The organism is Ruegeria sp. CDSB086, from assembly GCF_059611065.1.
In genome coordinates, this window is the sequence record NZ_JBXWOV010000004.1 from 285,551 (window position 1) to 399,226 (window position 113,676).

The following is a 113,676-nucleotide window of genomic DNA, read 5'->3' on the forward strand; positions in this document are numbered from 1 at the left end:
TCGGGTTTTCTCTAAAAATGATGACCCAATTAAGGCGACGAAACCTCACTTTCGTGAAATTGAAAGAAAAAAACAACAGACTTAGCTGTTAACGTGAGGTTAAAAGCATCTACCCAATTTTTACCGCTGATCAACCTCTCTTTTTTGAAGATTTTCGGTTAAAAACCCCACACTAAATCCTCAATATGCATGATGCTAAAGTAGAAATGGAAATTGGTTGTGCGGTCGAATTTCCATTACGTTTTTGTGCTGTGTTGTCGATGTCTGGCAGAGTGTTATCACGCGTCGCCTGATCTATACGGCCAGTTCATAGCACTTTTGCACGCTTGCCTGTCATTAAGGCAGGATTCGTGAGCACTTAAGAGGGGGCTGCTCTATCCGGTTAAGCCACGGACCCGCGCACGGCTCTTTCTAACCGGGTTTTTCGGGGTCGCCATGACCTTTGCGCGACGGTTGTAAAACTTGCGCTGTTCACGCTACCATCGGGCAAAACAACATCGCAGGTGCCTCAGTGACAACAGAAACCAAACGCCCGCTTACCCTTCGTGATGTATCGGAAGCATCCGGAGTGTCGGAAATGACGGTCAGTCGGGTTCTACGGAACAGGGGCGATGTTTCGGACGCCACACGCACCCGCGTCTTGGCCGCCGCGAAAGAGCTGGGGTATGTGCCAAACAAAATCGCAGGCGCATTGGCCTCCAGCCGGGTGAATTTGGTGGCGGTGATTATCCCCTCGCTGTCGAACATGGTCTTCCCCGAGGTTCTGACAGGTATCAATCAAGTGCTGGAAGACACCGAGTTGCAACCGGTTGTGGGCGTCACCGACTATATGCCGGAAAAAGAAGAAAAAGTGCTGTACGAGATGCTCTCGTGGCGGCCGTCCGGAGTGATCATTGCTGGCCTCGAACACACCGAGGCCGCGCGCGCCATGTTGGATTCCGCGGGTATTCCAGTGGTCGAGATCATGGACACCGACGGCAAACCGGTCGACGCGATGGTTGGGATTTCCCATCGCCGTGCCGGGCGCGAAATGGCGCAGGCGATCCTGAAGGCGGGCTATGAGCATATAGGGTTCATGGGCACCAAAATGCCGCTGGATCACCGGGCGCGCAAACGGTTCGAAGGCTTCACCGAAGTTCTGGGCAAACACGGGGTCGAGATCGAGGATCGCGAATTCTACTCTGGTGGATCGGCTCTGGCCAAAGGGCGTGAGATGACCCAGACCATGCTGGAACGGTCCCCCGATCTGGATTTCCTCTACTACTCCAACGACATGATCGGTGCCGGTGGACTGCTGTATCTGCTGGATCAGGGTATTGATGTGCCGGGACAGATCGGCCTGGCCGGGTTCAATAACGTCGAGCTTTTGCAGGGTCTGCCGCGCAAGCTGGCCACAATGGACGCCTGCAGGTTGGAGATCGGACGCACAGCCGCAGAGATCATCGCGGCGCAATTGGCTGATCCCAATGCCGAGGTCGACACGCGTGTGACCCTGACCCCCAAGATCAGCTTTGGCGACACCCTAAAGCGGCGCTGAACGCGTGGTGCTGCAACGGCTGGACAACCGAACAGCTCGCGCGCTGTTCATGGATCGTCATGCATTGGCCGAGCCGCCATCGGGCGGCGCAAAAGGCGCGGAATTGCTGGACCTGATCCATCGTCTTGGCTTTGTGCAATTGGACAGCATCAACACGGTTGCGCGCGCCCATGACATGATCCTGTTTTCGCGGCGCCCATCCTATCGCGCAGGCAATCTCAAACGCTTGTACGAAAGCGACAGGGCACTGTTTGAACACTGGACCCATGACGCCGCTGTCATTCCGATGGCGTTTTATCCGCACTGGCATTTGCGGTTTCAGCGCGATGCAGATCTGCTGAAGTCCCGATGGAAAAACTGGCGCCGCGACGGGTTCGAGCAGCGATTTGAAACCGTTCTGCAACATATCCGGGATCACGGGCCAGTATCCTCGTCCGATGTTGGCAAGGACGAGAAAAAGGGGTCCGGCGGCTGGTGGGACTGGCATCCGTCAAAAACGGCGCTGGAGTTTCTTTGGCGCTCGGGCGCACTGACGGTCATAGGGCGGCAAGGATTTCAAAAGCGCTATGATCTGACTGAGCGGGTGATCGAAACGCATCTTTGCCTGGGCAATATGCCCTGTGATGCCGAGGAGACGGTGGATTGGCTGTGCAACGCGGCGCTTGATCGGTTGGGGTTTGCAACCTCGGGCGAATTGGCTGCGTTTTGGGACACTGTCACGACAAGCGAGGCAAAATTCTGGTGTGAACAGGGTCTAATTCAGGGAAAATTGGAAGAAATCGAGGTGACCTGCGCGGACGGCAAGCTGCGCAAAGTGATCGCCCGACCAAACATTTCCGAGGATGCAGAGGCTGCACCCCGTCCCCCAGGCCGCATTCGGGTCCTTAGCCCATTTGATCCCATGCTGCGCGACCGTAACCGTGCCGAACGGTTGTTCGGCTTTCACTATCGCATCGAGGTTTTTGTACCTGCCCCAAAGCGCACTTACGGTTACTATGTGTTCCCGTTGCTTGAGGGCGACCGATTGATCGGGCGGATTGACATGAAAGCCAACCGGGATTGCGGGGCGCTGCAAATCAGCGCCTTATGGCCGGAACGATCCGTGCGCTGGTCCGATGCCAGAACCAAAAGGTTGCAGTCAGAGCTCGACCGAGTCCGACGATTTGCCGGGCTGGACAACGTGGAATTCGCCCGTGATTGGTTAAATGACCCTAAATAGGGTCTTTTTTCAGATCAGACTCAGGCTGATAGACTGTAACCCGTCTATCCCGCCTTCCAGGAAATCGCCCGCCAACACCGGGCCAACTCCAGCCGGTGTACCAGTCAGGATCGGATCACCGGGCCGCAGGTGATAGTATCCGGACAAATGGCAGATGACCTCATCTATCTTCCAGATCAGCTCTTCCAGCGTCGCGTCCTGCCGCGTTTCCCCGTTCACGTTAAGATAGATGCGTTTCTTGTCGTCCGGGGACCAATCTGCCGCGCGGGTCAAAGCGGCCAACACAGTGCCGTTTTCCAGATCCTTGCCCAAATGCCACGGGCGCTGTTTATTCCGTTCGCGGACTTGCAGGTCACGGCGCGTCATGTCCAACGAACAACCATAGCCATAAACCGCATCCAGCGCATCGGCACGCGTCGCACGGAAAACGGGTTTGCCGATCGCGACCGCCAGTTCCATCTCGTGGTGAAAATTCTCAGTTCCAGGCGGATAAGGCACGGTTGCACCCGACAGAACCGCGTTCAGAGCAGATTTTGTAAAGTAGAAAGACGCCTCACGATCGACCTCATTTCCCATTTCGGCCGCATGGGCCGCATAATTTCGGCCGACACAGAAAATGCGCCCCACGGGATAGGTCGACAATTCACCCTCAACCGGGATCGAAATCGGGTCGGGTAAGGAAAACAAGCTGTCCGGTATCAAAGCCCCCTAACTGCAACTTGCAGCTTGTTTCTTAGTTGGCGGGACCAGTTGAACAAGCCATGCAGGTTCGCGCCAGGCATCACCATCACGCGAACTAGCCCCGTGGCTGGCTGTTCACAATTCAAAGTTTTGCCTTGGAAAGCCTTGGGTGCGCGCTACCTTTGGTTGTATCATGGATCACGCCACCATCGTTTTGACACTCATTCCCTGGCGATATCCGAAATCCACTCGTCGCTGATCAGGTGATTTGCCTGTTGGCGAGTGCAACTGAATCAGAGAGCGACGGCCAAAGACCTGTACCCCCACACGGTCTTTGCGTCCGGATGTCCGCTTATTTTCAGGTGGCTGTTTCTCTGAGGTGTGAGCCGGATAAATCCATCCGGCCGCGGGCCAGACACGCAGTCCAGTCAAAGTCTGGCCACCCCGCCGGAGGATACCCATACTTCTCTGGCGGGGACAAAAGCCGTTGCATGCGCGACGTGCGATCAGGTCTTCAAATCATGCAGATCATTCAGTAAGTCCAGCAGCGCTTCGTGCCGATCCGGGCCTAGCTGAGTCTTGATCTCTTCAGCCAGACGTAGTGTCACCTGCATGTTGTCTTGGATGATCTTTTGGCCTTTCGCCGTGATATCGATGATCTGACGACGCTTATCCTCGGGATGGACCCGGCGCCGGATCAAATCCTTGGCTTCCAGTTTTTGCAGAATGCGCGTCAGACTGGGCAGCAAAAGGCACGATCGATCCGCTATATGCGATGGCTCTTGAGGGCCTTCTTCTTTCAGAACACGCAGAACGCGCCATTGCTGTTCCGTAACACCCGCATCAGCCAGCATATTTCGAATGGGCCCCATGACCCTTTCGCGCGCCCGCAGCAGTGCAATCGGCAATGAGCGGGACGTATTAGGCAGGTCTCTGGTCATATTGGAATTTTTGCCCAAATTGGATCAAACTGCAACCGTCCAAGAATTTTAGTTATGATATCAGTAACTTGAACGTGCAATATACTACCCTTTTAGGCACACCGCAGTTTCGAGCCGCATCTCAAAATTAGTAAACAAAGCAATTAATATTGACGTTTTCTTCAGAATGACGATCACTGGACGCGCAAAGAAACTAAGTCCCGGTCCGATCCCGGGGTTGGCAGAAATCTGAGGGTTAAGATGAAGTGGGATGAGTTTTCGGATTGGGGCAAACGAATTGCCGAGTGGACGCAGGATTACCACCTGACTGTAGGTGACAAGCCCGTCCGCGCCCGGACTGAGCCGGGGGATATCCTCAATGCCTTGCCCGCGCGGCCACCCGAGCACGCGCATCCACTGGAGGACGTGTTTCAGGATTTCGAACAGATCGTGATGCCGGGAATCACCCATTGGCAACATCCAAGGTTCTTTGCCTATTTCAATTCGAACGCCTCTGCCCCATCGGTCCTGGCCGAGTTTCTGGCCAGCGCCATCGCACCGCAATGTATGTTGTGGCAAACGTCTCCGGCTGCGACCGAGATGGAAACACGGATGATGGACTGGTTGCGCCACGCGCTGGACCTGCCCGAGGGTTTCGCTGGCGTTATTCAGGACTCCGCCTCGTCAGCGACATTGGCTGCTGTGCTAACGATGCGCGAAAAGGCGTTGAAGTGGCAGGGAAATCAACAGGGTCTTTTTGGGCAAGAACCTCTGCGCGTCTATTGCTCGGCCGAAGTGCACACGTCAGTCGATCGTGCCATTTGGGTTGCGGGGATTGGGCAAGACAATCTGGTTCGGATTCCGATCAAGGGAGATTGGCGCGGGATGGATCCCGCAGCACTGGAGGCAGCGATCCAGGCCGATTTAGACTCTGGTTTGCATCCGGCGGGCGTCATCCTTTGCGTTGGCGGTACAGGAACGGGGGCCACCGATCCCGTAGATGAATGTTTGAAGATCGCCCAGGAATACGGGCTTTACTCCCACGTAGATGCGGCCTGGGCCGGATCGGCCATGATCTGCCCGGAATACCGCCACTACTGGCCCGGCGTGGATCAGGCCGACAGTATCGTTTTCAACCCGCATAAATGGCTGGGTGTGCAGTTCGATTGCTGTGCGCATTTCCTGAAAGACCCCGATGATCTGGTGCAGACGCTGGCGATCAGCCCTGAATACCTCAAGACCCATGGCAAGGACGGTATCATCAACTATTCGGAATGGTCTGTGCCACTTGGCCGTCGGTTCCGGGCGCTCAAACTGTGGTTCGTGATCCGGGCATATGGGCTGGAAGGGTTGCGCCAACGCCTGCGCAATCACGTGAACTGGTCCGTAGCGCTGCATGATCGGCTCGCGAGCGAGGCGGATTTCCAAATCGTCACTCAGCCGATGTGGTCATTGTGGACGTTCCGCTATGCACCGACGGGCCAAACAGACCTGGACGATTTGAACCTGCGCTTGGTGAACGCCATCAATGACGACGGCCGCATCTATTTGACGCAAACCCGCGTGGATGGTGATCTGGTGATCCGTTTTCAGGCCGGTCAGTTCGAAACCACCGAAGACGATGTTCGAATGGCCTATGACGTCATAACCGAAATCGCCCGCACACTGACATAAACAGGAGGTCCGGCCATGCCAGTCCCAAAAAACAGCTTCAAACAGGCTCTAATACAGGGTGATCGGCAGATAGGCTGCTGGATGAGTTTTGCGGAATCCATCACTGCCGAAATTATGGGCACCGCCGGATTCGACTGGCTGGTCATTGATGGTGAACACGCGCCGAACGATATCCGATCAATCCGTGATCAGCTTATGGCGTTGGCTGCCAGCTCCTCGCATCCGGTGGTGCGGGTTCCGGTTGGCGACACCGCTTTGATCAAGATGGTGCTGGATGCCGGGGCGCAAACCGTTCTGGTACCGATGGTCGAAACCGCCGATCAGGCGCAACAATTGGTTCGGGACTGCCGCTATCCCCCGACGGGTGTGCGTGGCGTTGGGGCCGGTGCGGCCCGGGCGACAATGTACGGCTCGATCCCCGAGTACATTCAATCTGCAGACGATCAAATTTGCCTTTTGGTTCAGGTGGAAAACCGCGCCGGTATGGCTGCGCTGGATGATATCCTGATGGTTGAAGGCATCGACGGAGTGTTTATTGGCCCTGCGGACCTGTCCACGGACATGGGATATCAGGGAAACAGCGCAGCGCCGGAAGTGCGCGCTGTCATTGCGGATGGCATCACAAGGATCAGGGCCGCGGGCAAAGCGCCCGGCATTCTGGGCACCAATGACGAGGCCAGCCAAGCCTATTATGAAATGGGCGCACAGTTTCTTGCGGTCGGCATTGACGTGATGTTGCTGGCGCAGGCATCCCGGGCGCTGGCGGCGAAATGGAAGGCGAAATAGCGCGTCAGGCGTACATGGTGGCCGCGGCCTGCGCATAACCACCCGATGCCCCATCCACAAAGTGAACATGATCGTCGCGCGTCGCCGAGGGGACGATACAGGTCATCATTGCCTCGTCTTGCGCATGCAGCCCATAGCGGATCTTGCCCTGTCCGCGTGCCTGTTCAAGCATCATCCGGATTTGCGTCAACGTGGCAGCGTCACAATCCAGCGTCATTTTCAGCCCATCATCGAATTTACGGTAGTCGGCGTTGCGGCTGACCATGCGCTTGTAATGGCCGGGTTCGAAATTGCCCAACCGTTTGCCCGATGTGAACAACAGGGCGATCAAAAAGTTCTGGCCCAGCAATTTGATCCGCTGCAGCAACAAATTGTTCCCAGCTCGTGATACGCGGGCATCCAGGCCAACATCCGGCGGTGGCCAGCTGATCGGCGGGCCATCTTCTGGTACTGGATGACCCGAACGCTCCAACCCCTCCGAAGCTGACAGAACCGAGCGGGCCAAATCCGCAAAGTCACTCTCGGTCGCATTTGCTGTGGGCTGAACGACGACCGAGACGATTTGACCATTGCGTGCCTTGCTGTTGGACCACCGGCAGGACAAACCGGTTAGGTCGGGCTGTGCACCAGGTTTGGCAGGCGGCACCATAAAGGTACCAGCCTTCATCTGCGCCTCAGCCCAGGCCAACCCGCCACCCGAGAACATGGCGTAATCCACCCCATCAGACGGCGCATAACGCGCGACCCGCAGGTCCTTTCCGGCCTTACGAATTTCGGCAACCGGAACCAACGCCGCGCGTAGCGAGATCGAGAATTCTTCTTCCGCCCAGCGCCTGAGGTCCGCCAATACCGCTTTGGCGGTGTCGATCTCACTTGCGGGCACGGCGAATCCGGCTCCGTCGCCGCCAAAAACATAAGGGAACTCCTTGCCGTGGAGCGCGTTGATCATGCCCGAGATCACCGCCGCGCCGACCATGTTGACCGTCTTGTATCGTCCTTTTGCAATCTCACCGGTGGAGTCTACGATATCAGCCACACCCAACGCCCAATCGCCCGGAACAGCCGAGAAACGCGCCGGATCCACCAAACGGGTAAAGTCCCGCAACAGGGGAAGACTGTCATAGAACGCGGCCTGGGCGTCTTTCATTGGCACCTCGGATAATCGGTAAGGACAAGGATAGCCCGAATGTGATCACTGTCCGGCAAAATCAGTATAGCACACGCGCTTGTGTGTGGCACCGTGACGTGCCAAGCATTTCTTCGCCGGTTTGGGGGAGAGGGTTTTCATGAAGGCAGGTCTGGTGGTGTTGTGCCTGGGCTATGTGCTCAGCCAGTTCTTTCGCGCCTTTCTCGCGGTTCTCAGTGTTGATCTGGGGCGCGATATCGGGGCCACACCCGAGGATCTGGCCTTTGCGTCCGGTCTATGGTTTCTGATCTTTGCCGCCATGCAGTTGCCCGTAGGCTGGGCACTGGACCGAGTTGGACCGCGCCTGACGGCGGCGGTCTTGCTGCTGGTCGGTGGTGCCGGCGGAGCGGCATTGTTTGCCCTATCCAGCTCCCCTTTTCACATCGCCATCGCCATGGGGTTGATCGGGGTCGGCTGCTCACCGGTGTTGATGGCATCTTACTATATCTTCGCCCGCGAATTCCCACCTGCCCGCTTCGCCACTTTGGCGGCTGTCATGCTGGGCGTTGGATCGGTCGGCAATCTGGTTGCCTCGTACCCTACTGCGCTGGCGGTTGAGCTGATGGGTTGGCGGGCCACGATGGGGACGCTGGCCGTTTTTTCCGCCGCGATCGCGTTGGGCATCTGGTTCAGCGTGCATGATCCCAAACGTGTCGAGACCGAACACAGGGGATCGGTGCTGGACCTGCTGAAAGAGCCCGCCCTGTGGGCGATCTTGCCGCTGATGCTGGTGGCCTATGCCCCGTCGGCGGCAACGCGCGGCCTTTGGGCCGGGCCATACCTCAGCGATATCTTCGGTCTTAGCACCACCCAGATCGGGACAGCGACCCTGATCATGGGGGCGGCGATGATTGCAGGTACCTTTGCGTATGGGCCGCTCGATCGAATGCTGGGCACGCGAAAATGGGTGATCTTTGGCGGCAACGCGCTGGGCACAGTGGGGCTGGTTCTGATGTGCCTTTGGGTCGACAACGCGGTTTGGCTGTCGGTAGTTCTGATGGCAGCGATCGGGTTTCTGGGGGCCAGCTTCCCGGTCATCATGGCTCATGGACGGGCCTTTGTGCCGCCGCATCTGGTTGGGCGCGGCATGACCCTGCTGAACCTCTTCGGCATTGGCGGTGTAGGACTGGCGCAATTCGTCACCGGCCGCATCCATGCCGCCACGGTGGACATCAGCCCGACCGCGCCCTACACAGCGATATTCGGCTTTTTTGCGGTCACGCTGGCCATCGGCTGCGTGATCTACTTGTTCAGCCGCGACAGCGTCGACTAACGCTGGAACTGCCAGGAGTGTCCATGTCCGACCCGCGCGTCATTGCCCCCAACCTCAAACACAGACTATCGGGTGTGACCGCGACGATTGCCCGGTTGGTGCCGCTGCAGGCGCAATGGATCGACATCGCGGCCACCGGGCCGGGTCTGCCAGATGACATCCCACATATCCCGCTGGGCCGCCTGCCCTTTTTGTCGCGCAAAACACTGCGCGTCTGGCACGCGCGCCGCAATACCGAGATGCTGCTGGGCCTGATCCTGCGCAATGTGCTGCGGTTGCGATTGAAGCTGCTGTTCACCAGCGCCTCGCAACGCGCGCATTCGGGTTACACCAAATGGCTGATCGACAAAATGGACGCGGTCGTCGCGACTTCGCGCAAAACCGCCGGGTATCTGGAGAGAGATGCGCAGGTCATCATGCATGGCATCAACTTGCAGGATTTCACACCACCCGAAGACAAAGCCGCAGTTCGCGCGCGGCTGGGTTTGCCAGATGGTTTATTGCTGGGCTGCTATGGCCGCATTCGTCACCAGAAGGGCACCGACGCCTTTGTCGACGCAATGATCGACCTGTGCGGCCGCTTCGACGACGTCCATGGCATCGTCATGGGCCGCGCCACGGAAAAGCACACCAGCTTCCTGACCGAATTGAAAGACAAGGTCGCCAAGGCGGGCCTGTCCGACCGCATTCTGTTCATGCCGGAGGTGACCGTCGATCAGATCGCCGAATGGTATCAGGTGCTGGACCTGTTCATTGCCCCGCAACGGTGGGAAGGGTTCGGCCTGACGCCGCTGGAAGCAATGGCTTGCGGCGTGCCGGTTGTTGCCACGGATGTAGGCGCGTTCTCCGAGATCGTCACCGACCCGTCGCTGGGCCGAGTGGTCGAACCTGGTGATATCCCCGCGCTGGCCGAAGCCGCCGCCGAGATGTTGTCCGACCGCGAATCCCTTGCCCATTCCGGTATCGCAGCCCGCGCCCATGTCGAGCAGAATTTCGATATCAATGGTGAGGCAAAGACGCTTGTGGCGCTATATGAACGCCTTTTGACCGACACCTGAGGCGATGCGCCACGTCAAATCGGTGTCATTGCGCGAAATAAACCCCGAAAACTCTTTTTTATTTGCTGCAACGCGGCTATGAACGCGCGTCCTTAACATTGGAGACATGAAATGGGCTATCGCGTCGTAGTCGTCGGCGCCACGGGTAACGTGGGCCGCGAAATGCTGAACATTCTGGCTGAACGCCAGTTCCCCGTCGATGAACTTGCTGTTCTGGCAAGCCGTCGTTCGCTGGGCACCGAAGTAAGCTTTGGCGACACGACACTCACTACCAAGGATCTGGACACGTTCGATTTCACCGGCTGGGACATGGCGCTGTTCGCCGTGGGGTCCGAAGCGACCAAGGTCTACGCCCCAAAGGCAGCCAAAGCTGGCTGCGTGGTGATCGATAACTCGTCGCTCTATCGCTATGACCCGGACATTCCGCTGATCGTGCCGGAATGTAACCCGCAGGCGATCCACGACTACAAAAACAAGAACATCATCGCCAACCCCAACTGCTCGACCGCGCAGATGGTTGTCGCGCTGAAGCCGCTGCATGACCGCGCGCGCATCAAGCGCGTCGTCGTGTCGACCTATCAGTCGGTGTCTGGCGCCGGTAAGGAAGGCATGGACGAACTGTGGGATCAGACCAAAGCAATCTATAATCCCACCACGGACGTGCCACCAAACAAGTTCCAGAAGCAGATCGCCTTCAACGTCATTCCGCAAATCGACGTCTTCATGGAAGACGGCTCGACCAAGGAAGAGTGGAAGATGGTTGTTGAGACTAAAAAGATCGTCGATCCGTCGATCAAGGTCACAGCCACATGCGTCCGCGTTCCAGTCTTTGTTGGCCACTCTGAGGCCGTGAACATCGAGTTCGAGGAATTCCTGGACGAAGACGAAGCCCGCGACATCCTGCGCGAAGCCCCAGGCATCATGGTGATCGACAAGCGCGAACCCGGCGGCTACGTCTCGCCGATCGAATGCGCGGGCGATTTTGCCACGTTCATCAGCCGTATCCGTCAGGACTCGACCGTTGAGAATGGTATCAACCTGTGGTGCGTTTCGGACAACCTGCGCAAAGGTGCAGCGCTGAATGCAGTGCAGATTGCGGAACTTCTGGGCCGCGAGGTTCTGAAGAAGGGCTAAGCCCCGACCCGAAACTGCGGATTGTTTAAACCCTGCTGCGCTGTCAGTGGGGTTTATTTTTGGCGGGACGCGGAATCTTCGCTGCCTCGAAGGGCGTCCAGGATCGCCCGGAAACCTTGCTCTTGTCCTTTAGCTGATACACACTTCGATACGCAGCAGGGGCTACTTTCGCCGCAAAGCCTGTTGTCGAACCGACAAATACGATTCCGCCCTTTTGGAGGAGTGTGGTGTCATGACATCCAAAACCAATGGGTCCTCGCCCCCGGAAAACCTGACGCCGCAGCAGCAAGCCATGCCCGAGGTGAACACATTGACGGCGGCAGATATCAGCGCATCGCTAAAAGCCGGATTGGCTGATTTTCTGGCACGCCCAGTCATGAGCGGCTTTTTTGGCCTGTTTTATGCAATTTTTGGGATTCTGTTTGTCTGGTGTCTCGTCTGGCTTGGCAAAATCTGGATGATCATTCCCGCGGCTGTTGGCTTTCCGTTGGTTGCGCCTTTTGCCGCCGCCGGGCTCTATGAGATGTCTCGGCGGATGCAAAACAACGAGGAATTCGGATGGTCTGATATCCTCACCGTCATGGCCAAACAGCGAAAGCGTGAAATGGGCTGGATGGCCTTTGTAACCCTGTTCATTTTCTGGGTATGGACCTATCAAATACGGCTTTGGCTGGCGATCACGCTGCAAAATGCTTCGTTTTCTGATTTCGACCGTTTTCTGAACATCGTCTTCTTTACGCCGCAGGGCTGGACGTTCCTTGCCATTGGTACCTGTGTGGGCGCATTTTTGTCGGCAGTCCTGTTCTCGGTAACGGTCGTCGCCATGCCAATGCTGCTGGACCGAGAGACGAACTTCATTTCCGCGATGATCACATCCATCCGGGTTGTCACCGGAAACCCAGTGGTCATGCTCAGCTGGGCAGCGATTATCTCGGTCACGATGTTGCTGTCGATGTTACCTGCATTTCTAGGCCTGATCTTCACCCTTCCGATTCTGGGCCACACCACGTGGCATCTTTATCAAAGGGCTGTTTCCCCAGCCGAGGGGTGATCAGACCGATCAAACCCAGCCGTCGCGAAATGCATCGAAGCGCCTGATTTACCCCTGCCCCTCGACCAATGCTTTGAGGTTTGTCAGACCGCGCTCGTAATCTCCTCCGACCCATTTATCCATCATCAGACCCATCCAGCGTGACATGGGGTTCATGCCTAGATCGGATTCGAACCCCCAGGTCACCTGAGTCTGATCACCCTCGGGTGTCAGATCGAAGGAGGCCGATGCGGACCCCATCGGACCGAAATCAAGCGCTGTTTTGACGGTTTGATCCGGAACGCTTTCGACGATTTCCTGTGACCCAGTACCAACCTGCGGGTGTTCAGATGCCCAATTCAAGGTGTTGCCGACGCCCGCCTCAGGGCCGCTGTAGGACAGCTGGGTTTCGGGATCGCGCGTCAACCAAGGTGACCATTTTTCAGTTTCCTGCATCGAATTCACGTAAGGAAAGATCGCGCTGGCGGGTGCATTGATCGTGATGCTTCGGGACAGTTCGGCCTTGCCCGGCAAAAGGTATGACACACCAACCAGAATAAGAACAAGCAGAGTGATGAAAATACGTTTTATGAATCGCATGACGCGCTCCTGATCGAAAGAGTGTGGTTCCGATCATAGCAAAAAATGGCGCGAAATTAGAGACCTGATCCGCGCCATTCGAAAACTCTCAGATGTCAGCCCGTTTAGACAACCACGAATTTCTTCTCGGCCGGGTCATAACATTGCAGGCCACCTTCACCGATGTCGGTCCACAGCCCATGCAAGCTCAGCGAGCCGTCATCTACCGCAGAGGAAACGAAGGGAAAGGTCATCAGGTTCTCCAGCGATGCCACGACTGCCTGCCGTTCAAACTGCCGCGCCTGATCGACGCTGTCTTCAACATCGGCAACCAATTCATATTTCGGTTTCAGGATGTCCATCCAGCGGCCAACAAAGCTTTCTTTCGCCTCCAGCTGCGGGGCTTTTCCCTTGCACATGTCAATGCAGCCCTGAACACCTCCGCATTGCGAGTGGCCTAGAACGATCAAGTGCGCGACTTTCAGTGCCGTGACCGCATATTCGATTGCCGCACTGGTGCCGTGGTGATCACCATCAGGGGCGTAAGGCGGCACAAGGTTTGCGATGTTGCGGTGAATAAAGAACTCGCCCTGATCGGCACCGAAGATCGATGTCACATGAACCCGGCTGTCACAGCACGAAATCACCATCGCACGCGGGCGCTGCCCTTCAGTGGCCAGGCGGCGATACCAGACCTGGTTTTCCGAATAGGTGGTGGCTTTCCATCCGTGGTACCGCTTGACCAGATAGGTCGGCAGAGGTTTGGCTAAGTCCATTCTCATGTCCCCGTTCTTTTGTCTGTCGGCTGCTGTAACCTGAATTCGCAGAAAATTCGACCCATTTTCCAGCATCGACGCAAGGTTTTGCAAAGGATTCTACCGCCAATGTCCAACTATGCCGTGGGGGCGTAGAGAATTGGGGTAGATGTGGTGGATAAAATAGTCACGCTTGAACAAAAGGAAACCGTTCGGCTGGATACGAACCGCTTGAACGGGCTGTATCACCAATTGGGCGACAAGAACGCATTGGATGTTTTGTGCCGTACGGTCGAGGAATTGGCCGTGCGCCTGTCAAACTGCGAGCGATTTTGGCGTCAACGCGACTGGGCCGGGCTGCGCAAATGCGCGCGGTCACTGGTGGCCATTGCGGAACAGATTGGCATGACCGCGCTGGCCCGAGTCGCCGGTGACGTGGCGCAATCGGTGGATGTTGGGGATGCGGTCGCGACGGGGGCCACCCTGTCGCGCCTGATCCGTGTAGGTGAGAAATCGCTGACCGTGATCTGGGATCAGCAGGATCTTTCCCTCTGACGGGGCTTGCGGACGGATCGTGGGCGGCTAGGCTGGGCACAAATCGAACCAGCCGAGATGTCCATGACCCTGTCCTTCGCTTCGCCGTCCGAACCTTCTGTTCCGCTGCATGTCATTTCGCAACCCGATCTCGACAATTGGCTGCAAGACCAGCCAAGCCACATCGCATCGTGGGTCGAGGCCAATGGATTCACAGGGGCCATGGGACAGGCACTGCTGGTCCCGCAATCAGATGGTGCGCCCGAAATGGTCTTGGCGGGTTACGGAAATAGCAACAAGCGCGCGCGCAAACGGTTCCCGTTGGCAGCGGCGGCCGAAGCCTTGCGGAAGGGAACCTATCACATCGTGTCCGGTGTGCCCGCAGATGCGCTAACCAACGAGTGCCTTGGTTGGCTGCTATCGGGATATGCCTTTGACCGTTACGCAAATCAATCACCTCCCAAGGCGCGACTCATTGCACCCGGAGGTGTTGATGCCGCGCGGATTGAGGCGCTGGCCAGTGCCGAGGCGCTGACCCGCGATTTGGTCAACACACCGGCCTCGGACATGGGACCGGATCAGCTGCAGGCGGTAGCCGAGGATTTGGCGCAGGAATTCGCCGCGTCCTGTTCGGTAATCAAAGACGACGACCTGTTGGATCAAAATTTCCCGCTAATTCACACGGTCGGACGCGCCGCCGCGCAAGCTCCGCGCTTGATCGAGATGACATGGGGCAACACCGGGCCCAAACTGACCCTTGTCGGCAAGGGTGTGTGCTTTGACACTGGCGGGCTGAATCTGAAACCAGGGAATTCGATGTCCCTAATGAAAAAGGACATGGGCGGTGCGGCCAATGTGCTGGGTTTGGCGCGGATGATCATGGCAACAAAGCTGCCTTTGCAACTGCGCGTGCTGATCCCAGCGGTTGAGAATTCGGTCGCGGGGAATGCCTTCCGTCCGGGGGATATCCTCACCTCGCGCAAAGGTCTGACGGTGGAGATTAACAACACCGACGCCGAAGGGCGGCTGGTTCTGGCCGACGCATTGGCGCTGGCGGATGAGGGTGAACCTGACCTGATCATCTCGATGGCGACGCTGACCGGTGCCGCGCGCGTGGCGGTTGGCCCCGATCTGGCGCCCTTTTACACCGATGACGATGGCGCGGCAGACGCACTGGCCAACGCTGGTCGGCAATCGGCCGACCCTGTCTGGCGGATGCCTTTCCATGAACCCTATGAGGCGATGATCGAACCCGGCATTGCTGATCTGGACAATGCGCCTTCAGGTGGGTTCGCAGGCTCGATCACCGCGGCCCTGTTCCTGCGCCGCTTTGTGGGTGACAGCCGCTATATGCATTTCGACATCTATTCCTGGCAGCCCAGCAAGGCCCCCGGACGCAGCAAAGGCGGTCTGGGCCAAGGGCCGCGTGCCTTGCTGACCGCCCTGCCCGAGATTCTGAACCTATGACCCGCTTGCGCGTCATAAAGCCGGTTGTTGATTTGTTGCGCAGCCCGAATGGCCCCAGGGACCGGCAGCTGTTGTTTGGCGACCCGGTAGATGTTGTTGACAAAACCGATGGGTGGAGCCGGATCACCTCGGATAAGGACGGCTATCCCGGTTGGGTCAGGTCCGATCAGTTGGGACCTGAGGCGCAACAGACCCACTGGGTCACCGCGCCCGCGACACATGCCTATAAACAGCCCGACATGAAAAGCCAGGACCGCGTATCGCTGAGTTTCGGCAGCAAATTATGCGTGCTGTCGGAACAGAATAGGTTTCTGGAAACAGAACTGGGGTTCATTCCGGCGATTCACGCCAAACTCAGCGCAACTCACCTGACCGATCCCGTAGCGGTGGCCGAGCTGTTTCTGGGCACACCCTATCTTTGGGGGGGAAACAGTCGCTTCGGTATTGATTGTTCCGGGTTGGTTCAGGCCGGTTTGCTGGCCTGCGGCATACCCTGCCCCGGTGATAGCAGCGATCAGGAACGCGAACTGGGTACGGCGCTGCTTGCCGGAACTGAACCAAAACGCGGGGATCTGTTGTTCTGGAAAGGCCACGTGGCATGGGTCTATGGCGAGAACATGCTGCTTCATGCCAACGCCTACCACATGGACGTGACGTTCGAGCCGATGGATCAAGCAATCACACGGATTCTGGAGCAGGGCGACGGGTCTGTAACAGCCCACAAAAGGCTCTAATCAAGGTCAACCGACCGGATCAGCTTGCGTTCCAACACGCGCAGCACGGTGCGCAGGTCATGGCCTCGCTTCAAGATACGCCCGTCCATGCCGATCACCGAATACATCCCCTGTTTGGACCGCAGACGAGGGTGTTTTTCGACCCGGTAGATCGGATGCTCTGCCGTACGTCTGAAAATGGAAAAAACCGCCATATCGCGCAGGTTGGAAATGCCATAGTCACGCCATTCTCCGGCGGCGACCATCTTGCCATAGACAGACAGTATATGTGACATCTCGCGCCGGTCGAACGCGACGGGCATCTGGGCCGAGTTTGCAGAAAACCGGCTGGGAGGCTGCATGTTCATACCCTCAGCCTTGCCGGAAAACGCATTTGAATCAAGTCCGGTGCCAACAGGTGTGGTAAATTTGAATCGTTTCGTCCTACCGCCGCCCAACTTGCCGACAGATCAGAATCACCGGCAAAAGCCCAACTGCCAGGATCACAAGCGAGGGAACCGCTGCGCCCTCCAACCGCTCGTCTGAGGCCAGACGATAGGCCTGGACCGCAAGCGTATCAAAGTTGAATGGGCGCATGATCAAGGTCGCGGGCAGCTCTTTCATCACATCCACAAATACGATCAGCAAGGCCGTCAGCAGCGAGGGTGTCAGTATTGGTAGATGCACACGGCGCAAGGTGCCCAGCGGCGATTGGCCCAAAGATCGGGACGCGGCATCCATATTGGCGTGCACAGTACTCTGCCCGCCTTCATACGCGCTGAGCGCTGCCGCAAGAAAGCGCACCATGTAAGCTGCAACCAGCAACCAGATCGACCCGGTCACCAGCAGACCCGTCGAGACGTCGAACGTCTGGCGCATCCACGAATCCAGCGCGTTGTCGAATCTGGCGAAGGGTACCATCAGGCCAACGGCGATTACGCCGCCAGGCACCGCATAGCCCAACCGCGCCAGATAGCCTGTGGTCGATGATCCCCGACCCGGGCGAAGGCGCTGAAAGAACCCAACGCAGATCGCTGCGCAAACCGTGACCACGGCGGCCACTCCTGCAAGTGTCAGCGAGTTTTGAATGAACCCAATGTAACGCCGCGACAGCAGGTTTTGTTCCGAGGTCAGGCCCATCTGGATCAAGATAAATACCGGCAGCAAGAACCCCAGCACCACTGGAATAGCGCACAAGGTTATGGCAGCTGCGGATTGCCAGCCCTTAAGTTGCGCCGAAGGCAGCGAGGCATGGCTTTTGCCTGCCTGATAGTACTTTGCCTTGCCGCGCTGCGTACGCTCGGCTACGGCCATGACCAGCGCAAAGCCCAGCAGGCACAAGGCCAACTGCGCCGCACCCGCCCGGTCGCCGATCGAGAACCAGCTTGTGTAGATGCCCGTGGCAAAGGTCTGAACGCCAAAATAGGCGACGGTTCCAAAATCGGCGATGGTTTCCATGATGGCCAGCAGGACACCACCGGCAATGGCCGGGCGGGCCATCGGCAAAGACACGTGCCAGAACGCCAACCACGGGCTTTTGCCCAGCGCACGAGCGGCCAGAAAAGCGGTGGCACTTTGCTGCAGAAACGCGGCCCGCGCCAGCAAATAGACATAAGGGTAGAGCACTAGGATCAGCATCACCGCCGCGCCCTCGGTCGAGCGGATTTCCGGGAACCAATAATCGCGCGGCCCCCAACCCGTCACGTCGCGCAGCGTGGTCTGCACGATACCGGGATGATCCAGAATGAACGTATAGGCATAAGCCAGAACATAGGCCGGAAAAGCCAGCGGCAGGACCAGAGCAATTTCCAGAAAGCGCACACCGGGAAAGCGTGTCATCGTCACCAGCCACGCCGCGCCAACCCCGATAGAGAACGTGCCGATAGCCACCAGAACGACAAGGATCACGGTTGTCAGTGCATACCCGGGTAAAACCGTCTCAAACAGATGCGAGACCGTTTCCGTACCCCCCGTCACCGCCGCCAGAACAACCGCAACCATCGGCAGAAGACAAGCCGCTGCCACCATATAGGCCACAGTGGCCACCAACCGGGTGCCCAGCGCGCCGCGATTGCGTTTCCCGTGTTCTGAATAGTCGATTTCGGCCATGGACCTGGATTGTAACTGGCGTTGGCTATTGATCAGCCTTTAATCGACCAAAATGCTAAGAAACACCAGTGCAGGAAAAACAAATCTGCGGCACATACTGCCGCAGACATGGCTCGGGGTTATTCGTAAACGCGCTGATCCTCGATCACCAACCCGTCCTTCGGCAGTGATCCGGGGGTTACGACCTCGATTGCGCCTTTCAGTTTCAGCACCTCGACTACGGATTTGGCATAGGCCATGTCGTCGCCTCCCGCGCTTTCGATCTGGACGGTCATCGTGTCCATCTCACCCTGACGGGCGGCGATGACCCGTGCTTTGACGATTTCCTCGTGTTTGTCGACCAATGCTGCCACCTGTTCAGGACGCACAAACATGCCCTTGATCTTGGTGGTCTGGTCCGCACGACCCATCCATCCCTTGATCCGCAGATTGGTCCGCCCACAAGGCGACACGCCCGGCATGATCGCGGACAGATCACCCGTGGCAAAGCGGATCAGCGGGTAATCAGGGTTCAGAGAGGTTACCACAACCTCACCGACCTCACCCGGCTCTACCGGTGTTCCGGTGCCAGGCGTGACAATCTCGACAATGACATGTTCGTCGAGGATCATCCCTTCCATCGCGGCACTTTCATAGGCGATGTTGCCAAGATCGGCCGTGGCATAGCATTGCAGGCAGGAAATACCCCGATCAGCATAGTCCTGACGCAAAGATGGGAACAGCGCGCCGCCGCCCACAACAGCCTTCGAGAAGTTCAGGGCCACGCCCATCTCATCTGCTTTGTCCAGAATGACCTTCAGATAGTCCGGCGTGCCTGCATAAGACGTGCAGCCCACATCGCGTGCCGCGGTCACCTGCAATTCGGTCTGACCGGTACCCGCTGGCAGCACAGCGGCCCCTACCGCGCGCGCGCCGCTCTCAAAAATCATACCAGCTGGCGTGAGGTGATAGCCGAAACAGTTTTGCACGATATCTCCGGGTCCGACGCCGGCGGCGTTCAGGAAACGCCCCATGCGCCACCAGTCATGATCCGTACTGCCGGGCTCATAGATCGGACCGGGAGACTGGAACACATGATGGAAGTGCCGCGCCGGCTTGACGGTAAACCCGCCGAATGGCGGACGCGACGCCTGTGCTTGCGCCAGATCGGATTTCCGCAATACAGGCAGTTTCACCAGATCGTCGGCTGAAATCACCGCGCTGGTATCCGCGTCGGCCAGATGCGCAGCAAAGCCCGGAGCGGACAGGGCGCGGTCAATCTGAGTACGCAGCGCCTGTGCCTGATCGGCGGAGCGTTCATCGGCTGATCGGGTTTCGAGAGCGTCGTAGTAGGTCATCGCCAGATCCTCCATTCGCTTACAACCACCTCTTGCGGCGGCGGTAAGACCGCACGTCACGGAAGCTTTTGCGGCCTTCGTCGGACATGCCCAGATAGAACTCTTTCACGTCTGGGTTTTCGCGCAAATCTGCTGCCGGACCGTCCATCACGACGCGCCCGGATTCCAGAATATAGCCGTAATGGGCAAACCTTAGAGCCACATTGGTGTTCTGTTCGGCCAACAGGAAAGAAACACCTTCTTTCTCGTTCAGGTCCTTCACGATACCGAAAATCTCTTCGACCAGCTGCGGCGCAAGTCCCATCGAGGGTTCGTCCAGCAGGATCGTTTCGGGTCGGGACATCAAAGCTCGGCCCATTGCAACCATCTGTTGCTCACCACCCGAAGTGTAGCCTGCCTGCGACCGGCGGCGTTCTTTCAGACGGGGAAAATATGTGTAGACTAGTTCAAGGTCCTGCTGGATGGCGGCCTTGCCATCCTTGCGGGTATAGGCGCCCGTCAGCAAGTTTTCCTCGACCGTCAGGTGTTCGAAACAATGGCGGCCTTCCATCACCTGGATGACGCCCTTCTCCACCAGATCGGCGGGATCGCTTTCATGCACGCTGGTGCCGCGATATTCGATCGTTCCCTTGGTGACTTCACCGCGCTCGGAATGCAGCAGGTTCGACACAGCCTTGAGCGTCGTCGTTTTTCCTGCGCCGTTGCCGCCCAGCAGGGCCGTGATACCGCCCTTGGGCACAGTCAGGCTGACGCCTTTCAGAACGAGGATCACGTGATTGTAGATCACCTCGATATTGTTGACCTCAAGCAGGGTTTCCGACTTGGTGTCAGTGGTTTGTGCCGCATCCAGCATCTGCGCGTGTCCTTAAGCGAGTGTGGGGTTCGGGACGGCGGTCTGCCGCCGCCCCGGGTTGTTCAAAGCGCTATATCAGCAACGCCCTTCAATATTGTTTTCTGCTGCATAGGCCGCAGAATCTTCATCGATCAGCGCGCCGATCACTTCACCATCGGTCTGCTTGAAGTCCGAGATCAGCGTCCAGGTCTTGTTTGCTGCATCCCACTGCGTCACCCCCACAAGGGCGTCACCGCCGTGGTTTTCGCATGAGACCGAGAAGGTCGGACCAAAGTTCGCCAGGCCCAGTTCGGCCATCTTCTCTTCTGTCATCTCCAGTGCTTCCATACCGGCACGCATCTCAGACGGGGTGATTTCCGCATTGCCCGAGATTTCCTGGGCTTTCTTGATCGCTTCAGCAGCTAGAACAGCCGCGTATAGACCACGGTTATACAGAACCGTGCCAACCTGATCGCCCGCACCTGCAGCCTTACCTGCGTCGACAACGTGTTTCTGCAGATCGTCAAAGACCGGGAAGTCCGTGCCAACATTGTGGAAGGTCAGCGCCTTGTACCCGTTGGCGGCTTCGCCCGCTGGCAGCACATCGTTTTCAGAACCGGACCACCAGATGCCGATGAAGTTCTCCATCGGGAACCGGATGTTTGCAGCCTCTTGCACTGCAACCTGGTTCATCACGCCCCAGCCCCACATCAGGACATAGTCAGGACGATCACGACGGATTTGCAGCCACTGTGACTTCTGCTCCTGACCCGGGTGATCCACTGGCAGGGCAACCAGCTCAAAGCCGTGCTTCTTGGACAACTCTTCCAGGGTGCGGATCGGTTCCTTGCCGTAGGCAGAGTTGTGATAGACCAGCGCAATTTTCTTGCCGCTCAGATCGCCACCGTTTTCCTCAAGCAGGTAATTGACCGCGCCCGAGGCCCCGTCCCAATAGTTGGCCGGATAGTTGAAGGTGTGGCTGAATACGTCGCCGTTCTTGGCCGAGGTCCGGCCATAACCCATCGTGTGCAGCGGAATGTCGTCTGCGGTGACTTTTGGGATCAGCTGATAGGTGATGCCTGTCGACAGCGGCTGATACACCAAAGCGCCTTCGCCTTTGGTGGACTCATAGCATTCCACGCCTTTTTCGGTGTTGTAGCCGGTTTCGCATTCGACCATCCGGATCGGAACACCGCCGATGCCGCCATCACGCTCATTCAGTAGGGTGAAATAGTCGTTATAGCCATCCGAGAACGGAATGCCGCCAGCGGCGTAAGGCCCGGTACGATAGCTCAGATCGGGGATCACAAGATCCGCCAGAGCGGGTCCTGCAGCCATCAGGGCGCTTAGCGCCGCGGTTGCCAGTTTCAATTTCATCGGGTGTCTCCTCCCTTGGTTAGTCCGATGTTGCATTCAGGCTTGTGCCGCCCGTTTTTTCATTGGGCCGATCCCTTAGTGTGGGAACGGCCATAGTCTGAGTTTTTCTTTCGCCACACGCCACAGCTGCGCCAGCCCGTGCGGTTCCAGGATCAGGAACATGATGATCAGCGCGCCCACGATCACCAGCTGTAGATGCGCCACGATATCCGTGGGCCAGCCCAAAACGTCGACGCCCACCACTTTCAGGACCACCGGCAGCAGAACAAGGAAAGCGGCACCGGCGAACGATCCGAAAATAGACCCTAACCCGCCAATAATGATCATGAACAGCACCAGGAACGATTTCTGGATACCAAAGACTTCGCCAACCTCGACCGCGCCGAGATAGACTGCAAAGAACAGCGCTCCTGCGATGCCGATGAAGAACGAGCTGACGGCAAAGGCGCTCATCTTAGCCTTTAGCGGGTTCACCCCGATGATCTCGGCTGCGATATCCATGTCTCGGATTGCCATCCATGTCCGGCCCGTCGTGCCGCGCGTCAGATTGCGTGCGATCAGGGCACTGACGGCCAGGAAGATCAGGCAGAACAGATAGGTGGCCCATGCCGGTGCATTCGGACCGGTGATGATGATGCCAAACACATCCCGTTCCGGCGCGTTGATCTGACCCGAAGCTGAATAGTTGTAGAACCACGGCACCCGGTTAAAGAGCCACACAAGGAAGAACTGCGCCGCCAGCGTGGCCACCGCCAGATAAAACCCCTTGATCCGCAGACTTGGCAGGCCGAACAGCACACCGACAATGGCCGTTATGCCGCCAGCCAGAATGACATGGATGAACATGCTGACATCAGGGAATGAGGTCATCAGCTTGTAGCAGGCATAAGCGCCCACAGCCATGAAACCACCGGTACCCAAGGATACCTGCCCGCAATAGCCCACAAGGATGTTCAACCCGATTGCCGCAATGGCATAAATCAAAAAAGGCAGTAACAGCGCATTGGCCCAATAGTCATTGATGACGAAGGGAATTATCCCGAAAGCCACCGCCAGAACCACATAATACCGATACCGGTCGAACTTAATCGGAAAGGTTTGGCTGTCATCTGTGTAGGAGGTTTTGAAATCCCCGGCCTCACGATAAAACATGTCTTACTTTCCCCATTCTTCCTGCGCCCGGTTGCGGGCCTCGGCGTTCAGCTGCTTGGAGCCTTTTGCATATCCGCTCGCCTCTGAGGCGCGCACAAGTTTCATGTAAGCCAGGATGCCCATGGCGAGTCCGGCAAAAGCCAGAATTGCTGCAATCACCAACTGGCCTTCGGTCAAATCGTCCGAAGTGAGCGCGATGTAGCCAAAAGCCCAGAACCCGGCCCATGCGATCACGTTGATGATGGCGATCAGCTTGGTCATGCCGCTAGACCCTCTCAATGATCTTTTCACCGAACAGGCCCTGCGGCCTGAACACGAGGAAGATCAGCGCCAGAACATAGGCGAACCAGTTCTCGGTCGCACCGCCGACCAGTGGGCCGATGGCAAACTCGAACAGTTTCTCACCGACACCGATGATCAGTCCGCCGACGATGGCACCGGGGATTGAGGTAAACCCGCCCAACATCAGCACCGGCAGCGCCTTGAGCGCGATCAGCGACAGCGAGAACTGTACGCCCGACTTGGTACCCCACATGATGCCCGCAACAAGCGCGACAAAACCCGCAACCGACCACACCATGATCCAGATGAAGTTCAGCGAGATGCCGACCGACAGAGCCGCCTGGTGGTCATCCGCCACGGCGCGCATCGCCCGGCCCTGCTTGGTGTATTGGCTGAACGCGACCAGTGCGGTCACCAGCAGCGCGGCTATCACCGTCGCCACAAGGTCCAGATTGTCGATAAAGAAGCCGTAGCCAAAAATGTTGAACGTGGTCTCATCGATCCACAAGTTGATACCCTGCGGCAGGCCGACATCCAATGTCTTGATCTCGGATCCCCACATCAGGTCAGCCACGCCCTCAAGGAAATAGGCCAGGCCGATGGTCGCCATGAACAGGATGATTGGCTCTTGCCCGACTAGATGCCGCATCACAAAGCGCTGCACCGCCCAGGCCAGCAGAACCATGACACCCATCGTCAGGATAATCGCCACAAACGCAGGTACATTCCATCCGAACTTGTGGATATGCGTCCCGAAAGTCGCGTTGATGAGATGGGCAAACGGGACCTGCCCGTTCATGATCCCGACCAGCGTCATGGCGGCAAACAGGGCCATAACCCCTTGAGCATAATTGAAAATTCCGGACGCCTTGTAGATCAACACAAAGCCCAGCGCGACCAGAGCGTACAGCACACCGGCCATAAGACCGTTGAGGAAAACCTCCATCGCGAAAATCAGCTGATCAGGCATGTGCGCCCCCTCTCATGTCTGTCAGTTGCTCAATCATGGCTCACCCCCAGATAGGCGTCGATGACTTCCTGATTGCTGCGCACCTCGTCCGGGGTACCGTCGCCGATCTTTTTGCCATAATCCATCACGACCACACGGTCGCTCAGGTCCATCACCACGCCCATGTCATGCTCGATCAGCGCGATGGTGGTGCCAAACTCGTCATTCACGTCGAGGATAAAGCGGCTCATGTCCTCTTTCTCTTCAACGTTCATGCCGGCCATTGGTTCGTCCAGCAGCAACAACTTAGGCTCGGCCGCCAAAGCGCGGGCTAACTCGACCCGCTTTTTCAACCCGTACGGCAGGCGGGAAACCGGCGTCTTGCGGATGTGCTGAATTTCGAGAAAGTCGATGATTTTCTCGACCGCTTCGCGGTTTTCAACCTCTTCCGCCTCAGCCTTGCCCTTCCACATGGCCTGCTGAAAGAGGTTGGTTTTCATATAGTTCAGCCGCCCGGTCATGACGTTGTCCAGCACGCTCATGCCTTCGAAAAGGGCAATGTTCTGGAACGTCCTAGCAATACCTTGCCGCGCAACTTCATAAGGGCGCATCTGCGGACGCTTGGCCCCATGGAACCAGACCTCGCCCTCCTGCGGGATATAGAACCCCGAAATCACGTTCAGCATCGAGGATTTACCGGCGCCGTTCGGACCGATGATGGCGCGGATCTCGCCTTCACGAATGTCGAATGAGATATCCTTGATCGCCACCACACCGCCAAAACGCAGGGTGATGTTCTTCATCTCCATCACCACGCCGCCGATCTTGCGGCCATCTTCGGTGACATATCCTTCGGAGTTATCCAGCATCAGTCACTCCCTGACTTGCGGAAAAACGGGACGGTGGGCGGGGCGATGACCACAGGTCGAGCGACGCATGACCGGCCCTCATTCCGCCGCCACCTTGTGCTGAGCAACCGGAACGACCGGTGCATCGATAATCTCAAGCGTTGCGCTGATCGACCCCTTTCGACCGTCCTCATAAGTCACTTCGGTCGTGGTCGAGACCTGCTTGGACCCGTCATAAAGCGCGTCGATGATGTCACTGAACTTGTCCTCGACAAATCCGCGTCGCACCTTCCGCGTACGGGTCATCTCACCGTCATCCGCGTCCAGTTCTTTGTGCAGAACCACAAAGCGATGCACCTGACATCCCGACAACATCTCATCAGCGGCTACAGACTTATTCACCTCTTCGACATGGCTACGAATCGTCTCTAATACACGGGGATTCGCTGTCAGCTCCTGATAGGATGCATAGGCCACGTTGTTGCGCTCAGCCCAGTTCCCAACAGCCGTCAGGTCGATATTGATAAACGCGACGCAGCGGTCCTTGCCATTTCCGAACAGGACAACCTCAAGGATATCGGGGTAGAATTTCAGCTTGTTCTCGACGTATTTCGGCGCAAACATCGACCCGTCGGCCATCTTGCCCACGTCCTTGGCGCGGTCGATAATCCGCAGATGGCCCGAGCTTTCCTCGATGAACCCGGCATCCCCGGTTGCAACCCAACCCTCGGCATCTTTGGTCGAGGCGGTTGAGTCCGGGTTGTTGTAATACTCAACGAACACACCGGGTGAGCGGTAGTGGATCTCACCCTTGTCGTCGATCTTCAGTTCGACATCCGGGGCAGGCACACCAACGGTGTCGGCGCGCACCTCTCCATCGGGCTGAACCGTGATAAATACGGTCGCTTCGGTCTGACCATAAAGCTGTTTCAGGTTGATGCCCAAAGAGCGGTAGAAATCAAATATCTCCGGCCCGATTGCTTCACCTGCAGTATAACCTACGCGGAAGCGGCCATAACCAAGCGTATCCTTGAGTGGCCCGTAAACCAGCAGATTGCCCAGCGCGTATTTCACACGGTCGCCGAACCCAACCGGCTTACCGTCCAGCAACAGGCCACCCACTTTCTTGGCATGCGCCATGAAGTGGTGGAACATCCGTTGCTTCAGTTTCCCAGCGTCCTCCATCCGGATCATCACGTTGGTCAGCTGAGTCTCAAAAACCCGCGGCGGAGCGAAGAAATAAGTCGGCCCGATCTCACGCAGGTCCGTCATCATCGTATCGGCGCTTTCGGGGCAGTTCACGCAAAAGCCGCACCAATACGCCTGACCGATGGAAAAGATGAAATCGCCAACCCAGGCCATCGGCAGGTAAGACAGGATGTCTTCGTTCCGGTTCAAATGATCGAATTCGGCCGAGTTCTTGGCGCTTTCGATCACGTTGCGGTTCGACAACACCACTCCCTTGGGTTTACCCGTGGTGCCCGACGTATACAGCATGACGCAGGTGCCGTCGTATTCGATCTCGGCAATCCGACGATCCAGTTCCGCATCAAAACGCGCGTGACCGGCGCTGCCTTCGGCCATCAGATCGTCCAATGCGTTCATCTGGCTGTGATCGTATTTCCGCATCCCCCGCTTGTCGGTGTAGAGGATGTGTTTGACCTGATGCAGGTTCTCTTGAATCTCGATGACCTTGTCGACCTGCTCCTGATCACCACAAACGACGTATTTTGCGCCGCAATGATCCAGCACATAGGCCATCTCTTCGGCGACTGCGTCCTGATAAAGCGGCACCGGCACGGCACCCACCATCTGAGCCGCAACCATCGACCAGTAATGCGCCGGACGATTGCGCCCGATCACTGCGATGTGGTCGCCTTTCGCGACGCCAAGTTCCAGAAAGCCCAGGGCAATCGAACGGATTTCCCTGGCCGTTTCGGCCCAGGTCCAGCATTGCCAGATTCCGAATTCCTTTTCCCGGTAGGCCGGGGCGTCCCCGAACTGGGTCGCATTGCGGTGTAGCAGCGCCGGAAGAGAGTGCATCCCTTCAGCGCCCGACTGCGTCTGAGCCAATCTCTTTCTCCTCCCCATCCGACCCCTCCTCCGGGCCGGAAATGGCAAACCCGAGGATCAACCCCGGACGCCAACGCCCCGATAAGGGACGCAGGAAAGATCAGCGTCAACTTTTTCCTGATGTTTTCTCAATTCTTACGAATTGTAACAGGGTTGAAGGAGTGATTTTCCCTACAGAAAAAGATGCATTCAAATCGGCAAAAAAGAGCAAATTTGGCTAGGACTGTCTTTTCCTCAATCGAAAGAGGAAAACCAATTGAACCAAAAAAACCGCGAGAAATGCAGGAATCGTAAGAAAAGTGATCGGTAGGCAGATGAAGACTGGCCCATGTTGCCTCATCATGTCATCGCATTCTGCGAGTTCGAATGGCAAGTAACCGACCAAAGCTATAAGCACGACACCTGTTAGGATTGTAAAACGCTTGAGCATTCGAGACTAGTTCCTCTCAGACCGAAGAGGGCCCGCAAACGGGCTGCCTCTATAACCAATCTCGCAAAATCGGGATCAGTGGCACATCCGCCGCAGGCATCGGATAGTTCCGCAACTCATTCGCGCGCGCCCATTTAAGCGCCTGCCCTTCCTTAGACTGCGGGATACCCTCCCACTTGCGGCAGGCAAACAGCGGCATAAGCAGGTGGAAATCATCATAGCTATGGCTGGCAAAGGTCAGCGGGGCGAGGCATGAGGCCCAGGTGTCTATACCCAGTTCCTCATGCAATTCGCGGATCAGGGCGGCCTCGGGGGTTTCGCCGGGTTCGATCTTGCCACCGGGGAATTCCCAGAGACCGGCCATAGATTTGCCCTCGGGTCGTTGGGCCAGAAGCACCCGGCCCTCAATGTCGATCAGGGCGACAGCGGACACCAGTAAGGTCTTCACGAGCGATAATCCGCGTTGATCTCGATATAGCCGTGGGTCAGATCGCAGGTCCAAACGGTGGATTTGCCTTCGCCCAACCCAAGATCGACCGCAATCACAAGGTCTTGACCTTTCATATAGGCGGCAGCGTCATCCTCACGGTAATCCGGGCTGACCCAGCCCTTTTCGGCAACCAGAATATCCCCGAAGGAAATACTCAGCAGGTCGCGGTCAGCGGCGGCACCGGATTTGCCGATGGCCATAACGATCCTGCCCCAGTTCGGGTCTTCACCAGCAATAGCCGTTTTAACCAGCGGTGAGTTGGCAATCGCCAGCCCATGCACCTTGGCGTCCGTATCCGACGCGGCACCGGTTACACGAATTTCCACAAATTTCGTAGCACCTTCACCGTCGCGCACCACCTGTTGCGCCAGATCCAGCATCACGCTTTCCAGCGCCTCGACAAACGCCGGGTTGCCGGTGGCATCTACGCCCGAAGCTCCAGTTGCACAGAGCAACAGGCTGTCCGAGGTCGAGGTGTCGCTGTCCACGGTAATACAGTTGAATGTCCGGTCGGTTCGGGCGCTCAGCATCGCCTGCAGGGCGGACTGTTCGACCTGTGCATCGGTAAAGATGTAGACAAGCATCGTCGCCATATCCGGCGCGATCATGCCTGACCCCTTGGCAATCCCTGCGATAGAGACTGTTTTTCCGTCAATCTCGACCTTTACGCTGGACCCTTTTGGAAAGGTATCCGTGGTCATGATCGCCCGCGCTGCGTCCTCGATCGCGTGTCGGCTGAGGCCCGCCTTCAACGCCTCAAGCTGTGCCACGATGCGGTCGTGGGGCAGCGGCTCACCAATCACGCCGGTGGAAGAGGTGAAGACGCGTTCCACTGCAACGCCGGTCGCTTTGGACACTGCTTGCGTGACCTCAGCCACCGAGGTTTGACCATAATGACCTGTAAAGGCATTGGCATTGCCCGAATTCACCAAAATCGCCGCTGGCCCATCGCTGGACCCGCCGATCTTGTCCTGACAGTCCAGCACGGGGGCAGCGCGGGTGGCCGATCGAGTGAACACCCCGGCCACAGATGTGCCTGGATCCAGAACCGCCAACATTACGTCGGTGCGGCCCTGATAACGCACGCCAGCCTCGACGGTGGCAAAACGCACACCGTCAATGGCAGGCAGATCGGGAAAACCCGCTGGCGCGAGCGGCGAAACCTTGGTGATCGCGGCCACTGGGGTTACTCCTGAATCAGATCGATCTGACGGATGACCTCGGGGCCAACACCGTCCAAAGCGGGACGTTCGATCTGCGACTGCTGCGTCAGCTCGTCAATCTTGGCTTGAATCGCGTCCTGCTGAAGAGACTGGGCCAGCTGTTCACGGACGGCATCAAGCCCCGGCGCTTCGGATTTTCGCGTGTCGTTGAGAATGATCAGGTGCCAGCCGAACTGTGTTTGCACCGGATCCGAGATCTGACCCTTTTCCAACGAAACAACGGCGTTTTCGAATTCCGGAACCATCTGGCCCTTGCCAAACCATCCCAATGACCCGCCATTCGGACCCGATGGGCCGGTCGACTTTTCCTTGGCCGTCTCGGCAAAATCGCCGCCGTCATCCAGCAGGGTTTTGATTTCCTTGGCTTCTTCTTCGGTGGCTACAAGAATATGGCTGGCGTCGAACTCATCTTCGCCTTCGAAGTTGCCGAATTCCGCGTCATAGGCTGCCTGAATTGACTCTTCGGTCACAACATCGCCCAGCAACGCATTTACTGTCTGCACCGCCCGCATGGACCGGCCTTCGTTTTCCAGTCCCAACTGGTTCAGCCGGTTCAGATCGTCCTGCTGCTGCGCCAGCAATTGCTGCTGGATCAATTGCTCGATGACGAATTCGTACAGAACATCATCTTCGACCTCGGAGTAATTCGGCGGCAGCGCCGCGACAGATGCGATAACGTGACCCAGTGTGATTTCATCCCCGTTCACATTGGCGACAACCGTATCCGCGTCCGGCTTGGTTTCGGCTGCAACCGGCATCGCCATCACGGCAGCCAGAGCCAGCGATGGCAGAAAAGTGAGGCCTTTGGGCATGGAATCATCCTATTTCTTTGCCGCGACGGGGCGTGGCGTTGACACTCTGGGACCTGCCGCTTACATCGCTTTGAAGCCTTGGACAGGGCCGCCTTTCATCCCCCGTATCTATGGGTTGCAAGCAAGGTGGGCAAGCCTGTCGCAACCAAGACAAGAACAGATCCGCTGGAGTGAACATGCTGGGACTCGGAACGCTCGCCAAAAAGGTGTTCGGAACACCGAACGACCGCAAGATCAAGGCGACCCGCCCGCTGGTCGAAAAGATCAATGCGCTGGAACCTGAGTTCGAAAAACTGTCCGATGAGGGCCTGATCGAAAAGACCGCCGAACTGCGTAAACGCGCACTTGATGGTGAGGCGCTGGACGACCTGCTGCCCGAAGCCTTTGCCAACGTTCGCGAAGGTGCCAGACGCGCGCTGGGTCTGCGCGCCTTTGACGTACAGCTGATGGGCGGCGCGTTCCTGCATCAGGGCAATATCTCGGAGATGAAAACGGGTGAGGGCAAGACGTTGGTTGCCACTTTCCCCGCCTATCTGAACGCACTGACCGGCAAGGGCGTGCACGTGGTCACGGTAAACGAGTACCTGGCCAAGCGTGACGCCGAATGGATGGGCAAGGTGTTTGGTGCCCTTGGCATGACCACCGGTGTAATCTGGTCGGGTCAGCCGGACGCCGAGAAAAAAGCCGCCTACGCCTGTGACGTCACCTATGCCACCAACAACGAGCTGGGCTTTGACTATCTGCGCGATAACATGAAGGCGGAGCTGGATCAGATTTACCAAAAGTACCACAATTTCGCGATTGTGGACGAGGTCGACTCGATCCTGATCGACGAGGCGCGGACGCCGCTGATCATCTCGGGCCCTTCCGAGGACCGCTCGGACCTGTATACCGCCATCGACGCCCTGATCCCGTCGCTGCAGGATGACCATTTCTCGTTGGACGAAAAGTCCCGGAACGTGACCTTTACGGATGAGGGAAACGAATTCCTGGAACAACAGCTGAACGCCAACGGTCTGATCCCGGAAGGCCATACTTTGTATGATCCGGAAAGCACCACAGTCGTTCACCACGTCAACCAGGGTCTGCGCGCACACAAGCTGTTTACACGTGACAAAGACTATATCGTCCGTGACGGCAACGTCATTCTGATCGACGAATTCACTGGCCGGATGATGCCAGGTCGCCGCCTGTCCGAAGGCCTGCATCAAGCCATCGAAGCCAAGGAAGGCGTGCAGATTCAGCCTGAAAACGTGACACTGGCCAGTGTGACCTTCCAGAACTACTTCCGCCTGTATGACAAGCTGGGCGGCATGACCGGCACCGCGCTGACCGAGGCCGAAGAATTCGCCGAAATCTACGGTCTGGGCGTGGTCGAGGTTCCGACCAACAGGCCGATTGCCCGTCTTGACGAAGACGATCAGGTTTATCGCACTGCCGATGAGAAATACGGCGCGATGATCAATGAGACCAAAGAAGCGCAGGAAAAGGGCCAGCCGGTTCTTTTGGGCACAACCTCGATCGAGAAATCCGAACTGCTAAGCCAGCTGCTGCAAAAGGAAGGCATCGAACATAACGTTCTGAACGCCCGCCAGCACGAGCAAGAGGCACAGATCGTGGCCGATGCCGGCCGGTATGGTGCGGTGACCATTGCCACCAACATGGCTGGCCGCGGCACCGACATTCAGCTGGGCGGCAATGTCGAGATGAATGTGCTGCAGGCGCTGGCCGAAAACCCCGAGGCCGATCCTGCCGAGCTGCGAGCCAAGGAAGAGGCCCGCCACGCCGAAGAAAAGGAAAAGGTTCTGGCGGCCGGTGGTCTTTACGTCATGGCATCCGAACGTCACGAAAGCCGTCGGATCGACAATCAGCTGCGCGGTCGTTCGGGCCGTCAGGGTGACCCGGGCCGTACCGTGTTCTACCTGAGTCTCGAAGACGACCTGATGCGCATCTTCGGATCAGAGCGGCTGGACAAGGTTCTGACCACGCTGGGCATGAAAGAAGGCGAGGCAATTGTTCATCCTTGGGTGAACAAGTCGCTGGAACGCGCACAGTCCAAGGTCGAAGGTCGCAACTTTGACATGCGCAAAAACGTTCTGAAATTCGACGACGTGATGAACGACCAGCGTAAAGTGGTGTTCAGCCAGCGGCGCGAGATCATGTCGACCGATGACTTGTCCGAGATCGTCTCGGACATGCGCGAACAGGTGATCGACGATCTGATCGACGAACACATGCCGCCAAAAACCTATGCCGATCAGTGGGACACAGACGGCCTGCACGAGGCGATCAAGGAAAAGCTGACCATCGATGCGCCCGTACAGGACTGGGCCGCCGAGGAAGGCGTCGATGATGAACAGGTGCGCGAGCGTCTGGTCAATGCTGCCGATGAGATGATGGCGCAAAAGGCGGTGGCCTTTGGTCCCGAAAATATGCGCAACATCGAAAAGCAGGTTCTGCTGCAGACGATCGACAGTAAATGGCGCGAGCATCTGCTGACGCTGGAACATCTGCGCTCGGTCGTTGGATTCCGTGGTTACGCCCAGCGCGACCCGCTGAACGAATACAAGAACGAGAGCTTCCAGTTGTTTGAATCCATGCTCGACGGTCTACGCGAAACCGTGACTCAACAATTGTCGCGCGTCCGTCCGCTGACCGAAGAGGAACAGCGCGAAATGCTGGCCCAGATGCAGGCACAGCAAGCACAGGCACAACAGGCAGTGGATCAAGCCACGGACAAGGCCGAAGCACTGGCCGAAGCTCAGGCTTCAGGCGATGCACGCCCCGGCTTTGTCGAAGACGATTCCTCGACTTGGGGGAACCCGTCGCGCAACGATCTCTGCCCGTGTGGATCGGGCAAGAAATTCAAACATTGCCACGGCCGACTGACCTGACGTCACCTTGATCAAAACACATTGAGTCCGTTTCACGGCCACATATTGGCCGTGATTCAACTTCAGGATGCGACTCGCTCCTTCAACTGGGGAGGGTGTTTTGTTTGTAATAAAGAATTACGTGACCACTGGCGGCACCGTCGCTTGTGCCTTAGCCATTGGTTACCTGATGCAAAATGGATCGCCAGCGCAATCGGATGGCGCGCAGGCTCCTGTAACTGTGGCTGCCGCCAATCAGTCCTCGGTGATTGCCGGGCTGGAAGGAATTGTTCTGACCTCCTCGCTTCCGGCCGCTGATGCAACCACCGACATCAAGGCATCGCGGCGAGCCCTGCAACCCGCCCGATCGACCCCCTCTGATCAGAAAAGCTGCACTCTCAGTGCCCGCGCAAAATCCGTCCCCGGCGCTGCGGCGCGCCTGACCGTCAAAGCCCCCTGCCACGGCAATGAACGGATCGAAATCCATCACAGCGGACTAACAGTTACCCAACGAACGGACAAAAACGGCGCTTTGGATCTGACGATCCCGGCCCTGTCGGAATATGCGATCTTTCTGATCTCGGTGGATGATCAGACCGGGACCGTAGCCACCACTCACATCCCCGACCTGGCCAACTACAACCGCATCGCACTGCAATGGCAGGGTGAGACAGACCTGCAGATCCATGCGCTGGAATTTGGGGCCAGCTATGGAACCGCCGGACATGTATCGTCGAACCCTGACGCGAAAGGTGCGGGTAAGGTCGTGCATCTGGGCCAACAGGCGTTCGGCGACGCGCAGAATATCGAAATTTATTCCTTCCCTGCAGGCGAAACCAGCCAGACCGGTTCGATCGAACTGACGGTGGAGGCCGAAGTGACCGAGGCAAATTGCGGCCGGGATTTGGCCGTTCAATCACTCGAGCTGCGTGGCGATCGCCGCCTGCGGTCGCGCGATTTGACGCTGCCCATGCCGGATTGCACGCAGGCCGGTGATTTTCTGGTGTTGAATAATCTGCTCCAAGACCTGACAATCGCGGCAAATTAAACCGCAGGCAGGCTCGACTTTCTTATGACATTTTTTCGTGTGGCAGTGGCCACACTGATTTCGGTGACTCTGGCGTCATATGTGCACGCACAGGATATCACGCTGACCTCGCAAGACGGCAAGGTCGAGGTCACAGGCAACCTGCTGAGCTTTGATGGCGAGTTCTATCGCGTGGATACGCAGTTCGGTGAGCTGACAGTGGATGGGTCGGGTGTGACCTGCGAAGGACCCGCCTGCCCCAACCTTACGGATTTCGTGGCCGAGGTTCGGTTCTCTGGTTCCTCCGTCATGGCGGAAAAGGTACTGCCGGCCCTGATCGTTGGTTTCGCCCAGCAAGAGGGGATGTCGGCGACGCCGCAGCGTTTGGATTCGGGCGCATTCACCTACGAGCTTCACCAGACCGGGCGCGATGCTCCTTTGGGACGGTTCTATTTCGCCCCCAACAACACAGGTAGCGGCTTTGCGGATCTGATCGCCGATGAGACCGATATCGTCATGGCACTGCGTGAAATTCGCCCATCGGAACAGGAGGCTGCGCAGACCGCTGGTCTGGGTGATCTGGCAGATGCAAGGCGTTCCCGGGTCATCGCGCTGGACGCGCTGGTCCCAATTGTGGCCCGGGAAAACCCGGCGCGGCAAATTTCGCCCGCAGAACTGATGAGCGTGTTTTCCGGCGAGATCCAAAACTGGTCTGAATTAGGAGGACCCGATGCGCCCGTTTCCCTGCACTTACCAGACGCCGGTTCAGGTTTGGCGCAAGGGGTTGAGGATCGGTTGCTGGCCCCCGCTCAATCCACGCTGGCCGAGGGAATCGTCCGTCACACCCGTAGCAGCGATCTGGTTCGCGCTGTTGCTGATGACCCTTTTGCCATCGGTATCGCCAGCCATGCCGAGGTCGGGCCTGCCCGGGGCCTGCCTTTGACCGGCGGTTGCGGTCACGCGCTGACCGCCACGCGGCAATCCATCAAGACCGAAGACTATCCGCTGACATCGCCGATGTTCCTGTATCTGCCGGAAATCCGCCTGCCCCGCATCGCACGGCAATTCCTGGCCTATTCGCAAAGCGCCGAGGCACAGATGGCGATCCGCGATGCCGGATTTGTGGATCAAGAACCCGAAACCATGCGGATGGGGTTGCAAGGGGATCGTCTGGCCAACGCAGTGGTTTCAGGTGGTGCCGAGGTCGGGTTGGAAGAGTTACAGCGCATGATCGACACGCTGCGCCCACAATCGCGCCTGTCTCTGTCGTTCCGTTTCGAGGCCGGTTCCTCCAGACCCGACGCGCAGTCACGTTCCAACATCCGGCAGTTGGCCCACGCCCTCGAAACCGGGGCTATCGACGCCCGTAAGCTCACTTTTGTGGGCTTTAGCGACGGCGAAGGCGCGGCCACAGCCAATGCAAGGATCGCATTGCTGCGGGCAAAGACCGTGCGCAACGCAGTGCTGTCGGCGGTAGAAACAGCCATTCCGGAGAGTGTCGAGATCGCCGTGGACGCATTTGGCGAGGCAATGCCCATGGCCTGTGATGACACGGACTGGGGCCGCAAAGTCAATCGCAGGGTCGAGGTCTGGGTTCAGTAACCCTTACAAATAGCCCTCGGACCGAAAGCTCAACTCATTCGATTTTCCAATAATCAGATGGTCATGCAGCGTCAGGCCCAGCGCGACGCAGGCATCCTGAATTCGGTTGGTCATATCGATATCCGATTGCGACGGTGTCGGATCGCCCGATGGGTGATTGTGTACCAAGATTAGCGCCGAGGCATTCAGCTCCAGCGCGCGTTTGGCTACCTCACGCGGATAGACGGGGACGTGGTCGACAGTGCCTTTGGCCTGTTCTTCATCCGCGATAAGTACGTTCTTGCGGTCAAGGTAGAATACGCGGAACTGCTCAGTCTCGCGATGGGCCATCGTCGTATGGCAATAATCCAGCAATGCGTCCCAGCCTGATACGACGTGCCGTTGCATGACCCGCGCGCGGGTCATCCGATGTGCACACGCCTCAAGGATTTTCAGGTCAGTGATCACCGTATCGCCTACGCCTTTGATTTGCCGCAGCCGTTCTTCGGGTGCGGTCAGCACGCGGTTAAAGTCGCCAAACGTATCCATCAGCGCACGGGCCAGGGGTTTGACATCCTGCCGGGGGATCGAGCGGAACAGGGCAAGTTCCAACAATTCGTAATCCGGCATTGCCGCCGACCCACCAGATATGAACCGTTCGCGCAATCGTTTGCGGTGATCTTTGATATACGACGGCAAGCGACCAGACGGCAGCGGTTGCACCGGCGCTTCGTCGGTTTCAAACAGCATCGGGGCTTCGGCAAAGGCGTCCTGAGTCATGGGACCACCGTGCCGCAGAATCGGTTTCTGAATGGTTAACGCATCTCACCCGCAATGCCTTCAGTTGCCCGTCGGACAACCATGTGCAACAGGATCGAAAACACCCCCAGAGTCAGCATCGCCGCAAACATCAAACCGGTTTTGGCCCGCCCATTGGCTAGCAGCATTAGGTACCCCAATCCTTGCGACGACCCGACCCATTCGCCGATCACCGCTCCGATCGGGGCATAGACGGCCGCCAGCCGCATGCCCGAAGCCAATGAGGGCAAAGCTGCGGGGATACGAATGTGCCACAACACCGCTCGCGGGCCAACCTGCATCGTGCGCGCAAGGTCCAGATATCCGGGTGGGGTCCGCATCAAGCCGTCAAAGAAGGACGAAGTGATCGGGAAATAAATAATCAATACCGCCATCGCGACCTTGGACCATAGACCGTAACCCAACCAAAGGGTCAGCAAGGGCGCCAGCGCGAAGACCGGCAACGCCTGCGTGAACACCAGCATCGGCTGCACCAGCACCCGCGTGGCGCGGGAATTGGCCAGTTGCAGCGCGGTAACGACCCCCAATACCGTCCCGCAGGCCAGGCCGATTATGACCTCAACGGCCGTGACCCATGTGTGTTCAGCAATGATCCAGCGGTTTTGCCACCAGGTCTCAGCCACCAAAGCGGGGCCCGGAAGGATGAATTTCGGAAGGCCGGTTGCCGAGACGATTGCCTGCCAGATTGCCAACGCGAACAGAGTGGCGGCAAGGCCCGACAGCAGTTTCATGCCGCCTCCTCCCGCAACAGCAGCAGTAGCGCGCCTTGCGTTTCCAGCGTTTCCAGATCGTCCACCTTGCGCGGGGCCGGTGCATGTGGGGGCTGGCAGGGCGTTATGCCGTTCTGCGTCATGACCACGATGGATTGACCCAACCGCGCAGCCTCGCCCGGATCATGGGTGACCAGCAGAACAGTTCGGCCCTGTAACGCTTCGGCCGCAAGGTCCTGCATATCCGCGCGGGTGCGGGCGTCCAGGGCCGAGAACGGCTCGTCCAGCAGAACGATGGGCCGATCCTCCATCAACGTGCGGGCCAGAGCCACGCGCTGACGTTGCCCACCAGAGAGTTCGCCAGGCTTCTTGGCCATATGATCCTGCAGGCGCATCCGTTCGATCAGCTGATCACGGCGGCGCAAATCTGGCTTTTCTCCGCGCAACCGCGCACCCAGCAGGACGTTCTGCGCCACGGTCGCCCAAGGCAACAACAGATCGTCCTGCGCCATGTAGGCTACCCGCTCCCGCACAGATTGCCCGTCACTGGCGGTAATCTGACCGGTGAACTCTGCGCCAGTGTCCAAGCCAGCAATCAGGCGCAGAATGGTGGTTTTGCCGACCCCCGATCCACCCAGCAGACACGTCCACCGCCCTGCTGCAAGCGTCAGGGTCAACCGCGCGAACAATAACGCGTCGCCAATCGCAGCCGAACCACGGACGGTCAGATCGGGGGCTGAGGTCATGGGGTCAGGCCCATTTGCCAAAAATTGACCTCTAACTCGGTCGCGGTACGGAAGGTGTGGCACAGACGAGTCCAACGCGGGGATGCTTCGAAATTCTCGCCAATACGCCTCGTTAGAGCCATATCCAACAATTCTCCAACCGCCACGCAAGCATCTTGGTAGTCATCGCTGGCATAGGTGGCGATCCAATCGCGATAGGTGTCAGACGTCGCCTCGGTCGCCAGTCTTGTGCCAATCTCACCATAGCCCATCACACAAGGTACCAAAGCCGCCAGCAGATCAAGTAGATCGCCGCTGTACCCAGCCTCTAGCACGAAACGCGTATATGCCAAGTTCCCGGCACGTTCCGGCGTGGCAAACAGCTGGTCCTGCGGGATGCCTTCGGCCTCGCAGATCCCGATATGCAGCTTCATCTCTTCGCTGATCAACCCGTTCACGGTGCGCGAGGCTGCCAGCATTTCCTCATGCGTTTCCGACTTCACAACCGCCAGCGCCCATGCGCGAGAGAAATGAATCAGGAACACATAGTCTTGCCGCAGATAGTGCAGAAACGCCGCGCGCGGCAGTGAGCCGTCCTTCATCCCTTCGACAAAAGCGTGGCAGGTGTAATCCTGCCACGGCCCCTGCGCCGCCTCACGCATCAGCGCGAATGCTTTGCCATAGTCGCTCATTGCACGGTCACATCTACTGAGATGTCGCTGACCGGATTGATGCTGTCGATCATGCCGCTGTCTTTCAGGAACGCCTCGAAACGGGCATAGCGACCTGCATCAAAGCCCGCCGGGCGCAGCGCGAAGCGGGGCAGTGTATCCACCCAAGCGCGCGCGTTCAGTTCATCCTGCAGTTCGGGTGAGGTGGCGGCAAAGATATCCCAGCTTTTTTCCGGGTTGTTAACGATGAACTGGGTCGCCTTTTCGGTCGCAGCCAGGAAACGGGCGACCTTGTCGGCATCCATCGTGTCGGGATTGGCGACATAGATCAGCTCATCATAAGACGGTACCCCTTCTTCCTCGATGTAGAAACAACGGCCCGCGACGCCTTCGATGTCCATCTGGTTCAGCTCAAAGTTCCGGAAGGCACCGATCACCGCATCCACCTGTCCCGTCATCAGCGAGGGCGAAAGCGAGAAATTGACGTTGACCATCTCAATATCATCCAGCGCGACATCATGGGCGTTCAGCATGGCGCCCAGAACGGCCTCTTCAACGCCCGCGACCGAGAAGCCGATTTTTTTGCCCTTGAGGTCGGCGAGCGTTTTGATCGGACCGTCCTGTAGCACCAGCAGGCAGTTCAACGGCGTCGCGACCAAGGTGCCGACGCGCTTAAGCGGCAGACCCTCATGGATTTGCAGGTGAAGTTGCGGCTGGTAGGAGACCGCCAGATCGGCTTGACCGGCGGCAACCAGACGCGGAGGGGCCGATGGATCCGCGGGTGGCACAATCTCAATCTCCAGCCCCTCGTCGGCAAAGTATCCGTTCTCTTGCGCCACGATGATGGGCCCGTGGTCGGGGTTAACGAACCAGTCCAGCAGAACGGTCATCTTGTCTTCGGCCCAGGCCGGCGCAGCGGCCAGCAGGGCAATTGCTGTCATCAGCTTTTTCATATCTCGCGTATCCTTTTCGTTCACGAGGTTGAGGCCGCGACGAGAACGATCTCGCCCGGCCAATCCGGTTGCAATTTTTCGGCAGCACGCCACGCACGCAGGCCGGTTGAACAGCAAAGTGCCAGCCTTTTGCCTTTATTAGGCTCTATTTTTACCAATTCAGAAGACCCGCGGAACGCTTTGGGATGAATGGGTTCAGGGGCCTCATCCGGGCTGCGCAACTCGATGATCAGATCATCCGTGGTCAGTTGGCAGACCGACACAAACGGGAAGTGATGGTTGGGCTCGGGCGCATCGTCAAAGCGGAACGTTGTGCTTCGCATCGTTCGGGCATCGAACTGTACCATCTGCCCCAAGGGCGAAGGGTCCAGCCCGAGAATAACGCTCAGCGCCATTTGCGCCTGCATTGCGCCAATCATTCCGACGACGGGACCCAACACACCGGCGGTGGCACAGCTTGCACCACTGCCCGGCGCGTCGGGAAAAACCGCCCGCAAAGATGGGGTACCGCCGCAGAAACCGGCGACATAACCGGACAACCCCAGGACCGAGGCGCTTATCAACGGTTTGCCAAGCGCGCGACACGTGTCCGACAACGAATAGCTTGCAGCATAACTGTCTGCGCAATCGAGAATGACGTCGGCTTGTGAGACAAAGCGTTGCGAATTTAAGTTGGTTAGAGCCTGATTTTTCGTGGAGATTGTAATTTCAGAGTTTAAGGCCTGACACCGCTCAGCCGCGACTTCGGCTTTGGGGCGACCACAGTCCCCCTCCGCAAACAAGGTCTGGCGATGGAGGTTCGACAGGGCGACCTCATCGCGATCCATGATGGTCAAATGCCCGACCCCGGCCCCAGCAAGCAAAGGCAAAACCGGCGCTGCCAGCCCCCCGGCCCCCACCACAAGAACCCGTGCGTCGGATAAGCGGGCTTGTCCACGCGCGTCGACCTCCGGCAAGATCATCTGACGGGCGTAGCGGCTCATGTGGTGACCTCGATCCACGCACGTACGCGGGCTTCTGGGTCTGCATTCAAGGTGATGTCTGTCACGACTGAGACAATGTCCGCCCCGGCCTGCAACACACCCGGCACGCGCTCGACACTCATCCCGCCAATACCGACCAAAGGGACTTCCCCCACGCGCGCTTTCCATTCAGTGACACGCGGCAGGCCCTGTTGTTTCCATTTCATCTTTTTCAGGATCGTTGGGTAGACCGGCCCAAGCGCAACATAGTCGGGGCTCATGGCCAGAACACGCTCAAGCTCGTCATCGTCATGGGTCGAGACACCCAGTTTCAGCCCTGCGCGTCGGATCGCCTTCAGATCTGCGTCATCCAGATCCTCTTGTCCCAAATGAATCCAGTCGCAGCCTGCGTCGATGGCAACCTGCCAATGGTCATTCACCACCAGAACAGCGTCATGCGCACGGCACAGATCCCGCGAAACCGCGATCTGTTCGCGTACGACCTTGTCCGGCTGGTCCTTGATCCGGAGCTGAACCAGCTTCACGCCCAAGGGCAGCATCCGGCGCAGCCAGTCGGAATGGTCGAAGATTGGATAAAACCGGTCGAGGTTCATGACAAAAACGCCTTTCCAATAACAGGGGTCGAGGGTTCGGCCATATCGCGCGCTTCGATCGGGTCGGCCTGATAGGCCAATCGCCCGGCCTCGATGGCCAGCTTCATCGCCTTGGCCATTGCGGCGGGATCGCCGGCCCGTGCCACCGCGGTGTTCAGCAGAACGGCATCATACCCAAGCTCCATCGCATGTGCGGCGTGGCTGGGCAGGCCGATACCAGCGTCAATCACCAGTGGTATTTCGGGAAACTCAGCGCGCATTGCGCGCAGGGCGTATTCGTTGTTCAGACCGCGGCCCGAACCAATCGGGGCCCCCCAAGGCATCAGAACTTCACACCCTGCCGCCAAAAGGCGCTCACCCACGATCAGGTCGTCCGTGGTGTACGGAAACACCTCGAACCCGTCTTCGCTCAGAATGCGCGCGGCCTCGACCAATTGGAACACGTCGGGCTGCAGGCTGTCGGTATGCCCGATCAGTTCCAGCTTGATCCATTTGGTGTCAAACACCTCTCGCGCCATATGAGCGGTGGTCACAGCCTCTTTCACCGTATGGCAACCTGCTGTGTTGGGCAGGACAAGAACGCTCAGATCGCGGACCATCTGCCAAAAGGTTTGTCCTGCGCCTGCTTCGCGTCGCAAAGATACGGTGGCCACCCCGGCCCCGCTGTCCCGAAATGCCTGTTCCAAGATTGCAGGGCTTGAATATTGCGCTGTGCCCAGCATCAACGGGTTCGACAGAGGTGTGCCATAGAACGTCTTCATCGTTCAGCCCCCCTGCATCGGGGCGACGACTTCGATCCGATCGCCATCCTTGATATTGCGAGCTTTGCGCAGGCTTGAGGGCACAAAACCCTCGTTCACAGCCGTCGCCACCCGGCCCGAAAACCCACATTCCTGCAAAAGATCGGCAAGAGTTTCGGCCTGCACCTCGCGCTTTTCGCCATTAAGTACAATATTCATCAACCATCTCCGAATGTTTGTTGTCCAACGCCAGGTCAGCCACGCCCTTTGCCAGTGCAGGGGCCAGCAGGTAGCCGTGGCGGTAGAGGCCGTTGGCGTAGATTGTCGGTCCCAGTCGCCGAATACGCGGCAGGTTGTCGGGGAAAGCGGGGCGCAGATCGACACCGATTTCCAACACTTCAGCCTCACCAAAGGCGGGGTTCAGGGCGTAGGCTGCGCTCAGCAACTCAAGCATCGAGCGTGCGGTAATTCGGCTGCTGTCCTCGGATTCGATCATTGTTGCGCCCAGCATGTAGACGCCGTCGCCGCGTGGAACGATATACAGCGGCACGCGTGGATGAAGCAGTCGTATAGGCCGGGTCAGTGTCACGTCTGGGCACCGGATCACCAGCATCTCACCCTTCACGCCGCGCAAGTCCTGCAGGTATTCGCGCGCGTGCAGACCCCGGCAATCAATGGCGTTGTCCAATCCCGTCGGAGCGCGCGCATGATGGAATTCAACACCGTGATCCTGAAGCTGGTGTGACAGATCCAACAAGGCTTGACGCGGGTTCAAATGGGCCTCGGCATCAAAGTAGAGACCCTTTCCGAAACCGTGAAGATAAGGCTCTAATTGGGCAATTTCGCCGGTATCAACTTCGGAAAACCCCTCAGTTCTGCGGGCGAAACGACGTAGATCCGGCAGGTCCCGTGGGTTGGCAACAACCAGTGTGCCGCGCCTGTGGACCTGAGTTCGCTTGGCCCACCAGTCGATTGCCAATTGCCCCAGACGCAGGACAGGTTCCTCCGCGTTTTCATACTCGCACCACGGTGCCAACATTCCGCCCGCGCACCATGAGCAGCCATGCGGCCCCGGTGCACCGCCTGGATCAAACACCTGAACCTTGGCCCCGCGCGCGACAAGTTCGGATGCAACGGCCAACCCGGCCACACCTGCGCCTATGATCGACCAGACGGTCACGCGGGCCAAACCTGATGGAAGTGATGAACAGGCCCGTGACCTTGCCCGATGTTCAAAGCATCGGCCTGAGCGATAGCGCCCTGCAGATAGTCATGTGCTTGCTCCACGGCCTCGGTTAGCGAAAGGCTCTTGGCCAACCCGGCCGCTATGGATGAGGACAGGGTGCAGCCGGTTCCGTGGGTGTTGCGGGTCTGTCGGCGCGGCGCTTGAAACTGAGCAATCACGCCCGAATGTGAGATCAATATGTCGTGGCAGATGTCGCCCTTGCCGTGACCGCCCTTCATCAGAACCGCGCCAGCGCCAAGTGAACACAGATCTTGCCCTTGTGCGATCATCTGTTCGAGGCTGTCCGCAGACTCAGAGCCCAGCAGGCAGGCTGCTTCGGGCAGGTTTGGCGTTAACACGGTCGCGCGTGGCAACAATACGTCGCGCAGGGTTTGCACCGCCTCTTCTGCCAACAACGCATCGCCGGATTTCGCTATCATGACCGGATCCAAAACTAACGGCCCATCAAATTCGGCGATACTGTCTGCGACACATTGGATGATCTGAGGGGTCGACAGCATTCCGATCTTGATCGCACCAACATCCAGGTCGGTCAGAACAGCCTCGATCTGGGCTGCAATGACGTCTACAGGGATGCCATGCACCGCCGCAACTGCGCGAGTATTCTGCGCCGTCACTGCGGTAATCACACTGGCACCGTAGACGCCAAGCGCCGACATGGCCTTGAGGTCTGCCTGAATTCCGGCCCCTCCGCCGCTGTCAGATCCTGCGATTGTTAAGGCAATGGGTGCCATGTCGTTGCTCCAGTTCAAAATGGGCAACGGGCATGGAAAACGTCTAAGCACTATAAGACCGTTCCCTACGCCGGTATTGCCCGGATCAGGTTCGATGGGTTAGCGCATTCACGCCTCTCAGCCCCCAAACAGGGCACCCCAACGGTTGGGGCGACACTCTCAGGGGATGGCGGGGGAATCAAGGGCCAATTTTGATGCAGATTACGGTCAAACTGGACTTATGAAATGCAAAAGCCGGCCTCAACGGACCGGCTTCTGTTTGATGTTCAGGTGTGCAGGTTCAGCCCTTCATACCGTCCCAAAATGACTTGACGGACGAGAAAAAGCTTTTTGATTCCGGATGGTTATCTTCGCCCAGATCGTCGAACTCACGCAGCAGCTCTTTTTGACGGCTGGTCAGATTGACCGGGGTTTCGACGGCCAGTTCGATGAACATATCGCCAACGCCACCGCCGCGAAGGGCGGGCATGCCTTTGCTGCGCAAGCGCATCTGACGTCCTGACTGACTGCCAGCCGGAATTTGCACGCGACCACGGCCACCGTCGATGGTGGGCACTTCGATCGAACCGCCCAGCGCTGCCTTAGCCATGCTGACCGGAACGCGGCAATACAGGTTTACGCTGTCGCGCTCGAACAGCTTGTGGTCCGAAACTTCGACAAAAATATACAGGTCGCCCGGAGGACCACCGCGCATCCCGGCCTCACCTTCGCCCGCAAGACGGATGCGTGTGCCGGTTTCGACACCAGCCGGAATGTTGACCGACAGCGCGCGTTCTTTTTCGACGCGCCCGGCGCCGCCGCATGATTTACAGGGGTTCTTGATAATTTGACCCAGACCCGAACAAGTCGGACACGACCGTTCAACTGTGAAAAAGCCCTGTTGCGCCCGCACTTTTCCCATGCCCGAACAGGTCGGGCAGGTTGTGGGCTCAACCCCGCCTTCCGCACCCGAGCCGTCACAGGCCGAGCAGGCCACGGCAGCAGGCACGTTGATCGTCTTTTGCAGGCCAGAGAATGCTTCTTCCAAGCTTACACGCAGGTTGTAACGCAGGTCTGACCCGCGCGCGGCCCGTCGACCACCCCCGGTAGCACCGCGCTGACCACCCATAAAATCGCCGAACAGGTCATCGAACACGTCCGAGAAGGCACTGGAGAAGTCGCCCTGCCCGCCAAATCCGCCGCCGGGACGACCACCGCCGCCCATACCGTTTTCAAACGCGGCATGACCAAAACGGTCATACGCGGCCTTTTTTTCGGCATCGCGCAAGACGTCGTAAGCTTCGTTCGCTTCTTTGAACTGAGCCTCGGAATCCGGGTTGTCCTTGTTACGGTCGGGATGCAATTCCTTGGCTTTCGTGCGAAAGCCCTTCTTGATCTCGTCCGCTGATGCGCCCTTGGACACGCCGAGCACATCATAGTAGTCGCGTTTTGACATCAGTATTTCCTTCTGCCGCAACGTAATCGGGCCGGCCCGGTGACCGGACCGGCCCGAATTGGCCCGGTTTCCCGTTACTTACGCTTTTCGTCGTCAAGATCTTCGAATTCGGCATCGACGATATCGTCTTCACCAGCCGGAGCAGCATCCGCCGCCGCAGGCTCATCCTCGGTCTCTTCAGACTGCGCCTTGTAGATGGCTTCGCCCAGCTTCATGGCGGCTTCGGTCACGTTCTGAATGCCTGACTTGATCTTGTCGGCATTCTCGGTTTCCAGCTCGTCCTTCAGCGCGACAATCGCCAGCTCGATGGCTTCGATGGTGGTCGGGTCGACCTTGTCGGCATGCTCTTCCATCGACTTCTCGGTCGAGTGGATGAGGCTTTCCGCCTGGTTCTTTGCCTCGATCAGCTCGCGGCGTTCCTTGTCCGCCTCGGCGTTCTCTTCGGCGTCCTTAACCATCTTGTCGATATCTTCGTCCGACAGACCACCCGATGCCTGGATGGTGATCTTCTGCTCTTTACCGGTGCCTTTGTCCTTGGCCGAAACCGAGACAATGCCGTTGGCGTCGATGTCAAAAGTCACCTCGATCTGAGGCATGCCGCGCGGTGCGGGCGGGATATCTTCAAGGTTGAACTGACCCAGGATCTTGTTATCCGCAGCCATTTCGCGCTCACCCTGGAAACAGCGGATGGTCACAGCGTTCTGGTTGTCCTCGGCGGTCGAGAAAACCTGAGACTTTTTCGTCGGGATCGTGGTGTTACGGTCGATAAGGCGAGTGAACACGCCACCAAGCGTCTCGATACCCAGCGAAAGCGGGGTTACGTCCAGCAGAACCACGTCTTTGACGTCACCCTGCAGAACACCGGCCTGAATGGCGGCGCCCATGGCAACAACTTCGTCCGGGTTCACACCCTTGTGCGGTTCTTTACCGAAGAATTTGGTGACCTCTTCGATCACCTTGGGCATGCGGGTCATACCGCCGACCAGAACAACCTCATCAATGTCGCCCGCCGACAGACCGGCGTCTTTCAATGCGGCCTGACAGGGTTTCATCGACTTCTTGATCAGATCGCCGACCAACGATTCCAGCTTGGCACGGGTCAGTTTCATGACCATGTGCAGCGGCTGACCGTTGGCGCCCATCGAGATGAACGGCTGGTTGATCTCAGTCTGCGAGGTCGAGGACAGTTCGATCTTGGCTTTTTCCGCGGCTTCCTTCAGACGCTGCAGGGCCATCTTGTCGCTGGACAGATCGACACCGTGTTCCTTTTTGAACTCATCCGCCAGGTAGTTGACGATGCGCATGTCAAAGTCTTCACCACCCAGAAAGGTGTCGCCATTGGTCGATTTGACTTCGAACAGCCCGTCGTCGATTTCCAGAATGGTCACGTCGAACGTGCCACCACCAAGGTCATAAACCGCGATGGTTTGGGTTTCTTCTTTGTCCAGGCCATAAGCCAGCGCAGCCGCTGTCGGTTCGTTGATGATCCGCAGCACTTCCAGACCGGCGATTTTACCTGCGTCTTTGGTGGCCTGACGCTGGGCGTCATTGAAATACGCGGGAACGGTGATAACCGCCTGCGTAACTTCTTCACCCAGATAGCTTTCTGCGGTTTCCTTCATCTTGCCCAGAGTGAAGGCCGAAATCTGGCTTGGGGAGTATTTTTCACCGCGGGCTTCCACCCACGCGTCGCCATTGCCGCCATCCACGATGGCGTACGGCACCATTTTCTTGTCCTTCTGGACTTCTGCATCATCCACACGACGACCGATCAGACGCTTGACGCCAAAGATCGTGTTGTCGGGGTTGGTGACCGCCTGACGTTTTGCAGGCTGACCGACCAGACGCTCATCTTCGGTGAAGGCGACGATCGAGGGCGTGGTCCGCGCCCCTTCTGCGTTTTCAATGACCTTTGGCTGAGAGCCGTCCATGATGGCCACACACGAGTTGGTGGTGCCGAGGTCAATACCGATTACTTTTCCCATATGTTCAATCCCTTTCTCTTCAAGGCGATGTCTCGAGGTCCGGACCCGTTATGGCGTCCGGTCCCGATCTGGTTTGCGCAACAGCACTACACCATCGCGCGTCCCGGCGTATATAAGGGCGAGATCAGAGGCCTGCAAGCGGTGTAAAAGGCAGGTTTTCGGGAATCTGCGGCCTTTTTGACAAGGTTTTGGCAAGGATTGGGGAATCTTCAATGGCGCGGCTGCTCTTGCGCGGATTTGACATCAGAAAAGCCTATCTGGACGTTGCGGCACAAACGCAACTGATTGAGGCGTTGCGGCCGATTCTGAAATCTGCGCCGCTGTTCCGGCCGGTTACGCCCTCGGGCAAGGAAATGTCGGTGCGCATGACCTCAGCCGGAGCGTTTGGTTGGGTCACTGACAAAGGGGGCTACCGATATCAGGCGCAGCACCCTAAAGGAATGGTGTGGCCCGACATTCCTGATACGATACTGGGCATCTGGCGCAAGCTTGCCAGTACCCAACGCGATCCGGATTGCTGTCTGATCAACTATTACGGCGAAGGTGCGCGCATGGGGCTGCATCAAGACAAGGACGAGGCCGATTTCTCCTGGCCTGTCCTGTCGATATCCCTGGGCGACGATGCCCTTTTCCGCATCGGAAACGAAACCCGGGGCGGCAAGACCGAGTCGATCTGGCTGAACTCCGGCGACGTCGTGGTTATGGGCGGCCCCGCCCGCCTGACCTATCACGGGGTAGACCGCATCCGTTTCGGTTCATCCAAGCTGTTGCCCAAAGGCGGGCGGATCAACCTGACCCTACGGGTGGCGAGTTAGCGGCGCGCCCCCCAACTGGCCGACACATGCTGGCGGGTGTAAAAAATCCCCAGCAATCCAATTGTCAGCAAGGCCAACCCAACCCAAAGCGCGTATTCCCAACTGGAGTTACGTGGATAGTAGTTACGAAAGACAAAGCCACGGCATTGGTCAATTATGTGAAACAACGGGTTCCAGGCAAAGAAACTCAGCAAGAAGCCACCCAGCGCATTCCCTACAACCATTTTGCCCGAAAAAATCATGTTCATGCGTCGGTACAAGTTTCTGAGAATATCAGCAGTCCCGGGGAACCACGGTTTGAGCGCCATGAAAACAACACCCACCGCACATCCCGTAAACCAGGCCAGGATCAGCATATAGAACGCGCCGCCGGGCTCTTGGATCTCCAGCGGCTCAATTATGACGCTGTAGGCGAAGAGGATCACAAGGATCGAAACCAATTGCGTATAAAGCGATCCGAAGGCGGTCGCCAACAACGCGACCATCATATTCATCGGAGAGTGCAGCATCATCGGGTTGTTTCCTGTAGCCACGCCAGCGACGGTCGAGACGGCTTTGATGTGAGTCAGGAACAGAAACACACCTGATAAGAGAAACAGGATAAAGTTACCCCGGATCTTGGCCACTCGTGTGCCCAACATCGACAAGATCAGATAAAAAACGGTCACAAGTGCGAGAATTTGCACGATATTGATGATGATCGCGATCACGGCATTCGCGTGTTTTGATCGTATCCCGTGCACAACCGCATGATAGATAAGCTCAGCGGTCGTGAAAGCGCTGCCCAAAAGCGTCTGTTTTCGCTTAAAATAAAACACTCAGTACACTCTTTCCCGCTGAACTGCCTGCAAACTGCCACGAAATTCTTGCCGTTCCGTAACCGCCGCATCATAAGGCCCACAAGGATTTCGATCAACAAACTACAGCAACGGAGCATTTTTGTGACCTACGACGCCCTTATTCCCGTAATCAGACGTCTGGCGCTGGAAGCCGGGGACACGATCATGCGGATCTACGAGGCGGATGATTTCGACGTCAAAGTCAAATCCGACGCCAGCCCCGTGACCGAAGCGGACGAGGCAGCCGATGCCCTGATATCGGCAGGCTTGCGCGCCGCGTTCCCGGATATTCTGCTGGTGACCGAAGAACAGGCCGCATCACATTCCGTAAAAGGCGACACATTCCTGATCGTCGATCCGCTGGACGGCACCAAGGAATTCATCAACCGGCGCGGTGATTTCACGGTGAACATCGCATTGGTCGAAAACGGAGTGCCAACTCGGGGCGTTGTGTATGCACCGGCCAAGGGGCGCATGTTCTACACGCAAGCAGACGGTCAATCGGTTGAAGAAACCGGCGCGCTTAACAAGGCACAGGCCGGTGACGTAACCCCGATTTCGGTGTCTGAACCAAACAATTCGGCACTTTTGATCGTCGCGTCAAAATCACACCGCGATCAGGCGACCGAAGATTACATCAATAAATATCAGGTCAAGGACAGCAAAAGCGCGGGCTCGTCCCTGAAATTCTGTCTGGTCGCAACAGGGGAAGCGGACCTCTATCCCCGCGTCGGGCGCACGATGGAGTGGGACACAGCCGCCGGTCACGCCGTTTTGGCGGGTGCGGGCGGTAAGGTTGTTCGTTTCGATGACCACTCGACATTGACCTACGGCAAGGACGGCTATGCAAACCCGTTCTTTATCGCCTACGCTCCGGGCGTTGACCTGATGGAGGCCTGATGTCCGTATTGATTGCCATCCCCGCCCGCTATGCCTCGACCCGCTACCCTGGCAAGCCGCTGGTTCCGCTGACCGGGGCAAGCGGCAACGCGATGACCCTGATCGAACGATCGTGGCGCGCCGCCTGTTCTGTGTCAGGTGTGGACAAGGTGGTTGTCGCCACCGATGACGACCGAATCCGCGACGTGGCCGAGCGGTTCGGGGCCGAGGTGGTAATGACATCCGAGACCTGCGGTAACGGCACCGAGCGCTGCGCCGAGGCCCATACTGCGCTGGGTGCGGGCTACGAGATCGTGGTGAACCTGCAAGGGGATGCACCACTGACACCACATTGGTTTGTCGAAGACCTGATCGCCGGTCTGCGCGCCGCGCCCGATGCCGGCGTCGCAACGCCAGTTCTGCGTTGTGACGGAGATGCTTTGAACAGCCTGCTGAATGATCGTAAAAACGGACGGGTCGGCGGCACAACAGCCGTATTTGCCACCGATCACAGCGCAATGTATTTCTCGAAAGAAGTCGTGCCTTTTACTGCCGAAACTTTTGCTGGCCCCGAACCGACACCGGTGTTTCACCATGTCGGCGTCTACGCCTATCGCCCCGATGCGCTGTCAGCCTATCCAACCTGGCCAGTGGGACCTTTGGAGCAATTGGAAGGGCTGGAACAGCTGCGCTTCATGGAAAATGGTCGCAAGGTTCTGTGCGTTGAGGTGGAGGCGAAGGGCCGCCAATTCTGGGAATTGAACAACCCACAAGATGTGCCGAAACTCGAAGAGATGATGGCCGCTATGGGGTTAGATTGACCCATTTTCACCTTAACCCCTTGCAAGACGGCGTCTAACCGGGCGTGGCACCGCAATTTGGAACGATCATGAAAAATATTCTTGTCACTGGCGGTGCCGGGTACATTGGATCTCATGCCTGTAAGGCGCTTTCTCAAGCCGGTTACACGCCTGTGACCTTCGACAATCTCGTTACCGGCTGGCAGGACGCGGTGAAGTTTGGTCCGTTCGAACAGGGCGATCTGCTGGATCGTGCTCGACTGGATGAGGTGTTCGCCAAATACGAACCCGTGGCCGTAATGCACTTTGCTGCCCTCAGCCAAGTGGGTGAGGCCATGTCCGAGCCCGGCAAATACTGGTCCAACAACGTGACCGGTTCGCTGAATTTGATCGAAGCCACGGTGGCCGCCGGATGTGAGAACTTTGTATTCTCGTCCACCTGCGCCACCTATGGCGAGCATGACAATGTGGTGCTGGACGAAGACACGCCGCAACTGCCGCTGAACGCATACGGCGCCTCAAAACGTGCCATCGAAGATATCCTGCGCGATTTCGAGGCCGCGCACGGGCTGAACCACGTGATCTTCCGGTATTTCAACGTGGCCGGTGCCGACCCTGATGGCGAGGTGGGCGAGTTCCACCGCCCGGAAACCCACCTTGTGCCGCTGATGCTGGACGCCATCGACGGCAAGCGCGACGGGCTGACCGTTTTTGGGACGGACTACGAAACACCAGACGGCACCTGCATCCGCGATTATGTACATGTTTGCGATCTGGTCGATGCTCACGTTTTGGGATTGAACTGGTTGGAACAAGGCAAAGACAGCCGCGTCTTCAACCTGGGCACCGGATCGGGGTTTTCGGTGATGGAGGTGATTAGCCACTCCAACGCCGTCACCAACCGCGACGTGCCCTATTCGATTGGACCGCGCCGGGCTGGAGATTGCACAAAGTTGGTCTCTGGTTCTGTGCGCGCTGACGAGGATCTTGGCTGGTCCCCCAAAAGGTCCTCGTTAGAGACGATGATTGCCGATGCGTGGCGCTGGCATCAGAACGGTCACTACGAGAAATGAGCCTGTTGTGACTGGTACAGGGGAAGAAACGCTTCCGCCCATCTCATGGGTGCAAATGTACAAGCTTCGGCTAAAACGACAGCGGTTGTTGTGGCGGTCCTTTCGCAGCCGCCATCAATTGTCTTGTCTGAGCGACCGCACGGCGAACATTAAACCCGGTGGTATCCTGGCCTTCACCACGCTGCGCAATGAAATCACCCGCCTGCCCTGGTTCCTGCGCCATTATCGCGCATTGGGGGTTGATCACTTTCTGATCGTCGACAACGACAGCGACGATGGCTCGGCGCCCTTTCTCAAGGAACAGCCGGACGTGTCACTGTGGCAGACCCGGGACAGCTATCGCACGTCGCGCTATGGGTTGGATTGGCTGACTTGGTTGCAAATGCGCTATGGGCACCACCACTGGACTCTGATGGTCGATGCGGATGAGTTGTTGATTTACCCCGATCATGACACCCGGCCCCTACCGGACCTGACGAAATGGTTAGATGATCAGGGACGTGTAGAGTTTGGCGCGCTGATGCTGGATCTTTATCCCAAAGGCCCGTTGGGGGAACAAGGCTACGATCCTGAAACCGACCCGACCGAGGTGGTGAGTTGGTTTGATGCCGCGCCCTACCGGACACAACGGCAAAGCCCGCTCGGCAACCTTTGGGTGCAGGGCGGCGCGCGCGAGCGTATGTTCTTTGCCGACGCCCCACGCCGATCCCCGACGCTTAACAAAATCCCGTTGGTCCGGTGGTCGCGGCGCAACGCCTATGTGAATTCGTGCCATTCCGCATTGCCACGACATCTGAACGCCAGTTACGGAGGGCCCGGCGGCACAGCACCATCTGGTGTCTTGTTACACACCAAATTCCTGCCCGAAGTTGTGGAAAAATCAAAGATCGAGAAAGAGCGCCGGCAACACTTTCACGATCCCGAACAGTTTGCAGACTACTATGACGGCATCACGGATCGCCCCGTCATGTGGGCGCCAGAGTCCAAGCGATACACCGGTTGGAACTCATTGCAGCAACTGGGTCTGATGGGAACAATTGACTGGGAAAGCCACAACTCGAACTAACGGTTTTTAAAGTCGTTGCTTCGAAAGACGGAAAAATGGCATAAAACGGCAATTGTCCGGTACCACTCTGGCTTGTAAAGGCTCCGGGCACGCTCGCGTAATTAACAAAGGTTGGGCAGTCGCGTGGGCCTATTGGATTCATACCGAATGAGATTGCGGCGCAAGCGCCGTATATTGCGTTGCCTTCGAAAGCGGCGCGACCTTGATCCCGTTTCCGTAAATACAAATTCTATAACACGGAAAGACGTCCTGCTAGTCAGCGTCATACGGAATGAGAAAATTCGCCTGCCGTATTTTCTGACCTACTACCGGCAGCTGGGCATCAACCATTTTCTGTTCGTTGATAACGCCAGCAATGACGGATCACTGGAATATCTGGCGGGTCAACCCGATGTGTCGGTCTGGCGCGCTGATGCAAGCTATAGGCGTGCGTCGTTTGGGGTGGACTGGACAAACTATCTGTTGCGCAAATATGCGCACCGCCACTGGGTTCTGACCGTCGACCCGGACGAATTCTTCATCTATCCATTCTGCGATACCCGGCCGATCCGCGCCCTGACTGACTGGCTGGACGGCTGCGCCGTGCGCAGTTTCAGCGCAATGCTGATCGACATGTATCCCGAAGGGCCGGTCGAAGACGCCATCTATTCCGAGGGGCAAAACCCGTTCGAAATCGCCAAATGGTTTGATGCAGGAAATTATTCGATTACAAAGAACCCGACCTACGGAAATCTCTGGATTCAAGGCGGACCTCGCGCGCGTGTGTTCTTTAAGGACACGCCGAAAAAAGCGCCTGCGCTAAACAAGATTCCTTTGGTGAAATGGGACAAGCGCTATGTCTATGTCAGCTCGACCCATGCGTTGTTGCCGCGCGGATTGAACCAGGTATTTGATGAATGGGGTGGTGAAAAAACAAGCGGTGCGTTGTTGCACGCCAAACTTATCAGCACATTGGGCGAGAAGGCCCAGGAAGAGATGGAGCGCGGCCAGCATTACCGCAGCTCTGACGAATATCGCGCCTATGCCGAACATTTGGCGGACATGCCCGAGTTCTGGTGCGACAAGTCCGAAGCTTATATCAACTGGCGACAACTTGAGATTTTAGGCCTCATGTCAAAAGGAAACTGGGCATGAGCAATCTGGGCATCATTATGCTGGTTCACACCGCGCTGAACCGTGCCGGGCAAGTGGCCCGCCACTGGACGTCTTCGGGGTGCCCGGTGGTGATCCATGTGGACCGCAAGGTGCCAAACAAGGTCTATGCGGAATTCGTTGCCGCCTGTGCGAATGACCCGCTTATCCGGTTTTCTGACCGTCATGTCTGCAACTGGGGTGGGTGGGGCATCGTTGCCGCCTCGCAGTCAGCCGCCGCACTGATGCTTGAGACATTTCCCGATGTGCGCCATGTTTTCCTGACTTCGGGGTCCTGTCTTCCTTTGCGGCCAGTGGATGAACTGGTCAATTACCTCTCGGACAGGCCGCGCGTGGATTTCATCGAAAGCGCCACTACCTCTGATGTGAGCTGGACCATCGGAGGCTTGGATCAGGAACGCTTTACCCTGAGATTTCCGTTCTCGTGGCGCAAGAACCGCAAACTGTTTGACGCCTATGTGAAACTGCAACGCGCGTTGCGCATTCGACGCCACATACCCGAAGGGCTTGTGCCGCATATGGGTAGCCAGTGGTGGTGTCTGACCCGCCAAACCCTGTCGGCCATATTGCAGGATCCAAAGCGCGAGACTTATGATCGGTATTTCCGGCGCGTCTGGATCCCCGACGAAAGCTATTTCCAGACGCTGGCGCGCCTGTATTCTACCCACATCGAAAGCCGGTCTCTGACCCTATCCAAGTTCGACTATCAAGGTCGTCCACATATTTTCTATGACGACCACTTGCAGCTACTGCGCAGGTCCGACTGTTTTGTTGCCCGTAAAGCATGGCCCAACGCGGATCGCCTGTATCAGGCCTTTCTGACCGATCAGGCAGGCGCCATGAAACCCACAGAGCCCAACCCAAGCAAAATTGACCGGGTGTTTTCCAAAGCGGTCGAACGGCGCACACGTGGGCGTGACGGGTTGTACATGCAAAGCCGGTTTCCACGGCACGGCAACGAAAACGGGCTGACGTCCTCTCCGTATTCGGTTTTTCAGGGCTTTTCCGAAGTGTTCGAAGATTTTGAACCCTGGTTGAGCAACATCACTGGCGCGCGTGTCCACGGGCATCTGTTTGACCCGAAGCGCGCTGAATTCGCCGGCGGAGAAACCATCGTCAACGGCGGCCTCAGCGATTGCGCAAAGCTGCGGGACTACAACCCAACGGCTTTCCTTTCGAACCTGATATGGAACACGCGTGGCGAAAAACAGTGTTTTCAGTTCGGCCCCGCTGACACACAAGAGATCAACTGGCTCTTGGCTCGGGACAAGAATGCGCTGATTTCCGTCATAACCGGGGCCTGGGCAATCCCGCTGTTTAGATCAAACCTGAACTTTGCCGATATCCGCGCCGAGGCCGCCCGGCTGCAGCAGATCGAAACCAAACAACTGGAAATCCTTTCTTCTGTCTGGACCAAGGCGCGGGTTCGCAGGTGGACGTTGGCAGAATTCGTTGAATCTCCGGTCGAGCCTTTACAGACCGCGGTCGAGGATACCGGAACCACCCAAACCAGCCACCTGACCGAAGCGCCAAAAATGGTGGATCTGTCCGGGTTTGGCCAGTTCCTGCAAAACCTGAAGAACCAGGGCATGCACCCTTATCTCATGGGCGATTTCCCACCGGACGACAGCTTTGCGGACCGGGTCCGGCCATATCGAAAACCCTATCTGGTGCAGTAAAGATAAATGACGCCCCAATTTGACTACTTTATCATTCTTGCAGCCATGCGGACCGGTTCCAACTTGCTAGAGGCGAACCTGAACGCCATCGAAGGGGTCACCAGCTATGGCGAGGCGTTCAATCCCCATTTCATCGGGCGCTTAAAATCCGACACCCTGCTGGGCATCTCGGTGGAAGAGCGGGATCGTGACCCTTCTACATTGCTTGAGGCAATCCGGCAGGCACCAGGAGAACTGAACGGGTTTCGCCTTTTTCAGGAACATGATCCACGTGTGTTAGAGCCTGCTTTGGGCGATCCGCGTTGCGCCAAGATCATTCTGACCCGAAACCCTCTGGACAGTTTCATCTCGTTGAAGATTGCGCGCGAAACCAAGCAGTGGCAGCTGAAAAACATTAAGCGTCGTCGTGAAGCACAGGTCGAATTCGATGCCGAAGCGTTCATGAAATACCTGAACCGGCAGCATGAATATCACCTGATGCTGTCGCAGCGTTTGCAGCAAAGCGGCCAGACCCCATTTTACATTGCTTATGAAGACCTGAACCAGGTGCACTTGTTGAATGGTCTTGCCGCTTGGCTGGGTGTGTCCGGCAGGCTGTCGGCAATCGACGAAACACTCAAACCGCAAAACCCCGAGCCGGCGCTGGCAAAGGTGACGAACCCTGATGAGATGGAGCAGGCGTTGTCACAAATCGACAGCTTCAACCTGCACAGCACTCCGAATTTTGAGCCACGCCGACGTCCATTGGTGGCGAATTACGTTGCCGCACCAAAGACGCCGCTGATGTACATGCCGATCCGCGGGGGAATGGAAAGCCCGGTAGCAAGGTGGATGGCCGCGCTGGACCATGTTGATGTTGAACAATTGCTGACCAATCAGAACAGGAAACAGACGCGTCAGTGGTTTCTTTCCAATCCCGGGCATCGAAAGTTCGCCGTACTGCAACACCCATTGGCGCGCGCGCATCGGGCCTTTTGCAGACATGTCCTCAACACAGGTTCCGGCGCCTATCCGAAAATCCGACACGTCCTGCGCAACCGGTTAAAGATTCCGATCCCCGGGCAATTGCGCGATGGCAATTACCCGGTTGAGCAGCATTACGAGGCGTTTTCGGCGTTCCTGACATTCCTGCGCCAGAATCTTGCCCAACAGACAGCCATACGCGTGGATGCGGCATGGTGCAGTCAGTCGCAGGCCCTTGAGGGGATGGCGCCCTTCGCATTGCCCGACCTGATCCTGAGGGAGGATGAGGTCACGACAGCCCTGCCCGACCTGGCGCGCCGGATGGGGCACAACACACCGCCCCTACCCGAACTCAGTGAACCGGATACCCCATTCACTCTGGCTGAGATTTATGACGACAAACTGGAAACGCTGGCCGCCCAGGCGTACCAGCGTGACTATATGCAGTTCGGATTTGGGCCCTGGAAACCGATTAGGGACGCAGAGTAATCAGCGTGCCCCGGTTTACCATCGAATAGATCTCTTCGATCTCGTCATTCTTGACGGCGATGCAGCCCGCGGTCCAATCCGACGTCTTTTTGGCGCGCTTACGCTCTTTGCGACGGTTTGGTTGTCCGTGGATAAAGATATCGCCGCCCGGATCGACACCCATGGCCTTCGCTTTCGCGACATCTTCAGAATTCGGGTACGAGATCCCCAGCGACAGATGATAGCGGCTATTGGGATTGCGCCGATCGATCAGGTAGCTGCCTTCCGGCGTACGCCCATCGCCTCGCTTTGCTTTGGTGCCGTTGGGCGCAAATCCAAGATCAACCCTGTATTCTTTCAGGATCTTATCATTGTGCAGAAGATATAGTTTCCGTGAGCCCTTGTTGATGACCAGAGAGGTCACTTCGGGTCCGTTGTAAGTTAGAATTCTGGGGTTGGCCGAGGCACAAGCTGAGAGGCTCAGCGTTGCCATTGCACCCAATCCAAATGCTCGACGATCCATGTTCACTGCCTGCTGCTCTTTTTTTCTGTATTATGCCAGAAAATGTGAAAACTGAAATCACTTTTTGATATTTTGCTGCTCTGTCAGGCGACGTTCGATGCTTTCAAGCCGCTCCAGCACTTCGTCGCGATAGGCATCGGTTTTGACTTCGTCTTCGGCATGGTGCGCGTCTTGCATCGAATTCACGATCAGACCAACCAGCAGGTTTACCACCGCAAAAGTGGTCACCATGATGAATGGCACAAAGAACAGCCAGGCGTAAGGATAGATCTCCATTACCGGGCGCACGATCCCCATAGACCAGCTTTCCAGCGTCATGATCTGGAACAGCGTATAGGCTGAAAGGCCCAGATCGCCGAACCAGTCCGGGAAGGTCTGCGAGAACAGTTTGGTTGAAATCACCGCACCGATGTAAAACAGGATCGCCATAAGAAGGAACACGCTGGCCATGCCGGGCAAGGCCGAAATAAAACCCTCAACCACGCGGCGCAGGCGTGGCGCGACCGAGATAACGCGCAGCACCCGCAAAATCCGCAATGCCCGCAGCACCGAAAGGCCGGACCCACCCGGTACAAGAGCGATGCCGACAATCACGAAATCAAAGACATTCCAACCGTTGGTGAAAAACCTGCGCCCTGTAGCCAGCAGTTTAATCGCAATTTCAACAACGAAAATAGTCAGGCAAAGGCTGTCCAGTGTTACGATCAATGGACCTGCAATTTCCATAAGGGTGGGTGATGTCTCCATCCCCAACAGCACGGCGTTGAAGATGATGACACCGGTAATGAACTTCCCGAAAGCTGGTGCTTCGATAAGGGTCAGCAGGCGTTGGGTGATCCCCATTCGGGTAGTCTCCTGTAAGTCTTAAGGGTTCAGGGTGAACCGTGCCGCAAGTTCGGTGTGTGACGACCATCGAAATTGGTCAACAACCTGTACCCATTCAAGGGTGTAGCCCGCATTAACAAGAATTTTTGCATCGCGGGCGAAGGTCACCGGGTTGCAGGACACATAAGCAATCACCGGGCGCAGGGCCTGTGCCAGTTCGGTCACTTGCGCCTCGGCCCCGGCGCGTGGCGGGTCGATCACCACAGCATCAAAAGACTTTAGCTCATCCGGCATCAGCGGTCGCCGAAACAGGTCCCGTGCTTCGGTCGTTATCCGTTTGAGGCCCTGCGCCCTACGCCATCCTTGATCCAGCGCTTGCGTCATCTCTGCTTCGCCCTCGACGGCGTGAACTTCGGCCCCCTCTGCCAGAGGCAAAGAGATTGTGCCGCTGCCGGCAAACAGGTCCACAACGCGCTTGGAACCAACCACAGCTTCGGAAACCGCCTTTAATAGAGCCTGTTCTCCGTCTTTTGTCGCCTGCAGAAACGCGCCGGGCGGCGGAACAACATTTGCCTGACCAAACCGCTGAACGGGTGGCTGGCGCATGGCAATTACTTCACCATCCCAGCTGAGCCGGGCAAGACCGTGTTTCTCGGTCGCTTGTGCCAAAGCCAGCTCTAGCGGGCCGTCCAGCGGTTTGCCGCCTTTGACCGCCACATCAAGCCCGGCTTCGGACAAGGTTAGCGTCACCGCCAACACGCCTTTACGGCTGCCACCCAGAATCGCCAGTGCTTCGGCCACCGGAATGGCCGCGATTAGGGCCGGGTCGAGCAAATGGCAATCCGGGATCTCAGTGATCGTGTCTGACGCACGGCCATGGAACCCGGCCAGAGTGCCCTTTTTGGTCCGTCGTACCGAGATCGTCGCGCGACGGCGGGACCGTTCTGGCGACGTATGGATCGGGCGCATCAACGCCTCCAACCCTTGCGCGGCCAGCGCGGTACGCACCACTTCGACTTTCCAATCTGCGACGAATCCATCTGCCGCGTGCTGCAACTGGCATCCACCACAGGACTTGTAGTGACGACACGGTGCCTTGATCCGCTGGTCCGAGGGCGTCTCGACGCGGATATCTGTCAGAAATTGATCCAGCAGCGTGCCGCTGACGACCTCACCCGGCAAGGTGCGCGGAGCGTAAACGGGGCCATCAGCGATGCCGTCGCCTTGATGACCAAGGCGGGTAATAGTGTAGGTTTGCGTCATGGGGTGCCTGATACCGGGGCTTGGCCGGCAACAAAACCCTTATTCCGCAGCTTCAGCCTGAATGAACCCGCCTGACTGACGATGCCAGAACCGGGCATATAGCCCGCCCTGGTCCAACAACGCGTCATGTGTGCCGGTTTCCACGATACGCCCTTGGTCCAGGACAATAATCCGGTCCATCTCGCTGAGTGTGGACAGACGGTGCGCGATAGCCAGAACCGTCTTGCCTTGCATCACCCGATGCAAAGCCGTCTGGATCGAGGCCTCAACCTCGGAATCCAGTGCCGAGGTTGCCTCATCCAGCACCAATATAGGCGCATCCTTCAAAATGGCGCGCGCCAGAGCAATCCGCTGACGCTGACCACCGCTAAGCTTCACTCCGCGCTCGCCCAGATGTGCGTCATAGCCGATGCGGCCGTGGGCATCCTGAAGGCTGAGGATGAATTCATGCGCCTCGGCCTTTTTGGCCGCCTCAATCATTTCCTCTTCCGAGGCGTCAGGGCGGCCGTAAAGAATATTCTCCCGCGCCGACCGATTGAACATTGCGGTTTCCTGCGTGACCATGCCGATCTGACGGCGCAAGCTGTCCTGCGTTACTCCGGATACGTCCTGACCATCTATCAAGATCGTGCCCTTTTCACCATCGTACAGGCGCAACAGCAGCGAAACCAAGGTTGATTTCCCTGCCCCCGAAGCGCCGACAATGCCCAGTTTCTCACCGGGATGCACGGTCATGTTCAGGCCTGATACACCGCCAACATCCCGACCGTAAGCAAAGCTGACATGGTCAAAGGTGATCTGGCCTTCGGGCACGGACAACTCCGCCGCGCCCGTTTGATCCTCGACCCGTTCGCGCTTGGCCAGCGTATTCATGCCGTTCTCGATCTCACCCACATTGGCGTAAAGACCCATGAGGGTGAAGCTGACCCAGCCAGTCATCTGGGCAATGCGGATGGAAATGGCACCTGCGGCCACAATGTCACCGGCTGTCGCAGACCCCGCTTGCCACAGCCACAGCGTTGCACCTATCAGCAAAACCGGCAGAACCCCGGCCAACAGCATCAAGATAAAGCGGAAACTGGCCGACAGGCTTCCGAACGCCAACATCTTTTCACGCAGATCAACCATGGAATTTCGCGCGGCGTGATCTTCGAATTCCGAATGGGCGAACAGTTTAACGGTCTTGATATTTGTGATCGTGTCGACAACTTGCCCGGACACCATCGCGCGAGCGCCTGCCCGCGCCGCTGAGCGTTTACGGATGCGCGGCAGATACCAACGGACAAGCAAGAAATACACGACCAGCCAAGCCGCAAATGGCAGCATAACCAGCGGATGAATAGACCCTAACAAAAGTAATGAGCCCGCCAGCGAGGCCAAGGCAAACACGATCGCACTGATCGTCTCGGATACCACCGACGCCATCGCGTTGGATGTTTGCATCTGCTTCTGCGCGATCCGCCCGGCAAAATCGTCGTCGAAATATGTGACCGACTGGCCCAACGTCCACCGGTTCAGCTTGGCCAGAACCAACGGCGTGATATTGGGCATGACGATATAGTTGTTGGTCAACGACGAAAGCCCGAACAGGGCTGGCCGCAGTAGCATGAAAAACGCAACGACCCCAAGGATCATCCAGACGTTGTTGGCGGTCAGAAAGTTCTCGGGTCCGCTTGTGGTTGCTGCATCAATGACCAGGCCCAGCATCCACGCAGTGCCCGCCTCCATCGCACCCGCAGTAGCCGAGAAAAACGCTGCGACGAAGATCATTGGCCATGCGCCAGACAGGCACCAGCGAATGAACGCCCCCAGCGTTTGCGGCGGGGGCGTTTCGATGTTCTTGAACGGATTTATGAGGTCGGCAATCCTCATTCAGCGGCCTCCGGATTCAGGAAGCCCCCAGATTGCCGCGCCCAGAACTGGGCGTAAAGCCCACCTTGCGCCAACAGTTCGGAATGGCCGCCTTCTTCAACGATCCGACCACCATCCATGACCAAAATACGGTCCATCTGCGCGATGGTGCTCAGCCGGTGGGCGATGGCGATCACGGTTTTTCCTTGCATCATACCGTAGAGAGTTTCCTGAATTGACGCTTCGACCTCGGAATCTAGAGCGGATGTCGCCTCGTCCAACAGCAAAATGGGTGCGTCCTTCAGGATCACCCGCGCCAGCGTCACGCGCTGCCGCTGACCGCCGGACAGTTTCACACCCCGCTCGCCCACATGCGCATCATACCCCGTGCGCCCTTCTGGGTCTTGCAGATCAAGGATGAACTCATGCGCCTCAGCCTGTTTGGCGGCGGCGATCATCTGTTCTTCAGTGGCATCGGGGCGACCATAGAGGATGTTGTCACGCACCGACCGATGCAACAGGGCGCTGTCCTGCTGAACCATACCGATATGGCTGCGCAAACTGTCCTGCGTGACCCTGGAAATGTCCTGACCGTCAATCAGGATCGCGCCCTGTTCAACGTCGTAAAACCGCAAAAGCAACTTAACTAGGGTCGATTTTCCCGCACCGGACCGCCCGATCAGACCGATCTTTTCGCCCGGATTGAGGGTCAGATTGATGTGATCCAGCCCGCCGGTCTTGCGACCGTAATGGTGTGACAGATCACGGATGTCGATCTGACCCTTGCTCAGCTGCAATGGCTTGGCATTCGGCACATCCAACAGGTCAACGGGCTGGGCAATGGTCTGCATGCCTTCGGCCACGACACCAAGTTGACGGAAGAAGCTGGTCAGCGCCCACATGATCCATCCAGTCATCGCGTTCAGTCGTAGGGTCAAAGCAGTCGCCGCCGCAACGACACCCACAGATGCACTCCCTTGCATCCACAGGGAAATGGCCCAACCAACCACGCCGACGATCAGCAAACCGTTCAGAGCGACCAGTACCGCATCCATTATGGTGAAAATCCGCATTTCGACCTGAAAGGTACGACGCGTTTCTTCAATGGCTTCGCGGGCATAGTCCAGCTCTTGTTCGTTATGGGCGAACATCTTGACCGAATGGATGTTGGTATAGCTGTCCACCACCCGACCCGTCACAGCCGAGCGCGCATCGGACGCAGCCTGCGAAGCCGGACCGACCCTTTTCACCGTCCAGCGCACCAGTATGGCGTAAAGCGCAAACCAGATCAGCAGTGGCAACAGCAACCGTGGATCCGCCGCCATCAACAGGATCGCCGCGCCAATCAGATAGGCGATCGAAAATGAGATGGCGTCAAACACCTGAAACACAGCCTCGCCTGCGGCAGGCGGCGTTTGCATGATCCGGTTGGCAATCCGACCGGCAAAGTCATTTTCGAACCACCCAACGGATTGGCGCAGAACGTGTTTGTGGGCACGCCAGCGGATCAGGGTGCCAAAGTTCGGCAGGATCGTGTTGTTTAACAACAGCACATCCACGACATGCAGCATCGGGCGCAGCAGCAGCACAAACGCCGCGACCAGGATAAATTCGGTGCCGTGGTTCTGCCAGACCTCGGCCGGAGGGCCCGACAGCAGGTCAACCACTCGGCCCATGTAGTAAATCAGGCCAACTTCAACTGCCGCAACAACGACAGAGATTAAACCAGCCCAGAAGAACACCCGCATGAAAGGTTGCGAGTAATCCAGCATGAATGGCCACAACCGCGTCGGCGGCGTGTCGGCTTCCTTGTAGGCAACAAAAGGGTCAACGAGGTTTTCGAAATAGCGAAACATGGAGAGTGCTCCGGTTGAGCAAAAAGTAAGTCATGCGAAGAAAGATGGCGTCAGAACACCACCCTTACGGGTCAAAGTGTTCCAGCCTTAGCTGTCCCAGATCCCGTAATACATTCGCATCCCTCCATTCATGTGACAGGGGCAAATAATCATAAACTCTTTTACTTGTCATCCCCTTTTGAGACTTCCTTTATCCGCCAAGCAGATCTTCGCGGCCCAGTGTGAACCCCGAGGCGATCCACTTCGCCTCAAGATCGGCCAGTTTCTTGCCCAGCGCAGGACCGGTGAACTCGGGGATCAGATCGGTTGCCTTAATCGGGAAGGTCGCGCCCGCACCAACGTGGAGATCGTGTTTTATCGAGTCTAACCAAGGCATTTCCAAAAAAGAACATCGCAACAGCGCTTCGTGCAGCCCGTCTGCTTCACCGTACCGAAATCCCAATTCGGCAAAGCTGGCCGGGCTGGACGCCTCATCCCGCATTCGGGTCAGGCGCTGCAATTGCGCGCGGCTCAGGCGCAGGGTTTTTGCGACTTCCGGCGGTGCAATTGCCGCCAGTCGCCGCACCGGTTCCGGATCAGCGCCTGCCTGCTGTTCCAATGCAATCAACGGGGCCAATGCACGATCATCAGCACCCGGCAATAGCTGCACCAGTACTCCGGCGCTGCGCATTGCGGCGACGGACGGCGCGGGGTCTGGTGCGCCCAGAAGCTTCAAAAGCTCAGCGCCCACGCGTTCGCGCGACAAGCCGGCCAGCCCGTCCAGGTTGGACGCAATGGCGGCGAGAGCGTCGGGATCGAACCCTGCCTCGACATCGCCATACCAGGCGTGAAACCGGAAATAGCGCAGCGAACGCAGATAATCCTCGCGAATGCGGTTCGCCGCAGTGCCGATGAACCGGACGCGGCGCGCTTGCAGGTCTGGCAAACCGTTCAGAGGGTCCAAGATTGTCCCGTCGGGCCGTGCATATATCGCGTTCATCGTGAAATCGCGACGTGCGGCATCCTCTTCGACCTTGTCGGAAAAGGCGACGACGGCGCGACGGCCATCCGTTTCAACATCACGGCGAAAGGTAGTGATCTCATGCGGGATACCCTGACTAACCACGGTGATTGTGCCGTGATCAATCCCTGTGGGTATGGCCTTAAGCCCTGCTTTCTGCGCCAGCTCTACCACTGTGTCGGGCCGCGCATTTGTGGCGATGTCGATATCCGATACCGTGGCGCCCAACAGCGCGTTACGTACACATCCACCCACAAACAAGGCTTGGTACCCGGAATCGGTTAGGGCAGCACAGACCCGTTGTGTTGCCGGTTCCGTCACCCAGTCTTCTGTGATTTGCGTCATTCGTTGATCCGTGCTGCCAATCCCCGCAAAATTCGGGCTGTTGCGCCCCAGATGTAATAAGGGCCGAATGGTACCGTGAAGTAATACCGCCTTTGTCCGCGCCAGCGGCGCGATTCAACGATATAATTCGCAGGGTTGAGCACATGTGCAAGTGGAACTGAAAACACCTCGGCCACTTCGCCCGGCTCAGGCACGGGTTGGAAAGGTTTCCGCAGGATCGCCACCACAGGTGTGACGGTGAATGAGGTCACTGTTTCATGCGTCGGTAGGTGGCCAAGAATTTCCGGCATTTCCTGCGGCAGTCCGATCTCTTCGCGCGCCTCACGCAATGCAGTGGCAGTCACGTCCGCATCGCCGTTATCCTGCTTACCACCTGGGAACGCTATCTGCCCCGGGTGATGCTTAAGCGCCGAGGATCGCTTGGTCAAAATCAAGCGCGGGGCACCATCTGCTACTGAAATCGGAACCAAAACACCGGCAGGGCGCAGTTTGCGACCCTCAGGTAGGGCAAAATCGGGATTCAGGTCAAAATCACTGGACCCGTTGCCGGGGCGACGCAAGGCCGCCCGCAGCTGATCAGTTGGATCAGGCGTTGTCAGCATCAAATCCGACCGTAGTAGGATCCAGCACGTAATGTGCACCGCAGAACTGACAATCAGCCGTCACGTCGCCTTCGGGCGTGGTCATCTTTTCGATGTCCTTGGCCGAATAGATCGACAGGCTCTGACGAACACGGTCTTCTGAACAGGTACAGCCGAATTGCACTGACTGCGCATCGTATACCCGCGGCTGTTCCTCATGAAACAGCCGGACCAACAGATCCGTGGGTGCAATCGACGGACCGATCAGTTCCAAATCGTCGACCGTATCCAGCAGGATGTTGACGCGGCCCCAGTTTTCACCTTCTTCACCATCGACAAGGTCATCCGCTGTCAGGATGTTTCCGTCGCCCTCGCTGGATGCCACGAAGGGCGAAGCCTTAGGCATGTGCTGCAGCATGACACCACCGGCGCGCCAATGTTCGCCAACGCCGGGTTCGGTCGATTTGCCGAAGCTCAGCGAAAACCGGGTCGGTAACTGTTCCGACTGGGCGAAATACGCCTCGGCACAGGCACTCAGCGACCCACCGGCCAGGGGGGTGATCCCCTGATACGGCTGGGTCCCCTCACCCTGATCGATCATGATGGCAAAATACCCCTCACCCACTTGATCGAACGGCGCACTATCGGTCAGACGGTCGCGGTCAAAGCTGGCATAGGCGCGAATGCGGGCCGACTCCCCCTCTTGCTGAGGCGCATAATAGTCGGTCGCAATCATGCGCACCGGACCTTTAGACTGAACCTGCAGGGACAGCTTCCAGCGCAGCGCTACTGTCTGGCCGATCAATGCGGTCAGCAGGGCCATCTCGGCCACCAGAGCCTCGACCTTTTCTGGATAGTCATGCTGGCTCAGGATGCCATCAAGCACACCATCCAGACGGGCCACGCGGCCGCGCATATCCGATACATCAAGTTGAAAGGGCAGGACGGTGTCGTCCCACGCGATTTTTGTTCCAAGAGACATGGGGTTTCCTTACACGCCACAGGTTGGCATACCGCCAGCATATAGGTCGAACTATTCGGGTTTTAAGGGGCCATACATGATCAGACGGTTTGGTGAAACCCCTCAGGCCGGGCGAACATATACACGCCGGGTGGGTGTTTATGCGTTGCTGCCCCGAGGCCGCAGCCTTTTGCTGACCTGTCAGACAGAACCCAGACCCGATCTGCAATTGCCCGGCGGCGGAATTGATCCGGGCGAATCACCCATCACTGCCCTGCACCGAGAAGTGTTCGAGGAAACCGGCTGGTTGATCGCGTCGCCCCGCCGCATCGGCGCTTTTCGTCGGTTCACTTATATGCCCGAATACGATTTGTGGGCCGAAAAGCTGTGCCATATCTATCGCGCGCGTCCCATCCAGCGCATGGGTCCACCGTCTGAGCCGTTCCATGAAGCCATATGGATGGACACCGCCGATGCGGTCCAATTGCTGGGCAATGACGGAGATCGCCACTTTGCCGGGCTGCATGAACAGCGGCTTTAGTGTCCGTTGTATTCAAAGAAAACAGCCGAAACATCATCATCCATACCTCGGCCAGGTGCCATCGCTTGCGTCAGCCGCCAGAACATATCGTCCAGGAACTCCGTTCCGTTTCGATCCGGCCCGCAATCCAGCGCCATCTGCCGCAAGCCATCCTCGTCCAGCAGGCCACCGTCGGCGAGACTGCATTCTGTGAACCCATCGGAATACAGCAATAGCCTGTCGCCGGGTTGCATGTAGAATTCGGTCCGCTGAAACGTGACGTCCGGTAGCAATCCGATAGGCAACCCGCCTTCGCCCAGAAATTCCGTTCTGCCGTCCTGACATAGCAGCAGCGGGTGCGGGTGCCCGGCCTGTACCATTTTCACATGCCCGTTGCGCAAGTCTACGATGGCATAGACCATCGTGAAGTACTCTTCGATCCCCGTATCCGCCATCAGTCGCGAGTTCAGGGTTTCGGCTACTTCTTCCGGCGGTAGCAGAGCATAAAATTTGTCGAACCGCCGCGCCATCGCCACGTTCTGATCAAAATGATTGCTGGACAGATAGCCCCCCAAGCGTGCAGTCATCATCGCAGACGTGATGCCATGCCCGGACACATCGATACTGTAGAACCCAAGCCTGTTCACACCCGGAGAGAACATCCCCACCAGATCGCCGCCGATATGACCGCAGGGTTTCAGCAACATGCTGACCCGGGACTTGCCGAAATCGCGCGTCAGCTCGGGTACCAGCGATTCCTGTATCTTGCGTGCTTGGATCAGGTCCTTGTCGATCGCGTCATGGGCGACGCGCAGTTCTTCAAGCGCGGTTTCGATCAATTGGTTTTTCTTGGACAATTCGCGCTGCATATCCAGAATACGCGCACCGGCTGATATACGCGCCCGCAGTTCATCCGCCTCAAGCGGTTTGATCAGAAAATCATCCGCACCGGCATCCAGGCCGCGCGCCACTTCTTGCTTTTCGCTTTTGGAGGTCAGCAGGATGAAATAGCTGTATTGCTTGTTGTCCAAGGCGCGGAACGCCTTGCAGAAATCCAGCCCGCTCATCCCAGGCATCACCCAATCGCTGAGGACAAGATCCGGCGGGTCCGACGCACACATTTCAATCGCAACGTCGCCGCTATCGGCCTCAAGCACGTCGAAGCCCCATTTCTTGAGCGAGGCGACCAGAATACGGCGCTGCAGGCGGCTGTCATCGACGACAAGCACCTTTTGGATCACACCAAAATCCAGATCTGATCCACTGTCTGCCTGACTGACCCTCGTCACCTTAACCCTCTACCCAACGGCGCTTATCGGAATGGGAAGACCCTATCGCGCCGCAGTTTAACAATGGGTGAAAGCCGAAATTCATTCCGCTTAACCTGCTCTTTACCGGTTCCGCGATACCAAATCCCCGGGCAGATAAAGCGAGGATGGCATGATCAACTGGTCCAGGGTCCGGCAACTAAGGGACGAGGTTGGCGCAAGTGAGTTTGATGAGGTGGTGCAGATCTTCATTGATGAGGTGAACGAAGCCCTTACCCGGCTTCGAAACGACACCGCCCGCACCGAGTTTGAACAAAACCTGCATTTCGTAAAAGGTAGCGCGCTGAGCCTTGGATTCGAGGCTGTGGCCAAGCTGTGTCAGGACGGGGAACGACAATCGGCACTAGGGGACAGCAAGGCGGTCGACTTTGCCAATATCCTCAGCATTTTTGAACGCTCAACCGCCGAATTTAAGGCGGGGCTCGGCAGTCTTTAGCGAATGTCAGCGTGGCTTCTTCCTGTTCGCGACGCTACATTTCCCGGCAATTCCAGAAATCGAAATGAAGATTGAACAGGCCGGAGAGACACACAAATTGATCGTGGCTTCAGATCACGAACTGCGCCAGCGTTTCGTCTTCGGTAATGTCGGTATAGGTAAAGCCCGCATCATCAAGATGCGCAAACAGGCGCACAAAATTCTCAGGCTTTCGCGTTTCGATACCGATCAGGACGGATCCGAAATTGCGGGCCGATTTTTTCATGTACTCAAAGCGGGCAATATCGTCCTCAGGACCTAGAATGCCCAGAAATTCCTTCAATGCGCCTGGACGTTGTGGCAGGCGGAGGATGAAGTATTTTTTGACGCCCGAATACCTCTGCGCCCGTTCCTTAACCTCGGGCAAGCGTTCGAAATCGAAATTGCCGCCCGAGGTGACGCACACCACGGTCTTACCCCGGATAAAGCTTTGCACGTCGCCCACAGCCTCAACCGCCAGGGCCCCCGCTGGTTCCAGCACGATGCCCTCGACGTTCAGCATTTCGATCATGGTGGTACAGATGCGATCTTCGGACAGAACCAAAACGTCGGACAAATGGCGAGATTTCAACAGCTCAAACGGCTTTTCACCGATCCGACCTACTGCCGCACCGTCGACAAATGTATCTACGTGATCCAGAGCCACCGGATGGCCCGCCGCCAAAGCCGCGCGCAGACAAGCGCCACCCGCCGGCTCCACGAACAGACAATGCGTCCGATCCCCGAACCATGTGGCCACGCCAGACGACATGCCACCACCACCCACTGGCAAGATGACATGATCGGGAACCTGTCCAAGCTGTTCCTCAATCTCAACCGCTAAGGACGCCTGACCTTCGATCACGTCCTCATCATCAAAGGGCGACAGAAAGTACCCACCTTGCTGGGCGCACCAGTCTTGCGCGGCGGCCAGCGTGTCGTCGAAATAGTCTCCGGTCAGGTGGATCTCAATATTGTCGCCGCCGAAAATCCGGGTCTTCTGGATTTTCTGCTGCGGCGTGGTCACAGGCATGAAAATGACACCGCGTACGTTCAGATGTTTGCACATATAGGCAACACCCTGCGCATGATTGCCCGCACTTGCGCAGACGAACAGATCCTGCCCTTGCTGCTTGCGCATGGCATTGAACGCGCCGCGGATCTTATAAGACCGCACCGGGCTGAGATCCTCACGCTTAAGCCAGATATCGGCGCCATAGCGGTCGGACAGATGGGCATTCCGTTGCAACGGCGTTGCCGGAAAAACAGAACGCATCACCTGTTCGGCGGCGCGGGCGCGGGTCATGAAATCGGTCATGAACGTTTCAGTGCCGCATCACCGCCGAAAGGGCAAGGAGTACATATGTGTACGCGAGTCAGGCGAGTTCGCGCTTTTCGACACAAAGACCGTACATGGTTGTCAGAACGCTCAGGCTTACCATTGCGATCATCCAATTTACGATGGCCTGAAGCGCATACCCTAATAGTGCCGAGAAGACCCCTAAGAACCCTACAACAAGACCAATAGCAAAACCAAACGCGCCCAAAATCGGGAAAACGATAAGAATTGCTGTCGCAATAGGCCGCGTAGCACGCCACGAGTCATCAAATCTGATCGGCTTTCCCACAGCGCTTGCGGGAAGAACCAGGCTCAGACGCTGAGTGACCCAAATAGTAAAAATCAGCCCGACACCCAATAGAACGCCGCCAAACAATGACAGCGATCCTGCTATAAAACCGCCGGCGGCGTAAACAACGGCGAACAATAGGGCTACCATACCTAAGAGGATCAACCCTAACAAAAGACCCCACCCGAAATACCCTAAAATGCGTGAAACATTAAAATCCGGGATTGTCTTTTCTGGATACTCTTCCAGCAGACAGTAGCGATGCCAAGAAACAGCAACCCATAAGGTGGCAATGTAACTCAGAAGCCCAAGCAGCAAGACACCCTCGAACTGACCCTGTCCTCCGGTGACGTATTCCGACCCTTTTACGATGAAAAGCACAACCCCGAACAGGGAAACCGCTATTAACGGGGACGACACTCGCAACGCAGTACCAAAATCATTAAAAAACATGTTAAGCGCGTGCTTAAAAATTCTCCAACCCAACATCCGAAAACTGCCCTCTCAACCAATCCTTGTTTTATAGACGAACGTTTCACCTCAATTCCGGCGCCGGGTCAACGCAGATAACTTGCCCCCGCTCACAAAACCCGTTAGGGGCCAATCGTCTTATGAATAAGGGGAAGTCAGATGTCCGCGCCCAAGAAAGTTGTTCTGGCCTATTCCGGTGGCCTTGATACTTCGATCATCCTGAAATGGCTGCAGACCGAGTATGGTTGTGAGGTCGTAACCTTCACTGCCGATCTGGGTCAGGGTGAGGAACTTGAGCCAGCGCGCCAAAAGGCCGAGATGCTGGGAATCAAGCCCGAGAATATCTTTATTGAGGATGTCCGCGAGGAATTCGTCCGCGATTTTGTCTTCCCCATGTTCCGCGCCAATGCGCAGTATGAGGGCCTGTATCTGCTGGGCACCTCGATCGCGCGCCCGCTGATTTCGAAACGTCTGGTTGAGATTGCCGAAGCAACCGGTGCCGACGCGGTTGCCCACGGCGCAACCGGCAAGGGCAATGATCAGGTGCGGTTCGAACTCGCGGCTTACGCGCTGAACCCCGACATCAAGGTGATCGCGCCCTGGCGCGAATGGGACCTGACCAGCCGGACCAAGCTGTTGGAATTTGCCGAAGCGAACCAGATCCCGATCGCCAAGGACAAACGCGGCGAGGCACCCTTCTCGGTTGATGCCAACCTGCTGCACACCTCGTCCGAGGGTAAGGTTCTGGAAGACCCTGCCGATATGGCGCCCGACTATGTCTATCAGCGCACGGTTCACCCCGAGGATGCGCCGAACGAGCCTGAATTCATCGAGATTGGTTTCGAAAAAGGCGACGCGGTCAGCATCAATGGCGAAGCGATGAGCCCCGCAACCATTCTGACCAAGCTGAACGAATATGGCGGCAAACACGGCATTGGCCGTCTGGATCTGGTCGAGGGTCGCTTTGTTGGCATGAAATCGCGCGGCATCTATGAAACACCTGGCGGCACCGTCCTGCTGGAAGCGCACCGTGGTATCGAGTCGATCACCATGGACCGTGGCGCGATGCACCTGAAAGACCAGTTGATGCCGCAATATGCGGAAGCAATCTATAACGGCTTCTGGTACTCACCCGAACGCGAAATGCTGCAAGCTGCGATCGACAAGTCGCAGGAACACGTCACCGGCACCGTCCGCGTGAAACTGTACAAAGGTCTGGCATCGACCGTTGGCCGCTGGTCGGATCACTCGCTGTATTCAGAGGAACACGTGACCTTTGAAGACGATGCCGGGGCATATGATCAGAAAGACGCAGCCGGATTTATCCAGTTGAACGCCCTGCGGCTGAAATTGCTGGCCGCGCGCGAAAAGCGTCTGTCCAAGTAAGTCACGCCATTGTTGGATGACGAACCCGGTGTCCAAGAGGGCGCCGGGTTTTTCTTTGTCTTCGCTGACCAGTCAGTTCCAGTAGCGTCACCCTTGCCTGTTTCGTCCCTTTTTCTTTACGCAAGGGTCAACAGGGAAAGGGTAGACCATGCTTCAGGACATCGCTGACGGGATTCAAAAAGGTCTGAAAGACAAGACGTTTGACGGCTCTCTCAAGTTCGATTGCGGTGATGACGGGGTGATCGTGCTGATCGACAATCAAGCGACGACGCAAGATCAGGATGCAGACTGCACAATACGAATTTCACAGGAAAACCTGACCAAACTGCTGACCGGCAAGCTGAACCCAATGACCGGCGTGGCATTGGGCAAGCTCAAGATCTCGGGCAATATGGGTGTGGCGATGAAACTGGGACAGTTGCTGGGGTAAGCGCCGATAAACTCGTCTCACCAGCGCGTGACAAACCATGTCAGCGGATTGCAACGGCAGAAAAGTAGGGGCAGCCTGATCTCAGAAGGAGATCTGCCATGACCCGGACCACATACCTCTGTTTCGTTAAACCGTCGCTTCTGTTTGTCCTGATCACACTGGCCGCGATGCTGCGTGCCCTGCCCGCGCCAGCTGCCGGCACTGAAACCCTGACCGTCGCCGGAGGGTGTTTTTGGTGTGTTGAATCCGATTTTGAATCGGTTCCCGGCGTGATTGGCGCCGTATCCGGCTTTACCGGCGGTAAGACAGCCAATCCGACTTATGACCAAGTGACGAAAGGTGGCACCGGACATTACGAGGCTGTTCAGATCACCTTCGACTCTTCGCGGGTTTCCCGTGAAACGCTGCTGAGCATGTTCTTCCGTTCCGTTGATCCAACCGATGCAGGCGGCCAGTTCTGTGATCGCGGCAACAGCTATCGCACTGCTGTTTTTGTCTCTAACACAGGCGAAAAAGCGTTGGCGCAGAAAGCCAAAGCCAATGCGCAGCAAGCGCTGGGTCAAACCGTAGTCACGCCCATCTTAAACGCGGGCACCTTTTACCCGGCCGAAGCTTACCATCAGGATTACTACAAGGGCGACAAGCTGGTGCTCACCCGCTTTGGACCGAAACGCCAGAAAAACGCATACAAAGCCTACCGCAAAGCCTGCGGTCGGGATGCGCGCGTCAAACAGCTCTGGGGTAGCAACGCACCTTTCGCCGGGTCCTAACCGAACCGGGCTTCCAGCACCTCTTTGAGGTCGGGAATAACATCCGCCGTGCCGTGCCGCGTGACCATCAGGGCCGCGGCACGATTTGCTTGTGCAATCGCCTGCGGCATCGGCAACCCGCGGTCCATTCCGGCCAGAACGTATCCGGTAAAGGTATCCCCTGCGCCGGTCGTGTCCACGGCTTTTACTTTGTGTGCCGAAATCTCAAGTGCCTCACCATCCTTGGGCAGGTAGCGCGCACCCTTAGACCCCAACGTGACCAGTACATGCTTAACGGGCAATTCAGCGACGGATTGGCCCGTACTTTCGCGCAGCTGTTCTGCCTCGACCTCATTCAGGATCAGGAAGTCCAGATAAGGCAGCACCGCCTGTACGGCATCAGCCTGAAACGGCGCTGCGGCATAGCAGACGGTCAGTCCCAGATCACGGCCCATGCGGGCGGCCTCGACCTGGGCGTTGGTCTCGTTCTGCATGACCAGCAGATCACCGGGAACAGCCTGCGATAAGGCCTGTCCCAGCTGATCCTGTTCGATGGCGTGGTTCGCGCCGGGATACAGAATGATCTGGTTCTCACCCTGCTCGTCCACCGCAATGATCGCGTGTCCTGTAGGCACGTCGACCTCGGTAATGAACCGGGTGTCGACGCCATATTCGGTCATGCGATCCAGGGCCCAGCGCCCGTCCGGCCCAATGCCACCGATATGCGCCACACGCGATCCGGCACGCGCCGCTGCAACGGACATGTTGGCCCCTTTGCCACCCAGAAACCGCTCCAGGTTCGAAGCGGCCAGGGTTTCACCGGCAGTGGGTAGATGCGGCAGGGCATAGACCATGTCCGCATTGATCGAGCCTAGGTTCCAGATCGTCACGGTTTATCCAATATCGCAAGAGGCCAGAATGGCCATGTTCAAAATGTCATTTGCTGTCGAGCCAGTCGAACAGATCTGAATCGGCTTATCGACACCGGTCAGGATCGGGCCAATGACGTTCGCGCCACCCATCTCTTGCATCAGCTTGGTCGAGATCGAGGCCGAATGCCGTGCGGGTACAATCAAGATATTGGCTGGGCCCGTCAGACGCGAGAAGGGATAAGCCTCTTGCTGTTCCACGTTCAGCGCCACATCCACGGTCATCTCGCCATCATATTCGAAATCGACGCCGCGCTTATCCAGAATCTCGGGCGCTACGTGCATTTTCTCAGCCCGCTCAGATACCGGATAGCCGAAGGTGGAAAAGCTGACAAAGGCAACGCGTGGGTCCAGCCCCAAATGCCGCGCGACCGAGGCCGAGCGTTCGGCGATATTGGCCAGATCATGCTCATCCGGCCATTCATGGACCAGCGTGTCACCAATCAAAACGATCTTACCCTTGTGCAACAGCGCCGTCACACCAACGGCCCCATGTTCGGCATCAGCGTCAAACACATGATTGATGCGTTCCAGCACATGTGCCGATTTCCGCGTTGCACCGGTAACCATGCCGTCGGCGTGACCATGCGCCAACATCAGGCAAGAGAACACATGGCGATCCCGCGCGGCCAGACGATGGATATCCTTGCGATCAAAGCCACTGCGCTGCAGACGCTTGTAAAGAAAATCCTTATAGGCTTCGAGATGCGTGGTTGTGGAGGCGTTAATCACCTCCAGCTCGCGCACCGCGTCCTCCAGGCCGGCGGCTTCCAGCTTTTCCTTCACATCGTCTGGACGACCAACAACCAGCGCCTTGCCAAAGCCCGATCGCTGATACATCACCGCCGCGCGCAAGACGCGTGGATCGTCGCCTTCGGCAAAGATCATCCGGCTTTGCGCTTGACGTGCACGGGCGTTCAGGCCGCGCAGGATGCTGGCGGTCGGGTCCATGCGGGATTTCAGGCTCAGCTCATAGGCGTCCATATCAATGATCGGGCGTCGGGCTGCTCCGGTGTCCATCCCGGCCCTTGCCACGGCGGGCGGAATACGGTGGATCAGGCGTGGGTCGAACGGCGTCGGGATAATGTAATCCCGGCCAAAGGTCAGAGATTTGCCATAGGCCATGGCGACCTCATCCGGCACATCCTCGCGCGCCAGATTAGCCAGTGCATGGGCGCAAGCGATCTTCATCTCGTCATTGATAGCGCGGGCATGAATGTCCAGCGCGCCCCGGAACAAGTAAGGAAAGCCCAGAACGTTGTTCACCTGGTTCGGATAATCGCTGCGCCCGGTGGCGACGATGGCATCAACACGAACCTCATGCGCCTCTTCTGGCGTAATCTCCGGGTCCGGGTTTGCCATGGCGAAAATCACCGGATTGTCCGCCATGCTGGCAACCATATCCTGCGTCACCGCGCCTTTGACCGACACACCAAGGAATACGTCCGCGCCCCTCATCGCCTCTTCCAATGTGCGCAACTCGGTGGTGATCGCGTGGGCGGATTTCCACTGGTTCATGCCCTCGGTTCGGCCTTGGTAGATCACGCCCTTGGTGTCGCAGACGATGCAGTTTTCGTGTTTTGCGCCCATCGACTTGAGCAGCTCGATACAGGCGATACCCGCCGCACCCGCGCCGTTCAGCACGATTTTCACGTCTTCGATCTTTTTGCCCGAGATACGCAGCGCGTTCAGCAGACCCGCCGCACAGATCACCGCCGTGCCGTGTTGGTCGTCGTGGAAGACGGGGATGTCCATCTCTTCCTTCAGGCGCTGTTCGATGATGAAACACTCGGGCGCCTTGATGTCTTCCAGGTTGATACCGCCAAAGGTCGGTCCCATCAGACGCACAGCGCGGCAGAATTCGTCCGGGTCTTCGGTATCCAGCTCGATATCGATCGAGTTCACATCAGCGAACCGTTTGAACAGGACTGATTTGCCCTCCATCACCGGTTTCGAACCCAGCGCACCCAGATTTCCAAGGCCCAGAACCGCCGTGCCGTTCGAGATCACCGCAACCAGATTGCCCTTGTTGGTGTAGTCGTAAGCAGTCTCTGGGTTTTCGGCGATAGCTTCACATGGAACAGCGACACCGGGGCTATAAGCCAGCGACAGATCGCGCTGCGTCGTCATGGGAACGGTGGCCTGAACCTCCCACTTGCCGGGTGTCGGGTCGAGGTGAAAGGCCAGCGCCTCTTCTTTGGTGATCTTCGCTTTGGGCATGTGATGGGTCGTTTCTTTACATCTGCGGGACTTTTGCCTCATAGCGCAGGCAGGCGCGCGCCTCAACGAGAATACTTTTCACCTTTCGTCGAGATGGGTGGATTTGTAAGGTCGCGACCGGAATACGCCAAAAGGGGTCAGCCTTGTCCACAGTCACGCCGATGATGGCGCAATATCTCGAAATCAAAGAAGCGCATGCCGATGCCTTGCTGTTTTACCGCATGGGCGACTTTTACGAGATGTTCTTTCAGGACGCCGTCAACGCCGCCGAAGCGCTGGACATCGCCTTGACCAAACGCGGAAAGCATAACGACACCGACATTCCGATGTGCGGCGTACCGGTCCATGCGGCCGAGGGGTATCTGCTGACCCTGATCCGGAAAGGGTTTCGCGTGGCCGTCTGCGAACAGATGGAAAGCCCGGCTGAAGCGAAGAAAAGAGGCTCTAAATCGGTCGTAAAGCGCGATGTTGTGCGTCTGGTTACGCCTGGCACGTTGACCGAAGATGCCCTGCTTGAGGCTCGCCGCCACAACTTCTTGGCCGCCTATGCCGAGGTTCGCGATGAGGCCGCGCTGGCTTGGGCCGATATCTCAACTGGCGCGTTTCACGTTATGCCTTTGACCTCAGTGCGCCTCAGTCCCGAACTGGCCCGGCTGGCACCATCCGAGTTGATCGTGGCCGATGGTGTGCAGGACAAACTGAACGAACCCGTTATGGATCTGGGTATCTCGTTGACCCCAATCGGGCGTGCCAGCTTCGACAGCACTGCGGCGGAAAAGCGCATATGCGGGCTGTTTCACGTGGGCGCACTGGACGCGTTCGGCAGTTTTGGTCGCGCCGAAATCTCGGCCATGGGTGCGCTGATCGACTATCTGGAAATCACGCAAAAAGGCAAACTGCCGCTTCTGCAAACCCCATTGAAAGAATCCGAGGACCGCGTCGTTCAGATCGACGCCGCCACACGGCGCAATCTGGAACTGACCCGATCCCTGTCCGGTGGCCGCGCTGGTTCGCTGCTATCTGTGATGGATCGCACCGTCACACCGGGTGGCGCACGACTGTTGGACCAACGGCTTTCGAGCCCATCCCGCAATCTGGACGTCATCCATGGGCGGCTGGATGCGGTAACTTTTGCGGCCGAAGACAGCCTGATCACATCAGATCTGCGCGAGGCTTTGCGCAAAACCCCGGATCTGGACCGGGCGCTGTCCCGCCTGTCACTGGATCGGGGTGGCCCGCGGGATCTGACCGCCATTCGCAACGGCCTGACACAGGCCGCCGCAATCGCTGAACTCTGCGCGGGTCAAGACCTGCCGGTTGTCCTAGCCACCGCCCTGCAAAATCTGGTCGGATTTGACGACCTGCTGAACCGGCTTGACGAAGCGCTAGTGGCCGAACCCCCATTGCTGGCCCGGGACGGCGGGTTCATCTCCCCGGGTTATGATGCCGAACTGGACGAAGCCCGCACCCTACGCGACGAAGGTCGTTCCGTCATTGCCGGGTTTCAGCAGAAATATGCGGAACACACCGGCATCACGTCACTGAAGATCAAGCATAACAATGTGCTGGGCTATTTCATCGAAACAACGGCTACCCATGCCGAGAAAATGCAGAACCCACCATTTTCTGAGACCTATATCCACCGTCAAACAACCGCCAACCAGGTCCGGTTCACGACCGTGGAGCTGTCCGAGATCGAGACCCGCATTCTAAACGCCGGAAACTTGGCGCTTGAGATCGAAAAGCGGCTCTATGCAACGCTTTCTGGCGAAATCCTGGATAAGGCCGCACGTCTCAACCAAGCAGCGCGCGGTTTGGCTGAACTGGATCTGACCACTGCTCTGGCCGATCTGGCGCGTGGTGAAAACTGGTGTCGCCCGCAGGTTGATGCCTCACGCGCGTTCGATGTTCAGGGCGGAAGACACCCGGTGGTCGAACAGGCATTGCGCCGGCAAAACGGTGACGCCTTCATTGCTAATGACTGCGATCTCAGTGCTGATAAAGGCGCGGCGATCTGGATGCTGACCGGCCCCAATATGGCCGGTAAGTCGACCTTCCTACGCCAGAATGCCCTGATTGCCTTGCTTGCCCAGATGGGCAGTTACGTGCCTGCGGAACAGGCGCATGTCGGGCTAGTCAGCCAACTGTTCAGCCGCGTCGGAGCGTCGGATGATTTGGCCCGCGGACGCTCGACCTTTATGGTCGAAATGGTCGAAACCGCCGCCATCCTCAATCAGGCTGATGACCGCGCTCTCGTTATTCTTGATGAAATAGGTCGCGGCACGGCCACCTATGATGGCCTGTCCATCGCCTGGGCCACGCTGGAACATCTGCACGCCTCCAACAAATGCCGCGCCCTGTTCGCAACCCACTACCATGAACTCACCGCACTTGCCGGCAAACTGGAAGGCGTGGAAAACGCCACCGTTGCTGTCAAAGAATGGGAAGGCGAGGTGATCTTCCTGCACGAAGTCCACAAAGGCGCGGCTGACAGGTCCTATGGTGTCCAGGTCGCCCAATTGGCAGGACTGCCAGCTTCAGTCGTTGAACGTGCTCGTATCGTGCTGGACCAACTTGAAAAAACCGAACGTGAAGGGGGGAAGCAAAAGACCCTGATCGACGATCTGCCTTTGTTTTCAGCCGCCCCGCCACCGCCACCACCAGCGCCCAAAGCTTCTCCGGTAACCGGCATGCTGGACGATATTCTGCCGGATGAGCTTACCCCGCGCGAAGCGCTAGACCTGATCTACAAACTGAAAGAGGCGGCCAAAACCTGACCGCCCCTTCATCTTTTATAAAATACTCTCGCCGAAGGCTTGGCTTCAACGAGACCAATCAACTTGCCGGTGTTGATGACACCCCAACCTGCGCCGGTCGCAGCAGACGGTCGTGCAGCATAAAGCCTTCTGCAGACACCTGAATAATGTCACCCGCACGGGTACCCGGCACCGGGGCCTCGAACATCGCTTCGTGCACATTGGGATCAAACCGGTCGCCAACTTCGGGCGTGATCACTTCCATTCCATGCTTCTGGAACACGTCCTTCAGCGCGCGCATTGTCAGTTCCACGCCTTCCAGAAGGGGTCCTGCCACTTCTTTCTGCTCATCGGTCGCGGCTTCAAGCGCTCGTTTCATGTTGTCGTAAACTGGCAGCATGTCGCGGGCCAGTTTCGATCCGCCATATTGCTCCGCATCGCGGCGCGCTCTGTCGCCACGCTTGCGCGCGTTCTCCGCATCTGCCAGCGCGCGCATGAACTTGTCCTTGAAATCGTCACGCTCAGCACGCAGCGCATCAAGTTCCAGCGCTTCTTCACTGATCTCAGCAAATTCCTCGGCCAGCTCTTCCGCCTCGGCGGCTGCAATATCGTCCAGAAATTCTTCGTTCTTGGGCTCTGCCATCTCTTACCCTCTAGCTCCGGTCGGAAATCAGTTTGCCGACCAGTTGCGCCGTATAATCCACGATCGGCACGATCCGCCCATAATTCAGACGAGTGGGTCCGATGACCCCAACCGCACCAATTATCTTTCGATCAGCGTTCATATATGGAGACACCACCAAAGAGGAACCCGAAAGTGAGAAAAGTTTGTTCTCAGAGCCGATAAAAATGCGCACACCCTCACCTTCTTCGGCCAATTCGAGGAATTCAGCGATGTCCTGCTTACGCTCCAGGTCATCAAACAACGTTCGGATTCGGTCCAATTCCTCGGCTTCGCCTGGCTCCCCCAGCAGATTCGCCCGTCCACGCACGATCAAACGGGCCGAGTCTGTCCCGTCCCCATCCCAGGCCGCCATGCCGCTTTCGACCATCTCGCGCGCTAAAACATCAATTTCTTGCCTGCGCGCGGTAATCTGGGTCTGCATCTGACGCAGCACTTCGCTGAGCGTTCGTCCTTCGATCAGAGAATTCAGAAAGTTCGCCGCCTCGCGCATCGAACTGGGCGTCTGACCCGGCGGAGGCGTAAATAGCCGGTTTTCCACATGCCCGTCCGCAAAAACCAGAACCACCAAAGCGCGGTCATGGGCCAGCGAGACGAACTCAATATGCTTGATCTCGGACTCTTGCTTGGGGGTAAGAACCAGCGATGCGCCATGTGTCACGTGTGACAAGGCCGAACCAACTCGGTCCAGCATCCCGCCCACATCACCCGCGTTAGAGCCTAGTGTTTCATCTAACTTCTGCCGATCGTCTACACCAAGATCACCCACTTCCAGCAACCCATCGACGAACATCCGCAGACCCATCTGCGTGGGCACCCGGCCTGCACTGACATGCGGGCTGTCGAGAAGACCCAAAAATTCGAGATCCTGCATCACATTGCGTACGGTGGCGGCGCTGACCTTTTCCGACAATGTGCGGGTCAGCGAGCGGCTTCCGACCGGTTCGCCGCTGTCCAGATAGCTCTCGACGATCAACCGGAACACCTCGCGTGACCGGTCATTCATTTCGTCCAGAACTCTACTTGCTTTGCTCATCGGCAATCCTCTGCTGGATCGGCATTAAATCGCAGACATCTGAAAGGTCAATCGGGGTTGCATCCTAAGGCACGGGGACGTTATCCCCAACCCAGCAAACAAAGGATTTTCCATGCGACCCTCAGGACGAGATTTAAGCGAAATGCGCGCCGTTTCAATCGAAACGGGGTTTACCAAACATGCCGAAGGTTCCTGCCTGATCAAAATAGGCGATACCCATGTCCTGTGCACCGCCACGATTGAGGATCGCGTGCCACCGTTCATCAAAGGCTCGGGCCTGGGATGGGTTACTGCCGAATACGGTATGTTGCCCCGCGCAACAAACACCCGCATGCGGCGCGAGGCGGCCAGTGGCAAGCAAGGCGGCCGTACCGTAGAAATTCAACGCCTGATCGGTCGTTCGCTACGCGCAGGCGTGGATCGGGTTGCGTTAGGTGAGCGTCAGATCACCGTGGACTGCGATGTTATCCAGGCTGATGGCGGCACCCGCTGCGCCTCGATCACAGGTGGTTGGGTGGCGCTGCGTCTGGCCGTGAACAAACTGATGAAAACCGGTGACGTCATTTCCGACCCGCTGGTCGATCCCGTCGCCGCTGTATCCTGCGGCATCTACGCGGGCCAGCCTGTCCTGGATCTGGACTATCCCGAAGACAGCGAAGCCGGCGTTGACGGTAACTTCATCATGACCGGATCAGGCAAACTGATCGAAGTGCAGATGAGCGCCGAGGGCTCTGTTTTCAGCCGTGATCAAATGAACCAGCTGATGGATCTGGCAGAAAAAGGCGTGGGTGAGCTGGTTGCGGCCCAAAAGGCAGCCACCGCATGACCCGCAAGTTCGACGGCGACAGGCTGCTGGTGGCCACGCACAACAAAGGCAAGCTTGAGGAGATGACCCATCTCCTTGAGGCCTTCGGCGTGAAGGTTGTTGGCGCGGCAGAGATGAACCTGCCGGAACCGGAAGAAACCGAAGATACGTTCGTCGGTAACGCCCGGATCAAGGCCCATGCGGCGGCACAAGCTACCGGCCTGCCTGCCCTGTCGGACGATTCCGGGATCACCATTGACGCGCTGGACGGTGCGCCCGGTGTCTATACCGCCGATTGGGCAGAAACCGGCAATGGCCGCGATTTCCTGATGGCGATGACCCGCGCACATGATGAGCTCGAGGCCGCACAGGCGCCTCATCCACGCACAGCACAGTTTCGCTGCACGCTGGTTCTGGCCTGGCCCGATGGTCATGACGAAGTGTTTGAGGGCGTCATGCCCGGTCAGCTTGTCTGGCCCATCCGTGGGGAAAACGGCTTCGGTTATGACCCGATGTTCCAACCGGACGGGCACGATGTGACCTGTGCGGAAATGATTCCGGCGGAAAAACACAAAATCAGCCATCGCGGACGCGCCGTAAACGCCTTTGTTCAAGGCTGTTTCGGTGGATGACTGGCGGCATGGAGGCTTCGGCCTCTATGTACACTGGCCTTTTTGCGAGGCTAAGTGCCCCTATTGCGATTTCAACAGCCATGTTTCGAAAAATATTAATCAAAAACAATGGCTTAAGTCGTATTTGACTGAACTGCGTCGCTCGGCATCTGAAACCCCTGACCGGGTTTTGAACACAATCTTCTTTGGTGGCGGCACGCCGTCTCTTATGGCACCAGAAACGGTGGCAGCCATTATCGACGAGGCGCGCAAGCTTTGGCGCCCTGCGAACGACATGGAAGTCACGCTTGAGGCCAACCCCGGATCGGTCGAGGCAGGCCGGTTTGCCGCCTATCGCGATGCGGGCGTGAACCGCGTTTCCATGGGTGTTCAGGCCCTGAATGACGAAGATCTGCGCCGGTTGGGTCGTATCCACACGGTCGCCGAGGCCCGCGCCGCCTTTGACATCGCCCGCAACTGCTTTGACCGTGTCAGCTTTGACATGATTTACGCGCGTCAGCATCAAACCCCTGAGGCTTGGAAAGCGGAACTGACCGAAGCGCTGTCGATGGCCATCGATCACCTCTCGCTCTATCAATTGACGATCGAGGAAGGCACCGCCTTTGGGGACCGGTATGCAGTTGGCAAGCTGCGTGGACTGCCCGAGGATGACCACGCAGCCGACATGTATCTGGCCACACAAGAGATCTGCGAAGCCCACGGCCTGCCCGCCTATGAGGTTTCCAACCATGCCCGTCCGGGGGCAGAATCCCGGCACAACTTGATCTATTGGCGTTACGGAGACTACGTCGGTATCGGCCCCGGCGCGCACGGGCGTATTACGCTGGACGGCCAGAAGATAGCGACAGAGACCTATCTGTCACCCAACGCCTGGCTCAGTGCTGTTGAAAAAGGAAACGGCGAGAAAGAAAGATCATTGCTATCTACGCAGAATCAGGCAAGTGAATACCTTATGATGGGTATGAGAATTGCTGAAGGACTAGATGTTGATCGTTTCAATGAACTTTCCGATCTCTCACTGCCAGAAAACAAACTAAGAGACCTGGAAGAACTGGGTATGATACACCGATCAAACGGCCGATTGATCGCCACCAAAGATGGTCGCGCAGTCCTGAATGCGGTCATTCGAGAGTTATTGGGATAAACGATGCAGTACCTCTGGGCCGCAATGGGATTGATCTGCGTCGGGTTGGCTGTTGTCGGCATTGTGTTGCCGTTGCTGCCGACGGTCCCGTTTCTTTTGCTGGCCGCGTTCTTTTTTGCCCGATCTTCCTCCCGACTGCACACTTGGCTGGTCAGTCATGGAACCTTCGGGCCGATGATCTTGGATTGGCAACGCTCGGGCGCCATTCGTCCGGCCGCAAAAAAGGCGGCCACCCTGTCGGTTGCCGCCGTTTTTGGATTGTCTGTCGTTCTTGCGCTTCCAAGCCACGTCCTGATCATTCAAGCAGTCGTCCTCAGCTGCGTTATGATTTTTATCTGGACCCGCCCTAACGGCTGAGCTTGGCGCACAGATCGTCCAATTGATCGAGGTTTTCGTAGGTCAGCACGACCTGACCCGTTTCTGATCCCGCTTTGTGGTTGATGGCCACTTTCATCGCCAGAATGGCCGAAAGATCCTTCTCCAACGCGCGCGTATCCGCATCCTTGCCAGCATTCAGATTTCTGGACCGCGGCGCCGCCTGAGGAGCATCCCCCTGCTGTTGTTTTTTCACCAGCGCTTCAGTCGCACGCACGCTCAGCCCGTCCTTGACGACGATCTTCGCCAGCTCAGAGGGGTCTTCAGCTGTGATCAGCGCCCGGGCATGACCGGCAGACAGTTTTCCTTCAACAACAAGCTTCTGAACATCCATAGGCAACGACAGCAAACGTAAAAGGTTCGCAATATGACTGCGGCTTTTACCCAACGCTTCGGCCAGTTTTTCCTGTGTATGGCCAAAACGGTCCATCAACTGCTTGTAACCCGCGGCCTCTTCAACAGCGTTCAGGTCTGCGCGTTGAATATTCTCGATAATGGCGACTTCCAGAACTTCGGTGTCGTCAAAATCCCGCACGATAACCGGGATATCATGCAGCTGCGCCATCTGAGCCGCACGCCAGCGGCGTTCGCCCGCCACGATTTCATAGTCGCCGCCGCGAACCTCACGCACGATCAGCGGCTGAATGATGCCCTTTTCCTTGACCGAGGCCGCAAGTTCATCCAATCGCTCTTGCTGAAAGGTTCTGCGTGGCTGGTTCGGGTTCGCTCGCAGTTTTTCAATCGGAACTTTCATATCCGGACGGCGCGGGTCGGTGGGCATAAGCCCCCCGGTATCCTGCGTCACATCCGCCATCAAAGCGGAAAGTCCCCGGCCCAAACCTCTGGGTTTTGTTTTTTTGGCGGCCACGGTGCCCTCCTCACTGTCGCTTAGGCGGCGACTTTCTTGTTCTTGTGCATGACTTCCCGGGCCAGGTGCCGGTAAGCCATCGCCCCCAGTGATCCCGAGTCGTATTGCAAAACGGGCAACGCGTAAGACGGCGCCTCGCTGACCCGCACATTTCTGGGTATCTTGGTTTTAAATACCATCTCACCCAGATTGTCACGCGCGTCTTTTTCGACCTGGCGGGACAAGTTGTTGCGGTTGTCATACATGGTCAACACAACACCTTCGATTCTAAGGTCCGGATTCGCGGTTTGGCGCACCTCTCGGATGGTCAGCATCAATTGCGACAATCCTTCCAATGCAAAGAACTCACTCTGCAACGGAACCAGGACAGAATGTGCAGCAACCATAGCGTTGACGGTCAGAAGGTTTAGTGAAGGCGGGCAGTCGATTAGCACAAAATCCAGGTCAAACTTGTCGATTGCGGTTTGACGCAGTGCGTCATGCAACAGATAGCTGCGTTTTTCATTGGATATCAGCTCAATATCCGCCGAGCTTAGATCAACCGTCGCCGGGACAACAAACAACCCCTCGATTTCGGTTTCCTGAACGACCGCCTCCAAAGGCGCGTCATCAAGTATCAGGTCATACGTCGTCCAATCCCGATCTTCGACCCCCAACCCGGTAGACGCGTTGCCCTGAGGATCAAGATCGACAACCAGCACTTTGCATCCAGCCTCAGCCAGGCCGGCCGCAAGGTTGATCGCTGTTGTGGTTTTCCCAACCCCGCCCTTCTGATTGGCTACCGCAATAATCCGGGGCCCTGAGGGACGAGACAAATCAACCACGTGATACTCCTTTGATTTTAAGGATAACGGCCTGAGGCTCAGTTAAACTTGTAATCGGGTCAACGTCGAAATTCCATTCTTCCTGCGCCTCTTCCAGCTCTTTTTTCCACCTTTCGCCTTTCGGCAACAGCGCCAGACCCTTTTTGCTCAAATGTCTGTCGCAAAAGGACAATAGCGTAGGAAGATCAGCAAGAGCCCGCGCAGAAAGGACATCTGCGTTCAACGGTTCAACCACTTCGATTCGCTTGGAGATAATGGCGCATTTTGCGCCGCACTCACGTGCAACGTTGCGCAGAAAGGCAGACTTTCGTTGGTCACTTTCAATAAAGGTGAAATTGGCATCTGGTGCGTCTTCAATGGCCATTATGGCACAAACCATCCCGGGGAATCCGCCTCCACTACCCAAATCTACCCAGTTTTTGAATAGACCTGCGCATCTATAAACTTGTACGGAATCCTTAATGTGTCGAACCCAGATGTCATCCAAGCTTTTCCGTGAAACAAGATTGATTTTTGGGTTCCACTGCTTCACAAGCTCCACATACGTTGTGAGGCGCTCGAATGTTTCACGTGAAACATCCAAATCATCAATAGTGGTCCCATTCATACCTTGCGGACCTTCTGATCGCGTCGAAGCTTAGCCAATAACAACGTCAGTGCCGCAGGGGTAACTCCTTCGACACGCCCCGCCTGTGCAATGTTCTCCGGCTTTGCATTTGAAAGCTTTTGCTTCATTTCAGAAGATAGCCCTTCCATCGAAAAATAGTCGAAACCCCGTGGAATCTCATATGATTCATCGCGTTTCATTGCCTCAACATCTTTTTGTTGCCGGGCAATGTAGTTTGCGTACAAAGCGTCCCGCTCTACTTGCAGACGGATCTCCTCCTCAACACTCTCAATCTCGGGCATCAGAGGAACAAGATCACCAAAGTGAACATCCGGGAACGCCAGAATAGCCATCCCGTCCCTGCGATTTCCATCTTGATTGACATTGATACCAGCTGCTCGAACTTCTTTTGGAGTAAAGGTTTTTTCTGTCAGTTGGGACTTTGCGGCGGACAGCCTCTCGATTTTATTGGTAAACACTCTCTTCCGATCACCGCCAACACAGCCGATATCCAACCCAAGTGGCGTAAGGCGCTGGTCTGCGTTATCCGCACGTAGTGATAAACGGAATTCTGCGCGTGACGTGAACATGCGATAAGGTTCCACAACACCGCGTGTTGTCAGGTCGTCGATCATCACGCCAATATAGCTGTCAGCACGCGTAAAATGCAGTGGCTCCCGGCCAAGCACCTTTAGCGCAGCATTCAACCCCGCAACTAAGCCTTGCGCAGCTGCCTCCTCATATCCTGTGGTTCCGTTTATTTGCCCTGCTAGATATAGTCCTTCGACATCTGGTAGCGCGAGAGTCGATGTCAAAACACGCGGATCCACATAGTCATACTCAATCGCATAACCAGGCTGCAGGATCTCTGCCGCCTCAAGACCTTTGATTGAACGCACATACTCAAGCTGCACGTCCTGAGGTAAAGAGGTCGAAATCCCGTTCGGATAGATCGTGTGATCATCGACACCTTCGGGCTCCAAGAAAATCTGATGTGATTCCTTATCAGCAAAACGTACGATCTTATCCTCGATGGATGGGCAATACCTGGGGCCCACCCCATCAATATGTCCGCCATACATCGCCGATCGAGACAAGTTTTTTTCAATGATTTCGTGCGTCCGCGCGTTTGTATGCGTGATTCCGCAGGAAATCTGTGGGGCAATCACCTTTGTTGACAAGAATGAAAACAAGGTTGGGTCATCATCCCCGTCTTGCTGTTCCAGATCACTCCAATCAATCGTCCGACCATCCAGCCTCGGCGGAGTTCCTGTTTTCAAACGCCCCAGGGGTAGCTCGAAACTGTCGAGCCGTTCTGCCAATTTGACTGACGGGCGATCACCCATACGACCGCCGGGCCGGGATACATCACCAATATGAATGACACCGCGCAAGAAGGTTCCGGACGTCAGGATAACCGTTTTACTCTTGATTTCAGAACCGTCGGCCAGTTTCACACCTGAAACTTGGTTCCCGTCCATCAGGAAATCGACAACTTCCCCGGTAACGACGAAAAGATCTGTCTGTTTTTCCGTCTCTTTCTGCATGGCCGCGCGGTACAGCGCACGATCTGCCTGTGTTCTGGGACCTTGAACGGCTGGTCCTTTGCGTCGATTAAGCAAGCGGAATTGAATGCCGGCCTGATCGGCAACACGTCCCATGACACCATCCAGGGCATCAATTTCACGGACCAAATGGCCTTTACCCAGCCCACCAATTGCCGGGTTACAAGACATGACGCCTATATCTGATGCGGACAATGTGACTAGTGCTGTCTTGACACCCATACGCGCTGCCGCATGAGCTGCTTCTGTACCCGCATGGCCTGCGCCAATTACAATCACGTCGAAATCTGAATGTTTCACGTGAAACACTCCTTACTTACCCAAGCAGAAACTCGAGAAGATCTCATCCAAAAGGTCTTCTACACCGATTCTGCCAACCAAGGTTTCTAGGGCACGGATCGCCGTGCGCAATTCTTCTGCTGCGATATCATACAAGTCAGGACCCGATTCCAGAACCGCCATAGCAGAACTCAGGGATTCCCGCGATTTGATCAAGGCAACCCGGTGCCTTTCCCGCGTCGCAATACCACTGCTTGTGGTTCGGGTACTAAGTACATCCGAAATCTGGGAAATAAGCTGATCAATACCCTGCCCGGTTTTTCCGGATATTCCACCTTCGGATGGATCTCGAAGATCAGATTTCGGCAAAACCTGTATATCGCCATTCATCATCTGAACACCCAGGTCCTTCGGGTCATCTGTCAGGAACACACGCAAATCAGCTGAATCGGCGCGCTTTCTTGCCAGTTCGATTCCCAAGCTTTCGACGTGATCCTCAGTTTCCCGCAATCCTGCGGTGTCCAGCAATGTGACCGGAAGTCCTGCAAGATCCATTCGAACCTCGATTACATCGCGAGTAGTTCCGGCATATTCCGAAGTAATCGCCGCCTCTCGCCCTGCCAGAGCATTTAGCAAGGTTGATTTTCCGGCATTCGGAAGACCAACAATCGCGACTTCAAACCCTGTTCGAATGCGCTCTGCAATCTGTACGCCATCTGCTTCACGTTGCAGATCAGCCATGACATCCGTCACAAGGGATTTTACCTCGGGTGTAACGTCTGTTGGAACATCCTCATCCGCGAAATCAATGACGGCTTCCAGCAAGGATGCAGCACGGATCAGATCGCGTCGCCACCGTTCCGCCAATACACCCAAATCACCAGCCAGAATAGTTTGCGCTTGTTTGCGTTGCGCCTCGGTTTCCGCATCAATCAGATCAGCAAGACCTTCGACCTGTGTCAGGTCCATCTTGCCGTTTTCCAGCGCGCGTCGGGTGAACTCACCAGGCTCCGCCAACCGCAGCCCGTCCATATCGGAAAGGCACCGCATCACTGCGTTAACCGAAGCGGTGCTACCATGGATCTGCAGTTCAGCCACGTCTTCGCCGGTAAAACTGGCCGGGGCTTGAAAGGTCAGAACCAGCCCGTCATCCAACCGTGCGCCATCCGCAGCATATAACGACCGGACCCGCATACCACGAGACGGCAGCGGGCGTCCGGTTAAGCTGGCAGCTGCGAAATGCGCGTGTGGTCCCGAGAGGCGGATGACCGCCACCCCGGCTTTGCCTTGCGCGCTGGCCAAGGCGAATATCGTTTCCATTCGAAGGCCTCGCGTCGTTTAAGACCTATGTCAGGTGTTCATCGAATCGAAGAACTCACCGTTCGTCTTGGTCTGTTTCAACTTGGACAACAGGAACTCGACTGCGTCGGTTGTGCCCATAGGGTTGAGGATACGACGCAAGACGAATGTCTTGGCCAGATCACCCTTGTCGACCAGCAGATCCTCTTTCCGGGTGCCTGACTTGAGGATGTCGATGGCGGGGAACACGCGCTTATCTGCGATCTTGCGATCCAGAACGATTTCCGAGTTACCGGTGCCTTTGAATTCTTCGAAGATAACTTCGTCCATCCGACTGCCGGTGTCGATCAGCGCGGTGGCGATGATGGTCAGCGAACCACCCTCTTCGATATTCCGCGCGGCACCAAAGAACCGCTTGGGCCGTTGCAGAGCATTCGCGTCCACACCACCGGTCAGAACTTTACCCGACGATGGCACCACAGTGTTGAAGGCCCTACCAAGTCTTGTGATCGAGTCGAGAAGAATAACAACATCTCGTTTATGCTCGACCAAACGCTTGGCTTTTTCGATCACCATCTCAGACACAGCCACGTGGCGCGTTGCGGGTTCGTCGAAGGTTGAAGACACAACTTCACCCTTCACCGAACGCTGCATGTCGGTCACCTCTTCGGGGCGTTCGTCGATCAGCAGAACGATCAGATAGCACTCTGGGTGGTTCTGTTCGATCGAATGCGCGATGTTCTGCAGAATCACTGTTTTACCGGTCCGCGGCGGCGCCACAATCAGCGATCGCTGGCCTTTACCGATCGGGGCCACCAGATCGATCACACGCGCCGACTTGTCCTTGATGGTGGGATCCTCGATCTCCATCTTCAGGCGTTCATCGGGATAGAGCGGCGTCAGGTTGTCAAACGCGATCTTGTGTCTGGCTTTTTCCGGTTCTTCAAAGTTGATCTTGGTGACCTTGATAAGCGCAAAGTAACGCTCATTGTCATCAGGCGCTTTGATATCCCCTTCGACCGTATCACCGGTGCGCAAGGAATGCTGGCGGATCATGTCGGGTGAGACATAGATATCATCCGGACCTGGCAAATAGTTCGCCTCGGGCGAGCGCAGAAAGCCAAAGCCGTCTTGCAGCACTTCCAGCACGCCGTCGCCGCCAACGGTCCAGCCTTCATCCGCGCGTTCGCGCAGAATCTGGAACATCATTTCGCCTTTCCGCATGGTCGAGGCGTTTTCGATCTCCAGCTCTTCGGCCATCGCCAGAAGGTCTTTGGGGCTTTTGGCCTTCAGGTCGGCCAGATTCAGGGATTCAGTGGACATGATATATACCTTCGCCGCTGACATTGCGGCACGAAGTGGAATTTCAGTACGGAAGATACGCCGCCCGGACGGGCGTGTTGATCCCTACATAAGCGCGCGGGCCGTCGGAGTCAAACAGGCCTTCAGAACTTCACAACGACCGCCAGAACGATGATAACCATCAGAACGGTGGGAACCTCGTTCATCATGCGAAACTGCCGTCCAGTGAGCTTGTTTCGGCCTTCCAGGAAATCCCTACGTCTCGCCATCAACCAATGATGGAACCAGGTCATGCCAATTACGGCAGCACCCTTGATCCAGGGCCAGGACCAATCCCACCCGACAATGCCGGGCGTGAACACCATGATCAACCCGCAAAGCCAGGCTACATACATCGCGGGTCGCATGATCACACGCAGCAGCTTCTCTTCCATCTCAAAGAAGATGGTTTCTGCGCCTTCGACCTTTTGGGCTTTCTCAACGTGATAGACGTACAGTCTGGGCAAATAGAACAAACCTGCCATCCATGAGATCACAGCCATGATGTGCAATGACTTCACCCACGGGTAAATCGTGAAAAGAAGATCGGTCATTCTGGCTCCGAGCGTTGGTTGGAACCCTCCCTAATAAAAAAATAGGAAAAGAAAAAGGATGATGGTTTTGTAGGGTGAGTAAATTCCGTGGATTACTTTTTTACGCAAGTGTTTTCCCCAGGTGGATAGAATTGTGCCGCGAATGGGTGATTCTGTTGATTTCAATTTTTATGATTTAAATTCAGTGTCTTAGGCAAAAAACATTCAAATTTATCTGGGGATAACTCGTTGGGTAAGACAGGAAATCCCAGTTTTCCCGCGCAGCAAAGTTATCCTTGTCCCAAAAGGATGGTCTTCGAACGACTCAGGGAAGTTTCAGGCGAAATTCCCGGGGTTGCGTGTCAACCGGAAAACCATACAAACCATCCTAGAACGCTCAACGATTTGCTCAGGGGTTTTCCACATGTCTGTCCCCATCATCCTTGCCTCGGGGTCATCTATCCGTGCGCAGCTTTTGCGCAATGCGGGCGTGCCGTTCACGGTGGAAACCGCGCGCGTGGATGAGGATACTGCCAAACGCGCCCTGTTGGCCGAAGACGCTCCCCCTCGGGATATCGCAGACACTTTGGCCGAAATGAAGGCCCGCAAGGTTAGCGACAAGAACCCGGACGCGATGGTTCTGGGCTGTGATCAGGTGCTGGACTTCGATGGCCAGCTTTTGTCGAAACCAGAAACGCCCCAAGACGCGCTGGCGCAGTTGAAGGGAATGCGGGGCAAGCGACATATGCTGTTGTCTGCGGCCGTGATTTATCAGAACGGTGAACCGATCTGGCGCCATGTTGGTCAGGTACGTCTGCGCATGCGGATGAGTTCCGATGCCTATCTACGTGACTACATAGATCGCAACTGGGACAGCATTCGCCATGCGGTCGGGGCTTATAAGCTTGAGGAAGAAGGTGTGCGCCTTTTCGCGACCATTGACGGCGACTATTTTAATGTTTTGGGTATGCCCCTGTTGGAGTTGCTGAATTTTCTGGCTGTTAAAGGGGTGATTGATCAATGACGGATAACCAAATTCCTTTGGCCGGCGTAATTGGGCATCCGATTGGACATTCAAAATCCCCTAAACTGCATGGACATTGGCTAAAGACTTATGGGCTGCCCGGGCACTATGTCCCTATGGACGTCGCACCCGAGGATTTGGAGAGTGTTCTGCGGACCCTGCCCAAAGCCGGGTTTGTCGGCGTGAATGTAACCGTCCCCCATAAAGAAGCCGCCTTGCAGATTGCGGATCACGTGTCAGATCGGGCGGCAAAGATTGGTGCGGCGAATACACTTGTCTTTCAGCCTGATGGCTCGATCCATGCAGATAACACCGATGGCTATGGATTTATGGAAAACCTGCTTGCAGGGGCGCCCGACTGGAACCCACAGGACGGACCAGCCGTGGTTTTCGGCGCGGGCGGGGCTGCGCGCGCCGTTTTGCAGGCCCTGGTAGATGCCGGTGTGCCCGAAATTATACTGACCAACCGCACGCGTGCCCGGGCCGACCAATTGAAAGAAGAATTTGGACCGCCCATAACCGTGGTCGATTGGGTCAAGGCCGGCAATGTGATCGAGAATGCGGAGCTGGTGGTGAACACCACATCGCTGGGTATGCAGGGACAGCCCGAATTGCGTGTGCCGCTGGATGGGTTGCAGCCGGGCTCTGTGGTTACTGATCTTGTCTACGTCCCTCTGAAAACCAGGCTTCTGCAAGCGGCCGAAGAGGCCGGGTGCACAACCGTCGACGGTCTGGGCATGTTGTTGCACCAGGCGGTTCCAGGTTTTGAGCGTTGGTTTGGCAAACGGCCCGAGGCAACGGATGAGTTGCGCGCCACGGTGCTGGGATGAGCTTTGCTCTTGGCCTGACAGGCTCGATCGGAATGGGCAAAAGCACCACGGCGCAAATGTTCGTGGACGAAGGCTGTGCGCTGTGGGATGCGGATGCAGCTGTGCATCGACTGTATTCAGGGGGCGGCGCAGCGGTAGAGCCGATGCGTGATGCGTTTCCTGAGGCAATTGTTGATGGCGCGGTCAGTCGGGATGCCTTGAAACAAGCTATTTCCGCGGACCCGACGGCATTGAAAGTGATCGAAAGCATCGTGCACCCTTTGGTGGCCGCCGACCGGGCGGGTTTTCGGGATAGCGCCACGGCGGACATTCTGGTTTTCGACATACCCTTGTTGTTTGAAACAGGCGGCAATGCGACGATGGATGCGGTTGCTTGTGTTCAGATCCCGGCGGACGAGCAAAAGCGACGTGTGATGGAGCGCGGAACGATGACTGAGGCGCAGTTCGAACAGATCCGCGCCAAGCAGATGCCCAATGACGAAAAATGCGCGCGGTCGGACTTTGTGATCATGACGGACACACTGGACCACGCCCGCGCACAGGTGCAGGATGTGGTCAGGCAGATACGGGCGGGGATGGCTAATGCGTGAGATTGTACTCGATACCGAAACCACGGGGTTTGATCCCGAAAGCGGTGACCGGATCGTAGAAATCGGCGCAGTCGAACTGTGGAACCATATGGCCACGGGTGAGACCTATCACGTCTACATCAACCCCGAGCGTTCGATGCCCGAAGAGGCATTTGGTGTGCACGGTATCGGTCCCGACCTGCTGGACACTCCGCGCCCCCCGGAAAAGGGTGAGGTCACGCTGAAAGACAAGCCGGTTTTTGCCAAGGTGGGTCAGGGCTTCCTTGATTTCATTCAGGATTCCAAACTGGTAATCCACAACGCATCCTTCGACATGAAATTCCTGAATGCGGAACTCAGATGGATGGGGTTGCCCCAACTGCCGATGGATCAGGCATTGGACACGTTGGCAATTGCGCGTAAACGGTTTCCGGGCTCGCCCGCGTCATTGGATGCGTTGTGTCGGCGGTTCAACATCGACAATACGAACCGGGTGCTGCACGGCGCGCTGCTCGACTCGGAAATTCTGGCCGAGGTTTACCTGGAACTGATTGGCGGGCGACAGCCGGACTTTGGCCTGTCTACCAGCGCGGCATCTGCCGGTGGCGGAGGGGACGATTGGCGGCCAACAGCGCGCCCGACGCCGCTGGCGTCGAAAATCACCGCGGAAGAACGCGCGGCACATGAAACATTTGTGGAGAAGCTGGGCGAAAACGCCCTGTGGACCCGCGCCTGAGCCCCTGCCCGGCGCGGGTCGTACCGATTAGGCTTCGGTTTTTTCGGTTTCGGCCTGACGGCGCATCAGCTCGTTACGGTACAGCGCAACAAAGTCGATATTGTCCAGGTTGACCGGCGGGAAACCACCGTCACGGGTGATGTCGCTGACAATGCGGCGCAGGAACGGGAACAGCATGCGCGGGCACTCGATCATCAGGAACGGGTGCAACTGGTCTTCTGCCACGCCTTCGATGTGGAACAGGCCGCAATAATCCAGCTCGCACAGGAACAGAACGTCTTCCATGCCCTTAGCTTTCGAGGTCAGGTTCAGTTTGACGGCGACTTCGTACTGATGCTCGGTCGGGCGCTTTTTGGCGTCCAGGTTCACCTGAACGGCAATCTCGGGCTGAACGTCACCAGACACGCCTTTTTGCGCCATCACGTTTTCAAAAGACATATCGCGAATGAACTGTCCCAGAACGCGCATCTGGATCTGAGGAGCGGTCTGTGCCGCGGTGTTTTCTGCAGGGCTTTCGTCAGCCATGGATCTACTCCGAAAATGAAATTTGCCACTGCTTAGCAAGTTGGGCGCGGCACCTCAATGCTGGGGTGGACCTTCGACCCATTTGGATGGCTTTGAGGGGTTCTGACGCGGGCGAACTTCGGTAAAATCTCCGTCGATCACGTCATCCTGATCAAACTGGGTGGGACCAGTGCGGAACTGCGCGCCGGTGCCCATCTGGAAATGCGTGATGGTCGCCTTGGATTTCAGGTATTTGAATACGGCCACTCGAATACCCGGAACAAGCAGTGCAAAGCCAACGGCATCGGTGAAAAATCCCGGCGTCAGCAGCAAAACACCAGACAGCAAGATCATCGCGCCATGGGCCAAAGGCTCGGTCGGGTCATCCAGTTCAGAAAAGGATCGCTGCAAATTGACCAGTGCCATGCGACCTTGTGTCCTTACCATAAAGGTGCCGATAACGGCCGTCAGAACGACGATCGCCAGCGTAGGCCACAGGCCAATCAGGCCGCCGACCTGTATGAACAGGGCGATCTCGATGATCGGCACCAACAAAAATGCCAAGAACAGGTACATCTGCGTTATCCTTTCCCTTAGGCCGGGCTGTGGACTTGCCACGATCTGTCACCTACATAGTGGCATGAGGCCGCGTATACAAAGTCGCGGTCTGAAAAGAGGATGAAATGAACGAACCGATGATCCAGTTGCTGGTCCTGGCCGGAATTGCCGTTTTCCTGATCCTGCGCCTGAAAAGCGTGCTGGGTACACGTGAGGGTTTTGAGAAACCCCCTGTTCAACAGCAACCCGAGGCGGACAAGTCGCGTCGCGGCTTCGAGGTGATCGAAGGCGGGCCGGATCATGACATCACAGACCATGTCGCCGAAGACAGCGAACAGGCGAAAACGCTGGCCGCGATGAAGCGGGTCGAGCCCGAATTCTCTGTTGGTGAATTCGTGCAGGGTGCCCGCGGAGCCTATGAGATGATCGTCATGGGGTTCGAAAAGGGCAATCTGGATGAAATCCAGCCCTTCCTGTCCGAAGAGGTGTTTGACACATTTGTTTCAGTTGTGGCGGCCCGTGAAGACCAGGGTCTGACCATCGAGGCCGAGTTTGTCGGCGTGCGCGAAACCGCGCTGGCGGATGCGACCTTCGACAAAGACACAAACCAGGCGGAAATCACCATGCGGTTTGTGGGCGAGCTGACCTCGGTCGTGCGTGATCGTGGCGGTGATATCATCGAAGGCAACCCAAACACTATTAAACGCCAAAAGGACAGCTGGACCTTTGCCCGTGTCATGGGCGCTGATGATCCAAACTGGCTGCTTGTTGCCACGGACGCATGATTGGCGCGCTCCGGTCGCTATTTCTGGTGGCAGTTATGACCACTGCCGCCAGCGCGGAACCGACGCGATCAATTCTTTCCTTTGACGATCTGGATGGATGGGCTGCCGACGATCACGGGGCGGCCCTTTCGGTATTTCTGAACACCTGCGGCGATCTGGACGATCCGGATTGGCAGGCATTGTGTCGCGTCGCCCGAACCTACGACGCAGACGCGGCGCGGTCGTTTTTTGAGCTGTTCTTTCGTCCGGTTCTGGTCGAGGACGGAGAAGAGGCCCTGTTCACCGGCTATTTCGAACCTGAACTGGACGGGTCTAAAACCCGGACCGACCGGTTCAAATATCCGATTTACAAAATGCCGCCAGAGGCGCGGGCCGAAGGGCTTTGGCTCAGCCGCCGTGAAATCCTGACGGGCGACGCGATGCAGGGCCGCGGCCTTGAGATCGCCTGGGTGGATGACCCGGTCGAGTTGTTCTTTCTGCAGATTCAGGGCTCGGGGCGTGTGCGCCTTCCTGATGGCAGTGCCTTGCGCGTCGGCTATGGCGGCGCGAACGGTCACCCATATCGTTCCATCGGGACTGAGCTGATTCGTCAGGGGGCGCTGGGTGCGCATGAGGTTAGCGCCCAGATGATCCGCGCTTGGGTGCGCAAAAATCCCGAAGCCGGGGCAGAGCTGTTGTTTCACAACCCCTCTTACGTGTTCTTCCGCGAGGTCTCGCGCGTTGCGCCCGAGCTTGGGCCGCTGGGTGCCATGAACCGGTCGGTCACCACGATGCGCAGTATTGCAGCTGATCCGGCTCATACGCCGCTGGGTGCCCCTGTTTGGGTGGAAAAGGACGGCAAGACCCCGTTGCGAAGGTTGATGATTGCGCAGGACACCGGTGCCGCCATCAAAGGGGCGCAGCGCGCGGATATATTCTTTGGCACAGGGGACGAGGCGGGAAAGGCCGCCGGGCGCCTCAGGGATCCGGGGCGGATGGTGTTGCTGCTGCCGATCCAGCGGGCCTATGCCCTGTTACCGGATGAATTCTGATGTCCCGACGCAAATTGACGGCAGACGAGATCGAGCTGTGGCGCAAGGTCGCCAAACAGGCTGAGCGGCTGCATCCCGAAATTCCACAATCGGTCCACCCGGTCACACTGCCCAAATCCAAGCCGAACAAACCCCCAAAACCCCGGTTTGAGGCATTCGAGGTCGGACAAAACGCGCCCGGTAAACCCGTGCGAAATGCGTTTAAGCCCTCGATCAGTGAAAATTTGCGTACCAGCCCGGTGCAAATGGACACCAAGGCATTTGGCCGTATGAAACGCGGCAAGATTAAGCCTGAAGGGAAACTGGACCTGCATGGCATGCGCATGGACACGGCTTTTCCGGCGCTGACCCGGTTTATTCTAACGGCCCAGGCGTCAGGTAAGCGCCTTGTTCTGGTTGTCACCGGAAAGGGCAAGGACAGGGATGAACCCGGCCCAATCCCAACTCCACGCGGCGTTTTGCGCAATCAGGTGCCGCAATGGTTGGCCTTGCCGCCGCTTGCACAGGCGGTTCTGCAGGTGACCCCGGCCCATATCAGCCACGGGGGCGAAGGGGCCTATTACGTCTATCTGCGCCGGACGCGTTAAAGCGAGCGCACAGCGCGCGTAATTCCGATTTTAGCCGACAGGCATACAAGAATGAAAACACCGCCGATCCACAGGAACTGTGTGCTCAGCGGTATACCGGCGTCGATCAATATCCCGGTAAGGCCGGGGCCGATTGCTGATCCCAAAACCATAACTGCTGTGGCCATCGCCTTGATCGCCCCGATGTGCCTGGTGCCGTAGAATTCAGCCCAAAAGGCGCTTGGTAGCGTGTTGTTTGCTCCAACCGTCAGGCCCAGAAAGATCATTGCAATCAGGGCCCCGCCGATCGAGTTTGTCATTCCTGCGATCACAAAACCAATTGCGATCGGGATTTGGTAAAAAGGCATCAATCTCGCTGTGCCCCATTTGTCCAGCGCCCAGCCGGCCGCAAACATCCCAATCAAGGATACGCCGGTGAAAACCGGAAACAGGGCGACCAGTTCGATATGCTGCCAGCCTTTGATTTGGGCCAGATGCACCTGATGGAAGAAAAACGCGGTGATAAAGGCCGATGGGGCCAGTATAGTCGGGGCCATGAACCAGAACAGAGGGTGAAACAGCGCGTCTTTCCGGGTCCAATGGTGGCCCTGCATCCCTGTTGCTGAATACGCATCCGCCAGACTCTGCGGCGTGCGCTCCTGACGCAAAAGCCGCATTAGAACGGGTATCCCCGTCAGGACGATCGCTGCAGATATCACCCACAGCCATCGCCAGTCCAGAAATGCCATCGCGGCCACAAATGCCAGCGGCAGCAGTGCTTCACCAATCGCGTAGCCGACCGATGCAATCGACAGGGCTTTGCCACGCGTAACGATGAACCATCGCGCCATGGCGACCTGTGCCAGATGGACACTCATCCCCTGCCCGAACAGGCGCAATAAAAAAACCACCAGCGGCAACAGGACAAGCCAACTGTTCACGGCCATGGCCATGGCAGCAACCGCCAGGCCCAATAATACAGCTGGCCCCAAAACCCGGACACGGAAAATATCCGTAAGCCCACCGGCCCAGATCATCACAACGGCTGATACGGTGGTGCCCAGTGAATACAGACCACCCCAAGCGCCGTGACCAAGACCGAACTCTGCGCGGATGTTTCCGGCAAAGATCGAGATAAAGAAGGTCTGCCCAAAGCTGGACAGAAAGGTCAGCAAAACTCCCGCGCCCAACCAGGCGGCATTGTCCCGCAGATACAGACGCAGGCTGAACTGCGTCACGGAGAGCTGACCTGCGCCTGTCCTGTTTCGGTTAGAACAATTTCGGTCGCACCGTCTGGATTGCGTTGGCTGGGCGGAACCAGAATGTCGATGCCCGGTCGATCTTCGCGCCCAAATGTATTGTTTACGCGTCGCAGCGAACTGAGGATCGACAAGAGTGCCGGAGAGGTGGCGGCAACGAAATGCGAAGACTCGGCGTCTTTGTTGAACGCAGTTGTATCAATCACGTTTATCGGGAACTCTTCGAGTGTTTCCAGCGAACTGATCCTGCCCAATCTCTCGCCCTCATCCGTTCCGCGAAGGCGAGCGGAGATATTCAAAATTTTGTCTTTTTGCGAAACCATAACCAGGAAAGGATCTGGTGGGTTCTTAATACGCTTCATCTGCGATCGAAACACGTCGACATCCAGATCAGGGGAAATCAAGATGACCCCTTCGATGTTCCTGTTGGCCCAACCCGGTTCTTGTAGTTCAGCTTGTCGCATCATCTCCATTGACAGGGCGCCACCCATGGAATGCGCGACTAGAATAATGCGTTTGACACCCATTGATTTCAGGTCACGGATCGTCTGCTCCAACCCGTCGCGGGCAAACAACATGCTGTCGAGATCGTAGGCATATCCATACCCGGTCGCGCGGCTAGGCCAGGAGTAAACCAGCGTGGAGCCGGGAAGACCAATGTCATGGGTCAGCTGGGCCGCGCGGAAAATCGTCTCGGTTTGGGTCGAGTTGTAGCCGTGTACAAAAATCGTAACATCGTCTTCGCCGCGCAAATGTTCGCGTAAACCCTTTGGCCCGCCCAGTTCGGTCACATTTGTAAGAACAAATTCTTTTTTCGGGTTCGGATTCGCATAAGAGAATTTCAATGTTCCCGGTGTGTGTGATGGCGGGATCGACACTGTTGTTTCCAAAAACTTCAGCGCTTCCCCACGCTTGAATCCATAAGTTCCGTCTGCTTCACGCGCTCGCGTCGTGGCTGCGAATATCTTCTCAGGTGTTCCGACAGTTACGGCTGATGGAACAATCTCGGTTACTGTCCGATCGACACACGCACTTAGCGACAGGGACGTAATCAGAATTATTAAATAGCGCAGCACTGGTCAGCCCTCTGGGTGAATTGCGACTACGCTATCTCATTCTGGCCCGGCGTCCAGCGGCACAACGCTGCCAAAGCGGCAAAAACTGGCTGGCGATGTTACAGAACGTAACGGCTGAGGTCAGTGGATTTGGTCAATTCGCCCAGATTGTCGTCCACGAATTGGGCATCAACCGTGATCGAGATTCCGGCCTGATCGGGCGCGGTAAAGGACAGTTCTTCGAACACGCGCTCCATCACCGTGTACAAACGACGCGCACCGATGTTTTCGACGCTTTGGTTCACATCAGCTGCGATACGCGCAAGGGCCGCGATTCCGTCATCGGTAAAGCTGACCGTGACCTCTTCGGTGCCCATCAAAGCGGTGTATTGACGGGTCAGGGCGTTGTCGGTTTCGGTCAGGATGCGCACGAAGTCTTCTTCGGTCAGCGCGCGCAATTCCACGCGGATCGGCAGGCGGCCCTGAAGCTCCGGCAACAGGTCCGAAGGTTTGGCGATGTGGAAGGCACCCGACGCGATGAACAGGATATGGTCGGTTTTGACCGGGCCGTGCTTGGTGGATACCGTCGTGCCTTCGATCAAAGGCAGCAGGTCGCGCTGTACCCCTTCGCGACTGACATCGCCGCCCCGCGCGTCAGTGCGGGCACAAACCTTGTCGATCTCATCCAGGAACACGATGCCATTCTGTTCAACGGATTCCAGCGCGATGCGGTTAACGATCTCATCATCCAGCAGCTTGTCGGCCTCTTCCCCGATCAGGGCTTCATAGCTTTCCGAGACGGTCATCTTGCGTTTCACGGTACGTCCGCCAAAGGCCTTGCCGAAGATATCGCCCAGATTCATCATCCCCATCTGGCTACCGGGCTGGCCGGGAATATCGAACATTGGCATCGGGTTCGACGAGTCGGACAGCTCCAGTTCGATCTCCGTATCATCCAGCTCGCCCGCTTTCAGCTTTTTGCGGAACATCTCGCGCGTGCCTTCGCGGGCATCGGTGCCTGCAATGGCCTCGATCACGCGGTCTTCGGCGGCTTGATGCGCCTTGGCTTTGACATCCTCGCGCATATATTCGCGGGTTTGCAGGATCGCTGCGTCCGCCAGATCGCGCACGATCTGTTCCACGTCACGACCGACATAACCCACTTCCGTAAACTTGGTGGCTTCGACCTTGATAAAGGGCGCGCGTGCCAGTTTCGCCAGGCGGCGGCTGATTTCGGTTTTGCCGACACCGGTGGGGCCGATCATCAGGATGTTTTTCGGATAGACCTCGTCCCGGATGTCGTCGGCCAACTGCTTGCGCCGCCAGCGGTTGCGAAGCGCAACGGCCACGGCCCGTTTGGCATCCTTTTGCCCGATGATGAAACGGTCCAGTTCCGAGACGATTTCGCGCGGGGTCAGGTCGGTCATGTGAGTTCTATCCAATTGTTTCGCACCGGAACCTAATCATAAGCCACAAAAACACAAGCTGATCACGAAAAACTCACGCCAACACACGGTCTGCACACGGAAAATCGTGGTGATGTGAATCGCCAGACAGAAAATAGCTGCGCATAGTCTGCCGCGACGGGCAAGTTCGCCTGCACTTTGAAATGGAGACCCACATCATGATGACTCGTCGTTCGCTCTTTTTGAATGCCGCTGCAACGGGCGCCGCTCTGACTCTGGCCAGTGCCAATGTCGCCGCCGCCGGCGGAGCCAAGAAAAAGGGCACATTCGAAGGCCGCTCGAAACATATCACCACCGGTTCGGTCAAAGTGGTCAAAGACGGTGAGCGCTATATTGTTGAGCTGGGTGATGACTTTTCGCTGGATAACGGTCCGGACCCGCGCGTGGCCTTCGGCAAGGATGGCACCTATGACCCGAACTCGAAACTGGGCGCGCTGCTGAACCTGAAAGGCAAGCAGTCTTATGCGGTACCGCCGACCATGGATATCTCGGGCTATAACGAAGTTTACATCTGGTGTGACGTTGCCGGCGTTCCGCTGGGTGTTGCAGCGCTTTCGTAACCCAACGACGAATTGCGCCCGGAGGCCGGTAAATTACCGGCCTCTGACAAGGCGTTAGGTGCCATTGCGCCTGTCTGTTACACTCACCTCAAGGAACCAGTTCCAAGGTGTGTATCATGACGAAGATTGCCAAGATTACGTTGTTGTTCGTGGTATTTGTAGATCTGATCGGACAAGGGCTGGTCTTTCCCATCATCAACTCTTTGATCATGGAAACAAAATCCGGGTTCCTGCCGGAAAGCACATCTATGGGCCAGCGCCATTTCTACTATGGGCTGGTGATCGGGTGTTTCTTTCTGTCGTGGTTTTTGGGTGTGGTCTATGTCTCGAAAGTGTCGGACTCCATCGGGCGTAAGAATGCTTTGTTGGTGTGTTTAGGTGGGGCGCTGGCCGGTTATGCCATCACCATCACGGCACTTTACCTTAACAGTTTGCTTCTGCTGATCGTTGGTCGGTCGATCACCGGCTTTACGGCGGGTAATCAGCCCATTGCACAAGCGGCGATGATTGACGGCAGCACCGATGCCGCCGACCGCGACCGAAACATGGGGTATATCATCACCGGCGTCAGCTTTGGTCTGGTCGGCGGCCCGATTATCGGAGCTGTTCTGTCCGATGCAGCGATACTGGGCAGCTATGCCACGCTCAAGATGCCGTTCTACGGCGCGTTTGTTCTGGTGATGATCGCCATCTTCCTGGTGAGCTTTTTCTTCAAGGACACCCGCACCGAGCGCGCGGCATTTGTCTTTCGCCCGCGCGATATCACCGACAGTCTGATCGCGGTACGTGAACACCCGTTGGTTCTGAAAATCCTGCCTGTCTATGCGCTGTTCATGATTGCCAATGTCACGTTCTACGTATTCGTCGATAATTTCCTGACCAGTGCATGGGGCTACGGCGTCATCGGTGGCAGCATGGCTATGGTGGTCATCGGTTTTGCCTTGGCGTTTTCCAGCACATTCCTCGTGAAACCAGCGCAAGAGAGGTTCAGCAAGCATTCCATCATCCATACCTCATTGGTGGTGATGGTGATCTGCGGCTTTGGCTTCGCCTTCAGCCCCAGCGGCGTACTGAGCTATGTTCCGGTCTTCTTCTTCTATTTCTTCTTTGGCGTCGCCTACCCGACCCTGCTGGGTCTGTTTTCGTCCAGCGTTGGCGAAGCGGATCAAGGTTGGGTCATGGGCGTTACGACGGCGGTCTTCTGTCTTGCCGGCGGTGTCATGTCCCTGGTCGGCGGCGGATTGATGAGTATCGACATCCGCCTGCCCTATTACATCGTCATAGCAACCGCCCTGCTTGGGCTGGTCGGCATGTACCGGCGCTGGAAGGGGAAAGAAATCTCGGCGCTGTTGGCCTAAGCTTCATAATGTAGAGCCATCAAGGCAGATCTTCTTCGAGCTCTTCTTCTTCCAGATTGCGCACGTCTTCCTTTAGCGGCGCTCTGTCAATCAGGACCCAACCCTCTTTTTTGGACTTCCTCAGGATCGTTCCGCGTGCACCAAGTTCAATCAACAGCGATCGTGTGTCATCTTCGGTGCAACCGATAGTGCGGCTGAGTCGTTCTAGAGATTTAAACTTGAATTTGGGGTCCAAGAGCATGGACTTCAGGAGCTCTTTACGAGGTTCCTTCCAGTCTTTTTGGTGTTTCCACGACCTATACTCTTCAAAAATGATCGGCCCCAATATCCCGCCAATAACACCGCCGAATATTGCCGCCAGAACCTCGCTCATGACGTGATCGTTTCAACCGTCAGATTGCCATTGGTATAGACGCAGATGTCAGCGGCAATCGCCATGGCTTCACGCGCGACCTCTTCAGCGGGTTTGTCGCTGTCCATCATCGCGCGTGCTGCGGCCAGGGCAAAGTTCCCGCCCGATCCGATGGCCGCCACGTTGTGTTCAGGCTCCAACACATCCCCAGCCCCAGTGATGACCAACAGGTCTTTGCCGTCGGTGACGATCAGCATTGCCTCAAGTTTTTGCAGGTACTTGTCGGTGCGCCAGTCCTTGGCCAGCTCGACCGAGGCACGAGCCAGTTGACCGGGCGTCGCTTCCAGTTTCGCCTCAAGCCGTTCCAGTAGAGTAAAAGCGTCAGCGGTCGAACCGGCAAATCCGGCGACAACTTCAAACCCGCCCGGTGACAAGCGGCGCACTTTGCGCGCAGTGCCTTTGATCACGGTTTGGCCCAGGCTGACCTGTCCGTCCCCGGCAATAACGACTTGCCCGCCTTTTTTGACACCAATGATCGTGGTCCCGTGCCATCCGGGAAAATCGCTGTCCGCCATGAAAGCCTCCGTGTTCTCAGTCGCTATATATGGGCCGGGTGCGGGATCGGCGCAACCCGTTGCACAACTGCCCAAAAGATATGCACAAAACGCAAACCGGGGTTACCAGACCAGCAATTGTGAGTCCCCGCCCGTGGGACTACATGAGGCTCACAACCGACAACGGGTCGGCTGTTTCAGATACAAGGACTGGGAACATGGCAACAACTGCAAACATCCATGCCCCACTCGGAGCAGCTACCATCCTGCACGTAGTGGATGCATTCATCAATGTCTTCGAATCCGCTGTTGAGTGGAACGAAAGCCGCAAGACACGCAAGATCCTGTCGGGTCTGACCAACGCACAGCTGGAAGACATCGGTCTGGTGCGTGCGGATATCGCAAAAATCTGATCCTGCAATCAGAACCAGAATTTGAAGCAGCCGCCCGGGTATCCGAGCGGCTTTTTCTTTGTCAGCTTTGCACGTATTTACCAGCCTGATCCGGCAAATACGCCTCGATCGCGGCAGTGGCGATGACATGGCGCGTGCCAGCGGCGTCATCCACAACATCCAACCCACCCTTGACGGCCCGCACTTCGGCGCGGCCCCTTGGCAGATCGGCGGCGACCTTGTCACAGTCAACCTCATCAGGTTGTTGAACGGCGATGGTCACCTGAACCCGCATCTCCGTGTGATCGATTCCAAGCTTGGAAAACAGCGTGATCGACGAATGATGCAGCGCGTCCTGCACGGCGCGACAGGCGGCTTTGGTGTAATCCTGACCGTACAGATCGTTGCCAGTGCCCATTTCCAGAATAATACGCTTCTCGGTCATTGGGCGGGCTCCATATCGAATGAGACGATGACCGCCGCGTTGGCGATCACAGTGCAGCCATCGATGTGGGGCTTATCGATATCCAGACCACCCTGTGTTACTGTGATGTTGGGCTGGCCGTACGGAAAGATCGCCTTCAGCATATCGGTATCGACCTTGTCGGGCTGCTGCACACCCACTTCGGCGTCGATGATCATCGCCTCTTTCGGAAACCCAAACAGCTCGGCCATGTTCACCGAGTTATGCCACAGCGCATCCTTGATCGCCCGCAGGGCGGCCTCAGTGTAATCCTCGCGCCGCAGGGATGTGCCCATCCCGAATTCCACCAGAACCCGTGTTTTCGCCATTTGCTTTCCCTGTATTGATGGCCCAATTGAGCCAGTCACAAAAAAGGGCGCCCGAATTCGGACGCCCTTGATCAAAACCGATCACATCGGATCAGATGGATTCGTCGATCCAGCTTTGCAGTGCGGCTTTGGGGGCAGCACCGGCGCGGTTCGACACAACCTGACCGTCCTTGAAGATGAACAGAGCAGGAATGCCACGCACACCCATGGCGGCAGCGGCGTTCGGGTTGCTGTCCACGTCTACCTTGGCAATTTTGATTTTGCCGCCGTATTCGTTGGCCAGTTCTTCCAGAGCGGGGCCGATTTGTTTACAGGGGCCACACCATTCGGCCCAGAAATCCACCACAACGGGGACATCAGAGTTTTTGACTTCGGCGTCAAAGGTATCGTCGGTAACGGCAACGGTCGACATATTCTGTCTCCTGAATGGGGTATCTCGGGAACAGAACGTAGGGGCCGGGCAATCCAAGGTCAAGATATCTGGGTGCGCGACAGGGCGTGCGTCACAAGATCGTGTGGCAGCCACATCAGATCTGCTTTTCTGGTCCATAGGATCGCGGTGCGGATTTCGTGGTTCGGATAGACCTGCGACAAGGCGTTGGCATACGCCCCCATCTGTCGCAAAAGCCCCTCAGGGCATGTCTCTGCACTGTTGGGAACCGTTGCATTTGTTTTGAAATCAATGACCTGAACCTCGGTATCGGTGACGATCAATCGGTCGATCACCCCGTGCATGCGGCGTCCGTTCAGGTCGGCTGTCACGGGCACCTCAGCCAAGGCGCCGGCGGCAAAGACAGGCCGAAGATGCGCCGCAGTCAAAACGTCGCATGCCTCATCCATCAGCTCTTGCCGTTCCGCGTTCTGCATATCGGGCAGAACCCGCGCGCAAAGCTGCGGCCAGTCTTCCCGCGTGACCGAAGGCAAGTGTTCCAGCAGCAGGTGCAATCGTGTGCCGCGCAACTTTGCCACTTCTTCGTCGTGACCTGCATCGCCGGGCAAAGCCTTGGCGCCGCCAAGATCTGAAGGGCTGAGCGTTTCCGCTTCGGGCTCTGGTGGTGTGGCGGGAGACAGGAACGGGGCTGGCAGGTCCGTCACGGCAGTTGAGGTCTTTGCGGATTCAATAATCGGCGATGCGTTCCAATCACCATGTGACAATCGCAGGGTTTCTGAGCCGGGCAGTGCCACCGTCCCTGCCCGTTCCATCGCGGCCTGAACCATCTGATACCAGCTGGTCCCATCCTTACCGACATCGCCAGCAGCCGCCACGATCAACCACTTTTCAGCTCGTGTTAGCGCCACATACAACAAGCGAAGCCGCTCATTTTCTTCCCGCGCTCGGGCTTCGTCGCGCGCACGCGCAATCAACGCCGGGGACGCGTCAGCCGGAACTTTCCAAAGCGGTGTGCCTTCGGCCACCATGATCTCGGCATCGCGCGGAGCTTGCCGTTTGCCCGTATCCGGCAGGATCACAATCGGAGCCTCCAACCCCTTGGAACCATGCACCGTCATCACCCTGATCATGTTTCCGACGCCGCTCATCTGCCGTTTGATTTCCAGATCATCGGTCTGCATCCACACCAGAAATCCAGTCAGGCTTGGGATATCTGTGCGCTCGTACGCCAATGCCTGCGACAACAGCGCGTTGATCCCGTCTTCCGCCTCGGCTCCCAACCTGCCCAGCAGTTTCCGACGGCCATCATGGCGGGTCAGGATGCGTTCTATCAGGTCGTAGGGGCGCAGAAAGTCGATCTGCCCGCGCAAGTCGTGCAGAACGGCCAGTGTTTCAGGGTACTCTTCGGCGCGTTGACGCAGGGCCGCCCAAAGGAACTGTTCATTGCGCCGATGTGCCAAATCGAACAATTGTTGTTCGCCCCACCCGAACAGCGGCGATTTCAGAACTGTGGCAAGCGACAGGCTATCCTCGGGCGTGGCCAGAAAGCTCAGCAGCGCGGCCAGGTCTTTGACCGCCAATTCCGCGCCGACCTTCAGCCGGTCTGCCCCGGCGATCGGCAGGTCAGCGGCTTTGCAGGCGCGGATGATCTCGGCAAACAGGTCCGAGCGGCGTTGAACGAGGATCAGAAAATCCCCCGGTTGAACCTTCCGCCGTACAAATGTGCCGGGCGTTTCGCCATCCTCAGGGATCGTCTCACCCTGTTCGATCATTGCCTTGATCGACTGCGCCACCTTCTCGGCCAGAATGACGGTGTGATGCCGCGCGCCGGGCCGATCTACCGGATCGGTCCAGTCGGTATCTTCATCGTCTTCGACCTTTTCGACCACGGGCCACAGGTCCACCCGGCCCGGCAGATCCGCCTTGAACGCGCGGTGCTGGCTTTCCTTATGAAATCCGGCTTCCGCTCGGTTTTCGAACAGGATGTCGACCAAGGACAAGATCGCGCTGGAGGATCGGAATGAGTATTCTAACGTGGAATCCCACAATTTAGAGCCTGATTCAGAGAGCTTCCGCCCAAACTCTGCCTGCATCAGATCGAATGCCTGCGGATCGGCACCCTGAAACGAATAGATCGACTGCTTTTTGTCACCGACCACGAAAATCGTGCGTTCAACCCCGGACCGGGCCCCTTCTCCGCTGGTAAATTCCTGCGCCAGTTTTTCTACCACGTCCCACTGATCGGGACTGGTATCCTGCGCTTCGTCCACCAGAATGTGGTCGATGCCGCCATCCAGTCGGTACAACACCCATTCGGCAACCGCCGGATCATTCAACACCTGCCGTGCACGTAAGATCAGGTCGTCAAAGTCTAGCCATCCGCGCAGTTGCTTGCGCCGCTCATATTCCGGCAAAAACGCCGTCGCGAAGCGATGCAGCACCATTGTCTTGCGCGCGGCCACCAGGGCCAGCCGATGTTCGCGCGCGGCCTCCACCCGCAACATCAACGCTTCGAGCTGGGGCATCTTGCCCACCAGCGCCCCTTCGCGCAGGGCTTTGGTCGGGAAACTGTTGATTTTAGCCGTGAAGGGTTCTTTGGCGGATTTTCCGGTCAAAAGCACGCTTTCCAAAATAGGTAAGCTGCTAACCCGGGCCTCGGTAAATGCCGCAAGCTTGTCGGCCGCCTTGGCGTTATTGCCGCCACTTTCGGAAAGCACCGGCAGAATCGACCTGATCAATTCCACCTCGCCGCCCAGAAACACACGTCCTATTAAAGCGTCTTCATCGAACCCGTCGGCCAGTTCAAACCGTTGCAGCACATCGGCCCATTCCAGCGGCTGCGCAAACAGGTTGCGTTTCTGGGTGATGGCCGCGGTAAGTTTGTCGAACCCGGTATCGGTGACAAACCGGGCGACATCTTCGATCAGATACGCCTGCGGACCTGCGGCGAAATCCTCGACAATCTCTTCGCGCAATAAGGCCGCCGCGCGGTCCTCCATCTCGGAAAATTGCGGGCTTACCCCGGCCTCAAGCGGGAAACGTCGTAGCAGTGAAGCGCAGAACGAGTGGATCGTCTGGATCTTCAGGCCACCGGGCGTTTCAATGGCGCGCGCAAATAGGGTTCTGGCCTGTGCGAGCCTGTCTGAGTCGATCTCGCCGGGTACGCCCAGATCGGTCAGTTGGGACATCAGACCGGCATCATCCTTCATTGCCCATTGTCCGAGGCGATCAAACAACCGGTTTTGCATCTCGCTGGCGGCGGCCTTGGTGTATGTCAGACAAAGGATATGCTGTGGCTGTACACCGCCCAACAGCAATCGGGCCACCCGATCAGTCAGAACCCGCGTCTTGCCTGAGCCTGCATTGGCTGCCAGCCAGGTCGAGGCGTCGGGCCGCGCGGCCTGTACCTGCCGCTCGGTTGCGTCGTTTCGGGCGCTCATGTCAGGTCCTCAGGCGTTGTGTCATCAGTGCGGTCCCATTCTCCAAACCGCGCCAGTTGATCGTAATCGCCCACATCCGAATCCTTGTGCAACATCCGACGGGATGAAAACCCTTGATCAGGCTCTAAATAAGCAGAAACCAACTCTTTTAGCTCGGCCAGAACCTTGTCTGGCGGCTCTTTCGCCAGCGGTGCGGGTACTTCTTTGTAGGTGCCGCCCATGCCGATGAAAATCGCCTCGGCTACGGGTGAAGGGTCGAACCCGTCGATACCGCCCTCTTCGGCCATCGCGGCTTCGATCAGCAACTGTTTGTCGAACTTGGATTGCTGGCTTTCCGTCGGGGGCGTTCCTGTCTTGTAATCGACAATCCGCAACGCGCCGCGTTTGTTGCGATCTATCCTGTCAGCACGGCCCGCGATAGTGAAATCCAGGGGCGTTAGCACAAGTTTCACCGCCGCCTCGAAGGCGACCGGCCCCCCGTCCCCTCGTCGCGCGATTTCGGCGGCCAGAAAATCATCCGCGATGCGTTCCAACCGCGCCAGCCACAGCTTACGCGCCGTGGGCCACGCAACATGTTGATCCAGCAAGGTTTCTGCGCGTTTCAAAAAATTCTCGCGGGTCAACAAGGCGGTGTCCAGAACACTGTCTTTGACGAAATGTTCCAGAATTTCGTGGATGACGATCCCGCGCAACAAGGCATCCGGCGCTTGCACCAAAGGGTCCAGCGGTTTCAGGCGCAGCACATGTTTGGCGTAAATCGCATAAGGATCGCGGATCAGCCGTTTGATTTCCGTCACGCTCAACCGGTTTGGGCGCGATGCCACTGCCGGCCGCGGAGATGGACGCGTTGCCGGTTCGATATGCGGCGCGATTTCAAGCTGTTCCGCCCATTGCAGCCATTGCCGGCCTTTGTTGCGCATTTCTGACAGAGCCTCACGCCCGCCCTGCCCTGGCAAGCCATGCAGCAGGTTCGTAAGGCGGTTCAGCCAGCGTGATGGAACGGTTTCTGCGTCATCGGACCGCTTGGCACGGGTCAGCCAGACCTCGGGCGCGCCGATGGCTTGTTGAAAGTCATGTGCCGACAAGCCGATCCGCCGTTCGGGCAGCAAAAGTCCGGCCTTGTCGCGCATCTGGCGGTTCAGCCAGGGGTCTGGCGCGGCAGCCTCGGGCCAGCTGCCTTCATTTAGGCCGCCCAAGATAAGCAAATCTGCCCCTTGCACGCGCGCCTCAAGCGTGCCCCAGATCATGATGTGCGGATGCGGGGCGTCGCGATCCCGGACCTCTTCGCCCGCGAGCAAAGCACCCAACAGGTCGGCGAAATCATGGGCGGTCATCGGGCCGCCGTGTTGTGCCTCTTTTTCCAGTGCGCTTAGGACGCCTTGCGCCTTTTGGCCTGCGTTCTTGTCCCAGAGCGTGCCTGTTTCCCCTGACGCGCCCGCCGAAATCGCCTCGGCCAAGATGCGCAGCCTGGCAACCCAATCCGTCAATGGGAGTTGGCCCGCGATCTGTTGATCGCAGAAATGGGAGTTTAGCCAACGTACCCAGTCCTCGGGAACTTCTTTGCGGATTGCAAAAGCGGTCAGGCTAGCGCTGTCCGGGAAAGGCGGGCCATGTCGGCGCAAATCTAGTTCAAGGTCCCGCGTGTGCAGCAAATGCGCGCCGCGCTCGTCACCATCATGACACAGCGGGTGTTTCAGAAGGGTCAACAATGCCTCGCCATCCAGACGCCGTGCGAAAAGCCCCGCCACGTGACGCAGAAACCGGCCGGGCGGCGATAGTTGCAGCGGTAGACCAGCGCTGTCATCGGGAAGGATGTTCCAGCGATCTAAAGCAGCGCTGACTTGGCGGGTCAGCATCCTGTCAGGTGTGATTAGCGCGGCAGTTTGGCCGGTTTCGGCTGCCTGGCGAAGGCGCAGTGCGATGGCCAGGGCCTCGGATCTGGGCGATTGCGCCTCGACCAGTGTCACGTCCTTTGTGGCGCCATCCAGATCGGTCAGTTGCGGGCCTTCGGACATCCATGCATCAGTGATTGGCGCCGGGCGTAAAGCCAGCGAAACCAAGCGGTTGCGAGCAGGCGAGGGTGGTTGATCACCCGTCCAAGGCATGATTTGATCTGGCTCCAAACCAAGCCGTGACATCAGCTTGCGGAACCGGTACTGCGGGTGATCTTCCGATGTCAGCGCATCGTCCAACCCGCGCCAAACGCGGTCGGGCTGATCGAAATCATAACCCGGCAGGATCAACGCGCCCTGCGGCAGGCGCGCAACCGCCTCCATCAGCATCAGGGTGGTTCCGCGTGACCCGGTTGACCCGGCAAGGATAACCGGATGCTGCGGCGGAGCGACTTGCCAACGGTCTATCAGGTTTTCCACCACAAGCCGCTGCCGGGCCTGAACATCCAGCGCATCTGGGCCTGAATCTATGATTTGATCGGCAATTCCGATGAACTTTTGCGCCCTTTCCCAATGTCCGGACATGTCACTGACGTCCAATTGCCGGATCGCGTCGGGCGAAACACCTTCGCCCTGCATCTCATCAATCAGCGCGGCTAGGCTGTCGGACAAGTCAAAAAGTGAAGACCGTGCAGCCAGATCAGGCTGTTGCTCCAACAGCTTAGCGATCAACTGCGTCAACTCCAACCTGCGCCGCAGCGGTGGAATTGCTGGAGGTATCTGCGCAAGATCGACGCTTTCGCCCAAATCAGTGACCAGTGTCAGGCGCGGCAACAGGCAAGCCGGGCCATGATCAAACAGGTCGCGGACACGCCGGGCCATTCGCCTCGTATTGACGACCAGTTGAACGCGCGCCAACGCCTCGGGCGGATGCGTGGCACTTCGATCTCGTAGCCCTTGAACCAGCGTTTGCGGGAAATCCGAACCGGGTGGAACGGCGAAAACACGTGGAACTGGGCTGGGTTCAAACATCGGCAATCAGCCCTTCGGCGAGAGCAATCCCCTCGGGGTGGCCGACATCGCACCAGCGACCGGGATAGGTGAGGGCAAACAGACGATCCTGCCGCTGCAACCGGTCCCATAGCACGTTAAGTGAGAACGCTTTCTCTGGGATATCCATCAACCCTTCGGTTTTCATGATCTGCGCACCGCCATAGATCAAACTGCCGCCGCGCACGATCCGTCCTTTCTCATCTGCTGTGAAATCGCCTTTGCCCGTGTGCCCGACAGTCTGGTCCACCGGTACACACATCAACAGCGCGTCCATGTGATCGGGATTCCACGCCTCGCGGAGCATCGTCAAAGGGTTCGGTCCTGACCAGATCGCGTCTGGGTTCAGGGTGTAAACCGGGTGCGATCCAAGCAGGGGCAAAGCGGCGCGTATTCCGCCGCCAGTCTCAAGAATCTCCGGCGTTTCATGGGAAAGCAGAACACCTTTTGGGACTAGATGAGCTTCAAGCTGATCTGGCAGATAATGTAGGTTGGCCACGATACGCTTTGGTTGCAGGGCATTCACCAAATCCAACGCGTGATCAATCAGAGGCCGGCCGGCGACCTTGATCAGTGGTTTGGGCCGATTTTCGGTCAATGCGCCCATACGGGTGCCAAACCCGGCTGCAAACAGCATGACGGCTTCGGGGTCTTGGGTCATTTCTGTCGGAGCCTGTCCAGATTTTCAGGGGTGGGTGCGGGCAAGGCCTCGCGCAACAGATTGGCGATGGTTACCAGTGCGGGATGTTCCAGATCCCGCATCAGGTGGGCCCAAGTCGCCGGAATCAGATCGACATAGCTGGGCTTGCAGTATTCGGTTGCCAGCCGGGCAAAGACGCCCAGAATGCGCAGATTTCGCTGAGCACCCAACACCGCATAGGCGGTGCGGAAGTCATGATCATTCACCCCAGTCGCCACGATATAGCGATTCACCATTTGCATCTCGGTTCCGAGTGACACATCGCGACGCACATCCTGCAACAAAGATACCAGATCATAGGCCGGATGGCCCAGCATGGCGGTTTGAAAGTCCAACAGACCAGCGCGCTGAACCCCGTCGCGATCCGGCAACCAGATCAAGTTTTCAGCGTGGTAATCGCGCAGCACAACAACTTTGGACCCCGAAGTTTCCCGGTGCAGAATGTCCGAGAACCGGTTTTCAAATCGGTTACGCGCA

The 113,676-nt window shown here is 57.2% G+C and carries 110 protein-coding genes and 1 riboswitch (1 of these 111 running past the window's edge); of the genes, 42 read left to right on the top strand and 68 right to left on the bottom strand.

Annotated features, from left to right (window positions below; genetic code table 11):
• Nucleotides 1–511 precede the first annotated feature (511 nt).
• The gene (locus AC2FIO_RS10600) at nt 512–1,537 is read left to right on the top strand and encodes a LacI family DNA-binding transcriptional regulator (protein ID WP_108860587.1); all 1,026 of its coding nucleotides are present in this window, start codon (nt 512–514) and stop codon (nt 1,535–1,537) included.
• Nucleotides 1,538–1,541: 4 nt separating this feature from the next.
• On the top strand, nt 1,542–2,756 hold the full coding sequence (locus tag AC2FIO_RS10605; RefSeq protein ID WP_496697484.1) for a winged helix-turn-helix domain-containing protein: 1,215 nt from the start codon (nt 1,542–1,544) through the stop codon (nt 2,754–2,756).
• Nucleotides 2,757–2,765: 9 nt separating this feature from the next.
• Here the strand turns inward: AC2FIO_RS10605 and AC2FIO_RS10610 are convergent, their stop codons facing one another.
• Both AC2FIO_RS10610 and hpaR read right to left on the bottom strand, forming a co-directional pair.
• The gene (locus AC2FIO_RS10610) at nt 2,766–3,455 is read right to left on the bottom strand and encodes a fumarylacetoacetate hydrolase family protein (protein ID WP_496697647.1); all 690 of its coding nucleotides are present in this window, start codon (nt 3,453–3,455) and stop codon (nt 2,766–2,768) included.
• Between the two features lie 488 nt (nt 3,456–3,943).
• A complete protein-coding gene (hpaR, locus tag AC2FIO_RS10615) occupies nt 3,944–4,378 on the bottom strand; it encodes a homoprotocatechuate degradation operon regulator HpaR (RefSeq protein ID WP_496697486.1) in 435 nt (144 codons plus the stop codon).
• 240 nt (nt 4,379–4,618) lie between these two features.
• On the opposite strand from hpaR, the gene AC2FIO_RS10620 reads away from it, so the two are divergent.
• Nucleotides 4,619–6,031, top strand: coding sequence for a pyridoxal phosphate-dependent decarboxylase family protein (locus AC2FIO_RS10620; protein WP_496697488.1), 1,413 nt, complete (start codon nt 4,619–4,621; stop codon nt 6,029–6,031).
• A gap of 15 nt (nt 6,032–6,046) precedes the next feature.
• On the top strand, nt 6,047–6,817 hold the full coding sequence (locus tag AC2FIO_RS10625; protein ID WP_282170637.1) for an HpcH/HpaI aldolase family protein: 771 nt from the start codon (nt 6,047–6,049) through the stop codon (nt 6,815–6,817).
• 4 nt (nt 6,818–6,821) lie between these two features.
• On the opposite strand, the gene AC2FIO_RS10630 is transcribed toward AC2FIO_RS10625, so the two are convergent.
• A complete protein-coding gene (locus AC2FIO_RS10630; protein ID WP_282119737.1) occupies nt 6,822–7,964 on the bottom strand; it encodes a DUF3095 domain-containing protein in 1,143 nt (380 codons plus the stop codon).
• 139 nt (nt 7,965–8,103) lie between these two features.
• Here AC2FIO_RS10630 and AC2FIO_RS10635 point away from each other — a divergent pair, with 139 nt between their 5' ends.
• The 4 genes from AC2FIO_RS10635 (at nt 8,104) to AC2FIO_RS10650 (ending at nt 12,519) form a co-directional block, all read left to right on the top strand.
• A complete protein-coding gene (locus AC2FIO_RS10635) occupies nt 8,104–9,276 on the top strand; it encodes an MFS transporter (RefSeq protein WP_496697490.1) in 1,173 nt (390 codons plus the stop codon).
• A gap of 23 nt (nt 9,277–9,299) precedes the next feature.
• A complete protein-coding gene (locus AC2FIO_RS10640; protein ID WP_496697492.1) occupies nt 9,300–10,334 on the top strand; it encodes a glycosyltransferase family 4 protein in 1,035 nt (344 codons plus the stop codon).
• A gap of 111 nt (nt 10,335–10,445) precedes the next feature.
• Nucleotides 10,446–11,468: an aspartate-semialdehyde dehydrogenase gene (locus tag AC2FIO_RS10645; RefSeq protein WP_058275078.1), complete on the top strand. Its 1,023-nt coding sequence runs from the start codon at nt 10,446–10,448 to the stop codon at nt 11,466–11,468.
• A gap of 232 nt (nt 11,469–11,700) precedes the next feature.
• Nucleotides 11,701–12,519 carry a DUF2189 domain-containing protein gene (locus AC2FIO_RS10650; protein ID WP_496697494.1) on the top strand — a complete coding sequence of 273 codons (819 nt, stop codon included), beginning with the start codon at nt 11,701–11,703 and terminating at the stop codon, nt 12,517–12,519.
• Nucleotides 12,520–12,567: 48 nt separating this feature from the next.
• On the opposite strand, the gene AC2FIO_RS10655 is transcribed toward AC2FIO_RS10650, so the two are convergent.
• The gene (locus AC2FIO_RS10655) at nt 12,568–13,098 is read right to left on the bottom strand and encodes an SRPBCC family protein (RefSeq protein WP_496697495.1); all 531 of its coding nucleotides are present in this window, start codon (nt 13,096–13,098) and stop codon (nt 12,568–12,570) included.
• A 104-nt stretch (nt 13,099–13,202) separates the two neighbouring features.
• Entirely contained in the window at nt 13,203–13,853 is a 651-nt protein-coding gene (locus AC2FIO_RS10660) for a carbonic anhydrase (protein WP_109313867.1), read from the bottom strand.
• A gap of 153 nt (nt 13,854–14,006) precedes the next feature.
• Between AC2FIO_RS10660 and AC2FIO_RS10665 the strand changes: the two genes are divergently transcribed.
• The 3 genes from AC2FIO_RS10665 to AC2FIO_RS10675 all read left to right on the top strand — a co-directional run bounded on the left by AC2FIO_RS10665 (nt 14,007) and on the right by AC2FIO_RS10675 (nt 16,567).
• Nucleotides 14,007–14,387 (top strand): hypothetical protein, encoded by a 381-nt coding sequence (locus AC2FIO_RS10665; protein WP_496697497.1) that lies wholly within the window; start codon nt 14,007–14,009, stop codon nt 14,385–14,387.
• Nucleotides 14,388–14,450: 63 nt separating this feature from the next.
• A complete protein-coding gene (locus tag AC2FIO_RS10670; RefSeq protein ID WP_496697499.1) occupies nt 14,451–15,833 on the top strand; it encodes a leucyl aminopeptidase family protein in 1,383 nt (460 codons plus the stop codon).
• Nucleotides 15,830–16,567 (top strand): C40 family peptidase, encoded by a 738-nt coding sequence (locus AC2FIO_RS10675; protein WP_496697501.1) that lies wholly within the window; start codon nt 15,830–15,832, stop codon nt 16,565–16,567. Before AC2FIO_RS10670 ends, AC2FIO_RS10675 begins: the two co-directional genes overlap by 4 nt.
• Here AC2FIO_RS10675 and AC2FIO_RS10680 read toward each other — a convergent pair.
• From AC2FIO_RS10680 to AC2FIO_RS10740, 13 genes are all read right to left on the bottom strand, one after another.
• Entirely contained in the window at nt 16,564–16,914 is a 351-nt protein-coding gene (locus AC2FIO_RS10680) for a DUF2794 domain-containing protein (protein ID WP_058275250.1), read from the bottom strand. The two genes, AC2FIO_RS10675 and AC2FIO_RS10680, sit on opposite strands and share 4 nt — an antisense overlap.
• Before the next feature lie 76 nt (nt 16,915–16,990).
• Nucleotides 16,991–18,655, bottom strand: a complete 1,665-nt coding sequence (locus tag AC2FIO_RS10685; RefSeq protein ID WP_282170627.1) for an ABC transporter permease — start codon at nt 18,653–18,655, stop codon at nt 16,991–16,993.
• A 119-nt stretch (nt 18,656–18,774) separates the two neighbouring features.
• Nucleotides 18,775–19,992 (bottom strand): phenylacetate--CoA ligase family protein, encoded by a 1,218-nt coding sequence (locus AC2FIO_RS10690; protein WP_496697504.1) that lies wholly within the window; start codon nt 19,990–19,992, stop codon nt 18,775–18,777.
• A gap of 19 nt (nt 19,993–20,011) precedes the next feature.
• Nucleotides 20,012–20,845 carry an ABC transporter ATP-binding protein gene (locus AC2FIO_RS10695; RefSeq protein ID WP_058275083.1) on the bottom strand — a complete coding sequence of 278 codons (834 nt, stop codon included), beginning with the start codon at nt 20,843–20,845 and terminating at the stop codon, nt 20,012–20,014.
• 75 nt (nt 20,846–20,920) lie between these two features.
• Entirely contained in the window at nt 20,921–22,201 is a 1,281-nt protein-coding gene (locus AC2FIO_RS10700; protein ID WP_496697506.1) for an ABC transporter substrate-binding protein, read from the bottom strand.
• 75 nt (nt 22,202–22,276) lie between these two features.
• A complete protein-coding gene (locus tag AC2FIO_RS10705; protein WP_058275085.1) occupies nt 22,277–23,353 on the bottom strand; it encodes a branched-chain amino acid ABC transporter permease in 1,077 nt (358 codons plus the stop codon).
• Nucleotides 23,354–23,356: 3 nt separating this feature from the next.
• On the bottom strand, nt 23,357–23,614 hold the full coding sequence (locus AC2FIO_RS10710) for a hypothetical protein (protein WP_058279215.1): 258 nt from the start codon (nt 23,612–23,614) through the stop codon (nt 23,357–23,359).
• Between the two features lie 4 nt (nt 23,615–23,618).
• Nucleotides 23,619–24,605, bottom strand: coding sequence for a branched-chain amino acid ABC transporter permease (locus tag AC2FIO_RS10715; RefSeq protein ID WP_058279216.1), 987 nt, complete (start codon nt 24,603–24,605; stop codon nt 23,619–23,621).
• A 29-nt stretch (nt 24,606–24,634) separates the two neighbouring features.
• Entirely contained in the window at nt 24,635–25,453 is an 819-nt protein-coding gene (locus tag AC2FIO_RS10720; protein ID WP_058275088.1) for an ABC transporter ATP-binding protein, read from the bottom strand.
• A 78-nt stretch (nt 25,454–25,531) separates the two neighbouring features.
• Nucleotides 25,532–27,475 carry an AMP-binding protein gene (locus AC2FIO_RS10725; protein ID WP_496697649.1) on the bottom strand — a complete coding sequence of 648 codons (1,944 nt, stop codon included), beginning with the start codon at nt 27,473–27,475 and terminating at the stop codon, nt 25,532–25,534.
• A 509-nt stretch (nt 27,476–27,984) separates the two neighbouring features.
• A complete protein-coding gene (mutT, locus tag AC2FIO_RS10730; RefSeq protein WP_058279219.1) occupies nt 27,985–28,383 on the bottom strand; it encodes an 8-oxo-dGTP diphosphatase MutT in 399 nt (132 codons plus the stop codon).
• Nucleotides 28,380–29,606 carry a bifunctional glutamate N-acetyltransferase/amino-acid acetyltransferase ArgJ gene (gene argJ, locus AC2FIO_RS10735; protein ID WP_496697510.1) on the bottom strand — a complete coding sequence of 409 codons (1,227 nt, stop codon included), beginning with the start codon at nt 29,604–29,606 and terminating at the stop codon, nt 28,380–28,382. The genes mutT and argJ overlap by 4 nt, the downstream gene beginning before the upstream one ends.
• 5 nt (nt 29,607–29,611) lie before the next feature.
• Nucleotides 29,612–30,460 (bottom strand): peptidylprolyl isomerase, encoded by an 849-nt coding sequence (locus tag AC2FIO_RS10740; RefSeq protein WP_109313769.1) that lies wholly within the window; start codon nt 30,458–30,460, stop codon nt 29,612–29,614.
• A 176-nt stretch (nt 30,461–30,636) separates the two neighbouring features.
• Between AC2FIO_RS10740 and secA the strand changes: the two genes are divergently transcribed.
• From secA to AC2FIO_RS10755, 3 genes are all read left to right on the top strand, one after another.
• Nucleotides 30,637–33,354, top strand: a complete 2,718-nt coding sequence (secA, locus tag AC2FIO_RS10745; protein ID WP_496697513.1) for a preprotein translocase subunit SecA — start codon at nt 30,637–30,639, stop codon at nt 33,352–33,354.
• Nucleotides 33,355–33,454: 100 nt separating this feature from the next.
• A complete protein-coding gene (locus AC2FIO_RS10750; protein WP_108860566.1) occupies nt 33,455–34,381 on the top strand; it encodes a hypothetical protein in 927 nt (308 codons plus the stop codon).
• A 24-nt stretch (nt 34,382–34,405) separates the two neighbouring features.
• Nucleotides 34,406–35,962: a phosphate ABC transporter substrate-binding/OmpA family protein gene (locus AC2FIO_RS10755; RefSeq protein WP_496697515.1), complete on the top strand. Its 1,557-nt coding sequence runs from the start codon at nt 34,406–34,408 to the stop codon at nt 35,960–35,962.
• A gap of 3 nt (nt 35,963–35,965) precedes the next feature.
• Here AC2FIO_RS10755 and radC read toward each other — a convergent pair whose 3' ends face one another.
• From radC to dnaK, 13 genes are all read right to left on the bottom strand, one after another.
• A complete protein-coding gene (radC, locus tag AC2FIO_RS10760; protein ID WP_496697517.1) occupies nt 35,966–36,721 on the bottom strand; it encodes a RadC family protein in 756 nt (251 codons plus the stop codon).
• A gap of 35 nt (nt 36,722–36,756) precedes the next feature.
• Nucleotides 36,757–37,491, bottom strand: coding sequence for an ABC transporter permease (locus AC2FIO_RS10765; protein WP_496697519.1), 735 nt, complete (start codon nt 37,489–37,491; stop codon nt 36,757–36,759).
• Nucleotides 37,488–38,216: an ABC transporter ATP-binding protein gene (locus tag AC2FIO_RS10770; RefSeq protein ID WP_496697521.1), complete on the bottom strand. Its 729-nt coding sequence runs from the start codon at nt 38,214–38,216 to the stop codon at nt 37,488–37,490. The genes AC2FIO_RS10765 and AC2FIO_RS10770 overlap by 4 nt, the downstream gene beginning before the upstream one ends.
• Entirely contained in the window at nt 38,213–38,887 is a 675-nt protein-coding gene (tenA, locus tag AC2FIO_RS10775; protein WP_496697523.1) for a thiaminase II, read from the bottom strand. Before tenA ends, AC2FIO_RS10770 begins: the two co-directional genes overlap by 4 nt.
• The gene (locus AC2FIO_RS10780; RefSeq protein WP_108860560.1) at nt 38,884–39,819 is read right to left on the bottom strand and encodes an ABC transporter substrate-binding protein; all 936 of its coding nucleotides are present in this window, start codon (nt 39,817–39,819) and stop codon (nt 38,884–38,886) included. The genes tenA and AC2FIO_RS10780 overlap by 4 nt, the downstream gene beginning before the upstream one ends.
• A 20-nt stretch (nt 39,820–39,839) precedes the next feature.
• Nucleotides 39,840–40,802 (bottom strand): HesA/MoeB/ThiF family protein, encoded by a 963-nt coding sequence (locus AC2FIO_RS10785; RefSeq protein WP_496697525.1) that lies wholly within the window; start codon nt 40,800–40,802, stop codon nt 39,840–39,842.
• The gene (locus tag AC2FIO_RS10790) at nt 40,799–41,395 is read right to left on the bottom strand and encodes a thiamine phosphate synthase (protein WP_496697527.1); all 597 of its coding nucleotides are present in this window, start codon (nt 41,393–41,395) and stop codon (nt 40,799–40,801) included. Before AC2FIO_RS10790 ends, AC2FIO_RS10785 begins: the two co-directional genes overlap by 4 nt.
• Nucleotides 41,392–42,156: a thiazole synthase gene (locus AC2FIO_RS10795; protein WP_496697529.1), complete on the bottom strand. Its 765-nt coding sequence runs from the start codon at nt 42,154–42,156 to the stop codon at nt 41,392–41,394. Before AC2FIO_RS10795 ends, AC2FIO_RS10790 begins: the two co-directional genes overlap by 4 nt.
• A 3-nt stretch (nt 42,157–42,159) precedes the next feature.
• Nucleotides 42,160–42,354, bottom strand: coding sequence for a sulfur carrier protein ThiS (gene thiS / locus AC2FIO_RS10800; RefSeq protein WP_496697531.1), 195 nt, complete (start codon nt 42,352–42,354; stop codon nt 42,160–42,162).
• Nucleotides 42,338–43,315, bottom strand: coding sequence for an FAD-dependent oxidoreductase (locus tag AC2FIO_RS10805; protein WP_496697533.1), 978 nt, complete (start codon nt 43,313–43,315; stop codon nt 42,338–42,340). The genes thiS and AC2FIO_RS10805 overlap by 17 nt, the downstream gene beginning before the upstream one ends.
• Nucleotides 43,312–44,115, bottom strand: a complete 804-nt coding sequence (thiD, locus tag AC2FIO_RS10810) for a bifunctional hydroxymethylpyrimidine kinase/phosphomethylpyrimidine kinase (protein ID WP_496697535.1) — start codon at nt 44,113–44,115, stop codon at nt 43,312–43,314. The genes AC2FIO_RS10805 and thiD overlap by 4 nt, the downstream gene beginning before the upstream one ends.
• Nucleotides 44,116–44,160: 45 nt before the next feature.
• Nucleotides 44,161–44,266: riboswitch (TPP riboswitch) on the bottom strand.
• Between the two features lie 129 nt (nt 44,267–44,395).
• A complete protein-coding gene (dnaJ, locus tag AC2FIO_RS10815) occupies nt 44,396–45,550 on the bottom strand; it encodes a molecular chaperone DnaJ (protein ID WP_282119766.1) in 1,155 nt (384 codons plus the stop codon).
• 74 nt (nt 45,551–45,624) lie between these two features.
• Nucleotides 45,625–47,535, bottom strand: a complete 1,911-nt coding sequence (gene dnaK / locus AC2FIO_RS10820) for a molecular chaperone DnaK (protein ID WP_058275103.1) — start codon at nt 47,533–47,535, stop codon at nt 45,625–45,627.
• Between the two features lie 212 nt (nt 47,536–47,747).
• Here dnaK and AC2FIO_RS10825 point away from each other — a divergent pair, with 212 nt between their 5' ends.
• Entirely contained in the window at nt 47,748–48,350 is a 603-nt protein-coding gene (locus AC2FIO_RS10825; RefSeq protein ID WP_282170612.1) for an alpha-ketoglutarate-dependent dioxygenase AlkB family protein, read from the top strand.
• Here the strand turns inward: AC2FIO_RS10825 and AC2FIO_RS10830 are convergent.
• Nucleotides 48,347–49,168 (bottom strand): ABC transporter permease, encoded by an 822-nt coding sequence (locus tag AC2FIO_RS10830; RefSeq protein ID WP_282170611.1) that lies wholly within the window; start codon nt 49,166–49,168, stop codon nt 48,347–48,349. The genes AC2FIO_RS10825 and AC2FIO_RS10830 overlap by 4 nt on opposite strands.
• A gap of 123 nt (nt 49,169–49,291) precedes the next feature.
• On the opposite strand from AC2FIO_RS10830, the gene cysQ reads away from it, so the two are divergent.
• The 7 genes from cysQ (at nt 49,292) to AC2FIO_RS10865 (ending at nt 57,290) form a co-directional block, all read left to right on the top strand.
• A complete protein-coding gene (cysQ, locus tag AC2FIO_RS10835; protein ID WP_496697539.1) occupies nt 49,292–50,089 on the top strand; it encodes a 3'(2'),5'-bisphosphate nucleotidase CysQ in 798 nt (265 codons plus the stop codon).
• Nucleotides 50,089–50,889, top strand: a complete 801-nt coding sequence (locus AC2FIO_RS10840) for a 3-deoxy-manno-octulosonate cytidylyltransferase (RefSeq protein WP_472722525.1) — start codon at nt 50,089–50,091, stop codon at nt 50,887–50,889. Before cysQ ends, AC2FIO_RS10840 begins: the two co-directional genes overlap by 1 nt.
• Before the next feature lie 68 nt (nt 50,890–50,957).
• Nucleotides 50,958–51,941: a UDP-glucose 4-epimerase GalE gene (gene galE, locus AC2FIO_RS10845; protein WP_496697542.1), complete on the top strand. Its 984-nt coding sequence runs from the start codon at nt 50,958–50,960 to the stop codon at nt 51,939–51,941.
• A gap of 7 nt (nt 51,942–51,948) precedes the next feature.
• Nucleotides 51,949–53,007 carry a glycosyltransferase family 2 protein gene (locus AC2FIO_RS10850; RefSeq protein WP_496697544.1) on the top strand — a complete coding sequence of 353 codons (1,059 nt, stop codon included), beginning with the start codon at nt 51,949–51,951 and terminating at the stop codon, nt 53,005–53,007.
• A gap of 147 nt (nt 53,008–53,154) precedes the next feature.
• Entirely contained in the window at nt 53,155–54,141 is a 987-nt protein-coding gene (locus tag AC2FIO_RS10855; RefSeq protein ID WP_496697545.1) for a glycosyltransferase family 2 protein, read from the top strand.
• Entirely contained in the window at nt 54,138–55,838 is a 1,701-nt protein-coding gene (locus AC2FIO_RS10860) for a DUF5927 domain-containing protein (RefSeq protein ID WP_496697547.1), read from the top strand. The genes AC2FIO_RS10855 and AC2FIO_RS10860 overlap by 4 nt, the downstream gene beginning before the upstream one ends.
• Before the next feature lie 6 nt (nt 55,839–55,844).
• The gene (locus AC2FIO_RS10865) at nt 55,845–57,290 is read left to right on the top strand and encodes a nodulation protein NodH (RefSeq protein WP_496697549.1); all 1,446 of its coding nucleotides are present in this window, start codon (nt 55,845–55,847) and stop codon (nt 57,288–57,290) included.
• Here AC2FIO_RS10865 and AC2FIO_RS10870 read toward each other — a convergent pair.
• From AC2FIO_RS10870 to hslO, 8 genes are all read right to left on the bottom strand, one after another.
• A complete protein-coding gene (locus AC2FIO_RS10870) occupies nt 57,274–57,792 on the bottom strand; it encodes a L,D-transpeptidase family protein (RefSeq protein ID WP_496697551.1) in 519 nt (172 codons plus the stop codon). The two genes, AC2FIO_RS10865 and AC2FIO_RS10870, sit on opposite strands and share 17 nt — an antisense overlap.
• Before the next feature lie 57 nt (nt 57,793–57,849).
• On the bottom strand, nt 57,850–58,635 hold the full coding sequence (locus AC2FIO_RS10875; RefSeq protein WP_472722519.1) for an ion transporter: 786 nt from the start codon (nt 58,633–58,635) through the stop codon (nt 57,850–57,852).
• A gap of 21 nt (nt 58,636–58,656) precedes the next feature.
• A complete protein-coding gene (locus AC2FIO_RS10880) occupies nt 58,657–59,880 on the bottom strand; it encodes a class I SAM-dependent RNA methyltransferase (RefSeq protein WP_496697554.1) in 1,224 nt (407 codons plus the stop codon).
• Between the two features lie 39 nt (nt 59,881–59,919).
• Nucleotides 59,920–61,752: an ABC transporter ATP-binding protein gene (locus AC2FIO_RS10885; RefSeq protein ID WP_282170603.1), complete on the bottom strand. Its 1,833-nt coding sequence runs from the start codon at nt 61,750–61,752 to the stop codon at nt 59,920–59,922.
• A complete protein-coding gene (locus AC2FIO_RS10890; protein WP_496697557.1) occupies nt 61,749–63,587 on the bottom strand; it encodes an ABC transporter ATP-binding protein in 1,839 nt (612 codons plus the stop codon). The genes AC2FIO_RS10885 and AC2FIO_RS10890 overlap by 4 nt, the downstream gene beginning before the upstream one ends.
• Before the next feature lie 190 nt (nt 63,588–63,777).
• Complete coding sequence (locus tag AC2FIO_RS10895) at nt 63,778–64,932, bottom strand: CCA tRNA nucleotidyltransferase (RefSeq protein WP_496697558.1); 1,155 nt, start codon at nt 64,930–64,932, stop codon at nt 63,778–63,780.
• Nucleotides 64,929–65,534: a CoA pyrophosphatase gene (locus AC2FIO_RS10900; RefSeq protein WP_496697560.1), complete on the bottom strand. Its 606-nt coding sequence runs from the start codon at nt 65,532–65,534 to the stop codon at nt 64,929–64,931. The genes AC2FIO_RS10895 and AC2FIO_RS10900 overlap by 4 nt, the downstream gene beginning before the upstream one ends.
• Nucleotides 65,518–66,495, bottom strand: a complete 978-nt coding sequence (gene hslO, locus AC2FIO_RS10905) for an Hsp33 family molecular chaperone HslO (protein ID WP_472722514.1) — start codon at nt 66,493–66,495, stop codon at nt 65,518–65,520. The genes AC2FIO_RS10900 and hslO overlap by 17 nt, the downstream gene beginning before the upstream one ends.
• 76 nt (nt 66,496–66,571) lie before the next feature.
• Here hslO and AC2FIO_RS10910 point away from each other — a divergent pair, with 76 nt between their 5' ends.
• A complete protein-coding gene (locus tag AC2FIO_RS10910; RefSeq protein ID WP_496697562.1) occupies nt 66,572–67,015 on the top strand; it encodes an NUDIX hydrolase in 444 nt (147 codons plus the stop codon).
• Here the strand turns inward: AC2FIO_RS10910 and AC2FIO_RS10915 are convergent.
• Entirely contained in the window at nt 67,012–68,283 is a 1,272-nt protein-coding gene (locus tag AC2FIO_RS10915; RefSeq protein ID WP_496697564.1) for a PP2C family protein-serine/threonine phosphatase, read from the bottom strand. The two genes, AC2FIO_RS10910 and AC2FIO_RS10915, sit on opposite strands and share 4 nt — an antisense overlap.
• Nucleotides 68,284–68,434: 151 nt before the next feature.
• Between AC2FIO_RS10915 and AC2FIO_RS10920 the strand changes: the two genes are divergently transcribed.
• Complete coding sequence (locus AC2FIO_RS10920) at nt 68,435–68,758, top strand: Hpt domain-containing protein (RefSeq protein WP_496697566.1); 324 nt, start codon at nt 68,435–68,437, stop codon at nt 68,756–68,758.
• 109 nt (nt 68,759–68,867) lie between these two features.
• On the opposite strand, the gene ilvA is transcribed toward AC2FIO_RS10920, so the two are convergent.
• Both ilvA and AC2FIO_RS10930 read right to left on the bottom strand, forming a co-directional pair.
• A complete protein-coding gene (gene ilvA / locus AC2FIO_RS10925) occupies nt 68,868–70,094 on the bottom strand; it encodes a threonine ammonia-lyase IlvA (protein ID WP_496697568.1) in 1,227 nt (408 codons plus the stop codon).
• Between the two features lie 58 nt (nt 70,095–70,152).
• Nucleotides 70,153–70,857, bottom strand: a complete 705-nt coding sequence (locus tag AC2FIO_RS10930; RefSeq protein ID WP_496697570.1) for a hypothetical protein — start codon at nt 70,855–70,857, stop codon at nt 70,153–70,155.
• A gap of 177 nt (nt 70,858–71,034) precedes the next feature.
• On the opposite strand from AC2FIO_RS10930, the gene AC2FIO_RS10935 reads away from it, so the two are divergent.
• From AC2FIO_RS10935 to msrA, 3 genes are all read left to right on the top strand, one after another.
• On the top strand, nt 71,035–72,261 hold the full coding sequence (locus AC2FIO_RS10935; protein WP_472722508.1) for an argininosuccinate synthase: 1,227 nt from the start codon (nt 71,035–71,037) through the stop codon (nt 72,259–72,261).
• 148 nt (nt 72,262–72,409) lie between these two features.
• A complete protein-coding gene (locus AC2FIO_RS10940) occupies nt 72,410–72,691 on the top strand; it encodes an SCP2 sterol-binding domain-containing protein (protein ID WP_282170595.1) in 282 nt (93 codons plus the stop codon).
• Between the two features lie 98 nt (nt 72,692–72,789).
• Nucleotides 72,790–73,461 (top strand): peptide-methionine (S)-S-oxide reductase MsrA, encoded by a 672-nt coding sequence (gene msrA / locus AC2FIO_RS10945; RefSeq protein ID WP_058279255.1) that lies wholly within the window; start codon nt 72,790–72,792, stop codon nt 73,459–73,461.
• Here the strand turns inward: msrA and AC2FIO_RS10950 are convergent.
• Together AC2FIO_RS10950 and AC2FIO_RS10955 are read right to left on the bottom strand one after the other, a co-directional pair.
• A complete protein-coding gene (locus AC2FIO_RS10950) occupies nt 73,458–74,330 on the bottom strand; it encodes a ribokinase (protein WP_496697574.1) in 873 nt (290 codons plus the stop codon). The genes msrA and AC2FIO_RS10950 overlap by 4 nt on opposite strands.
• Before the next feature lie 3 nt (nt 74,331–74,333).
• Nucleotides 74,334–76,589: an NADP-dependent malic enzyme gene (locus AC2FIO_RS10955; RefSeq protein ID WP_282153636.1), complete on the bottom strand. Its 2,256-nt coding sequence runs from the start codon at nt 76,587–76,589 to the stop codon at nt 74,334–74,336.
• Between the two features lie 161 nt (nt 76,590–76,750).
• Between AC2FIO_RS10955 and mutS the strand changes: the two genes are divergently transcribed.
• Nucleotides 76,751–79,366 (top strand): DNA mismatch repair protein MutS, encoded by a 2,616-nt coding sequence (mutS, locus tag AC2FIO_RS10960; protein WP_496697651.1) that lies wholly within the window; start codon nt 76,751–76,753, stop codon nt 79,364–79,366.
• 58 nt (nt 79,367–79,424) lie between these two features.
• Here the strand turns inward: mutS and AC2FIO_RS10965 are convergent, their stop codons facing one another.
• Entirely contained in the window at nt 79,425–79,988 is a 564-nt protein-coding gene (locus AC2FIO_RS10965; RefSeq protein ID WP_058275130.1) for a nucleotide exchange factor GrpE, read from the bottom strand.
• Nucleotides 79,989–79,998: 10 nt separating this feature from the next.
• The gene (hrcA, locus tag AC2FIO_RS10970) at nt 79,999–81,063 is read right to left on the bottom strand and encodes a heat-inducible transcriptional repressor HrcA (RefSeq protein WP_496697577.1); all 1,065 of its coding nucleotides are present in this window, start codon (nt 81,061–81,063) and stop codon (nt 79,999–80,001) included.
• A 112-nt stretch (nt 81,064–81,175) separates the two neighbouring features.
• Between hrcA and rph the strand changes: the two genes are divergently transcribed.
• From rph to AC2FIO_RS10990, 4 genes are read left to right on the top strand one after another with little or no spacing between them, the layout of a single operon-like run.
• A complete protein-coding gene (gene rph / locus AC2FIO_RS10975; protein ID WP_058279370.1) occupies nt 81,176–81,889 on the top strand; it encodes a ribonuclease PH in 714 nt (237 codons plus the stop codon).
• Nucleotides 81,886–82,500, top strand: a complete 615-nt coding sequence (gene rdgB / locus AC2FIO_RS10980) for an RdgB/HAM1 family non-canonical purine NTP pyrophosphatase (RefSeq protein ID WP_496697580.1) — start codon at nt 81,886–81,888, stop codon at nt 82,498–82,500. Before rph ends, rdgB begins: the two co-directional genes overlap by 4 nt.
• Nucleotides 82,493–83,644, top strand: a complete 1,152-nt coding sequence (hemW, locus tag AC2FIO_RS10985; RefSeq protein WP_496697582.1) for a radical SAM family heme chaperone HemW — start codon at nt 82,493–82,495, stop codon at nt 83,642–83,644. The genes rdgB and hemW overlap by 8 nt, the downstream gene beginning before the upstream one ends.
• A 3-nt stretch (nt 83,645–83,647) precedes the next feature.
• Nucleotides 83,648–84,001 carry a YbaN family protein gene (locus AC2FIO_RS10990; protein WP_496697584.1) on the top strand — a complete coding sequence of 118 codons (354 nt, stop codon included), beginning with the start codon at nt 83,648–83,650 and terminating at the stop codon, nt 83,999–84,001.
• On the opposite strand, the gene AC2FIO_RS10995 is transcribed toward AC2FIO_RS10990, so the two are convergent.
• The 7 genes from AC2FIO_RS10995 to AC2FIO_RS11025 all read right to left on the bottom strand — a co-directional run bounded on the left by AC2FIO_RS10995 (nt 83,991) and on the right by AC2FIO_RS11025 (nt 91,356).
• Nucleotides 83,991–84,887, bottom strand: a complete 897-nt coding sequence (locus AC2FIO_RS10995) for a ParB/RepB/Spo0J family partition protein (RefSeq protein WP_058275136.1) — start codon at nt 84,885–84,887, stop codon at nt 83,991–83,993. The two genes, AC2FIO_RS10990 and AC2FIO_RS10995, sit on opposite strands and share 11 nt — an antisense overlap.
• A 20-nt stretch (nt 84,888–84,907) precedes the next feature.
• Entirely contained in the window at nt 84,908–85,711 is an 804-nt protein-coding gene (locus AC2FIO_RS11000) for a ParA family protein (protein ID WP_058279264.1), read from the bottom strand.
• Nucleotides 85,704–86,318, bottom strand: a complete 615-nt coding sequence (gene rsmG, locus AC2FIO_RS11005) for a 16S rRNA (guanine(527)-N(7))-methyltransferase RsmG (RefSeq protein ID WP_496697587.1) — start codon at nt 86,316–86,318, stop codon at nt 85,704–85,706. The genes AC2FIO_RS11000 and rsmG overlap by 8 nt, the downstream gene beginning before the upstream one ends.
• Nucleotides 86,315–88,183, bottom strand: coding sequence for a tRNA uridine-5-carboxymethylaminomethyl(34) synthesis enzyme MnmG (gene mnmG, locus AC2FIO_RS11010; RefSeq protein WP_496697589.1), 1,869 nt, complete (start codon nt 88,181–88,183; stop codon nt 86,315–86,317). The genes rsmG and mnmG overlap by 4 nt, the downstream gene beginning before the upstream one ends.
• 12 nt (nt 88,184–88,195) lie before the next feature.
• Nucleotides 88,196–89,482, bottom strand: coding sequence for a tRNA uridine-5-carboxymethylaminomethyl(34) synthesis GTPase MnmE (gene mnmE, locus AC2FIO_RS11015; protein ID WP_496697591.1), 1,287 nt, complete (start codon nt 89,480–89,482; stop codon nt 88,196–88,198).
• A 30-nt stretch (nt 89,483–89,512) separates the two neighbouring features.
• Nucleotides 89,513–90,784 carry a transcription termination factor Rho gene (gene rho / locus AC2FIO_RS11020; RefSeq protein ID WP_058275260.1) on the bottom strand — a complete coding sequence of 424 codons (1,272 nt, stop codon included), beginning with the start codon at nt 90,782–90,784 and terminating at the stop codon, nt 89,513–89,515.
• 122 nt (nt 90,785–90,906) lie between these two features.
• The gene (locus AC2FIO_RS11025) at nt 90,907–91,356 is read right to left on the bottom strand and encodes a CopD family protein (protein WP_282170586.1); all 450 of its coding nucleotides are present in this window, start codon (nt 91,354–91,356) and stop codon (nt 90,907–90,909) included.
• A gap of 403 nt (nt 91,357–91,759) precedes the next feature.
• Here AC2FIO_RS11025 and AC2FIO_RS11030 point away from each other — a divergent pair, with 403 nt between their 5' ends.
• From AC2FIO_RS11030 to dnaQ, 4 genes are read left to right on the top strand one after another with little or no spacing between them, the layout of a single operon-like run.
• Nucleotides 91,760–92,359, top strand: a complete 600-nt coding sequence (locus AC2FIO_RS11030) for a Maf family protein (protein WP_496697593.1) — start codon at nt 91,760–91,762, stop codon at nt 92,357–92,359.
• A complete protein-coding gene (locus tag AC2FIO_RS11035; RefSeq protein ID WP_496697595.1) occupies nt 92,356–93,189 on the top strand; it encodes a shikimate dehydrogenase in 834 nt (277 codons plus the stop codon). Before AC2FIO_RS11030 ends, AC2FIO_RS11035 begins: the two co-directional genes overlap by 4 nt.
• Nucleotides 93,186–93,779 carry a dephospho-CoA kinase gene (gene coaE, locus AC2FIO_RS11040; protein WP_496697597.1) on the top strand — a complete coding sequence of 198 codons (594 nt, stop codon included), beginning with the start codon at nt 93,186–93,188 and terminating at the stop codon, nt 93,777–93,779. Before AC2FIO_RS11035 ends, coaE begins: the two co-directional genes overlap by 4 nt.
• Nucleotides 93,772–94,494 (top strand): DNA polymerase III subunit epsilon, encoded by a 723-nt coding sequence (gene dnaQ, locus AC2FIO_RS11045; protein WP_108860514.1) that lies wholly within the window; start codon nt 93,772–93,774, stop codon nt 94,492–94,494. Before coaE ends, dnaQ begins: the two co-directional genes overlap by 8 nt.
• Nucleotides 94,495–94,521: 27 nt before the next feature.
• Here the strand turns inward: dnaQ and secB are convergent, their stop codons facing one another.
• Nucleotides 94,522–95,019 (bottom strand): protein-export chaperone SecB, encoded by a 498-nt coding sequence (gene secB, locus AC2FIO_RS11050; RefSeq protein ID WP_058275145.1) that lies wholly within the window; start codon nt 95,017–95,019, stop codon nt 94,522–94,524.
• Between the two features lie 54 nt (nt 95,020–95,073).
• A complete protein-coding gene (locus AC2FIO_RS11055; RefSeq protein ID WP_108860513.1) occupies nt 95,074–95,574 on the bottom strand; it encodes an FxsA family protein in 501 nt (166 codons plus the stop codon).
• A 107-nt stretch (nt 95,575–95,681) separates the two neighbouring features.
• Between AC2FIO_RS11055 and AC2FIO_RS11060 the strand changes: the two genes are divergently transcribed.
• The 3 genes from AC2FIO_RS11060 to AC2FIO_RS11070 are packed head-to-tail and all read left to right on the top strand — an operon-like array spanning nt 95,682 to nt 97,959.
• Nucleotides 95,682–96,341: a Tim44/TimA family putative adaptor protein gene (locus AC2FIO_RS11060; RefSeq protein ID WP_282119801.1), complete on the top strand. Its 660-nt coding sequence runs from the start codon at nt 95,682–95,684 to the stop codon at nt 96,339–96,341.
• Nucleotides 96,338–97,372 carry a murein transglycosylase A gene (mltA, locus tag AC2FIO_RS11065; protein ID WP_282119802.1) on the top strand — a complete coding sequence of 345 codons (1,035 nt, stop codon included), beginning with the start codon at nt 96,338–96,340 and terminating at the stop codon, nt 97,370–97,372. The genes AC2FIO_RS11060 and mltA overlap by 4 nt, the downstream gene beginning before the upstream one ends.
• Nucleotides 97,372–97,959: a Smr/MutS family protein gene (locus AC2FIO_RS11070; RefSeq protein WP_496697602.1), complete on the top strand. Its 588-nt coding sequence runs from the start codon at nt 97,372–97,374 to the stop codon at nt 97,957–97,959. The genes mltA and AC2FIO_RS11070 overlap by 1 nt, the downstream gene beginning before the upstream one ends.
• Here AC2FIO_RS11070 and AC2FIO_RS11075 read toward each other — a convergent pair.
• The 3 genes from AC2FIO_RS11075 to hslU all read right to left on the bottom strand — a co-directional run bounded on the left by AC2FIO_RS11075 (nt 97,956) and on the right by hslU (nt 101,679).
• On the bottom strand, nt 97,956–99,176 hold the full coding sequence (locus AC2FIO_RS11075; RefSeq protein WP_496697604.1) for an MFS transporter: 1,221 nt from the start codon (nt 99,174–99,176) through the stop codon (nt 97,956–97,958). The two genes, AC2FIO_RS11070 and AC2FIO_RS11075, sit on opposite strands and share 4 nt — an antisense overlap.
• On the bottom strand, nt 99,173–100,273 hold the full coding sequence (locus AC2FIO_RS11080) for an alpha/beta hydrolase (protein WP_496697606.1): 1,101 nt from the start codon (nt 100,271–100,273) through the stop codon (nt 99,173–99,175). The genes AC2FIO_RS11075 and AC2FIO_RS11080 overlap by 4 nt, the downstream gene beginning before the upstream one ends.
• 98 nt (nt 100,274–100,371) lie before the next feature.
• Nucleotides 100,372–101,679: an ATP-dependent protease ATPase subunit HslU gene (gene hslU / locus AC2FIO_RS11085; RefSeq protein WP_108860507.1), complete on the bottom strand. Its 1,308-nt coding sequence runs from the start codon at nt 101,677–101,679 to the stop codon at nt 100,372–100,374.
• 197 nt (nt 101,680–101,876) lie between these two features.
• Between hslU and AC2FIO_RS11090 the strand changes: the two genes are divergently transcribed.
• Together AC2FIO_RS11090 and AC2FIO_RS11095 are read left to right on the top strand one after the other, a co-directional pair.
• Nucleotides 101,877–102,278 carry a DM13 domain-containing protein gene (locus tag AC2FIO_RS11090; RefSeq protein WP_058279372.1) on the top strand — a complete coding sequence of 134 codons (402 nt, stop codon included), beginning with the start codon at nt 101,877–101,879 and terminating at the stop codon, nt 102,276–102,278.
• Nucleotides 102,279–102,394: 116 nt separating this feature from the next.
• A complete protein-coding gene (locus tag AC2FIO_RS11095) occupies nt 102,395–103,636 on the top strand; it encodes an MFS transporter (protein WP_058275153.1) in 1,242 nt (413 codons plus the stop codon).
• A 19-nt stretch (nt 103,637–103,655) separates the two neighbouring features.
• Here the strand turns inward: AC2FIO_RS11095 and AC2FIO_RS11100 are convergent, their stop codons facing one another.
• Entirely contained in the window at nt 103,656–104,009 is a 354-nt protein-coding gene (locus tag AC2FIO_RS11100) for a hypothetical protein (RefSeq protein WP_496697609.1), read from the bottom strand.
• Entirely contained in the window at nt 104,006–104,563 is a 558-nt protein-coding gene (gene hslV / locus AC2FIO_RS11105; RefSeq protein WP_496697611.1) for an ATP-dependent protease subunit HslV, read from the bottom strand. Before hslV ends, AC2FIO_RS11100 begins: the two co-directional genes overlap by 4 nt.
• Nucleotides 104,564–104,760: 197 nt before the next feature.
• On the opposite strand from hslV, the gene AC2FIO_RS11110 reads away from it, so the two are divergent.
• On the top strand, nt 104,761–104,955 hold the full coding sequence (locus AC2FIO_RS11110; protein ID WP_109313874.1) for a DUF1127 domain-containing protein: 195 nt from the start codon (nt 104,761–104,763) through the stop codon (nt 104,953–104,955).
• Between the two features lie 61 nt (nt 104,956–105,016).
• Here AC2FIO_RS11110 and AC2FIO_RS11115 read toward each other — a convergent pair whose 3' ends face one another.
• From AC2FIO_RS11115 to AC2FIO_RS11145, 7 genes are all read right to left on the bottom strand, one after another.
• Entirely contained in the window at nt 105,017–105,379 is a 363-nt protein-coding gene (locus AC2FIO_RS11115) for a Lin0512 family protein (RefSeq protein WP_496697613.1), read from the bottom strand.
• Complete coding sequence (locus tag AC2FIO_RS11120) at nt 105,376–105,726, bottom strand: Lin0512 family protein (protein ID WP_496697614.1); 351 nt, start codon at nt 105,724–105,726, stop codon at nt 105,376–105,378. The genes AC2FIO_RS11115 and AC2FIO_RS11120 overlap by 4 nt, the downstream gene beginning before the upstream one ends.
• Nucleotides 105,727–105,817: 91 nt before the next feature.
• Nucleotides 105,818–106,138 (bottom strand): thioredoxin, encoded by a 321-nt coding sequence (trxA, locus tag AC2FIO_RS11125; RefSeq protein WP_058275159.1) that lies wholly within the window; start codon nt 106,136–106,138, stop codon nt 105,818–105,820.
• A 59-nt stretch (nt 106,139–106,197) separates the two neighbouring features.
• Entirely contained in the window at nt 106,198–109,557 is a 3,360-nt protein-coding gene (addA, locus tag AC2FIO_RS11130) for a double-strand break repair helicase AddA (protein WP_496697617.1), read from the bottom strand.
• Nucleotides 109,554–112,481, bottom strand: a complete 2,928-nt coding sequence (gene addB, locus AC2FIO_RS11135) for a double-strand break repair protein AddB (RefSeq protein WP_496697619.1) — start codon at nt 112,479–112,481, stop codon at nt 109,554–109,556. Before addB ends, addA begins: the two co-directional genes overlap by 4 nt.
• Complete coding sequence (locus AC2FIO_RS11140) at nt 112,474–113,160, bottom strand: nucleotidyltransferase family protein (RefSeq protein WP_496697621.1); 687 nt, start codon at nt 113,158–113,160, stop codon at nt 112,474–112,476. The genes addB and AC2FIO_RS11140 overlap by 8 nt, the downstream gene beginning before the upstream one ends.
• Nucleotides 113,157–113,676, bottom strand: the 3' portion of a protein-coding gene (locus tag AC2FIO_RS11145; RefSeq protein WP_496697622.1) for an aminoglycoside phosphotransferase family protein. Its footprint extends 485 nt past the window's final position; only the last 520 of its 1,005 coding nucleotides appear in the window; its start codon lies beyond the right edge, outside the window; the stop codon is at nt 113,157–113,159. The genes AC2FIO_RS11140 and AC2FIO_RS11145 overlap by 4 nt, the downstream gene beginning before the upstream one ends.

What these genes read in the sequence shown, in the direction of transcription:
- hpaR (WP_496697486.1), bottom strand. Translation starts at nt 4,378, where the DNA reads ATGACCAGAGACCTGCCTAATACGTCCCGCTCATTGCCGATTGCACTG.
- AC2FIO_RS10620 (WP_496697488.1), top strand. Translation starts at nt 4,619, where the DNA reads ATGAAGTGGGATGAGTTTTCGGATTGGGGCAAACGAATTGCCGAGTGG.
- AC2FIO_RS10625 (WP_282170637.1), top strand. Translation starts at nt 6,047, where the DNA reads ATGCCAGTCCCAAAAAACAGCTTCAAACAGGCTCTAATACAGGGTGAT.
- AC2FIO_RS10630 (WP_282119737.1), bottom strand. Translation starts at nt 7,964, where the DNA reads ATGAAAGACGCCCAGGCCGCGTTCTATGACAGTCTTCCCCTGTTGCGG.
- AC2FIO_RS10635 (WP_496697490.1), top strand. Translation starts at nt 8,104, where the DNA reads ATGAAGGCAGGTCTGGTGGTGTTGTGCCTGGGCTATGTGCTCAGCCAG.
- AC2FIO_RS10640 (WP_496697492.1), top strand. Translation starts at nt 9,300, where the DNA reads ATGTCCGACCCGCGCGTCATTGCCCCCAACCTCAAACACAGACTATCG.
- AC2FIO_RS10645 (WP_058275078.1), top strand. Translation starts at nt 10,446, where the DNA reads ATGGGCTATCGCGTCGTAGTCGTCGGCGCCACGGGTAACGTGGGCCGC.
- AC2FIO_RS10650 (WP_496697494.1), top strand. Translation starts at nt 11,701, where the DNA reads ATGACATCCAAAACCAATGGGTCCTCGCCCCCGGAAAACCTGACGCCG.
- AC2FIO_RS10655 (WP_496697495.1), bottom strand. Translation starts at nt 13,098, where the DNA reads ATGCGATTCATAAAACGTATTTTCATCACTCTGCTTGTTCTTATTCTG.
- AC2FIO_RS10660 (WP_109313867.1), bottom strand. Translation starts at nt 13,853, where the DNA reads ATGGACTTAGCCAAACCTCTGCCGACCTATCTGGTCAAGCGGTACCAC.
- AC2FIO_RS10670 (WP_496697499.1), top strand. Translation starts at nt 14,451, where the DNA reads ATGACCCTGTCCTTCGCTTCGCCGTCCGAACCTTCTGTTCCGCTGCAT.
- AC2FIO_RS10675 (WP_496697501.1), top strand. Translation starts at nt 15,830, where the DNA reads ATGACCCGCTTGCGCGTCATAAAGCCGGTTGTTGATTTGTTGCGCAGC.
- AC2FIO_RS10680 (WP_058275250.1), bottom strand. Translation starts at nt 16,914, where the DNA reads ATGAACATGCAGCCTCCCAGCCGGTTTTCTGCAAACTCGGCCCAGATG.
- AC2FIO_RS10685 (WP_282170627.1), bottom strand. Translation starts at nt 18,655, where the DNA reads ATGGCCGAAATCGACTATTCAGAACACGGGAAACGCAATCGCGGCGCG.
- AC2FIO_RS10690 (WP_496697504.1), bottom strand. Translation starts at nt 19,992, where the DNA reads ATGACCTACTACGACGCTCTCGAAACCCGATCAGCCGATGAACGCTCC.
- AC2FIO_RS10695 (WP_058275083.1), bottom strand. Translation starts at nt 20,845, where the DNA reads ATGCTGGATGCGGCACAAACCACTGACACCAAGTCGGAAACCCTGCTT.
- AC2FIO_RS10700 (WP_496697506.1), bottom strand. Translation starts at nt 22,201, where the DNA reads ATGAAATTGAAACTGGCAACCGCGGCGCTAAGCGCCCTGATGGCTGCA.
- AC2FIO_RS10705 (WP_058275085.1), bottom strand. Translation starts at nt 23,353, where the DNA reads ATGTTTTATCGTGAGGCCGGGGATTTCAAAACCTCCTACACAGATGAC.
- AC2FIO_RS10710 (WP_058279215.1), bottom strand. Translation starts at nt 23,614, where the DNA reads ATGACCAAGCTGATCGCCATCATCAACGTGATCGCATGGGCCGGGTTC.
- AC2FIO_RS10715 (WP_058279216.1), bottom strand. Translation starts at nt 24,605, where the DNA reads ATGCCTGATCAGCTGATTTTCGCGATGGAGGTTTTCCTCAACGGTCTT.
- AC2FIO_RS10720 (WP_058275088.1), bottom strand. Translation starts at nt 25,453, where the DNA reads ATGCTGGATAACTCCGAAGGATATGTCACCGAAGATGGCCGCAAGATC.
- AC2FIO_RS10725 (WP_496697649.1), bottom strand. Translation starts at nt 27,475, where the DNA reads ATGCACTCTCTTCCGGCGCTGCTACACCGCAATGCGACCCAGTTCGGG.
- AC2FIO_RS10740 (WP_109313769.1), bottom strand. Translation starts at nt 30,460, where the DNA reads ATGCCCAAAGGCCTCACTTTTCTGCCATCGCTGGCTCTGGCTGCCGTG.
- secA (WP_496697513.1), top strand. Translation starts at nt 30,637, where the DNA reads ATGCTGGGACTCGGAACGCTCGCCAAAAAGGTGTTCGGAACACCGAAC.
- AC2FIO_RS10755 (WP_496697515.1), top strand. Translation starts at nt 34,406, where the DNA reads ATGACATTTTTTCGTGTGGCAGTGGCCACACTGATTTCGGTGACTCTG.
- radC (WP_496697517.1), bottom strand. Translation starts at nt 36,721, where the DNA reads ATGACTCAGGACGCCTTTGCCGAAGCCCCGATGCTGTTTGAAACCGAC.
- AC2FIO_RS10765 (WP_496697519.1), bottom strand. Translation starts at nt 37,491, where the DNA reads ATGAAACTGCTGTCGGGCCTTGCCGCCACTCTGTTCGCGTTGGCAATC.
- AC2FIO_RS10770 (WP_496697521.1), bottom strand. Translation starts at nt 38,216, where the DNA reads ATGACCTCAGCCCCCGATCTGACCGTCCGTGGTTCGGCTGCGATTGGC.
- tenA (WP_496697523.1), bottom strand. Translation starts at nt 38,887, where the DNA reads ATGAGCGACTATGGCAAAGCATTCGCGCTGATGCGTGAGGCGGCGCAG.
- AC2FIO_RS10780 (WP_108860560.1), bottom strand. Translation starts at nt 39,819, where the DNA reads ATGAAAAAGCTGATGACAGCAATTGCCCTGCTGGCCGCTGCGCCGGCC.
- AC2FIO_RS10785 (WP_496697525.1), bottom strand. Translation starts at nt 40,802, where the DNA reads ATGAGCCGCTACGCCCGTCAGATGATCTTGCCGGAGGTCGACGCGCGT.
- AC2FIO_RS10790 (WP_496697527.1), bottom strand. Translation starts at nt 41,395, where the DNA reads ATGAACCTCGACCGGTTTTATCCAATCTTCGACCATTCCGACTGGCTG.
- AC2FIO_RS10795 (WP_496697529.1), bottom strand. Translation starts at nt 42,156, where the DNA reads ATGAAGACGTTCTATGGCACACCTCTGTCGAACCCGTTGATGCTGGGC.
- thiS (WP_496697531.1), bottom strand. Translation starts at nt 42,354, where the DNA reads ATGAATATTGTACTTAATGGCGAAAAGCGCGAGGTGCAGGCCGAAACT.
- thiD (WP_496697535.1), bottom strand. Translation starts at nt 44,115, where the DNA reads ATGGCACCCATTGCCTTAACAATCGCAGGATCTGACAGCGGCGGAGGG.
- dnaJ (WP_282119766.1), bottom strand. Translation starts at nt 45,550, where the DNA reads ATGTCAAAACGCGACTACTATGATGTGCTCGGCGTGTCCAAGGGCGCA.
- dnaK (WP_058275103.1), bottom strand. Translation starts at nt 47,535, where the DNA reads ATGGGAAAAGTAATCGGTATTGACCTCGGCACCACCAACTCGTGTGTG.
- AC2FIO_RS10825 (WP_282170612.1), top strand. Translation starts at nt 47,748, where the DNA reads ATGGCGCGGCTGCTCTTGCGCGGATTTGACATCAGAAAAGCCTATCTG.
- AC2FIO_RS10840 (WP_472722525.1), top strand. Translation starts at nt 50,089, where the DNA reads ATGTCCGTATTGATTGCCATCCCCGCCCGCTATGCCTCGACCCGCTAC.
- galE (WP_496697542.1), top strand. Translation starts at nt 50,958, where the DNA reads ATGAAAAATATTCTTGTCACTGGCGGTGCCGGGTACATTGGATCTCAT.
- AC2FIO_RS10855 (WP_496697545.1), top strand. Translation starts at nt 53,155, where the DNA reads ATGAGATTGCGGCGCAAGCGCCGTATATTGCGTTGCCTTCGAAAGCGG.
- AC2FIO_RS10860 (WP_496697547.1), top strand. Translation starts at nt 54,138, where the DNA reads ATGAGCAATCTGGGCATCATTATGCTGGTTCACACCGCGCTGAACCGT.
- AC2FIO_RS10865 (WP_496697549.1), top strand. Translation starts at nt 55,845, where the DNA reads ATGACGCCCCAATTTGACTACTTTATCATTCTTGCAGCCATGCGGACC.
- AC2FIO_RS10870 (WP_496697551.1), bottom strand. Translation starts at nt 57,792, where the DNA reads ATGGATCGTCGAGCATTTGGATTGGGTGCAATGGCAACGCTGAGCCTC.
- AC2FIO_RS10875 (WP_472722519.1), bottom strand. Translation starts at nt 58,635, where the DNA reads ATGGGGATCACCCAACGCCTGCTGACCCTTATCGAAGCACCAGCTTTC.
- AC2FIO_RS10880 (WP_496697554.1), bottom strand. Translation starts at nt 59,880, where the DNA reads ATGACGCAAACCTACACTATTACCCGCCTTGGTCATCAAGGCGACGGC.
- AC2FIO_RS10885 (WP_282170603.1), bottom strand. Translation starts at nt 61,752, where the DNA reads ATGAGGATTGCCGACCTCATAAATCCGTTCAAGAACATCGAAACGCCC.
- AC2FIO_RS10890 (WP_496697557.1), bottom strand. Translation starts at nt 63,587, where the DNA reads ATGTTTCGCTATTTCGAAAACCTCGTTGACCCTTTTGTTGCCTACAAG.
- AC2FIO_RS10895 (WP_496697558.1), bottom strand. Translation starts at nt 64,932, where the DNA reads ATGACGCAAATCACAGAAGACTGGGTGACGGAACCGGCAACACAACGG.
- AC2FIO_RS10900 (WP_496697560.1), bottom strand. Translation starts at nt 65,534, where the DNA reads ATGCTGACAACGCCTGATCCAACTGATCAGCTGCGGGCGGCCTTGCGT.
- hslO (WP_472722514.1), bottom strand. Translation starts at nt 66,495, where the DNA reads ATGTCTCTTGGAACAAAAATCGCGTGGGACGACACCGTCCTGCCCTTT.
- AC2FIO_RS10910 (WP_496697562.1), top strand. Translation starts at nt 66,572, where the DNA reads ATGATCAGACGGTTTGGTGAAACCCCTCAGGCCGGGCGAACATATACA.
- AC2FIO_RS10920 (WP_496697566.1), top strand. Translation starts at nt 68,435, where the DNA reads ATGATCAACTGGTCCAGGGTCCGGCAACTAAGGGACGAGGTTGGCGCA.
- ilvA (WP_496697568.1), bottom strand. Translation starts at nt 70,094, where the DNA reads ATGACCGATTTCATGACCCGCGCCCGCGCCGCCGAACAGGTGATGCGT.
- AC2FIO_RS10930 (WP_496697570.1), bottom strand. Translation starts at nt 70,857, where the DNA reads ATGTTTTTTAATGATTTTGGTACTGCGTTGCGAGTGTCGTCCCCGTTA.
- AC2FIO_RS10935 (WP_472722508.1), top strand. Translation starts at nt 71,035, where the DNA reads ATGTCCGCGCCCAAGAAAGTTGTTCTGGCCTATTCCGGTGGCCTTGAT.
- AC2FIO_RS10940 (WP_282170595.1), top strand. Translation starts at nt 72,410, where the DNA reads ATGCTTCAGGACATCGCTGACGGGATTCAAAAAGGTCTGAAAGACAAG.
- msrA (WP_058279255.1), top strand. Translation starts at nt 72,790, where the DNA reads ATGACCCGGACCACATACCTCTGTTTCGTTAAACCGTCGCTTCTGTTT.
- AC2FIO_RS10955 (WP_282153636.1), bottom strand. Translation starts at nt 76,589, where the DNA reads ATGCCCAAAGCGAAGATCACCAAAGAAGAGGCGCTGGCCTTTCACCTC.
- mutS (WP_496697651.1), top strand. Translation starts at nt 76,751, where the DNA reads ATGATGGCGCAATATCTCGAAATCAAAGAAGCGCATGCCGATGCCTTG.
- AC2FIO_RS10965 (WP_058275130.1), bottom strand. Translation starts at nt 79,988, where the DNA reads ATGGCAGAGCCCAAGAACGAAGAATTTCTGGACGATATTGCAGCCGCC.
- hrcA (WP_496697577.1), bottom strand. Translation starts at nt 81,063, where the DNA reads ATGAGCAAAGCAAGTAGAGTTCTGGACGAAATGAATGACCGGTCACGC.
- rph (WP_058279370.1), top strand. Translation starts at nt 81,176, where the DNA reads ATGCGACCCTCAGGACGAGATTTAAGCGAAATGCGCGCCGTTTCAATC.
- rdgB (WP_496697580.1), top strand. Translation starts at nt 81,886, where the DNA reads ATGACCCGCAAGTTCGACGGCGACAGGCTGCTGGTGGCCACGCACAAC.
- AC2FIO_RS10990 (WP_496697584.1), top strand. Translation starts at nt 83,648, where the DNA reads ATGCAGTACCTCTGGGCCGCAATGGGATTGATCTGCGTCGGGTTGGCT.
- rsmG (WP_496697587.1), bottom strand. Translation starts at nt 86,318, where the DNA reads ATGAATGGGACCACTATTGATGATTTGGATGTTTCACGTGAAACATTC.
- mnmE (WP_496697591.1), bottom strand. Translation starts at nt 89,482, where the DNA reads ATGGAAACGATATTCGCCTTGGCCAGCGCGCAAGGCAAAGCCGGGGTG.
- rho (WP_058275260.1), bottom strand. Translation starts at nt 90,784, where the DNA reads ATGTCCACTGAATCCCTGAATCTGGCCGACCTGAAGGCCAAAAGCCCC.
- AC2FIO_RS11025 (WP_282170586.1), bottom strand. Translation starts at nt 91,356, where the DNA reads ATGACCGATCTTCTTTTCACGATTTACCCGTGGGTGAAGTCATTGCAC.
- AC2FIO_RS11030 (WP_496697593.1), top strand. Translation starts at nt 91,760, where the DNA reads ATGTCTGTCCCCATCATCCTTGCCTCGGGGTCATCTATCCGTGCGCAG.
- AC2FIO_RS11035 (WP_496697595.1), top strand. Translation starts at nt 92,356, where the DNA reads ATGACGGATAACCAAATTCCTTTGGCCGGCGTAATTGGGCATCCGATT.
- coaE (WP_496697597.1), top strand. Translation starts at nt 93,186, where the DNA reads ATGAGCTTTGCTCTTGGCCTGACAGGCTCGATCGGAATGGGCAAAAGC.
- dnaQ (WP_108860514.1), top strand. Translation starts at nt 93,772, where the DNA reads ATGCGTGAGATTGTACTCGATACCGAAACCACGGGGTTTGATCCCGAA.
- secB (WP_058275145.1), bottom strand. Translation starts at nt 95,019, where the DNA reads ATGGCTGACGAAAGCCCTGCAGAAAACACCGCGGCACAGACCGCTCCT.
- AC2FIO_RS11055 (WP_108860513.1), bottom strand. Translation starts at nt 95,574, where the DNA reads ATGTACCTGTTCTTGGCATTTTTGTTGGTGCCGATCATCGAGATCGCC.
- AC2FIO_RS11060 (WP_282119801.1), top strand. Translation starts at nt 95,682, where the DNA reads ATGAACGAACCGATGATCCAGTTGCTGGTCCTGGCCGGAATTGCCGTT.
- mltA (WP_282119802.1), top strand. Translation starts at nt 96,338, where the DNA reads ATGATTGGCGCGCTCCGGTCGCTATTTCTGGTGGCAGTTATGACCACT.
- AC2FIO_RS11070 (WP_496697602.1), top strand. Translation starts at nt 97,372, where the DNA reads ATGTCCCGACGCAAATTGACGGCAGACGAGATCGAGCTGTGGCGCAAG.
- hslU (WP_108860507.1), bottom strand. Translation starts at nt 101,679, where the DNA reads ATGACCGACCTGACCCCGCGCGAAATCGTCTCGGAACTGGACCGTTTC.
- AC2FIO_RS11090 (WP_058279372.1), top strand. Translation starts at nt 101,877, where the DNA reads ATGATGACTCGTCGTTCGCTCTTTTTGAATGCCGCTGCAACGGGCGCC.
- AC2FIO_RS11095 (WP_058275153.1), top strand. Translation starts at nt 102,395, where the DNA reads ATGACGAAGATTGCCAAGATTACGTTGTTGTTCGTGGTATTTGTAGAT.
- AC2FIO_RS11100 (WP_496697609.1), bottom strand. Translation starts at nt 104,009, where the DNA reads ATGAGCGAGGTTCTGGCGGCAATATTCGGCGGTGTTATTGGCGGGATA.
- hslV (WP_496697611.1), bottom strand. Translation starts at nt 104,563, where the DNA reads ATGGCGGACAGCGATTTTCCCGGATGGCACGGGACCACGATCATTGGT.
- AC2FIO_RS11110 (WP_109313874.1), top strand. Translation starts at nt 104,761, where the DNA reads ATGGCAACAACTGCAAACATCCATGCCCCACTCGGAGCAGCTACCATC.
- AC2FIO_RS11115 (WP_496697613.1), bottom strand. Translation starts at nt 105,379, where the DNA reads ATGACCGAGAAGCGTATTATTCTGGAAATGGGCACTGGCAACGATCTG.
- AC2FIO_RS11120 (WP_496697614.1), bottom strand. Translation starts at nt 105,726, where the DNA reads ATGGCGAAAACACGGGTTCTGGTGGAATTCGGGATGGGCACATCCCTG.
- trxA (WP_058275159.1), bottom strand. Translation starts at nt 106,138, where the DNA reads ATGTCGACCGTTGCCGTTACCGACGATACCTTTGACGCCGAAGTCAAA.
- addA (WP_496697617.1), bottom strand. Translation starts at nt 109,557, where the DNA reads ATGAGCGCCCGAAACGACGCAACCGAGCGGCAGGTACAGGCCGCGCGG.
- addB (WP_496697619.1), bottom strand. Translation starts at nt 112,481, where the DNA reads ATGTTTGAACCCAGCCCAGTTCCACGTGTTTTCGCCGTTCCACCCGGT.
- AC2FIO_RS11140 (WP_496697621.1), bottom strand. Translation starts at nt 113,160, where the DNA reads ATGACCCAAGACCCCGAAGCCGTCATGCTGTTTGCAGCCGGGTTTGGC.